General features: G+C 70.7%; 72 protein-coding genes and 1 pseudogene (1 of these 73 only partly in view). 49 read left to right on the forward strand and 24 right to left on the reverse strand.

Features of this window, described 5'->3' with window-relative positions; all coding sequences use genetic code 11:
• From DT019_RS21535 to DT019_RS21550, 4 genes are all read right to left on the reverse strand, one after another.
• Nucleotides 1-355, reverse strand: the 5' portion of a protein-coding gene (locus DT019_RS21535) for a cupin domain-containing protein (RefSeq protein WP_223279694.1). 83 nt of this gene lie to the left of the window's left edge; 355 of the gene's 438 nt are visible here — the first part of the coding sequence; it begins with the start codon at nucleotides 353-355; its stop codon lies beyond the left edge, outside the window.
• A gap of 171 nt (nucleotides 356-526) precedes the next feature.
• Entirely contained in the window at nucleotides 527-1,468 is a 942-nt protein-coding gene (locus DT019_RS21540; protein ID WP_114038510.1) for an alpha/beta hydrolase, read from the reverse strand.
• A gap of 257 nt (nucleotides 1,469-1,725) precedes the next feature.
• Nucleotides 1,726-2,322: an NADPH-dependent F420 reductase gene (locus tag DT019_RS21545; protein WP_114038511.1), complete on the reverse strand. Its 597-nt coding sequence runs from the start codon at nucleotides 2,320-2,322 to the stop codon at nucleotides 1,726-1,728.
• 41 nt (nucleotides 2,323-2,363) lie between these two features.
• Nucleotides 2,364-3,182: an inositol monophosphatase family protein gene (locus tag DT019_RS21550; protein WP_114038512.1), complete on the reverse strand. Its 819-nt coding sequence runs from the start codon at nucleotides 3,180-3,182 to the stop codon at nucleotides 2,364-2,366.
• 138 nt (nucleotides 3,183-3,320) lie between these two features.
• On the opposite strand from DT019_RS21550, the gene DT019_RS21555 reads away from it, so the two are divergent.
• Complete coding sequence (locus DT019_RS21555) at nucleotides 3,321-4,226, forward strand: LysR family transcriptional regulator (RefSeq protein ID WP_114038513.1); 906 nt, start codon at nucleotides 3,321-3,323, stop codon at nucleotides 4,224-4,226.
• A gap of 133 nt (nucleotides 4,227-4,359) precedes the next feature.
• Here DT019_RS21555 and DT019_RS21560 read toward each other — a convergent pair whose 3' ends face one another.
• Nucleotides 4,360-5,469, reverse strand: a complete 1,110-nt coding sequence (locus DT019_RS21560) for an FAD-dependent oxidoreductase (RefSeq protein WP_114038514.1) — start codon at nucleotides 5,467-5,469, stop codon at nucleotides 4,360-4,362.
• A 124-nt stretch (nucleotides 5,470-5,593) separates the two neighbouring features.
• Between DT019_RS21560 and DT019_RS21565 the strand changes: the two genes are divergently transcribed.
• The 3 genes from DT019_RS21565 (at nucleotide 5,594) to rox (ending at nucleotide 10,050) form a co-directional block, all read left to right on the forward strand.
• Nucleotides 5,594-6,187 (forward strand): TetR/AcrR family transcriptional regulator, encoded by a 594-nt coding sequence (locus DT019_RS21565; RefSeq protein WP_114038515.1) that lies wholly within the window; start codon nucleotides 5,594-5,596, stop codon nucleotides 6,185-6,187.
• 499 nt (nucleotides 6,188-6,686) lie between these two features.
• A complete protein-coding gene (locus tag DT019_RS21570; RefSeq protein ID WP_114038516.1) occupies nucleotides 6,687-7,904 on the forward strand; it encodes an arylsulfotransferase family protein in 1,218 nt (405 codons plus the stop codon).
• Nucleotides 7,905-8,589: 685 nt separating this feature from the next.
• Nucleotides 8,590-10,050, forward strand: coding sequence for a rifampin monooxygenase (rox, locus tag DT019_RS21575; RefSeq protein WP_114038517.1), 1,461 nt, complete (start codon nucleotides 8,590-8,592; stop codon nucleotides 10,048-10,050).
• 743 nt (nucleotides 10,051-10,793) lie between these two features.
• Here the strand turns inward: rox and DT019_RS21580 are convergent.
• Nucleotides 10,794-11,153 (reverse strand): STAS domain-containing protein, encoded by a 360-nt coding sequence (locus DT019_RS21580; RefSeq protein WP_114038518.1) that lies wholly within the window; start codon nucleotides 11,151-11,153, stop codon nucleotides 10,794-10,796.
• 774 nt (nucleotides 11,154-11,927) lie between these two features.
• On the opposite strand from DT019_RS21580, the gene DT019_RS21585 reads away from it, so the two are divergent.
• The 5 genes and pseudogenes from DT019_RS21585 to DT019_RS21605 all read left to right on the forward strand — a co-directional run bounded on the left by DT019_RS21585 (nucleotide 11,928) and on the right by DT019_RS21605 (nucleotide 18,650).
• The gene (locus DT019_RS21585) at nucleotides 11,928-12,815 is read left to right on the forward strand and encodes a SigB/SigF/SigG family RNA polymerase sigma factor (protein WP_223279695.1); all 888 of its coding nucleotides are present in this window, start codon (nucleotides 11,928-11,930) and stop codon (nucleotides 12,813-12,815) included.
• A 356-nt stretch (nucleotides 12,816-13,171) separates the two neighbouring features.
• A pseudogene (locus DT019_RS21590) lies at nucleotides 13,172-14,382 on the forward strand (PP2C family protein-serine/threonine phosphatase).
• Nucleotides 14,383-14,584: 202 nt separating this feature from the next.
• Nucleotides 14,585-15,133, forward strand: a complete 549-nt coding sequence (locus tag DT019_RS21595) for a hypothetical protein (RefSeq protein WP_317617786.1) — start codon at nucleotides 14,585-14,587, stop codon at nucleotides 15,131-15,133.
• Between the two features lie 95 nt (nucleotides 15,134-15,228).
• Nucleotides 15,229-17,214, forward strand: a complete 1,986-nt coding sequence (locus tag DT019_RS21600) for an APC family permease (RefSeq protein WP_114038581.1) — start codon at nucleotides 15,229-15,231, stop codon at nucleotides 17,212-17,214.
• A gap of 284 nt (nucleotides 17,215-17,498) precedes the next feature.
• Complete coding sequence (locus DT019_RS21605; protein ID WP_114038520.1) at nucleotides 17,499-18,650, forward strand: serine hydrolase domain-containing protein; 1,152 nt, start codon at nucleotides 17,499-17,501, stop codon at nucleotides 18,648-18,650.
• Between the two features lie 117 nt (nucleotides 18,651-18,767).
• Here the strand turns inward: DT019_RS21605 and DT019_RS21610 are convergent, their stop codons facing one another.
• Complete coding sequence (locus DT019_RS21610; protein ID WP_147267338.1) at nucleotides 18,768-20,012, reverse strand: serine hydrolase; 1,245 nt, start codon at nucleotides 20,010-20,012, stop codon at nucleotides 18,768-18,770.
• 93 nt (nucleotides 20,013-20,105) lie between these two features.
• On the opposite strand from DT019_RS21610, the gene DT019_RS21615 reads away from it, so the two are divergent.
• From DT019_RS21615 to DT019_RS21625, 3 genes are all read left to right on the forward strand, one after another.
• Entirely contained in the window at nucleotides 20,106-20,684 is a 579-nt protein-coding gene (locus DT019_RS21615; RefSeq protein ID WP_189389800.1) for a helix-turn-helix domain-containing protein, read from the forward strand.
• Between the two features lie 520 nt (nucleotides 20,685-21,204).
• Entirely contained in the window at nucleotides 21,205-22,197 is a 993-nt protein-coding gene (locus tag DT019_RS21620) for a sensor histidine kinase (RefSeq protein WP_317617787.1), read from the forward strand.
• The gene (locus DT019_RS21625) at nucleotides 22,194-22,850 is read left to right on the forward strand and encodes a response regulator (RefSeq protein ID WP_114038524.1); all 657 of its coding nucleotides are present in this window, start codon (nucleotides 22,194-22,196) and stop codon (nucleotides 22,848-22,850) included. The genes DT019_RS21620 and DT019_RS21625 overlap by 4 nt, the downstream gene beginning before the upstream one ends.
• Before the next feature lie 31 nt (nucleotides 22,851-22,881).
• On the opposite strand, the gene DT019_RS21630 is transcribed toward DT019_RS21625, so the two are convergent.
• Nucleotides 22,882-24,051: an alpha/beta hydrolase family protein gene (locus tag DT019_RS21630; RefSeq protein ID WP_114038525.1), complete on the reverse strand. Its 1,170-nt coding sequence runs from the start codon at nucleotides 24,049-24,051 to the stop codon at nucleotides 22,882-22,884.
• Nucleotides 24,052-24,400: 349 nt separating this feature from the next.
• On the reverse strand, nucleotides 24,401-28,990 hold the full coding sequence (locus tag DT019_RS21635; protein ID WP_114038526.1) for a cation-translocating P-type ATPase: 4,590 nt from the start codon (nucleotides 28,988-28,990) through the stop codon (nucleotides 24,401-24,403).
• Between the two features lie 498 nt (nucleotides 28,991-29,488).
• On the opposite strand from DT019_RS21635, the gene DT019_RS21640 reads away from it, so the two are divergent.
• Nucleotides 29,489-31,333, forward strand: coding sequence for a glycoside hydrolase family 9 protein (locus DT019_RS21640; protein WP_223279696.1), 1,845 nt, complete (start codon nucleotides 29,489-29,491; stop codon nucleotides 31,331-31,333).
• 15 nt (nucleotides 31,334-31,348) lie between these two features.
• Here the strand turns inward: DT019_RS21640 and DT019_RS21645 are convergent, their stop codons facing one another.
• On the reverse strand, nucleotides 31,349-32,047 hold the full coding sequence (locus DT019_RS21645; protein ID WP_189389802.1) for an adenosylcobinamide amidohydrolase: 699 nt from the start codon (nucleotides 32,045-32,047) through the stop codon (nucleotides 31,349-31,351).
• A 481-nt stretch (nucleotides 32,048-32,528) separates the two neighbouring features.
• On the opposite strand from DT019_RS21645, the gene DT019_RS21650 reads away from it, so the two are divergent.
• The 9 genes from DT019_RS21650 (at nucleotide 32,529) to DT019_RS21690 (ending at nucleotide 42,923) form a co-directional block, all read left to right on the forward strand.
• The gene (locus tag DT019_RS21650) at nucleotides 32,529-33,062 is read left to right on the forward strand and encodes an RICIN domain-containing protein (protein WP_114038529.1); all 534 of its coding nucleotides are present in this window, start codon (nucleotides 32,529-32,531) and stop codon (nucleotides 33,060-33,062) included.
• 215 nt (nucleotides 33,063-33,277) lie between these two features.
• Entirely contained in the window at nucleotides 33,278-35,140 is a 1,863-nt protein-coding gene (locus tag DT019_RS21655; RefSeq protein WP_223279697.1) for a hypothetical protein, read from the forward strand.
• A gap of 101 nt (nucleotides 35,141-35,241) precedes the next feature.
• Nucleotides 35,242-35,715, forward strand: coding sequence for a GNAT family N-acetyltransferase (locus DT019_RS21660; protein ID WP_114038531.1), 474 nt, complete (start codon nucleotides 35,242-35,244; stop codon nucleotides 35,713-35,715).
• Between the two features lie 361 nt (nucleotides 35,716-36,076).
• On the forward strand, nucleotides 36,077-38,737 hold the full coding sequence (locus DT019_RS21665; RefSeq protein ID WP_189389804.1) for an AfsR/SARP family transcriptional regulator: 2,661 nt from the start codon (nucleotides 36,077-36,079) through the stop codon (nucleotides 38,735-38,737).
• Nucleotides 38,738-38,852: 115 nt separating this feature from the next.
• Nucleotides 38,853-39,473: a hypothetical protein gene (locus DT019_RS21670; protein ID WP_147267339.1), complete on the forward strand. Its 621-nt coding sequence runs from the start codon at nucleotides 38,853-38,855 to the stop codon at nucleotides 39,471-39,473.
• 220 nt (nucleotides 39,474-39,693) lie between these two features.
• Nucleotides 39,694-40,389, forward strand: a complete 696-nt coding sequence (locus tag DT019_RS21675; RefSeq protein WP_114038534.1) for a TetR/AcrR family transcriptional regulator — start codon at nucleotides 39,694-39,696, stop codon at nucleotides 40,387-40,389.
• Between the two features lie 247 nt (nucleotides 40,390-40,636).
• Nucleotides 40,637-41,779 (forward strand): FAD-dependent oxidoreductase, encoded by a 1,143-nt coding sequence (locus tag DT019_RS21680; RefSeq protein WP_114038535.1) that lies wholly within the window; start codon nucleotides 40,637-40,639, stop codon nucleotides 41,777-41,779.
• 65 nt (nucleotides 41,780-41,844) lie between these two features.
• Nucleotides 41,845-42,582, forward strand: coding sequence for an alpha/beta fold hydrolase (locus DT019_RS21685; RefSeq protein WP_114038536.1), 738 nt, complete (start codon nucleotides 41,845-41,847; stop codon nucleotides 42,580-42,582).
• Between the two features lie 113 nt (nucleotides 42,583-42,695).
• Nucleotides 42,696-42,923 (forward strand): hypothetical protein, encoded by a 228-nt coding sequence (locus tag DT019_RS21690; protein WP_114038537.1) that lies wholly within the window; start codon nucleotides 42,696-42,698, stop codon nucleotides 42,921-42,923.
• Nucleotides 42,924-43,097: 174 nt separating this feature from the next.
• On the opposite strand, the gene DT019_RS21695 is transcribed toward DT019_RS21690, so the two are convergent.
• Nucleotides 43,098-43,832, reverse strand: coding sequence for a class I SAM-dependent methyltransferase (locus DT019_RS21695; protein WP_114038538.1), 735 nt, complete (start codon nucleotides 43,830-43,832; stop codon nucleotides 43,098-43,100).
• Nucleotides 43,833-43,931: 99 nt separating this feature from the next.
• Nucleotides 43,932-44,783, reverse strand: a complete 852-nt coding sequence (locus DT019_RS21700) for a helix-turn-helix domain-containing protein (protein WP_223279698.1) — start codon at nucleotides 44,781-44,783, stop codon at nucleotides 43,932-43,934.
• 97 nt (nucleotides 44,784-44,880) lie between these two features.
• On the opposite strand from DT019_RS21700, the gene DT019_RS21705 reads away from it, so the two are divergent.
• The 5 genes from DT019_RS21705 (at nucleotide 44,881) to DT019_RS21720 (ending at nucleotide 50,733) form a co-directional block, all read left to right on the forward strand.
• A complete protein-coding gene (locus DT019_RS21705; protein WP_114038539.1) occupies nucleotides 44,881-46,317 on the forward strand; it encodes an amidase in 1,437 nt (478 codons plus the stop codon).
• A 271-nt stretch (nucleotides 46,318-46,588) separates the two neighbouring features.
• Complete coding sequence (locus tag DT019_RS21710) at nucleotides 46,589-48,061, forward strand: hypothetical protein (protein ID WP_223279699.1); 1,473 nt, start codon at nucleotides 46,589-46,591, stop codon at nucleotides 48,059-48,061.
• Nucleotides 48,043-48,585 (forward strand): hypothetical protein, encoded by a 543-nt coding sequence (locus DT019_RS40350; protein WP_223279700.1) that lies wholly within the window; start codon nucleotides 48,043-48,045, stop codon nucleotides 48,583-48,585. The genes DT019_RS21710 and DT019_RS40350 overlap by 19 nt, the downstream gene beginning before the upstream one ends.
• Entirely contained in the window at nucleotides 48,585-50,099 is a 1,515-nt protein-coding gene (locus tag DT019_RS21715; RefSeq protein WP_114038540.1) for an ABC transporter substrate-binding protein, read from the forward strand. Before DT019_RS40350 ends, DT019_RS21715 begins: the two co-directional genes overlap by 1 nt.
• 136 nt (nucleotides 50,100-50,235) lie before the next feature.
• Nucleotides 50,236-50,733: a hypothetical protein gene (locus DT019_RS21720; protein WP_114038541.1), complete on the forward strand. Its 498-nt coding sequence runs from the start codon at nucleotides 50,236-50,238 to the stop codon at nucleotides 50,731-50,733.
• A gap of 49 nt (nucleotides 50,734-50,782) precedes the next feature.
• Here DT019_RS21720 and uvrA read toward each other — a convergent pair whose 3' ends face one another.
• From uvrA to DT019_RS21735, 3 genes are all read right to left on the reverse strand, one after another.
• Entirely contained in the window at nucleotides 50,783-53,251 is a 2,469-nt protein-coding gene (gene uvrA / locus DT019_RS21725) for an excinuclease ABC subunit UvrA (protein WP_114038542.1), read from the reverse strand.
• Between the two features lie 111 nt (nucleotides 53,252-53,362).
• Nucleotides 53,363-54,346, reverse strand: a complete 984-nt coding sequence (locus tag DT019_RS39695) for a hypothetical protein (protein WP_189389806.1) — start codon at nucleotides 54,344-54,346, stop codon at nucleotides 53,363-53,365.
• Between the two features lie 301 nt (nucleotides 54,347-54,647).
• On the reverse strand, nucleotides 54,648-58,070 hold the full coding sequence (locus DT019_RS21735) for a S8 family peptidase (protein ID WP_223279701.1): 3,423 nt from the start codon (nucleotides 58,068-58,070) through the stop codon (nucleotides 54,648-54,650).
• A gap of 291 nt (nucleotides 58,071-58,361) precedes the next feature.
• On the opposite strand from DT019_RS21735, the gene DT019_RS21740 reads away from it, so the two are divergent.
• Nucleotides 58,362-62,249 carry an NACHT and WD repeat domain-containing protein gene (locus DT019_RS21740; protein ID WP_114038543.1) on the forward strand — a complete coding sequence of 1,296 codons (3,888 nt, stop codon included), beginning with the start codon at nucleotides 58,362-58,364 and terminating at the stop codon, nucleotides 62,247-62,249.
• Nucleotides 62,250-62,484: 235 nt separating this feature from the next.
• On the opposite strand, the gene DT019_RS21745 is transcribed toward DT019_RS21740, so the two are convergent.
• The gene (locus DT019_RS21745) at nucleotides 62,485-63,228 is read right to left on the reverse strand and encodes an alpha/beta hydrolase (protein ID WP_114038544.1); all 744 of its coding nucleotides are present in this window, start codon (nucleotides 63,226-63,228) and stop codon (nucleotides 62,485-62,487) included.
• A gap of 517 nt (nucleotides 63,229-63,745) precedes the next feature.
• Here DT019_RS21745 and DT019_RS21750 point away from each other — a divergent pair.
• The 4 genes from DT019_RS21750 to DT019_RS21765 all read left to right on the forward strand — a co-directional run bounded on the left by DT019_RS21750 (nucleotide 63,746) and on the right by DT019_RS21765 (nucleotide 68,544).
• A complete protein-coding gene (locus tag DT019_RS21750) occupies nucleotides 63,746-64,780 on the forward strand; it encodes a threonine/serine dehydratase (protein ID WP_114038545.1) in 1,035 nt (344 codons plus the stop codon).
• Between the two features lie 151 nt (nucleotides 64,781-64,931).
• Nucleotides 64,932-65,552 (forward strand): hypothetical protein, encoded by a 621-nt coding sequence (locus tag DT019_RS21755; protein WP_114038584.1) that lies wholly within the window; start codon nucleotides 64,932-64,934, stop codon nucleotides 65,550-65,552.
• Between the two features lie 582 nt (nucleotides 65,553-66,134).
• The gene (gdhA, locus tag DT019_RS21760) at nucleotides 66,135-67,484 is read left to right on the forward strand and encodes an NADP-specific glutamate dehydrogenase (RefSeq protein ID WP_189389810.1); all 1,350 of its coding nucleotides are present in this window, start codon (nucleotides 66,135-66,137) and stop codon (nucleotides 67,482-67,484) included.
• Nucleotides 67,485-67,683: 199 nt separating this feature from the next.
• The gene (locus tag DT019_RS21765; RefSeq protein ID WP_114038547.1) at nucleotides 67,684-68,544 is read left to right on the forward strand and encodes a DUF72 domain-containing protein; all 861 of its coding nucleotides are present in this window, start codon (nucleotides 67,684-67,686) and stop codon (nucleotides 68,542-68,544) included.
• A gap of 128 nt (nucleotides 68,545-68,672) precedes the next feature.
• Here the strand turns inward: DT019_RS21765 and DT019_RS21770 are convergent, their stop codons facing one another.
• A complete protein-coding gene (locus DT019_RS21770; protein ID WP_114038548.1) occupies nucleotides 68,673-69,182 on the reverse strand; it encodes a DUF6069 family protein in 510 nt (169 codons plus the stop codon).
• 137 nt (nucleotides 69,183-69,319) lie between these two features.
• On the opposite strand from DT019_RS21770, the gene DT019_RS21775 reads away from it, so the two are divergent.
• Entirely contained in the window at nucleotides 69,320-69,583 is a 264-nt protein-coding gene (locus tag DT019_RS21775; protein ID WP_317617788.1) for a WhiB family transcriptional regulator, read from the forward strand.
• Nucleotides 69,584-69,795: 212 nt separating this feature from the next.
• On the opposite strand, the gene DT019_RS21780 is transcribed toward DT019_RS21775, so the two are convergent.
• Nucleotides 69,796-70,284 (reverse strand): DUF5709 domain-containing protein, encoded by a 489-nt coding sequence (locus DT019_RS21780; protein WP_114038550.1) that lies wholly within the window; start codon nucleotides 70,282-70,284, stop codon nucleotides 69,796-69,798.
• A gap of 277 nt (nucleotides 70,285-70,561) precedes the next feature.
• Between DT019_RS21780 and DT019_RS21785 the strand changes: the two genes are divergently transcribed.
• The 8 genes from DT019_RS21785 to DT019_RS21825 all read left to right on the forward strand — a co-directional run bounded on the left by DT019_RS21785 (nucleotide 70,562) and on the right by DT019_RS21825 (nucleotide 80,550).
• Nucleotides 70,562-71,755 carry an amidohydrolase gene (locus DT019_RS21785; protein WP_114038551.1) on the forward strand — a complete coding sequence of 398 codons (1,194 nt, stop codon included), beginning with the start codon at nucleotides 70,562-70,564 and terminating at the stop codon, nucleotides 71,753-71,755.
• A gap of 567 nt (nucleotides 71,756-72,322) precedes the next feature.
• A complete protein-coding gene (locus DT019_RS21795; protein WP_114038553.1) occupies nucleotides 72,323-74,431 on the forward strand; it encodes a glucose PTS transporter subunit IIA in 2,109 nt (702 codons plus the stop codon).
• 140 nt (nucleotides 74,432-74,571) lie between these two features.
• A complete protein-coding gene (locus DT019_RS21800; protein ID WP_114038554.1) occupies nucleotides 74,572-75,423 on the forward strand; it encodes a PRD domain-containing protein in 852 nt (283 codons plus the stop codon).
• A gap of 309 nt (nucleotides 75,424-75,732) precedes the next feature.
• Nucleotides 75,733-77,529, forward strand: coding sequence for an alkaline phosphatase family protein (locus DT019_RS21805; RefSeq protein ID WP_147267341.1), 1,797 nt, complete (start codon nucleotides 75,733-75,735; stop codon nucleotides 77,527-77,529).
• Nucleotides 77,530-77,838: 309 nt separating this feature from the next.
• Entirely contained in the window at nucleotides 77,839-78,837 is a 999-nt protein-coding gene (locus DT019_RS21810; protein ID WP_114038556.1) for a L,D-transpeptidase, read from the forward strand.
• Between the two features lie 58 nt (nucleotides 78,838-78,895).
• Complete coding sequence (locus DT019_RS21815) at nucleotides 78,896-79,402, forward strand: SigE family RNA polymerase sigma factor (protein WP_114038557.1); 507 nt, start codon at nucleotides 78,896-78,898, stop codon at nucleotides 79,400-79,402.
• Nucleotides 79,395-80,087, forward strand: a complete 693-nt coding sequence (locus DT019_RS21820; RefSeq protein ID WP_114038558.1) for a hypothetical protein — start codon at nucleotides 79,395-79,397, stop codon at nucleotides 80,085-80,087. Before DT019_RS21815 ends, DT019_RS21820 begins: the two co-directional genes overlap by 8 nt.
• Before the next feature lie 70 nt (nucleotides 80,088-80,157).
• The gene (locus tag DT019_RS21825; RefSeq protein ID WP_114038559.1) at nucleotides 80,158-80,550 is read left to right on the forward strand and encodes a nuclear transport factor 2 family protein; all 393 of its coding nucleotides are present in this window, start codon (nucleotides 80,158-80,160) and stop codon (nucleotides 80,548-80,550) included.
• 33 nt (nucleotides 80,551-80,583) lie between these two features.
• Here the strand turns inward: DT019_RS21825 and DT019_RS21830 are convergent, their stop codons facing one another.
• Nucleotides 80,584-81,147 (reverse strand): dihydrofolate reductase family protein, encoded by a 564-nt coding sequence (locus DT019_RS21830; RefSeq protein WP_114038560.1) that lies wholly within the window; start codon nucleotides 81,145-81,147, stop codon nucleotides 80,584-80,586.
• A gap of 199 nt (nucleotides 81,148-81,346) precedes the next feature.
• Nucleotides 81,347-82,012 carry a TetR/AcrR family transcriptional regulator gene (locus DT019_RS21835; RefSeq protein ID WP_189389813.1) on the reverse strand — a complete coding sequence of 222 codons (666 nt, stop codon included), beginning with the start codon at nucleotides 82,010-82,012 and terminating at the stop codon, nucleotides 81,347-81,349.
• Between the two features lie 81 nt (nucleotides 82,013-82,093).
• On the opposite strand from DT019_RS21835, the gene DT019_RS21840 reads away from it, so the two are divergent.
• From DT019_RS21840 to DT019_RS21870, 7 genes are all read left to right on the forward strand, one after another.
• Nucleotides 82,094-83,689, forward strand: coding sequence for an FAD-dependent oxidoreductase (locus tag DT019_RS21840; protein WP_114038562.1), 1,596 nt, complete (start codon nucleotides 82,094-82,096; stop codon nucleotides 83,687-83,689).
• A gap of 219 nt (nucleotides 83,690-83,908) precedes the next feature.
• Nucleotides 83,909-84,202: a DUF6332 family protein gene (locus DT019_RS21845; protein WP_114038563.1), complete on the forward strand. Its 294-nt coding sequence runs from the start codon at nucleotides 83,909-83,911 to the stop codon at nucleotides 84,200-84,202.
• Between the two features lie 66 nt (nucleotides 84,203-84,268).
• On the forward strand, nucleotides 84,269-85,006 hold the full coding sequence (locus tag DT019_RS21850) for a helix-turn-helix domain-containing protein (protein WP_114038564.1): 738 nt from the start codon (nucleotides 84,269-84,271) through the stop codon (nucleotides 85,004-85,006).
• A 69-nt stretch (nucleotides 85,007-85,075) separates the two neighbouring features.
• On the forward strand, nucleotides 85,076-86,512 hold the full coding sequence (locus tag DT019_RS21855; RefSeq protein WP_114038565.1) for a CoA transferase: 1,437 nt from the start codon (nucleotides 85,076-85,078) through the stop codon (nucleotides 86,510-86,512).
• 113 nt (nucleotides 86,513-86,625) lie between these two features.
• Nucleotides 86,626-87,819, forward strand: a complete 1,194-nt coding sequence (locus DT019_RS21860; RefSeq protein WP_114038566.1) for a CaiB/BaiF CoA transferase family protein — start codon at nucleotides 86,626-86,628, stop codon at nucleotides 87,817-87,819.
• Nucleotides 87,820-87,894: 75 nt separating this feature from the next.
• Nucleotides 87,895-89,064 (forward strand): acyl-CoA dehydrogenase family protein, encoded by a 1,170-nt coding sequence (locus DT019_RS21865; protein ID WP_114038567.1) that lies wholly within the window; start codon nucleotides 87,895-87,897, stop codon nucleotides 89,062-89,064.
• Nucleotides 89,064-90,131 carry an acyl-CoA dehydrogenase family protein gene (locus DT019_RS21870; RefSeq protein ID WP_114038568.1) on the forward strand — a complete coding sequence of 356 codons (1,068 nt, stop codon included), beginning with the start codon at nucleotides 89,064-89,066 and terminating at the stop codon, nucleotides 90,129-90,131. Before DT019_RS21865 ends, DT019_RS21870 begins: the two co-directional genes overlap by 1 nt.
• Nucleotides 90,132-90,216: 85 nt before the next feature.
• Here DT019_RS21870 and xdhC read toward each other — a convergent pair whose 3' ends face one another.
• The 4 genes from xdhC to DT019_RS21895 all read right to left on the reverse strand — a co-directional run bounded on the left by xdhC (nucleotide 90,217) and on the right by DT019_RS21895 (nucleotide 95,704).
• Nucleotides 90,217-91,026: a xanthine dehydrogenase accessory protein XdhC gene (gene xdhC, locus DT019_RS21875; protein ID WP_114038569.1), complete on the reverse strand. Its 810-nt coding sequence runs from the start codon at nucleotides 91,024-91,026 to the stop codon at nucleotides 90,217-90,219.
• Between the two features lies 1 nt (nucleotide 91,027).
• Nucleotides 91,028-93,454 (reverse strand): xanthine dehydrogenase molybdopterin binding subunit, encoded by a 2,427-nt coding sequence (xdhB, locus tag DT019_RS21880; protein ID WP_114038570.1) that lies wholly within the window; start codon nucleotides 93,452-93,454, stop codon nucleotides 91,028-91,030.
• The gene (locus DT019_RS21885; RefSeq protein WP_114038571.1) at nucleotides 93,451-94,926 is read right to left on the reverse strand and encodes a xanthine dehydrogenase small subunit; all 1,476 of its coding nucleotides are present in this window, start codon (nucleotides 94,924-94,926) and stop codon (nucleotides 93,451-93,453) included. Before DT019_RS21885 ends, xdhB begins: the two co-directional genes overlap by 4 nt.
• 481 nt (nucleotides 94,927-95,407) lie before the next feature.
• On the reverse strand, nucleotides 95,408-95,704 hold the full coding sequence (locus DT019_RS21895) for a winged helix-turn-helix transcriptional regulator (protein ID WP_114038573.1): 297 nt from the start codon (nucleotides 95,702-95,704) through the stop codon (nucleotides 95,408-95,410).
• A 631-nt stretch (nucleotides 95,705-96,335) separates the two neighbouring features.
• Here DT019_RS21895 and DT019_RS21900 point away from each other — a divergent pair.
• A partial coding sequence (locus tag DT019_RS21900; RefSeq protein WP_114038585.1) for an FAD-dependent oxidoreductase occupies nucleotides 96,336-96,995 on the forward strand: 660 nt, incomplete at its 3' end.

The following is a 96,995-nucleotide window of genomic DNA, read 5'->3' on the forward strand; positions in this document are numbered from 1 at the left end:
CGCTCTGCCAGACGCCGCCCGGGACGAGGAACTGCGGCCGCTCTCCGCGCTCGACCGTGTTTCCCACCATCGCCTCGACCGCCCCGTCTTCATCCGGCGCGTCACCGTGCCCGCCCAGCCGCATCCGCAGCGGGCCGCCTCGGTGCCAGAGCCAGAGTTCGTCCGAGCGGACACGGTGCCAGCGGGAGACCTCGCCAGGGTGGAGCAGGAAATAGATCCCGGTCGCGAAGGCTCTCGGCCCGTCGTATCCGTCGGGGACCATCCCGCCCGAGGTCTTCCAGGTCTCGCGGAACCAGCCGCCCTCGACGTGCGGTTGCAGGCCGAGAAGGGTGACCAGTTCGGAAGGGCCCGACACTGAGGTATCCGGAGTATCAGCAGTGTTCGCCATAGTCACACATCCTCACGCACGGCAGCGGCCACCGCATGGTTTGCGACGAGGATGCTGCCGTTGAGGGTCGCGGGGCCAGCGAGGCGCGGGCGCGCGCGCCGGCGCCGGGGCGGGCGGGGACCATGACGTCGTGGCGGGTCAGTCGGCGAACGCCGTGGCCACAGCATCTGCGAGCTGATTCAAGACGTCCCGTGAGAGCTGCACCTCCCCGGTGAACGAGAAGAACGCGTGGGTAGCGCCCTTGATCGGCAGGTGCGTGACCGGCACGCCGGCCTCGGCGAGCTTCTGCGCGTACCGATCACCCTGGTCCCGCAGCGGATCGTGTTCGGCGGTGACGATGACGGCAGGAGGAAGCCCGGCGAGCTCGTCGGAGCGCGCCGGCGAGACGCGCGGGTCGGCGCCTTCGTCGGGTGTGTTGAGGTAAAGGCCCCAGAACCATTCGAGCCAGCTGCGGCTCAGCAATGGTCCGGCCATGTTCTCGTACATGGAGGGGCTGTCGTCGAACCGGTCGACCGCCGGGTACGCCAGTACCTGCAGTGCGACGGGAGGTCCGCCGCGCCGCTGGGCTTCCTGCACGAGGGCCGCCGCGAGGTTACCGCCGGCGCTCTCACCGAACACCGCGATGCGTTGCCCGTCGCCGCTGAAACTCCCGGCGTTGGCCGCTACCCACGTCAGGGCGGCATAGGCGTCGTCGACCCCCGCGGGGAAGCGGTGTTCTGGTGCGAGGCGGTAGCCCACGGAGACCACGATCGTGCCGGAGCGGTTGGCCACGGTGCGGGCGATGTGGTCCTGGCTGTCCAGGTCGCCGAGTACCCATCCTCCGCCGTGGAAGAAGACCGTCACAGGCTGTGGCCCGGAGCGCGGGACGGTGAGGGGGGTGTAGATGCGGATGGGGACCTCGATGCCTTCGGCGGTGGCCACTGCGTCCTGCACGGCGGCGACCGGCTCGACGTCACCCGCGAGGGTGGCGAGGCTGCGCGCGAGGTCGCGGTTCTCTGCGACTGTTCGGCTCTCCGGTGCCGGTTCGCCTCCTTCGGCCAACTTCTGGAGCAGGGCGTCGATCTGAGGGTCGAGGGACACGAGCAGGACCTTCCTGGGACGGGCGAAACGACACGGTTGGGAATGGCTGTTCCAAGCGGCGCGGCTTCTGCCGACGGCCACCGCGGGTATCGGCGGGCACATCCGCGGCCAACTCCGCAGGCACCTCCCCGTAGACGAACCCATTCCTCAAGGCGAGGCCGTCGGCCGCGAGAAGGGTGGCTCCGGGCCGCCGTCGGGCAGCTGCGCGCCGGCGTATCCGTTCCGGGTGTGGGTCCGCGGGGCGCCGCCTGTTGCGGTCAGCGGGCGATGGAGATCGCGAAGGGGGTGAATCCGGTGGATCGGATGACGTGCGGTACGAACAGGATCGCGGCTTCGGTGGCGCGGGCGGTCTGGATCCCGCCGAGGTCGGTGATCCACTCCTTGTGCCAGCCGAGGTCGGTGAGCAGTTCGCGGACGGTCTGTTTGGCGGCCGGGTCGTCGCCGGACAGGAACACGGTCGGTGGCTGGGTGAGGGTGGCCGGTGCGGTCATCACCGGGAAGAGCATGGTGTTGAGGGTCTTGACGACGTGCGTGTCCGGGAGTGCTTCCTGGAGTTGCTCGGCAAGGCTTGAGCCGGGGTACATCAGGTGGGCGGGCAGTCCGTCCGGTCCGTCGACGGTGGCGTTGGAGACGTCGACGAGAATCTTGTCGCGCAGTTCCTCGCGCAGGTCGGCGAGCCGCTCCAGGGAGCCTGCGCCCGGGGTGGCGTTGATGACGATCCGGGCTGTGCGGGCGGCGTCGGCGGCGGCCCCGGGCGCGCGGTCCGCCACGGTCACCTCGTGCCCCGCCCGGGTGAGGGCGGTGGCCAGGTTGCCGCCGACGCGGCCGTTTCCGAGAACTGCGATCGTGGTCATGAGGTCTGTGGTCCTTGTCGTGGGTGCGGAGTGTTGTCGGGTCAGCGGGAGAGCGTGGCGACGGCCTGGGCGTGGACGCCTGGCGCGGCGGCCAGGAAGCTCTCGCTCTGCGGGGTCCAGGGGCGGCCCTGGGCGTCGGAGATGTGTCCGCCGGCCTCGGTGACGAGCAGCGCGCCGGGCAGCAGGTCCGCGCGGGCGCCGGCGAACTGCCAGAACGCGTCGGTGCGGCCGGCTGCCACGTTCGTCAAATGCAGGGTTGCGGGCACGGCGGTGCGCACGACGAGCGCGTCGGAGAGCATCGCGGTGATCGAGGAGCCGATGTGCCGCACGACCTTCTCGTCCTCGCCCGGCCGGGCCTGGCTGGTGGCCACGATGCTCAGTCCGAGGTCCTCGGTGGGCGAGACACGCAGCGGTCGGCCGTCGAGGTGGGCGCCCGTGCCGGTGAGCGCGGTGTAGGTCTCGCCGGTCAGCGGCAGATGGACCGTGGTGAGCACCGGCTGGTTGTCGCGCACGAGGGTGGCGGTCACCGCCCATTCCGGGAGTGCGTGCAGGTGGTTGACGTTGCCTTCGGCCGGATCCACGACCCACCATTCGCCGGGCGGCAGCGCCCCGCCGTCCAGCTCGTCCTCCACCCACCCGGCATCCGGACGCAGCCCCGTGAGGCGGGGGCGCAGGATGTCCAGGGCCGCGTTGTCGTTGGCGGCGAGCGCGCGCATCAGCTCGTCGCGGCTCTGGTAGCGGACCACCTCTCCGAAGCGCCCGAGCAGCGCGGATCCGGCCTCCCGCACCACGAGCGCGGTCTGGGCGAGCAGGTCGGCGTCGGAGGCGGCGACGTCAGTGGTCCGAAGCGTTTCGGGCATGGTGAACTCCCTTGTGTATACCGGGTGATGAGGTTTCGTCGGGTCGGGCTGGGCGCTCTGTTCTGCGCTGTGGTCTCGACCGTAGACAGCCCCCTGATTAACGGCAAGTGCATGTAAAGCACGGCTAGGATTACTCGCGTGCAATTGGATTTGAATCTGCTCGCCGCGCTCGACGCGCTGTTGGAAGAGGGCAGTGTGGCCGGGGCCGCCGGGCGCCTGCACGTGACCGCCCCCGCGATGAGCCGGAGCCTGGGCCGAATCCGGCGCACGACCGGAGACCAGATCCTGGTGCGCACCGGCCGCACCATGACCCCGACGCCGTACGCGATCGCCGTCAGGAAACAAGTGCACGAGCTCCTGCACCAGGTTCAGGGGGTGCTGGCACCGAGCCGTGAACTTGACCTGGCAACGCTGGAGCGCACCTTCACATTGCGCTGGCATGATTCCCTGGTCGCCCTGAGCGGCCCCGCGCTGCTCTCGGCCGTGCGGGAACAGGCGCCGGGCGTGCGCTTGCGCTTCCTCGCGGAATCGAGTCTGGACACCCCCGAGTTGGCTCGCGGCGAGGTCGACCTGGAGGCCAACGCCAATCCCCCGACCGCACCGGACATCCGCGCCGAGAGCGTGGGCGAGACCCACCTCGTGATCGTCGTGCGGCAGGGCCACCCCCTCACCCGCGTCAAGACCATCACCGCCAAGCGGTACGCCGCCGCCGAGCACGTCGCCGTCTCGCGCCGCGGGAACCTCAGCAATGCCCTCGACGACGCCCTGGCACGGCTGGGCCTCACCCGCCGCGTGGTGGCGACCGCGCCCACGGAAGCAGCTGCGCTGGAGTTCGCGCGCGACTCCGCTCTCCTGATCTGCGTCCCCGAGGCCACCACACGCTCAGCCGTCGGGGATCTCGGCCTGGCCGTACTCCCCCTCCCGCTCGAATTGCCGTCGGCACCGATATACCTTTCGTGGCATCAGCGCTACGACTCCGACCCCGCCCACGCCTGGCTGCGCGGGCTGGCACGAACCGCATTGGCAACGTGCGGAACGCCGTAGAAGGCGGTTGCCCGCAGCGGCCCGCCGGGCGGCATCAACGCGGTCGCGTTGATCCAGGGGTGCAGCGGGCGGACGGCGCCGACTACGCGCATCCCGTTGCCCTGCTCATCCGGCCGGTCAGCGACAAGTCGGTTCAGGAGGCCATCGCGGGAACCAGGTGGTCGAGTCCCTTCGCACTGGCCGTCGCGGCCTCGATCGAGCGCGGGAGCATGACGCTCTCGTAGGCGCGGACGGCGTCGCCGAGCCCGGATTCGGTGACGAGGGCGTGGGCGAGGTCGCAGCCGTCGAGCATGGCGAGGTTGGCGCCCAGCCCGACCGGGGGCATCAGGTGTGCGGCATCGCCCAGCAGCGTGACTCCGGGAACGTGTTCCCAGGTGTGCGGGGCGGGCAGGACGAACAAGGCACGGTGTATGAACGCATGGTCGCTGTTGCGCAGGATGTAGCGCAGGCTCTCGTCCCAGTCGTCGAACATCCCCAACAGGTGTGTCCGCACGACCTGTTGGTCGCGGAGGTCGATACCGGCCGTCTCATGCCAGTCCTCGGGCTCGCGGAGCGCGATGTAGGCGCGGATGTGATCGTTGCTGTTGCGCTGGGCGACCAAGGTCCTGCCGGCGCCCTTGGCCAGCATCGATCCTTTGCCGACCAGTCGCGCGAGGTCGCGATGGCGAGTGTCGCAGTCGTCGAATCCGGCCTCGATGAAGGTGACACCGGTGTAGTGGGGTGCGGCGTGCGACAGGGCCGGACGCACGCGGGACCACGCTCCGTCGGCGCCGACCACCAGATCGAAGTCCTCGGCGGTGCCGTCACCGAAGAGCAGTCGGCAGGTGCCGTCCGCCAGCGGGGCGACCCCGCTGACGGCGCGGTCCCACCGCACCGTGCCCTCGGCAAGTGAGTCCAGGAGCAGACCGCGCAGCTGTCCGCGGTCGATCTCCGGTCGGCCGCCGTCGGCGGACGGCCCCTGCTGCGCCAGGAGCGCGGCGGTGGCGAAGTCGAGCACGCGCCACTCGTCTCCCTCGGGGCGGGCCAGGGCGTGGAAGCGGTCGAGGAGCCCCGCCGCACCGAGGGCGGCCTGGCCGGTGCCGGGATGCATGTCGAGGGTGCCGCCCTGCGGGCGGGCGTCGGCGGATGCCTCGCGTTCGAAGACGGTGACGGAACGGCCGTGTTGCTGCAGGACGCGAGCGCAGGTAAGGCCGCCGAGACCGGCGCCGACGATCGCGATGCGGGGGTCACGAGCAGAGTTCATGTGAGTGTCCCTCGGGAGGTGGGTCGACCGCCGGTGGCCCCGGCATCACCAAGAAAGCACATTCACTAAATAAGTGCAACGACTAAACTTTCAAAGCGACTGAGCGTCGGGGTACGGTGTGCGAGTGACCGAACCGACCGGGCGCCGCGAGCGCAAGAAGGCCCAGACCCGCCAGTCCCTGGCCGACGCCGCACTTGAGCTCTTCCTCGATCGCGGCTACGACCAGGTCGGCGTCAAGGACGTCGCCGACGCTGCCGACGTCTCGGTGACCACCCTGTTCAAGCACTTCGCCGGCAAGGAGGCCCTGGTCTTCGACCAGGACGACGACCTGGAGGCAGCACTCGTGGCCGCCGTGCGCGAGCGCGCCCCGGGCCAGTCGATCCCCCAGGCCCTGCGCGAGCACCTCCTGCTGAAGCAGACCCAGCTCGCCATCCATGCCGCGGACCCGCGGTTCGCCGACTTCACCCGCCTGGTACAGGAGACCCCCGCGCTGCGCGATTACGCCCACCGCATGTGGACGCGCCACGAAGCGGCCCTGGCCAGGGCCATCGCCGAGGCCGTAGGCGCCCCCGAGGACGACGTCAGCTGCGCCGCCCTGGCCCGCTTCGCCCTTGAGGCCCGCAGCCTCGTCCTGCGGCACCCCGACCCGCACCGAGCCGCGGACGAGGCCTTCGCGCTGCTCGAACACGGCTGGACCGCCTCCCATCCGAGCGACTGACCCCTCAACAACGAAGATCAGGCGTTGGGTGTTGACGCCTTCGGCGGGGCCGATGGTGCAGGGTGTGGCCTGGTCCCCGCAGACGTGGAACGTAGCCACCGTTCGAGGGGCGACAACCAGCAGTGGCGCCCCCACCCCAGGGGTCTGGCATGAACCGCAACAGCCCTGATTGGTCTCGCTGTTCGCTGCGTGGACGTCCATTGACGTTCCGGTCGGTGCGCGGCTACGTTCTGCCCTATGCAGCGGCCCAAGATCCTCACGACGCGCGGTCACATCGACCACATGCGGGTGTGTTCTGCTGCGTGTCGCCCCTGTTGAGAGCCGTTCGGCCTCCGGTGGCATCCGTCCGTGCCTGACAGCCTCACTGGCTGCGCGCGGTAGCACCGTCCTGTAGTCACCCTCTCTCATCGCGCATGCCCGGTCGGGTGTGCGCCTTCTCCGCAATGCCCGTGACCGGGCCGGCCGGTTCCGGCTACGGGCTGCCAGAAATGGACACCTGATGCGTCACAACTCCCTACCCGTTCATGTCCTGATCGCTGCATCCACCGCTGTCGTCACGAGCCTCCTGCCCCTGGCAGGAACCGCATCCGCGGCCCCGGACAACAAGCCGCTGCCACCGCTGACCGTCCTTGCCGACAAGGGCACCGCTGGCCGTGGGGACATCTTCGTCTCGCCGAGCTCGGCGAACAGCGCCTACTCCAGCGGCGTGGAGATCCTGAGCGGTGACGGCAGGCGTGTCGTGTGGTCCCACAAGACCCCGGCCGGGCAGCAGGCGGCGGACTTCCGTGCCCAGACCTACCGGGGCAAGCCCGTTCTGACGTGGTGGCAGGGCACCGGGCTCGGCTCCCTCGCGAGCGGGGTGAACTACATCTACGACAACCGGTATCAGAAGGTCGCCGAGGTCCACGCCGGGAACGGGTACACCGCCGACGGGCACGAGTTCCTGATCACCGCTCGTGGCACGGCACTCATCCTGGCCTACAAGAAGGAGACCGCCGACCTGACGGGCATCGGCGGCTCCGCGCACCAGGCGGTCATCGACGGCGTGGTGCAGGAGATAGACATCCGCACGGGCCGGGTCCTGTTCCAGTGGAAAGCCGCCGATCACGTGCCGTACGCACAGAGCGAGCAGCCGCTGCCTTCGTCGCCGGACAAGCCGTGGGACTGGTTCCACATCAACGCGGTGAAGCCTGACACCGACGGCGGCCTGCTCATTGATGCCCGGAACACGTGGACCACGTACAAGGTCGACGCACACAGCGGCCGCGTGCTGTGGCAACTCGGCGGCAAGGCCAGCACGTTCAAGGAGCAGGCCGCTCCCGGCCAGTACCTGAACACGGCCGGAACGATCTTCTCGTGGCAGCACGATCCCGAACCGCTCGGCGGCGGCCTGTACAGCTGGTTCGACAACGAGTCCGCAGGGGCCGCGAACACGGGGTCGGGGGCGGTGGAGGAGCTTCCCTTCAGCCGGGTCGTCACGGTCCGCGTGGACGAGAAGGCGCGTACGGCGACGCTGGTGAAGTCTGTGAACCAGCCGGACTACCTCAGCGCGTCCTCGCAGGGCAACGCCCAGCCACTCCCCCGGCGCGGGACGTTCGTCGGATGGGGGTCGCTTCCGTACGTCTCCGAGTTCGACGCCTCGGGGAAGGCCGTGTTCAAGGCCCAGTTCCCGGCGGGCGTGAACAGCTATCGCGCGTACCGCTTCCCCTGGAAGTAGGCCGGATTTGAGGAGGCCGAGCAGTCCGCTGAAGTCATGCGCGACCATCGGCGGTTCGCGCACGCGGACCCAACCCCAGGGCCTCACTGGCCGGTTCGCCGATGGCGTCGCCATCGGTTGTACACCGTGAGCTGATCCGCGGGGCGTCACGGCACCGGGCCCGTTCCCCGCTTTGACAGGGAGAACGGGCCCGGTCTGGTGCGGCGGCGCCGATCCAACACGGCGCATGACGGGTGAGTGCCGCCAACCAACCAGTCAGCCGGGACGCCGACCCTCACACGCGGTGGGGTCCGGGCGAGGATCTCCGCCTTCGGCGACCCCATCGCGGCTGTCGACCGAGCGTCGCGGGCCCCGATGCGGGAGGGTCTTGTCGGTTCACAATCGACGCAAAAGACCAAAGGCAAGGAGGTAACCCACTCCTTGCCACTCTCAACTTATAGCGCACGGGGGGCCTTGCGGCAAGGCCCGGGTCGTGGCGCAGAATCGTCGGCCGAGGCCAGAACCTGGGGACATCAGGGACTCGCGACGTACGTGCGCCTTATCGACTGTGGGTTCTACGGGATGGGAAACGGCCGGCGGGACTCGCGGTGTGGTTGCGGGCACGCGACGCGGGGATCCGGGTGCGCGCGTCACCGGACCACGTAGAGCGGTTGGCCGCAATGCAACCATGTTGAATGGGGAGTTCATGATTGATGTGATCGTTATCGGCGGCGGACCGACCGGGTTGATGCTGGCCGGGGAGTTGCGGCTGCACGGCGTGCACACGCTCGTGCTGGAGAAGGACGCGGAACCGACCAGGATCGTCCGCTCGCTCGGCCTGCACGCGCGCAGCGTTGAGGTGATGGACCAGCGCGGTCTGCTGGAGCGGTTCCTCGCACTCGGCAGGCGGCACCCGGTCGGTGGTTTCTTCGCCGCCCTTGACAAGCCGGCGCCGGACCGGATGGACACCGCACATCCGTACACCCTCGGCATCCCGCAGACCACCACCGATCGCCTGCTTGCCGAGCACGCCACCGAACTCGGCGCCGAGATCCGGCGCGGCTGCGAACTCGTCGGGCTGAACCAGGACGAACAGGGGGTGACCGCCGAACTTGCCGACGGCACACGGCTGCGCTCGCGCTACCTCGTCGGTTGCGACGGCGGCCGCAGCACGGTGCGCAAGCTGCTCGGCGTCGGCTTCCCCGGCGAGCCCTCCAAGGTCGAGACGCTGCTGGGCGAGGTGGAGCTGACCGCGGCGCCGGACACGCTGAAGGCCGTGATGGCTGAAGTCCGCAAGACCCACAAGCGGTTCGGCGCCATGCCCCTCGGGGACGGGGTGTACCGCCTCGTCGCGCCCGCCGAAGGAGTGGCTAAGGACCGCACGGTCCCGCCTACCCTGGACGAGCTGAAGCGGCAGGTGCGGAAGCTCGCCGGCACCGACTTCGGCGTGCACTCACCGCGATGGCTCTCCCGCTTCGGCGACGCCACCCGGCTGGCCGAGAGCTACCGCACCGGCCGCGTGCTGCTGGCCGGCGACGCGGCCCACATCCACCCGCCGACCGGCGGGCAGGGGCTCAACCTCGGCATCCAGGACGCGTTCAACCTCGGCTGGAAGCTGGCCGCCGAAGTCAACGGCTGGGCACCGGAGGGACTGCTGGACAGCTACCACACCGAACGGCACCCGGTGGCCGCCGATGTGCTGGACAACACCCGCGCGCAGATGGAGCTGATGTCCGTCGAGCCGGGTCCCCAAGCAGTGCGCCGGCTGGTGTCGGAACTAATGGACTTCGAGGAGGTGAACCGGTACCTGATGGAGAAGATCACAGCGATCGGGGTCCGCTACGACTTCGGCGAGGGACATGAACTGCTCGGCCGACGGCTGCGGGACGTGGGGCTGAAGCGGGGCCGCCTCTACGAGCTGATGCACGGCGGCCGCGGGCTGCTGCTCGACCAGACCGAGCGCCTCTCGGTGGCAGGCTGGGCAGAGCGAGTCGACCACGTCGCCGACATCAGCGAGGAACTGGACGCGCCCGCGGTGCTGCTGCGGCCGGACGGCCACGTGGCGTGGGTTGGTGACGATCAGCAGGATCTGCTCGAACAGCTGCCCCAGTGGTTCGGCGCTGCGTCATACGGTCGGCCCGGGTCAAACAGCCAATCAAGGCCGTGAAGGCATAGCCCACGATCTGACATGGATGTTCCTCACCCCCCAGCCGCGCCCAGGCACAGCTCTTGGAAGACGTCCGCCGTCAACTACGCTCGTTGGAAGCGCGCGTGAAGCTGTGAAAAGCACCATGCTGCGGGCGCACTACGCAGCGCCCCGGCACCCCGGGGCGTGATTGCCACTCGTACTCCTGGCGCACGGTCTTCAGCCGGGCCGGGATGCCGGAGGCCAGGGCGGCCTCGCAGGGGCCCCGTCGCCGTCGTTCTCACTACCCAGCGCCACGCACTTGTTGACGAGGTCGGCGAATCCGATGGCGTTTCCGCCCGCGCCCACGATGATGACGTTGATGTCGGGGCCTACCGCCTCGGACTGAGGGGGCACTGCGGGGAAGGGGTAGTCCGGGTCCGCGTAATGGGGCGGCAGTGGTGGCCGCTGCGGGTACCGAGGCCGAACAGGTCTACCCCTACCTCCTGCCCGGCCAGCCCGCGTTCGAAGAGATCCCCCCTCGCAGCCGTCTCCGAGCGATCAGCGGCAGCCACCCAGCGCCTGTGCCTACCGGTCTATCCAGTACGCACGGTCACCGAGGTCGAGTACGTCCTTCGCACCGGCAGGGACTTCTACACCAGTGGCTGATCCGTTGCGCCAGCACCTGCCGCCTCGCAAGCGGTATGCAACGGCCCCGGCGCCAAGGGCAGGCTCACGCCCCGCCCACCGACTCTCACCGCCGTGAGGGGCCCGCTCCGCCGCTGTCAGAACCGTCCACTCCCAGCGGCTTCTGGCGCTCGCGGCGGGGCGCCGCCTATTGCCATGCGCAGAGCGGTGTCCACGTCGGGGACGAAGGTGAACAGGCGCTCAGTGCAGGTGCACTCGAAAATCCGCCGTACCTTGTGCCGCCTGCCCACCACGAGCACCAGACGCGAGCGGAAACGTGTCGACACAAGCACGCGCAGCAGCGCACAGTCGGCGAACGAGAGGCCGGACAGATCAACGATCGTCACGCGTTCCCGCCCGGGGCGCAGTGCTGCGCGCAGCAGCGGTGCGGTGTCGATGTCGATTTCTCCGCTGGCCCGCAGGAGGAGGACGTGGCCGGGGAGGACGATGCTGGTCACCCTGGCGACGGGATCCTCCGGCGAGACGGAGGACACGGGCTTGGGGCATGCGGGTAGGTGGGGGTCGCGCGGGTGCGGATGCACGGCTGCCACCCTGACTGGTGGGGAGCCCTCCCCTTCCGCAGGAAGTTCCGGGAAGGAAGTGCACGGCCACTACGGCGGCCGTACGGTTGAGGAAATCCGTACCCGAGGCGCCCCACGGGAGCAGGGTGGGACGCAGCAGCGCGGCAGACGACAACGGCTATATCTCGAACCTACCCCTCCCGGCGGACCGGCAACCGCCGATGACGTCTGCGGCTGACGGCCGTTCCGCCGTGCCCTCCCTGAGAGGGGCCCGGCTTCCGGATTCCTGCCGCGTACTGGAGCGGGCGGCGGGGTGTCGTTCGGCAGGTGTGCCCCACAGTTCCACGGTCGGCCCTGCGGGACGCGCGCCCTGGCCTGCGTCTGGAGGGTGCGGGGATTTTCCTTCCGCAGAGGAAACACCCATGGGCGCAAGAACTCCGTGCCTCCCTCCCCCGCCCCCAGAGACAAGCCCGTCGTTCTGCGAACCGCGCTTCGCCGATGTCGACGAGACGCTCACGTTCCGGCCACCCCCGCTGCCTGCGGCGGCCGCATCCGTTTGCGGGCGGGGGACAGGGGCAGGCGTCGGGCGTGCTTCGGACCGGAGGCACGCCCGCAGGACCCGCGTGTCCAAGTGCGTCATCTCCGGATGCCTGTTTGGCATGCGCGGGGTCAGCGGCGGCTCATCGACACCCGACACGCAGGAGTATGACCATGCCGAGCACCGCACCCACCCGTCCGCCGCGCAGCCACGACGACGCGCCGGACACCACCGCCGCGTTCGCCCGCCTGGAAACCCTCCACCACGGACCCGAGCACGACGCCCTGCGCGACGAGCTCGTAGCCTGCTGGCTGCCCATGGCACGGCGCCTGGCCCGCCGCTACCGAAACCGCGGCGCCGAGATGGACGACCTCTGCCAGGTCGCCGCCATGGGACTGGTGAAGGCGGTCGACCGCTACGACACGGCCAGGGGCGCCTTCGAGCCGTACGCCATCCCGACCATCCAAGGCGAGATCAAACGGCATTTCCGGGACTGCCTGTGGGCCGTCCACGTGCCCCGCGGAGTCCAGGAGGCACGCAACAAAGTCCGCATTGCCCGCAGCGAACTCCAGGCCAGCCAGCAGGGTGAGCCCACCATCACACAGCTCGCCGCCCGAACCAGGCTGAACGAAGATGACGTCCGCGCCGGACTGGAAGCCCTGGAAACCTTCAAAAGCCTCTCCCTGGAAGCGGACTCAACCAGCAACGGCGACGCGGAGGCCACGGCGCTGGCCGACACCATCGGCACCCTGGAACCGGGCTTCGACACGGTCCTTGACCGTGAAGCGGTCAAGCCCGCCCTGCGGGCACTCCCCGAGCGCGAGTCGAGGATCCTCTACATGCGGTTCTTCGACGACATGACCCAGCACCAGATCGCCAGCGAACTCGGCCTCTCCCAGATGCACGTCTCCCGCCTCCTCACCCGCACCTGCAACCACCTCCGCGAACACGCCCTCACCGAGCCCCAGCCCCATACCCAGCCCACAACGGACTCGCAGCCCACCCCTGCGCGGGCCGTCAGGCATCAAGGCCCCAACGCCCCGTCTCCCCACAGTGGTTGACGGACGGGCCCGATCTCATCCGGACACTCAACCAGCGTCGGCGCACCGGCTTCTGCCAGGGCTGCGGAGCAGGCATTTCGGATCCCGCGTGATCTGAAGCCGGACAAGGATCCGCTGCCAGGTGCCGTCCCGCTGCCATCGGCGGCCGGTCACGGACGTGGCCCCACGGACCGACCTCGCCGCGCCCGCTCTGACGCGCAGCGGTGACCGACCCGCCCTTGCGGCGATCCCAGGAGATCCCCGCCCTTGGGGTGGACCCTCGGCATGTCGCCGGCGGACCGCGTACGGGGGACGCGCGTGCTTGTGATTGTGTCGGCCGGACGGGAAGGAGAGCCCACAACCCTTGGGAGGCTGATGTGGCGGATGAACGGATCGGTCTGGCGCAGGTGCTGGCGGCCGCGGAGGCCGCTGCCCCGGTGGACTCCCTCGACGTGGTGGCGCGCAACCTGCGGGAGCGGTTCGGCGCCGTGTACGTATCGTTCCTGTTCGTCGATGTCGTCGGCCGGCGCCTTCTGCGGGTCCACGACGCCGCGGCCACGCATCGGAAGGACCGCGCCGAACCAGTCTCCCTCGCCGGCAGTGGCATCTACGACGCGGTACTGCGTGACCAGCGTCTGGTCCTGGCACCGGACACCGGGAGAGGGCGGCGGGTGCTCGCCCCCGTCACCAACCGGGGCGACGCCATCGGGGTCCTGGAAGTCTTCCTGCCCCACGTCGCGGCAGGATGCTGGAGCAGGTGGAGGAGGCCGCGCACGCGCTGGCGTACGTCATCGTCACCGACCGGCGCTTCACCGACCTCTACCACTGGGGCAACCGCACCACCACGGTCAGCCTGGCCGCGGAGATCCAGCGCCAGCTCCTGCCCACCGCCTCCTCCTGTGAAGCACCCCAGTTCGCGCTCGCGGGCGCCCTGGTCCCGGCCTCCGACATCGCCGGCGACACCTACGACTACAGCCTCGACCAGAACACCCTGCACCTGTCGATCACCGACGCCATGGGCCACGACACCCACGCCTCCCTCATGGCCACCCTCCTCGTCAATGCCTCCCGCGGCGCCCGGCGTGCCGGGGCAGACCTCGCCGAGCAGGCCCGCCAGACCCACCAGGCCCTCCTCGACCACGGCAACCACACCTTCGCCACCGGCCAGCTCCTGCGCATCGCCCTGGATGGCACCGGCGCCCAGCTCGTCAACGCCGGCCATCCCCGGCCGTTCCTGCTGCGCGCAGGCACGGTCACCGAACTGTCGCTGGCCGCGAACTTGCCGTTCGGCATCGACTATCCCCATCACGGCGCGTACCTGGTGCAGGACCTCGACCTGCGTCCCGGGGACCGACTCCTGCTCCAGACGGACGGCATGTAGGAACGCGACGCCGAAGTTGTGGACCTGCCCGGCCTCCTGCGCAAGACCGCCGCCGAGCACCCCCGCGAGGTGGTCCGCGTGCTGGTCGGCGCCGTCGCCGACGCCTGCGGCGGCCGCCCGCCCCGGGACGACGCCACCGTCCTGTGTCTGGACTGGCACGGCCCGCACTCCGGCGTCAGCCCGACCGCCTCTCAGCCTGGCCCATGACGCCACCCCGCGCCGCCCGCACCCCTTCCTCGTCCTCGAAGGTCCCTGCCTCGCAGATGCCTGAGGTGGAACTGATTCGAGCAACGTCAGAGAGCCGTATGTCCCGCATCAAGACTGGTCGCGGGGCGATGCCGCCCCGCCCCGGCGGGCTTACGGTGCGGCCATGGGTCGAAGAATCAGTTACTCGGCGAGGAATCAGGCGGTGCCGCCCCAGTCTGTCTCCTACGACATCACCTGGCCGGGCGAGGCCCGCTCGGCCGTCGGCTACGGCACGTTGCTCTTCGTCCTGCTGACAGCGGTCGACGCGGCTGCGGGCACGCTCACCGATGTGCGCGCCGCACTGTGGCTGATCCTGGGCGCCCTGCTGTTCGCCGTGCTCTGGCCGGCCCGGGTGTCCGCCGCCCCCGGCCTCCTCGTCTCGCGGGGCCTGTGGCGCGAGTCCGGCGTCCGCACCGACCGGCTGGTCTCGGTGCGCTGGTCCAACGGCGTCGCGCAGCGCCTGGTTCTGCGCGACGCCGACGGCAACCGGGCGGAGATCGACCCGCGGGTGCTGGTCGCCAATCCCCGCTCTGGGCCGTGGTCGACACCGACGCCCACACCAGCATCGAGCGGGGCACTCTGTGCTGCGGCGAGACCGCCCTGCGCCAGATGGCGACCCGCGTCGACGGGGAAACAGCCCGTGCTGTGTTCAAGCTCTCCGGACTGGAGTAGGCATTTGGTCTTGCTTTGTGGTGATTTCCTGGAATTTTGACGGCCTCTTAACGGCCAACCTGCTGTCCCGTTTCTTACGCTCACGCCGTGTTCAAAGTGACCGGCGTCCTCAAGCGCCTCGTGATCGGCCGTGCCATGCGCAGCGAGGAGCTGGGTGAGACCCTGCTCTCCAAGCGGCTGGCTCTGCCGATCTTCGCCTCCGACCCTTTGTCGTCCGTGGCGTACGCGACGCAGGAGATCCTGCTCGTCCTGACCCTCGGCGGTTTGGCCTACCTCCATTTCACGCCGTGGATCGCGGCCGGGGTGGTCGCGCTGATGGCGGTGGTGGTGCTCTCCTACCGGCAGGTCGTGCACGCCTACCCGAGCGGCGGCGGCTCCTACGAGGTGGTGTCCACCAACCTCGGCCCTTCGGCGGGGCTGGTCGTGGCCGCGTCACTGCTGGTCGACTACGTCATGACGGTCGCCGTGTCGGTCGCGTCCGGCGTCGACAACATCATCTCGGCCATCCCGTCACTGGCCGAGCACCGCGTACTTCTCGCGCTCGGCTTCGTCGCGATCCTCACCGCGATGAACCTGCGCGGGGTACGCGAGTCGGGCCGCGCCTTCGCCGCCCCGACCTACCTCTTCATCGGCGGCGTGATCATCATGGTCGCGACCGGCCTGGTCCGGTACGTGCTCGGGGACGCCCCGGTCGCCGAGTCGGCCGCGTACGGCATCCACCCGGAGGCGTCCAGCGCCCACCTGACCGGGCTCGCCCTGCTCATGCTGGTGCTGCGCGCCTTCTCCAGCGGCTGTACGGCGCTGACGGGCGTGGAGGCGATCTCCAACGGTGTGCCCGCCTTCCGCAAACCGAAGTCGAAGAACGCGGCGTCCACCATGGCGGCGATGGGCATCATCGCCGTGGTGATGTTCGTCGGCGTCACCACGCTCGCCATCGTCGCCAAGGTCCACATCACCAACAACTCCTGCCAGTTGACCGGCATCAGCGGCAACTGCGACACCTTCACCCAGAAGACCGTGATCGCCCAGCTCGCCTCCGCCGTGTTCGGCGGTGACCACTCCATCGGCTTCTTCTTCATCCAGGCCGCCACAGCGCTCGTCCTCATCCTGGCCGCGAACACCGCCTTCAACGGCTTCCCGCTGCTGTCCTCGATCCTGGCCCAACACCGCTATCTGCCGCGCCAGCTGCACAACCGGGGTGACCGGCTCGCCTTCTCCAACGGCATCCTGGCCCTCGCCATCGTCGCGGGCGCCCTGCTGTGGGCCTACAAGGCGGACGTCACCAGCCTCATCCACCTCTACATCCTCGGCGTGTTCACCTCCTTCACCCTCTCCCAGCTCGGCATGGTGCGGCACTGGAACCGCGCCCTGCGCACCGAGCCCGACCCCGCCACCCGGCGCCGCCACCAGTCGGCGCGGGTGATCAACTCGCTGGGTGCCGTCGTTACCGCCCTGGTCCTGGTCATCGTGCTGATCACCAAGTTCACCCAGGGCGCCTGGCTCGCCGTGGTCGCCGCGGTGCTCCTGTGGGTCATGATGCGCGGCATCCGGCGCCACTACGACCGCACCGCCACCGAACTGGCGGTGACCGACCCCCGCGACGAACTCGTCCCACCCTCACGGGTGTTGGGGGTCGTGCTCGTCTCCACCATCCACAAACCGACCCTGCGCGCCCTCGCCTACGCCCGCGCCTTCAAGCCCTACCGGCTCGAAGCCCTGACGGTCGCCGTCGACAAAGAGGCAACCAACGACCTGCAGCAACGCTGGGCCGAACTCGACGTCAACGTCCCTCTGAAGGTCCTGGCCTCCCCCTACCGGGAAATCACCAAGCCGGTCGTCGAATACGTCCGCACCATGCGCCGCGAGAGCCCCCGCGACGTCGTCGCCGTCTTCATCCCCGAGTACGTGGTGGGTCACTGGTGGGAAAACCTCCTCCACAACCAGTCCGCCCTCTGGCTCAAGAGCCGTCTCCTCTTCACCCCGGGCGTCATGGTCACCAGCGTCCCCTGGCAACTCACCTCCGCCGCCCACGCCGACCACCCCGCCGCCCGCGCCCCCGGCTCCGTCCGCCGCGGCGAACCAACAGCCGCCCACCACGAACACCCACCCGCCCGTGGCTGACCACTTCGTCCACGGTTGAGGTTTGGGCGTGCAGGCCTGGCGGGCCAGCTGGCACATGTGCCGGAGGCCTGCCTGGCGGGCACGAGCTCGGTGCTCTTCCTGCGGGGGGACTCTCCGACGGACTACGACACGCACCTGGACGTCGACTTCACCGTGCCGACCTGGGGTTTCCCCTAGGGGAACGGGCCTCGTCGCTCACCCCTGTTCACGATCATCGGGGCTCCCCCGCCGACCTACACTGAAGCAACTTTCAGCCAGTCCGACACAGATGAGGCCCTCACTACATGTCGCACCGCAAGGCCGTCGCTGCCTCCGCGCTTCTTGCCGCCGCACTGCTCGTTCCCGCCGCCACTCCCGCCATGGCGGCCGCACCCGACGCCGGTGCCGACCGGGCCGCGCTCCAGCAGGCCCTCGACGCCACGGTGGCCGCCGGTGTACCCGGGGCTGTTGCCGAGGTGAGAGACGGGCGCGGGGTGTGGCGTGGCAGCAGTGGCACTGCCGATCTGGCCAGTGGGCGTGCCGCCCATGCCGGGGATCGTTTTCGGGCCGGGAGCGTGACCAAGACGTTCGTGGCGACCGTCGTGCTGCAGCTGGTGGCCGACGGCAGGGTGAAGCTCGACGACGACATCGAGCGACAGCTGCCGGGGGTGGTTCCCAACGGCGCACACATCACCGTGCGGCAGCTGCTCAACCACACCAGCGGACTGGCCAACTACACCGACGTACTGCTGGGCAAGCACGACCCGGTGCGGGACGCGCAGAAGGCCACCTACACGCCGCGCCAGCTCATCGCTCTGGTCGCCGACATACCCAACCGCCCCGCGCCGGGCACGACTTGGGAGTACTCCAACACCAACTACGTTGTCCTCGGACTGCTCGTCGAGCACATCACCGGCCAGTCGCTCGCGCATGAGATCGACCACCGTATCGTGCGGCCCCTGCACCTGAAGGCCACGTCCTTCCCGACCTCCCCGAGCGTCCCGGGTCAGCACCTGCACGGTTACGAATGGCTCGAGGGCAGGGGTACGGGTGCCGCACCCACCGACCTGACCGAGTTCAGCCCCGCCGCGTACTGGGCCGCCGGGACGCTCATCTCCACCACGCACGACCTCAACACCTTCTACAAGGCGCTCCTCGACGGCCGGCTGCTGCCCGACCGCATGATGAAGGAGATGCGCACCCTGCACCCCATGGACGCGAAGCGGCCCAACCGCTCGTACGGCCTCGGTCTGGAGAGCAACGGCACCACGTGCCCGTCCGAGAAGCCGGTCGTCGGACACACCGGAGAGGTCGTCGGGTACCAGACCTTCAGTTTCACGTCGGCGGACGGCAAGCGGCAGATCACCCTGTCCGTCAACACGGGCCTGACCATGACCGACGCTGAAGGGACCGCCGCGACGAAGATGCTCTCCACCGCGTTGTGCCGCACGGCGTAGCGTCCCCACCACCCGCGGATTCCACCCATCCCCTTCGACGCGGCGCCTGCGGCGTTCGTGAGGGGATGGGCGTCGTACGAGTCGCCTACGGGCCCGACGCCGTAGCGGCGGCCGTGCTCAGGGCTGCCGGGTCAGCAGGTGGAAGGCGGCCCGGGTGACGGCCTGGCCACGGGCGACCACCGTGGCCAGGTCCAGGGCGGTGTCGGGGTCGGACACCATCAGGCTGGTGGCCAGGGCCCGGCCGTCCGCGGCGCGGGCCAGGTGATTGAGGGTCAGTACGCCGGGCTCGCTGCCCGGCTTGGACCACACGGTCGGGAACCGGGAGACGTCCAGGTTCAGGCCGCCTTCGGTGTGGGAGAGGGCGCGGCCGATCTCCGGCTGGTCGAGCCGCAGTAGGCCGCACAAGGCGCGGCAGATATCGGCCGGCGAGGCGAACCACTCGATGCGGTCGATGTCACGCGGTTCGGTCCACGGCTGTGACGTGTCGGGCAGCGGGAGGCGCTCCATCTCCTCGATCACCGTGGCACGTTCGGGCGCGGGAGCTGACCGGTATCGGTGCGCGTACGCAGGGACGTACTTGAGCTGGAAGAACGCCCGGGTGGTCAGCAACGGTGCGTTCACCGCGGGCCGCTGATGGCCGAACAGTTCGAACTGCCGGGACACGGCTTCCCGGCCGAGCCGCCGGATCAGGTGGTCGGTGGCGGTGTTGTCGCTGACGGACATCATGGCGTCCGCGTACTCGGCCAGGGTGAGCCGGTCGCCGGCCGGGCGGCCGAGCAGGATGCCGGAGGCCGGCAGGCTTTTGGCGTCCTCGCGGATGGCCAGTCGTTCGTTCCAGGACGCCCGGCCCTCGGCGACGGCCAGCCCGAGCGCGCCCAGTACGTACAACTTGAAGCCCGAGCCGATCGGGCGCAGCGTGTCCGGCCCACGACCGTGCACGATCCTGCAGTCCTGCGGGGTGATCTCGGCGGCGGCGAAGGACACCCGTCCGGGAAGGGCGGCCAGATCGTCGTCGAGTTCGGCCCACGAGGCCGGTGCTGCCTGCTCGGCGGTCATCGCCACGTCATCGATCCGGCCGCTCGGGTCGATGCGCACGGTGAGCAGGTGCTCGCCGCCGTCTCCCCGCACCCGTGCCTGGGCCCGGTCGGGTCGGGCGGACACCGGGCTGGTGACCACGAGGGGCCCCATCGCGGCCGCGACGGCGTTGAACCCGGCAGGCCCGCCGCTCGCGTCCAAAAAAGCCGGGGCCACACGGGCGCACAGCTCGTCCTCCGCTATCGGCGCCCTGGCCAAGGCAGCCGCCAGCCAGCCCAACTGCTCGGCGGCGTCGGCCTGCGTTGTCCCTGTCGTCTGCTCGCTCACTGCTTCCCCCGTCCGATCAAGGGGCCCGCGGCCCCATTGAATCCACAAATGGAAACATTACCGTGTCCGGAATCAAACTGCTAGCCTGTGCCGATGAGTTCAGCCGACCTGCTGCTGCACCCGGTCCGTCTGCGGATCGTGCAGGCATTCCTCAACGACCGCGCCCTCACCACGAACGACCTGCGCGACGAACTGTCCGACGTCGCACCGACCACGCTCTACCGCCACGTGAGCCGCCTGGTCGCCGGCGGTGTCCTCACGGTCGAGGCCGAACGCCGCGTCCGCGGCACCGTCGAGCGCACCTACGTTCTGCGGATGAGCGCGGCCAGCCTCGGCCTGGACCACATCCAGGCGATGACCGCCGAGGACCATCGCCAGGCCTTCACGGCCTATGTCGCCGGTCTGCTCGGCGACTTCGACCGCTACCTGGCCCGGGGCGACGTCGACCTGCTGCGGGACCAGGTCGGCTACAGCCTGGCGGCCATGTGGCTGGACGACGCCGAGTTCGCCGAGCTCCGCCGCGAACTGGCCCGCGTACTCGCGCCCCGCCTCGCCAACCCGCCCGCACCGGGCCGAACCCGCCGCATCTACGCCCGCGTGCTCCTCCCCGGGGACAACGGATCCGGGGAGCACCGGACGCCGCCCTCGGAGACGGACGCTCCCGCCTCCTAGTGCTCCGGCTTCTACGCGAACGCTTCAGCCGTCGGTACGTCAGCCGACCGAGCAGGTGAACGGCACCCCCGCGGGACAACTGGCCCGCGGCCGACGCACCTCCCAGGGCGCCATGGTCCGCGTCACTCAGCCAGTCCTCGCGATGGGCGCCGCGAACCGGCGACCGCCTGAGCGGCGTGCCCGGTCAGGCGGTCGGTGCCCCGTGCGATCCGAACCCGTCGGACTCCTTCGTCCATGACCCGTGGGGCGAGCAACTCCTCCCTCCACGGGCGTACGCCTACAGGGGGACTCCGCGCGGGCGGACGGCGGCTACGCTCCCGGCGTGGATCAACCGATGCCGTCCCCTCCGTGGCTGAGGCGGCTGCCGTCGCCGGTGTGGTCGGCGCTGTATTGGTGTGCCGCCGCTCTGTTCGCGCTCCTGCTGTCCGTCACCACGACGAGTCGGATGGCACCTCCGCCGGCTCACCAGTCTGTCTTCGTGAATGCCCTGCCCCGGGAGGCGGCGGCCATAGTGGCAGCGATGGCCCTGGGATGGGCCCGCCGCCGGCCGCTGCCGGTGTTCGGCGTGCTGTTGGCCGAATCGTGCGCGGCGGCCGCGGTCGGTGCGAAGACCTGGCCGTTCTTCCTGGTGACGGCCATCCTGGTCGGCTGTCTCGCGGCCACGCGGCCGCGCCCGACCGCCGTCGTGGCCGCCTGCGTTGAACTGACCGTCTGGCCCTGCCAGTGGTGGGCCATGGACCACGGCCGGGAGGCTCTCAGCGACGCGGTCAGCATGATGGCCGCGCTCGCGGCGACGGTCGCCATCGCCTGGCTGACCGGCAACTCGGTACGCCAGCAACAGGATTACGCCCGGGCACTGCGCACCCAGGTGCTCACGGCCGAGCGCCTGCGGATCGCCCGGGAGGTGCACGACACGGTGGCGCACAGCATGGGCGTCATCGCGATCCAGGCCGGCGCGGCAGCCCTGGTCCTGGACGCCCGACCGCAGGACGCGCGCAAGGCGCTCGCCGCCATCGAGACCACCAGCCGCGAGACGCTGGCCGGACTGCGCCGCATGCTCGTCTCGCTGCGCCGAGCCGACGACGACACGGCAACGCGGCCCGTGGCAGCGGGCCTGGAGGCCGTCGACCGGCTGGCCGAGACGACCGCTGACGCCGGGGTGCGGGTCGAGGTGCACTGGCAGGGCGAACGGCGGCCGCTGCCACCCGAGGTCGACATGGCCGCCTTCAGGATCATCCAGGAGTCGGTCACCAACACGGTGCGCCATTCCGGCGCCCGGCATTGCCAAGTGTGCGTGGACTACGGGGACGAGGAGTTGGCTATCGAGATCACCGACGACGGGTGCGGGGCCGACCGGGCCGGCGGACGAGCAGAGGTGCGAGCCGGTGCCACGTCGGGGTCAGGACTCGGGATAACCGGCATGCGGGAACGGGTCGCCTTGCTGCATGGCCGCTTCAGCGCGGGCGCCAGGCCCGAGGGCGGCTTCCGAGTGGCGGCGAGGCTGCCGGTATGACGACCCGAGTGGTTCTGGCCGACGACCAGGAACTGGTGCGCGCCGGACTGAGCATGGTCATCACGGGTCTGCCCGACCTGGACATCGTGGGCGAGGCCGCAACCGGAGCCGAAGCGGTCCACCTGGCCCGTGAAGTCCGGCCCGACGTCGTGGTGATGGACATCCGGATGCCCTCCATGGACGGCATCGAAGCCACCCGGGCCATTACCGCGGATTCCCCGACACCACGCGTCCTCATCCTCACCACCTTTGACGACGACGAGAACGTCTACGCCTCGCTCCGCGCCGGGGCCAGCGGGTTCCTGGTCAAGGACATGGCGCTGACGGACATCATCGCGGCGATCCGGGTGGTCGCGGTCGGAGACGCCCTGATCGCGCCGAGCGTCACCCGCCGCCTCATCGAGGACTTCGCCGGGCGCCCGACGCCCACCCGGCACCCTCGGCGGATCGACGGCATCACCGGCAGGGAACGTGAAGTGCTGACCCTGGTCGGGCGGGGCTTGTCCAACTCCGAGATCGCCCAAGAGCTCTTCATCGGGCCCGCCACCGCCAAGACACACGTGGCGCGGCTGCTGACCAAGCTCCAAGCCCGCGACCGCGTCCAACTCGTCATCGCCGCCTACGATGCGGGCCTGGTGTCTCCGTCCGGCTGAGCCGACGGGAACGAGGACACCGCGCACGGTCTTACGGGAGCTGGACTGCGACCTCCGGCTCGTCCGGGGACGGCCCGTCCAGCAGGGGCTCCGGTTCGCCCTTCAGCTGGAGATCGAAGAAGTCCCCGAGGTAGGTCCGGGTGATGGCCAGACCGCGCAGCGGCGCGATCGCCCCGGGAGGACCGGGCCGGCCCACCGCCTGGGAGAGCAACGGCAGATCGCTGAAGGTGCCGTGCTCGGCGCCGGCCACGGTGAGCCGGCGCTTCCAGCCGTCCAGGCTCGTCCAGGCGTCGTCCCAGCTGTGGTCCATGCCCGGGCTCTCATCGGCCTGGGCGCCGAACAGGAGGAAAGGTCTGCCGTGCAGTCCGGCGGCCGGGACCGGGACCTGGAAGGTGCCGTCCATGTTCACCCCTGCTCGCACCCGGCGGTCGGCAGCCATGGTCACGGCGGCAGCGTCGCCGCCGATGGAATGCCCGGCCATGCCGATCCGTCGCCGGTCGACCAGATGGGCACGGGACCAGGGCGAGTGAGTGGACGTCAGCTGGTCGATGACGAAGGAGGTGTCTTTCGCCCGGCTCTCGGCGACGGCCGCCATCCCGCCCGTCGGTGGCCGGTCGCAGATGGCGCACGGCAGGGTCTGTCCGTCGGGGAAGGTGACGCCGGGAGTCTCGTAGGTGTGGTCGATCAAGGCCACGACGTACCCGCGACTGGCCAGATCCTCGGCGACGCTGCTGAACAACGCCCGCGGGAAGGTGAAGCCGGGCGAGAGCAGCACCAGCGGGAACCGGCCGTGCGCCGGCCGCGCGTCCGCGCGCGACCACGTGCGAACGCCGGCCAGCGCCTCGGGCGGAAGACCGGAGCCCGGAGCCTTGCGCTCCAGGAACAGCCGCGCCTCGTCCGGGGTCATGTAGGAAGCAGGGACCCCGCTCCCGGGCCGGGCCGGGTAGTACATCGACACCATCAACTGCCGCGCCCCCGCTGACGGCACCCACGGGTCCTGGCGATGCCGGTCGACGAGGTGCAGCGGGTCCCGGCCGACCGCGTACGGGCCGGTGGGGCGCGGCAGTTCAGCCGTGAAGCCAACCGGTGCCGGCATGGCGGAGACCGGCGCGGCGGCCAAGGAGGGCGGCGCCGCGACCATCGGCCACGGCAGAACGAGAGTGAGCGCGGCGGCCGCAGCCGCCCGGCGGATACTGGTCATGCCCCAGAAACTAGGCCGCGGAGCAGCCCCCCGACGTCAGCTCCGGAGCGGACAGCCGCATCCGCTTTCGGGTGGATCCCCCTCCCCTCGCAGGCGGACCAAGACCCCGTCCCCAGCGGTCAGCGGTCAGCGGTCAGCGGTCAGCGGTCAGCGGTCCAACGCACGGTCGGTGCGCGCACCGGCTACAGCACGCCCTTCACCCCCTCGGCTCTTCCACTTCTCCGGCCCGAGCGCGACCAGGGCACGCGGGGCCGCTCGCAACTTGCGCCGCCGCAAGGAACATGAGGCACCTCCAGTCGGCAGGAGAGGTGAGCAACCAGGCTCCCTGGCAGGCAGACGCCGGGGCGAGTCAGTGCGTGGCGGAGAGGAAGGGGCGCAACATGGAGGGGGCGTCGGACAGGAGCCGCTCGACAAGCGGCATGGCTTTGTGGCCGATGGCGGCCGCGCCGATCGATGCCGCGACGCCTGCCCACGCCACCGGCCCCAGGGGTGTGCACCCGAAGAAGTGGCTGAGGCCGGGCGTTTGCACGAGGACTGCCAGGGCGGCGGCCGAACCGAGTGCGGTGGCCAGGACCAGGGGGCTTCGGCCTCGTCCGTTGAGGGTCTGGGTGAGTTGCGCACCGACGAGTCCGCACAGCGCCATGGTGCTGGTGCGGCGGGCCGTGCCCGGGGTGAGTGTGCCGATGAGCCAGGCAGTGCCCGCGCCGAGCCCGGTCACGAAGCCGCGTTGCCGGATCTGCCGGGTCAGCGGCTCTCCGAGGGCTGCGACACCCGCGCACACCGAAGTCTCCTGGTCCGTTGCGGCATTGGACGCTGAGGTCGGCTCGTCTTGAGGGGTGACCGCCACTGCCATGGCGGGGAACATGTCGGTCAGCAGGTTCACCAGGAGGAGTTGGCGGGCCGACAGGGGCGAGGAGCCGCCGAGCAGCGTGCCGAACACGGTGAACCCGACTTCTCCCGCGTTGCCGCCGATGAGGATGCTGATCGCGTCGGCGACGCTGCGCCACAGGGCCCGGCCTTCGGTGACGGCGGCGAGCAAGGGTGTCAGTTCATTGGTGGTGAGGATCAGGTCGGCTGCGTTGCGGGCGGCTGCGGAGCCGCGTACGGCCATGCCGATCCCTACGTCCGCCGCGCGGATGGCTGCGGCGTCGTTGGCACCGTCGCCGATCATCGCCACCACGCGGCCGGTTTCCCGCAGCGCTTCGACGACTTGGAGCTTCTGCTCGGGGGCGACGCGGGCGATGACCTGGCAGTCGGCCAGCAGACGAGCCCGGCCGGTCCGGTCCAGGGCCGCGAGTTCATCGCCGGTGGTCACGGTGACGTCCTGGGGCCAGCCCAGGCTGCGGGCGATGGCTTGGGCCGTGTCCGGGTGGTCTCCGGTGAGCATGACCGGCCGTACCCCGGCCTCGCGCAGCTGGGCGACCACCGGCGCGGAACTGGGACGGGGGGTGTCGGCCAGTGCGACGAAGCCGACGAGTTCCAGGCCTTTCAACGGCTGGTCAAGGATGCCGGACGTCTCGTCGGCCTCAAGCCGCCGCTGTGCGACGGCGAGGATCCGCAGACCTTGGCCCGCGAGCGCTTGCGCAGCGGTGTGGGCGGCCTCGTCGACACCTTCGCAGCAGGCGAGCAGCACTTCCGGGGCGCCCTTGGCGACCAGCGTGGCAGATCCGTCGGCCTCCTCGCCGATGGCGCAGGCGTAGCCCCGGCTGGCCTCGAAGGGCTGGACCTCGGCCTGCTTCCAGCGCGCATCGTTCGGCGCTGAGGCCAGGATGGCTTCGTCCGTTACGTGGGCGGGGCCCGCTTCATCGGTGGTCTGCGGGCAGGCGCGGGCCGCGACCCGCAGGACCGGCTCCGCCCGCGGGGCGTCAGCCGCGAGAGTGGCCCCGTCGGGGGTGACCGCGTGCACCAGGAGCAGCCGGTTTTCGGTCAGGGTGCCGGTCTTGTCGAAACAGACGGTGTCCATGCGGCCAAGTGCCTCAAGGGCGCGGGGACTTCGGACCAGGACACCGTGGTGGCTGAGGCGGCGGGCGGCGGCCATTTGCGCCACGGTGGCCACCAGCGGCAGCCCTTCGGGGACCGCTGCCACCGCCACGGCGACGCCGCCGCCCACAGCTTCCCGGGCCGGGCGTCCGCGCAGGAGCGAGAGGACCGTGACCGCCGCGCCGCCGGCCAGAGTGAGCGGCAGGACCTTGCGGGTCAGTTCGTGCAGACGGGCCTGAACACCCTTGGCGGACGAGGAGTGTGACGCCAGGTGGGCCGCCCTTCCCGCTTCGGTTTGCTCGCCGGTGCCGACGACGGCCGCCCGGGCCTGTCCGGCCACTACGGTGGTCCCCTCGAAGACCATGCAGCTCCGGTCCGCGACGGCGGCCTGCGGGGTTGCGTCCGTCTGCTTGAGCGCGGGCAGTGACTCGCCGGTCAGTGAGGATTCGTCGACTTCCAGGTCGGCGGCCTCCAGCAGCCGGGCATCGGCGGGCACCACGTCACCGGTGCGCAGTTCGATCACGGCACCGGGCAGCAGCTTGGCGGCGTCGACGCTGGTCACGTCCGCGGTGTCTCCCTCCTCGGCGACGAGGCGCGCTTTTTGCTTCTGGGTGGTGGCGAGGGCGGCCAGGGCGTGTTCGGCGCGCAGCCGTTGCACACCGCCGACCACCGCGTTGACGGTCATGGCGCCGGTTACCAGCAGGGCGTCCACGGGTTCTCCGAGCATCGCGGATGCCGCGGCGCCGATGGCCAGGATCGGGGTGAGGGGGTCGTTCAGCTCGGCTTTCACCGCGGTGATCAGTTGCGCCGTGAGCCGGGCCGGGGCGAAGACCGGCAGTTGCCGGATGGACTGGGTCTTCTCCCGCGCCGTGGCTCGCAGCGCGAGCAGCGGACTGGCCGCGGAGCGCGGTGTGCCGGCCAGCCGCGCGAGGGCTTGCTCGGCCGGCAGGGCATGCCAGGGCACCCGGGGTCGCGGGCACGGCCCCGGAAGGGCAGCCAGGCGCGCGGCAGTCCGCCATCCGGAGAGCATGGCCGCCGCGGTGGCGGCGTCGACGGGGCTGAGTCGGGGGCCCCATGCGGACAGCGCCCGGCGGGCCGGGGACTTTCCGGTCAGGAGCATGAGCCCGGCCAGGGTGGCGCCTGCCTGAGCGAGGGTCTTGGCATGCCGACCGGTCTTCTGCGCGCCGGGAATTGCGGCCAGCAGCCGCCAGGCACCTTCGAGCCCGTCGAGGGCAAGGGCATCCGCGTCCCACACCACCGCGCTGGGCACATCGGTGACCGCCACCGCGAAGTCGCCGGCCAGCAGTGCCTCCACGATGTCTCCGCCTGCGGCGTCCGGACCTTGCTCCTCGGCCGGGCCCTGCGGGACACGGGCGACGGTCATCACCACGCGGCCTCGCTCGCGCAGGTTCCGTACCACCTCCGCCAGGGGTTGCGCTTCGGGCACGATCTCGTCGGCCAGTGCCGAGAAGTCGCCGAGCGAGGCGTCCTCGGGCACGATGACGTGCAGCCCGGCTCGGCGTGCCGAGTCCAGCACCGGTTCGGCGAGGGGGTCGGTTTCCCGGCCGACCAGCACGGTTCCGACGTCTTCGCCGTCCGGCGTGGAGGCGATCATCAAGTTGCTGGTTTCGGACGGGGCGTGATCAGGTACCGGTCGCAGTCTGACCTGTCGTTCCTCACCAGGCTCCGTGGAGTCCTGGCCCTGCAGGGCCGCGGTGGCCGCCTGCCAGAGCTGGGGGCAGTCCCAGTGGGCGACGCTCGGATGCGCCTCGAGGACGGTACGCCCCGTGGTGCACAGAGCTTGGGGGTGCAGGACGACGGTGTCGATGCGCTCCAGTTGCCGGAGCCGCTCGGTGTCGCGGATCAGGACGTTCTGCCCGGCCAGGGCGATGCCCAGGACCGTGGTGAACGCCACCGGCCCGTAGCGGGCCGCCTTCGGAGAGCCTGCCAGTACTGCCTCGGCGGCCTGCTCGGCATCGCGGGTGGCCAACAGGGTCGCGCCCGCGCCGACCAGGCTCCCGGTCACGGCCTGGTCGGCGTACTCCTGGCCCTCGGAGCGGTCCATCGCGGGGCGCGAAAGCCGCTGGCCAGGCACGCTCGTACGGTCCGGAACGCACAGCGCGTCGTGAGCCGCCTCGAACGCGGCGCCGCGCGCTAGAGCCTCCATCAACTGGCCGCTTCGCAAGCCGAGATCGAGGACCAGGGACACAGGTGATTGGCCGATGCCGTGGGCGGCGGCGGTGGCCGCCGCGAGGACCATCTCGGCGCCGGAACTCCCGAGCCGATCACGCAGTGCCGCCCGTACTCGGGTGTCCTCGCGTACCAGCGACACAGCGGCGGTGACCAGCCGAGGTGAGCGCTTCCAGCGCAGCGTCCGCGCGGTCGCGGCGGTGGCGATCGCGGCCGCATCGCATGCCAGGGCGAACGCCCCGGAGCGGACACCGCCGGTACTCCCCGGATGCGTGCGCGCCCGCACCGGTTCCTCGGGCCGTCGCAGCCCATACCGGGCAGCGACCTTCTCCGCTTGGCGCGCCACGCGGTCGACGAGTGCGCTCTCGCTGACCTGGACCACCAGGCGCGCCAGCCCGCCGTCCCAGTAGGCGGTCACCACCTCCGGATGCTCGGCGAGCGCACTCGCCACGCGTTTGGCCGCCGACTCCAGGCCACGAGCCCCGCGCCGCCCGGCCTTCTTGGAGTCGGGCTCGAGCGCCACGTGCATCCGAGAACCAGCCCGCCATTCGCCATCGCCGGGCAGCATGGCGTTGCGGACGACCCGGCCGAGCCTGACGGCCGTGGTGGAGGCCGCCGTCGCGGTCCGCAGCCCCGCCTCGGCGGCGTCGACCGTGACACGAGCCGCGAGACCTGCCGCCGGGGCGGCGCTGCGTGCCATGAGACCGGGGACGGCCAGCGCGAGGTCAAATCCCGCTGCGGGCAGGCGGGTCAGCAGACGCAGAACCATGTCCAACCTTCACCGTGAGCGTTCCGGCGGCTGCCCGAACAGCAGGGCCGCGATACAGACAGGTAGTCGGTTACCCGCAGTGCCCCACATGATGCGGACAATCCGCCCGGCGGACAGGGATCGACACCGCGACCGTCGCCATGTTCACCCCCCACCCGTCCGGGCGCCCTGCGCGAAGGCTGTGAGCCATGTGGCCCAGAGCGCCTCGCGTCACCAGACCTTGTCCGAAGTCCTGATGGCTGAACTTCCCCTCCGAGATGGCGATCATGACCGAGCGCCGACAACAGGACGGACGCGGAGATACTCACCCCGCCCATCGGCCCGGCCGATACCCGCCCTACTGTGGACGAGCACCTCGCCGGCTCACCGCCTCTCCCTACAAACCCCACCAGCGGCATGGAGCAAACTCCGCGGAGCACCCTGCTTCCGGTCAGCCGCGCCCTGTCATTCAAGAGAAGGCAGTCCGACCCGATGGCTTCAGGCCTCACCCGTCCCCGCTTGTTCATTCTCAGCCTCGCGCTCACGCTCAGCGCGGCCGGCGCCGTCTGGTACGCGCTGCCCTCACACGGGCATCCCGGGCCGGTGACCATCCGAGTCGACCAGGGCGGCTACGCCAGCAGTGAGCACAAGACCGCCTTCGCGATGGGCTCGGACGACGAACTCGCGGGGGCGCGGTTCGACGTGGTCGACGCCGCGGGGAAGGCCGTCCTGTCCGGTTCCCCCGGACCCCGCACCGGCGCGTGGAACGCGGCATACGAATCCGTACGCACCCTCGACCTCTCCGCACTCACCAAGGCCGGCAGCTACCGGCTGCGCCTGACGGGCACTGCTGACGCCACCTCACCTCCCTTCGTCGTGGCTCCCGCGAACCAGCTGATGACGGACCTGGCAGCGGACAACGTTCGCTTCTTCCAGGCGCAGCGGGACGGCGCCGACATCATTCCGGGCGCGTTGGGGCGCAAACCTTCCCACCTCGCGGACCGTTCGGCGAGCGTCTACGCCGCTCCCCACTACAACCGCGACGGCACCGAACTGACCGCGCCGCTCCAGAAAGTCAGCGGTCCCGTCGACGTGTCGGGCGGCTGGTTCGACGCCGGGGACTATCTCAAGTTCACCCACACCGCCTCCTACGCGACCGCCCAGCTGCTGCTGGCACAAAGGACATCGCCCGCGATACCCGGGCTCGCGGCCGAGGCCCGGCACGGTCTGTCCTGGCTCGACAAGATGTGGGACGGCCGCACCCGCACGCTCTACGCACAAGTCGGTATCGGGGCCGGCACCAAAGACCTGCACAGCGACCACGACGTGTGGCGCCTTCCGGAGGCGGACGACGCGCTGAAGGTGCACGACGGGGACGCGGACCACCTCGTCAAGTTCCGTCCGGTTTTTATGGCCAACCATCCGGGCGCGCCCTTGAGCCCCAACCTCGCGGGCCGGGTCGCCGCCACCTTCGCGCTGGCCGCGCAGACCGAAGCATCCCGCGATCCGGCCGGCGCCCGCCAGTGGCTGGAGAAGGCTGCCGCGGTCTACGGCCAAGCCGACACCCAAGGCGCTCCTGCACTGGTCACGACCTTCCCGCACGCCTTCTACAGCGAGGACTCCTGGCAGGACGACATGGAGTTCGGAGCCGTCGAACTGGCCCTGGCGGCAAAGGCGCTGGGTGACAACCGGGCGGCCCTGTGGCACACGCAGGCCAGCGATTGGGCACGTGCCTACCTGGCCTCCGGAAACCTCGGCACGCTCGGCGTCTCCGACGTCAGCGCGCTGGCCCACGCGGACCTGCTGCGGCTCGGCCCGTCGGAGGCCGCCGTCGCCGATCTGCGCAGGCAACTCGCCGACGGCGAGCGCCGCGCCGCGAAAGACCCCTTCCAAGCCGGCGCGGTCTATACGGACTTCGACGCCGTGCCCCACACCTTCGGCCTCGTGGCCACAGCCGCCCTCTATGCACAGGCGACCGGCGACCACCGCTACAGCGCCTTCGCCACCCAGCAGCGCGGCTGGGCACTGGGCGCCAACGCCTGGGGCACCAGCTTCATGATCGGCACGGGCGAGGTGTTCCCGCACTGCCCCGCCCACCAGGTGGCGAACCTCGCCGGCAGCCTCACCGGGCAAGGAGCATTGCTGCGCGGCGCGGTCGTCAATGGACCAAATGGATCCAAACAACTCTCGGACCGCGGCACCCTGGAGTCAACGCGCGCCTGTGACGCCGGCTCGGCCACGTGGAAGCGGTTCGACGGCAAGGGCGCCCGCTACCTCGACCAGGTAGGAGCCTGGCAGACGGTCGAACCCGCCGACGACTTCACCTCGACCGCACTGCTCGCCTTCGCCCTGTCCGCAACCTGAAAATCCCCGGACCGGTCAGGGGCGCGGCGCTCCAGCCACCGGTCCTGCGGCGGCACGTACGGCTCCGTGGACGGCGCGGGCCACTCGCGCACCCCACAGCGAGCGGGGCCCTGCGAAGGCCTCGGACTCGACACCGGCTCGCGGAGACCGGGCGGCGATACACACGGCGTCCGTGGGAGTTCCGGAGCAGTCGTATCCACTGTCCAGCAGCGCCTGCACCTTGGCTTCGGTGGCGGTCGCCACGGCGTTGACCAGGGCGCCGTCGGTCAAGGCGACGGGCAGGGCAACAACGATGTTGATCGTGCCGGGCCGCGTTGGGGCGGCGGTGCCCTCCGCAGGGGAAGCGGCCCATCCGCGCACCCCGAGACCCACGGTGGCGACTGCCTCTGCGCCGCCGTCGTGCGCGCGACCGTACGCGCCGGCGTCGGCGGCCGTCATCAGCCCGACCCCGGGCCCGCGGACGCCGGCATCACGGGCCAGATCAGCCAGATGCCGGTCGGGGTCGGCTCTCCGGTAACCGTGGGACACCTGGGCGTTGAGAACCCAGGCCCGCTCTCCGATCCCCCCGCCCAGCACAGCACTGCTGATCATCCGCCAACCGCCGCCCGCCCTCCACACCAGGCTGGCCAGCCGTTCACCGTCCTCGATGCGGACGAGTCGCTGCACACGCAGCAAACCAGTGGTTGAGCGGGGAGGCACAAGGACGTCAGTCACCGGACGGATACTCCTGGGGGAACGGGGGCTTCCTGATCGTACGTTGCCCCTCACCTGCGGAGCCGCTGTGCCCGCTTCCCCGGCCGATGCCCGGACATCGGCCGCCGAGGCAGACGACCGGCTCATCGCGGGCGGGTGCGAGGCCGACCGGTGCTGATCCCGTCCGGCATGGCCTGACGGCCCGACGGAAACCCCCTTGGGCACCCGTCAGCCGCCGAACGCCATACCGCGCAGGACCGCGGTTCGGGCTCGCTGCCCGCATCAACGCAGCACGCACCGTCAACGGAATCGGTCGATCCGCTGTCCAAAGCGCCCAGTCTCAGCAAGCCGCGGTCAGGTGAGCACCTCGGCCACTCAGGTGGCAGGCCGCCGATTCAGCGGGAGCCTGCGGGCCGCGGTCAGCTGTCCGACCTCATGATCGCTTCGCAGGAATCGCGCGGCGCGGAGATCTCTCCGCTGTCGCTGGAGACAAGGAGTGCGGATGGCAGGCAGGCTCACCACCAGGTTCTTGCGGTACCCGGCCCGGCTCACGGCTGCCGTGGCCCTGGTCCTCGCGCCCACGGCGGCAGCGGCACACGCCGCGGAGGTAACCGGGTCAGCACACACCGAGGCGAAGACCGTCCGCATCGAGACCGCGGACGTGTTCCACGAGTGTTTGACTCCGCACCCGTCCGGACTCATCTCCCTGGAGACGTGTGGTCGTGGCAGCCAGAGTTTCACGCTCCACGACGTTGAGGACGGGACCTTCGAGATCAAGACCTCCGGTGGCAAGTGCCTCACCGCGGACGAGGCCCCCGACACCGGAGTCGGGCTCGGGCCCTGCGGGGAACGCGACGGCCAGAACTTCAGGTTCGACCCGTCCTTCCTCGCCCCCGGAATGCAGTACACGATCAAAACGACGAGCGACCGGTGCCTGACCGCGGACCGCACGCAAGACCTCTCCTACGTCAAGCAGGCGAGCTGCTCTCCCCATGGCGCCAGGCAGAAGTTCAACCTGCCGGAGCAGGACATCTGATCCCAGCTTGAAGCCGAGCCCGGCTTTGAGGAGCACGTCATCGCTCCCCGGGGCCGCGGCATCGGCATCCATGACGTGCAGCTGAGTGAGGGCCTTGGGGGGCCTGGGCCGAGAGCCTTGTCCCACCCTGAGTCGGCGGAGATCATGATCGTGTGCAACATCGAGAGGGACTCCACGAGCTACTCGTACGCGTCGGACTAACGGTCGTCGAGGACGTGTGCCCGGGCACCCTGTTCCCGCCGGAAGCCGCTTGGCGGATCGCGCGGGGCATCGCGGCGCCGGACGGCGCGGCCCGGGAAGCGCTCAACGACGCGTGGTGGCGCCGTCTGTGCGGTGCCGACGGCGAGTTCCTGGTGGCCGTCCTCGGGCACCGGATCGGGGGCAACGACTCCTGGTGGACCCGGGTCCGGCACGCTGGGATCGGTGTGCCGGGGCTGACCGGCGGCCCGGGGTTCGTGGCGCTCTCCCTCGACGGGCAGGTGCTGGTGGCGGAGGTGCCCGTGGCGGGCGGGTCTCATGTGACGGCTCTTGACCGGTTGCCGGAGAGGCTGGAGGAGGCGGCCCAGGCTGCCGGACGCGAGACGGAGGTCGAGCGTGCCGAGGTGTGGGCAGCCGTGCCCGGCCCGCACGCGTGGCCTCTGCACTGGGCGGAGGGGATCGGGTCCAATTCGGCCGCCACGGACGAACTGCTGATCGGGCTGCTCGATGTGGAGGACGGCTTCTTGCACGGATGCGACCGGCCGGCCGTTCTCGACGCCGCCGTGGCACATCCCGATCCCCAGGTGCGGTCAAGACCCGCAGACGCCTTCCGGCCCAAGCTCACGTCCCATCAGTGGATACGCCTGGTCCGTGCCGAGCCGTCGCCGGCGCAACGCGTGCTCTGGGCGCAGCACGCCTGCGCCTGGGGCGTTGAACTCCCCGAGGATCTGTACGACGACCTCCTCGCCGGGCCCTCCCGCGCAGCAGCCGCCGAGCTCCCGGCGCTCCCCGCACGGTGCCTTGCCGACCTCGCCGTTGACACCGACCCCCGGGTGCGGGCGACGGCCTGTGCCCGGTGGGAGGACCTCACTGCGCCGCTGCGTGAACGGCTGCTGACCGACCCGGACTCCGCAGTGCGAACGGCTGCGCTGCTCGCCCACCACACCGGCGTGCCCATGCCCCGCGAGGTTTTCGTCGCCCTGCCCGACCCACGCCAGGCGCTCGAACGGTGCCGCCTCGCACCCGAGCTGGAGGCGGAGCTGGTTCGGGACGGGGACACGGAGGTGCGCCAGGTGCTCGCCGCCAACCCGCGTCTCGACGCGCACGGCGTCGCCGCTCTCGCCAAAGACCCTCAGGCCGCCATCCGCGCCGCGGTGGCCCTGCGCCCGGACCTCACCGAGGAGCAACGTGCTGCGGTCCGCCACGACTTCGACCCGACGGGGATGTCGCACACCCTGCCGTGGGTCGAGGACCTGCACGGCGACGCCGACGCGATGCGCCGTCTCGCGGCGTCGTCCCACCCGCTGATCCGCCGCAGCGTGGCCCGGGCGCGGCACCTCCCGCCGGACGTCGTGGCGCGCCTGGCGCGGGATGACGACCGGGTGGTCCCCCTGTTCCTCGCCGAATCGTGCGAAGACGCCCCGCCCGACCTGCTGTTGGAGGTCTGGCGATGGTGGGACGGCAGCCTCAGCCACCCCGACCGGCCCCGCAGCCATCCCAACTTCCCCCGTGCGGGCCTGCTGCGCTACATCGCCGATCCCAGCGGACGGATGCGTCGCCTGGCTCTGGACGATCCGGAGTCGGCACCGGCCGACGTCGCACGCCTGGCCGTGGATCCCGAAGCCGAGGTGCGCCGCCGCGCGGCGGAGGATCCCCGGCTGTCACCGGCCGACGCCGTGCGGCTCCTGAACGACCCCGACGGTGGTGTCCGGGACGCAGCGGTGCGCAATCCGCGGCTGCCCGTCCGCGTCCTGGCCGGGCTGCTGCACGACCGTGACACCGCATGCCCAGCGGTTGCCAACCCGGCGATCCCGCTTCCCGTCCTGCACCGCATCCTCACCGCTGCCGCGGCCGCGGTGGCCGGGGCAGCCCGACACTGAGCACGGCCACCTCGCACAGCCGCCCAGCCAGTGCTGCCGCGGGCGACGTTCGCCGGTTCAACCCCTGGATCGAGGCTTTGCCGAGCTTGTAGGTTCCCCACGTGCATGATGACGGCAAGACTCGGATCCGATGCGCCGAGGAAGCAGACGCAGCCGTGATCGCGCGCATCCACATGACCTCTCGGTCGGCGACCATGCCCTACCTGCCTCACCAAAAGCGCGGTCACGAGCAGGTGACCAGATGGGTGCAGGACGTCCTGCTCAAGGTGTGCCGGACCTGGGTCGCCGTGCGTGATGCGGAGATCATCGGCTACGCGGCCCTCGACGGCGAGATGCTCGAGCATCTGTATCTGCGCCCGGACGTCCGACGGCAGGGAGTCGGCACGCTCCTGCTCGACGAGGTCAGGCGGCACAGCCCCGCGGGGGTGTCCCTGCACGTCTTTCAGCAGAACACCGATGCCCGCGCATTCTACGAGAGCCACGGTTTCGCCGTCCTCGACACCAACGACGGTGATCGCAACATGGAGAACCTGCCCGACATGACGCTTCGCTGGACACCAAACAGCGTTCAGTGATCCGTACCCGCCGGACGAGCCCAAGGTTATGCGTCGAGCGTTCTTGGGTGACCAACCCCAGGTCCTATTCGTCACATGATGATCTTGATCAGTGGATCATGGCAGGGTGATACGTCGCCATGAACTGTCCGAAGCCGAGGGGGAGTTCGTCAGTGCGCTGCTGCCGGTCTCCTCGCGGGGCCGGAAGCGTTGGACGACCGAGTGTTCGCGACCTGCCCCGGCCCGCCGGGCCGCCGTGAGTCAGAGGTACCGCCCGGAGATATTCTCTGAGGCCAGCGATCTCGGCCCCGCCAGGAGTGTGCACGTACATATGGAGTTCCAGCTCCTTGGACCCGTGGCGGTCAACGGCGGGAGGGGGCCCGTGCCGCTGGGGTCCGCCAAGCGGCAAAGCCTGCTCGCGCTCCTGCTGCTCCGCTCCCCGGCTCCGGTCTCCATCGACACACTCACCGAGGCACTGTGGGAGGACGAGCCGCCGCGACACTCGCGCACCGTCATCCAGGGGCACGTCTCGCGGCTTCGCGCGGTGATCACCGAGGCCGGCCTGGACGCGTACGACGTCGAACTCGTGACGCGGGGGCGGGCGTACGCGCTGCGGCTGCCCGAGACGCTGCTCGACGCCCGCCGGTTCGACGACCTGGTGAAGCTGGCACAGCGCCAGCGCGATCCGTCGGACGGGGCGCTGATGCTGCGCGAGGCGCTCGCACTGTGGCAGGGGCCCGCGCTCAACGGGACGGTCGCCACCGCTCCGCTGCTCGCCGCCGCGGCTGTTCTGGAGGATTCCCGGCTCGCCGCGATCGAACAACTAGCCTCAGTGTACGGGGAGTTGAGAGCACCCGAGCAGGCCGTGACGCTGCTGAGCGAGGAAGCCGTCACGCAGCCGCTGCGCGAACCTCTGATCGCGGCCCTGATCCGGGCCCTGTACCAGGCGGGCCGCCAGTCGGACGCCCTGGAGCAGTACCACCGCACCCGCAAAGAACTCGCCGACGCGCTGGGCGTCGATCCGGGGCCGGTGCTGCGGGCGGCGTACGAGGAGGTCCTGGAGACGAACGCGGTCGCCGAGGGCGGCAGGGGCAGCGCCCATCCGCCCGTACCCGTGTCGGTACCAGACCTGCTGCCCAGGCCACCGCGCGGATTCCACGGACGCAGGACCGAACTCGCGGAGCTGGTCCGCGCCACCGCCACCACGTCGCCCATCGCCCTGGTCACCGGACCGGCCGGGGTCGGCAAGACCTCGCTGGCGGTGCACTGGGCCCACGACCGCGCCGCCGCCTACCCGGACGGCCGTCTCTTCGCCGACCTGCGCGGACACAGCGGCGGAGAGCCGGTCCAGCCCATCGACGTCCTGCGGGAGTTCCTGCTCGCGCTGGGTGTGGAGGCCGCGGCCGTGCCCGCGTCACAGGAGGCCGCGGCGGCGCTGTTCCGGTCCCTGGTCAAAAAGCGGCGGCTGCTCGTCGTACTCGACAACGCCCGCGACTCCGCGCAGATACGTCCGCTGCTGCCCGGCGGCGACGCCTGCACCACCGTCGTCACCAGCCGCGCCCGCCTGGACGCGGTGATGGCCGAGGACTGCGCGACGCCGGTCCCCGTCGAGGTGCTCCACGAGGACGACGCGGCGGGCCTGCTCGCCGAGGCTCTTGGCGATTCCCACGATCCCGATGCCATACGGAAAGTCGCCCGGCTCTGCGACGGACTGCCGCTGGCCCTGCGCATCGCCGCCGCCCGGCTCAAGGGCCGCCGCCACTGGACTGCCGTCGACCTTGCCGCCGAACTCGCCGACGAGCACGGCCGGTTGGTGCTGCTGTCCGCTGAGAACACCGGAGTGGAGGCCGCCCTGCGCGCCTCCGTCGCCTGCCTCGACGCCGCCGATGCCGCGCTGCTTGGCGCGCTCGGGCACTCCTTCACCCGGGAGAGCGACGCCTATGCCGCCGCGGCCGCCGCCGGGGTCGGGCTCACCGAGGCCCGAACGGGACTCGACCGGCTCGCCGCGGCGCACTTGGTCCAGGAGGCGGAACCGGGCCGCTACAGCCTGCACGACCTCGTACGGATCTACGCGCGCGGCCTGCCCCGCGCCGAGAGGACCGACGCGGTCACCCGCCGCCTGGTCGACCACTGGCTGCGGGCGCAGCACGCCGCCGTGGACGTGTTCGACCCCACCGGCTCGCGGACCATTCCGCTGCCCGAAGGTTTCGAAGCAGGGCTCCCCGTACCGCGGTTCGCCGAGCGCGACGCCGTGTTCGACTGGTTCCTCAAGGAGCAGGAATCGCTGATGGCCGCCGTTTCGACCGCCGCCCGGCCCGGCGACGAGGACCGCACCTGGCGGATCGCCGCCCTGCTGTGGCCGCTCGTCCACTGGCACCCGCATCCCGGATGGCAGCAGCCCCTGCACACGGCGCTCGCCGCCGCCGAGCGGATCGGCAGCACCGAGGGCATCGGCTGGCTGCGCGCTGTCACCGGCATGCTGTTCGTGGAGACCGGACAGTTCGCGCGCGCCGAGCCTCTGCTGGCCGGCGCGGTGGCGCCGCTGCGGACCTTCGCCCCCGAGGTCTCCTGCCAGGTCCTCGTCCTGCTCGCCATCGCCCGCCACCGGCGCGGCGATCCGGCCGGCATGCTCGACGCGCTGGCCGAGGCGGTGCACGACGCCCGTACGGCCCGCCATCCCATCGCCGTCACCCTGGAGCAGTACCACGCCACCCATGCCGCCCTGGCCCAGGGCGACTTCGCGGCGGCGGCCGAGCACACGGCCCGCTGCATCGCAGCCATCCCTGAAAACGAGATCGCCGGCTGGCGTCCGCTCATCCTGGAGTCGTACGGCATCGCACTGCACTACAGCGGGCATCACCAGGAGGCCCGCAAGGTGCTGCTCGCCGCAGTCGCCGCCAACGAGGAGGAGGACCTCCCGGCCCGCACGGTACGGGCACTGAACCGGCTCGGGGAGGTTGCCGCGGTGCTCGACGAGCCACACTCCGAGGCCGCGTACCGGGCCAGAGCGGAACAGCTCCAGAAGTCCCTCGCACGGCGCTGACCAGCACCACCACCTGCGAAAACGTCTCGCTTAGTGGAGTGTTAGCGGAATGCCAGCGGCGGGCGGCAAAGTCATGACCGTCAACAAACCTCACCACCACGGGGGACCTACGGTCATGCGTACCGCTCCGCGCAGGAACACCATGCTCGCCATCGCCGCCACTGCGGCGCTCGCCTTCTCACTGACCGCCTGCAACAACGGCGAGGGCACCAAGGACGCCGGCGCCGCCGGCTCCTCGGCAAGCACAAGCGCCTCCACGAGCCCGAGCACGAGCACCTCCACCAGCCCGAGCAAGGAAAGTGCCGCGCCCACCTCGAAGGGCTCGCAGGGCAAGGGCTCGCAGGGCTCGGGTTCCTCCGGCTCTACCGGCTCAGGCTCCTCGGGCTCCGTTGCCGGGTCGGGCTCCGGCGGCGCGGGCGACGACACAGGAGCCAAGGGCGAGTGCGTCAACTCCGGTACCGAAGGCTGCTTCACCGGCACGCTGTCGTACCTGGCCGAGTACAAGATGATGGTGAACAACCAGGCATTCGACGTCAGCGGCGACACCCAGATCCGCGGCGCCGCGGCGATCTGTGGCGCGGCCGACGGTTCCGTCACCGCAGACAACAATGTGGGCACCACCAAGTGCACTTACAACCAACTGGTGAAGGCCGCCAAGATGGGCACCGTCAAGGTGCGGGTCATCAAGGGCGCGGACGGCCTCGCCTCGTCGGTCCGGGAGATCTACCACCCCTGAGGGTGACTCTGGTCCGGCAACGACGGATGGACCCAGGTCGACGAGGTGACCGGTGGGGTGGGTTCATACGGCCTTGATGGTGATCCGGGCTATGGCGATCTGACCGGCCGCGGAAGTGAGGGGATCGCTCCTCCAGGTCCTTCCAGGGCAAGGGGCCAGGGGCCGGGAGCGGCGGACCGGGCACATCCCGCCATGCGAACACGTTCGTTACGATCGGGTTATGAGTGCGCGAAGAGAGCCGATCAGCCGCCGGGAGCGTCCGGCGAAGCCCGCCCTGTCCCGGCGCTGGATTGTGGACACCGCCGTGCGGCTCATGCGGGCAGAGGGGCTGGGGAAGGTCACGATGCGCCGCCTGGCGCAGGAGCTGGACACCGGCCCGGCGTCCCTGTACGTCTACATCGCCAACACCGCCGAGCTGCACGCGGCCGTTCTGGACTTCTTGCTCGGCGAGGTCGATCTGACCGGGCGGGACGGAGGTGAGGGCTGGCGCGAGCAGCTGCGTGCCGTCATGACGTCGTATACCCAGGTGCTGTTCGAGCACCCGCAGCTGGCGCGGGCCGCGCTCGTCGCACGCCCGAGCGGCGAGAACTACCTGCGCCTGGTGGAGCGCATCCTCGATCTCCTCTCACAAAGCGGCGCCGGGCGCGAGCAGGTCGCCTGGGGGGTGGACAAACTGCTCCAGGACGCGACAGCCACCGCCGCCGAGCACGCGACGCGTGAGCACGATCCCGCCTCCGAGGACGACTGGAACGCCACCGTGCGAGCGCTGCACGCCGTGGACGTCGCCACGCATCCGGCGATCGCCGCGCACATGCCCACCCTGATCGGCGGCTCGGTGTCGGACAGGATCCGCTGGAGCTTCGACGTCCTGGTCAACGGCATCGTGCACACACCCGTTCCTGGCGCAGGAGGCTGAGTTCCGGGCGGGTTCGCCCCGCCCTGCCGACGGCCGCCGCTTGGTTGAAAGCAGTTCTCCCGCCGCCCCTGGCCGCCGCACAAGACGTAGCGAACTTGTTCGCAACGAACATGTTCGCTACGGTCTTGTGTGTGGCCGAGCCATTGCCTGCCGATCACGTCCATGCCGACCTTCCCCAGGAGCTTGGCGACGTCGGTGGGGCCGACTCGGCGGACAGAAGCGTTCCGCTACTGCTCTCGGAGGCCCCATGAGCACCAACCATTTCCCGATCGCGATCGTCGGCGCAGGTCTTGGTGGCCTGACCGCCTCTCGCGTCCTGCACGTCAACGGCATTGAGTCGGCGGTCTTCGAGCTGGAGGCGTCGGCGGCGGTCCGTACGCAGGGCGGGATGCTCGACATCCACACGAACAACGGGCAGAAGGCGCTGCACGCCGCAGGCCTCCACGACGACTTCCTCAAGATCATCCATGAGGGTGGCCAGTCCATGCGCCTGCTCGGCTCGGACGGCACGGTACATCTGGCCGAGGAGGACGACGGCGCCGGCGACCGGCCGGAGGTGGACCGTGGCGACCTGCGGGACCTGCTGCTGGGTTCCCTGCCCGACGGCACGATCCACTGGGGACGGAAGGTCACCGGGGCCCGGGCGCTGGGCGACGGGCGGCACGAGGTGACGTTCGCCGACGGCTCGGCCATCACCGCCGATCTCCTGATCGGCGCGGACGGCGCCTGGTCCCGTATCAGGCCACTGGTCTCGGAGGCCTGGCCCGCCTACACCGGCATCTCCTTCGTCGAGACCGACCTGTTCGACGCCGACACCCGCCACCCGCGCAGCGCCACGCTCATCGGCGGCGGATTCTTCCTCGCCCTGGGGGACGAACGCGGTGTCCTTGCGCACCGGGAGAGCGATGGCAGTCTCCACGTCTACACGGCGCTCAAGATCGACGAGGGCTGGCTGGACACGGTCGACTTCACCGACCACGCAGCCGCCAAGGCCGCGGTCCTCGCCCACTTCAAGGGCTGGGACGAGGGCCTGCGCGCCCTGGTCGCCGACGCGGAGACGATCACCCCGCGCCGTATTCACGCCTTGCCTGTGGGGCATCGCTGGGACCGTGTCCCGGGCGTGACGCTGCTCGGTGACGCCGCTCACGTGATGTCCCCCTTCGCCGGGGAGGGCGCCAACCTCGCCATGTTCGACGGCGCCGAACTTGCCCTGGCCATCGCCGCACATCGCGGCGACACCGAAGCCGCCCTGGCCGCGTACGAGGAGGCCCTCTTCCCGCGCAGCGAGGCGTCCGCCGCCGAGTCCGCCGCCAACCTGGACACGATGTTCGGCACGGAGGGCCTGGAGCAGACGGTCGCGTTCTTCACCTCCGGCCCGGCAGCCGTGTAAGGCCCGGCGGCCACCGCTCCCCCGAATCTCCGAACCCACCCCCTCAGCCCCTTCGGGAGGAACCCATGACGACGCCCCATCGGCGCACCATCCCGCTACGCCCCGGCCTGGACCTCGAAGTGCGCGAGGTCGGCACGGGCAGCAGCCCGGTCCTCGTCCTGCACGGCGGCCCCGGCCCGTCCAGCATCGCGGCCCTGATCGACCACCTCGCACCGGATCACAGGGTGGTGGCGCCCACTCACCCGGGCTGGGACGCCACCCCGCGGCCCGACGATCTGGACTCCGTACCGGCACTCGCCGCCGCCTACCTGGATCTGCTCGGTCACCTCGGACTGAACGACGTGACGGTGATCGGTACGTCCTTCGGCGGCTGGGTCGCCACCCAGACCGTCCTGGACGACCGGGAGGGCCGGATCTCCCAGCTTGTCCTCATGGACGCCATCGGCCCCGTCATACCCGGCCAGCAGATCACCGTGCCCGCCGGTCCACCCGCTCCGGTGCCGCAGGGCGGACCGACCGAGCAGGCGATGGCCGCCCTGCGCGCCTACGCCGGACCGTCCATGGCGGACGCCGGCATGCTGCCGCGCCTTTCCACCGTCACCTGCCCGGTACTGGTGATCTGGGGCGCCGACGACGCGGTCGTCACCCCCGACTTCGGCCGCGCCTACGCCGCCGCGTTCCCCCACGCGCGATTCGAAGTCGTCCCCGGCGCAGGACACCTGCCCACCCGCGAGAACCCCGAGACGGTCTTCACCCATCTCGACTCCTTCCTCACCCAACGGGCCTCGGCCACCGACCAGTGAAACCCCGCTGTCCCGTTCCCCGCCCGCGGAAAATGCGGTCCCGCCGGGCCCGGCCGCGGAGAACTGGAGGTCGCGACTTGGCAAGCAATTCGAACATGCGCTCTAATTCGGGCATGGATCGCCCCGCCTTCCCCCACGACCTCCTGAAAGCCCAGACCACCTGGTACGTCACCTACAAGCAGCTCGCCGCCGGCCCGGCAGACGGCGCGGCAGTCCACCGCCGACAGCTGCTGCGACTGTCCCGGCTCATCGCCGCCCACCCGTACTGGCAGACGCCGGCAGGCACACCCGCCGCCCGGGTCGCCCTCAAGGAAGCCGCCCGCAGACTGGCCGGGGCGTGACACTCACGGCCCGCCAGGTGCCCGTCACGCGCGCCCGCGAGTGGATCGCCGCGCGCGGGGAGGCAGGCATCCTCCCCGCGCGAACCGTCCAGGGCCGCCAGGCTCTGGCTGGCTCCACGGTGCCGCAGAATGCCGGCGCCAACCCTGCCCCCGTGAACCCGTGCGGTCAGCGCATCAGCTCTCCTTGACCACGTGAAGCAGTGTGACGCCGAGGTGCGGACCGCCGTACCAGTACCCGGGACCGAGCCCGCGCAGGGTGCCCTGGCCGATGTGCGTGGCGTACTTCCTGGCCATGGGCCAGAAATCGGCGACGATCAGCCGGCCGCCCGGACGCAGCACCCGCATCGCCTCGTCCACCGCGCGGTACCGTCCCTCCGCCGACGGGATGTTGTGGATGGCCAGCGCACTCGTCACCACGTCGAAGGAGCCGTCCGCGAACGGCAACGCGGTCATGTCGGCCGTGCGGACGTCCACCCGGTCGGCGACCCCGGCCGCGGCGGCGTTGGCGAGCGTCATCTCGGGCCGGTTGCCACTCTGGTCCGTCCCGGACCACAGATCCACGCCCACGGCGTGGCCCTTCGGGAGCCTCTTGGCCGCCTCGATCAGCACCGCGCCTCGGCCGCACCCCATGTCCAGCAGCTGCTCGTCGCCTCTCAACCGGGCCCGGTCCAGCTCCCGTTGCCAGATCCGCAGCTTGCCGTGCAGTGTGGTGTGCAAGTAGATCCCGGTCTGGGCGATCATCACCGTCCCCGCGGTCAGCATGGTCTTCCGGCCTGCCCGCCGCCGGGCGCCTGCCAGGCAGCAGGCCGCGCCGACAGCGCCGAGCAGCGCCGGGAACGCTGGAGCGTCAACGCCGTACCGCGGCCGGTCAAGCCGCAGCAGTGGGGAGTCATTCCGGTCCTGGGTCATGCTCGCAGTGTCACCGGCCCGCCACCGGGCGTCTTGTAGAAATGTTCCCCGTGCCCGCTTCCCCGCCCGCACGCCCCGAAGCCGGGTCCGGGCCATCGGTCAGGACGTGGACAGGTATGCGGGGGCGTCCCACGCGACGTCGTCGACCGCGAGCCACGGCGCGATCCCGATGGCCGTGGGCGTCACCCCGGCGAAGGCCACCACATCCCGGTGGAGATGGGACTGGTCCACGTAGCCGATCTCCGCTGCCACCTGTGCGGCGCTGTGGCCCGCGGCCAGACGGTGAGCGGCGTGATCGAAACGGACGAGCTGGGCGGCACGCTTGGGTTGGAGCCCGATCTGGGCCCGGAACCGGGACCACAGGCGCTTGCGGCTCCAGCCGACCTCGGCCGCCAGCGCCTCGACCCGAACCCCTCCCAGGTTCGCCACCATCTGCCGCCACACGAAGGCGACTTCGGGCTCGACGGCTCGGCCTGCCTCGTATCGTCGCAGAAGAGCGGCCTCCGCCAGCGCGAACCGCTCCTCCCACGACCTCGCGTCGCGCAACTGGTCCTGCGTACGCGCTGCTTCGCGGCCCCACAGGTCGTCGAGCGAGACCACGGTGGCACCCAGCTCCGCACCGGCGCCCAGCACCGCATGCGCGACCGGCGGGGAAAGGCGCAACTGCAGGCACTCGACGTCCCGGCCGCGCCCTCGTACCCCGACGGACGCAAGCCCCAGGACGACGCTGCCGTTCTGCCGCCTACCGCTGACGTCATCGACGGCGAGCGGCGCGGCCCCGAGGTCGACGGCCACGGTAACAGCCGGGTACGGGACCACACCGAGGTCGATGGGGTCGGTGGTACGAGCGCGGAATCCGGCCATGCTCACACCCGGCAGCCGGCCGCTCCGCGACGGAGTGGCGATGTCCCACAACGCCGCTGCGTCGTGGGCCCGTTCGGCGGATCGCATACCGGCAAGCTACGCGACATTTTTCCAAGACGCGATGCCGAAGGCGCGAACACACTGACGGCTCCTGCCAGCTCAGCACCGAAGGGGATCGCCCGTCATGCACGCACCCATCGATCCGTTCACGCCAGCCGTCGAACTCGCCGCCGCCATCCGTCGCAAGGAGGTGAGTCCGGTCGAGGTGGCCGACTGCTTCCTCGACCGGATGGATGAGCTCGACCCCCGCCTGAACGCCTTCTGCCACCGCGCCGACGACGACGTCCGCAAGGCCGCCTCCGCCGCGGCCGACGCCGTGGTGCGGGCCACCTCACCCGAGGATCTCCCGCCGTTCCACGGCGTGCCGCTGCCGGTCAAGGACCTTGTCGACGTCGCCGGGTGGCCCACGACCCATGGGTCCGCCGGTGCCGGGCGGGCACCGGCCGACGCATCGGACCCGGTCGTACGACGCTTCGTGGACGCGGGCTTCGTCCTGCTCGGCAAGACCACCACCTCCGAGTTCGGCAGCCTGCCCTTCACCGAGAGCGAGGCCCTGGGCATCTCGCGCAGTCCGTGGAATCCGGACCGCACACCCGGCGGTTCGTCGAGCGGAGCGGGAGCCGCCGTCGCCGCCGGAATGGCGCCCATCGCCCACGCGGAGGACGGCGGCGGGTCGATCCGCATCCCCGCGTCGTGCAACGGCCTCGTCGGCCTCAAACCCACCCGCGGCCTGGTCACCAATGTCGTCGTGGAGGTGGAAGGCTTCGGCACCAGTGGAGTGCTCACCCACTCGGTGGCGGACACCGCCGCGGCACTCGACGTCCTGGCGCGCCACGACCCGGCCGCGTGGTGGTCGCCCCCGACTCCGCGCACCCCCTTCACCACCGCGCTGGAGAGGGACATGCCGACCGGGCTGCGGATCGGCGCGCTCATCGACTCCCCGGTCGACGGGATACGCGTGCACCCCGCGTGTATCGCAGCCGTCGACGTCGCCCTCCACACCCTCGAATCGGCCGGCCACCACCTGGTCGACACACCCCTTCCGCTGCCCCCGGCCGACGAGTTGGTCTCGGCGTTCACTGCCCTGTGGAACGTGGGCGGCGCCGGAATCGCGCTCGCGGAGCCCGACCGTATCGAGCCGCACAATCGCGCCTTGCGTGACGCGGCACGAGCGACCGACTCATGGACCTACGCGGAAAAGGTGAAGAAGACCGAGCAGTTGTCGCGTCGTATCGTCGAGGGCTTCGTCGCCGGGTTCGACCTCCTCGTCACGCCGACCATGGCCTGCCTCCCGCCGCTCATCGGCGCCTGGCGGGCGGGCACCGAAGACGATCCGCTGAGGGCACTGGTGAACAGCTATCCGATGGGGGTGTTCACGTCCGTGTTCAACGTGACCGGGCAGCCGGCCGTCTCCCTGCCCCTCCACCACGACGAGGCCACCGGCCTGCCCGTCGGCGTCCAGATCGTCGCCGCGCCCTGGCGGGAGGACCTCCTGCTCCAGGTGTCCCGCACCCTCGAACTCACCCACCCCTGGGCCGGTCGCCGTCCGCCCATCGGCTGAGTGGTCAACGCTCGGCCTTCGTCGAGGGCTGACCACGGAACGGGAGGTGTCACGGGCCCCTCCGCGCATGCTCGCGTCGGGTGGTTCAAGGCCAACTCCGTTGTCCAGCCGCGTAGTTGTTCAACCGTCTGGGCGGCGGGATGATCACTCCGGTTCGGCGCGGACGTCTGTCCCGTAATTCCGTGCGGGGGTTGCAACCCACGTGCGTCCCGGATGCATTGTCCCTTCGCTGGTGCCACAACGGGGTGGCGCCCATCCCCGGGGGGGGCCGATGCCGCAGGACTGGGCGGGTGAGTCCGAGCGAGACCGGTCGGTGCTGAGTTACACCGAGTCGCTGCTGCTGCCCGGAACGAGCGGCGGGGCCGACGAACACGTGCCCGTTACGCTGTTGCTCGGACCGCGGGGCAGTGGGAAGACGACTCTGCTGCGGGCGATCGGGCAGTGGGCCGCGGTCGGCGCGGTGGCCCGGCTCGACCTCGCCGAACTGGCCCGGCATGATCAGGGCCCGGTGGATGTGCTCAAGGCCGTGGCGTACGACCTCGAGCCCCGCAAGAAGCATGTGCCGCGCATCTCCCTGCCCGCCTTCCGGCTGATGTGCGCGGCGCTCGCGCTCGAACTCGACGGCCAGGACCGGGCCGTGGCCCGTCGTCAGCTGAGTCAGGAACTCGCCGGTCCGCCCTCCCACTGGCTGCCGCACGTCGTCCAGGTCGGGCAGACCGCCGGAACGCTCGCCGGGCTGCCGTCGCCGTTCATGGAGGTCTTCAGGGTTGTGCCGACCATCGAGCGGGTCCTGCGCCATGGTCAGGTGCTGCGCCGCCTGTCCAGGATCCGGCGGGCTTCGGCCGTCACCTCGGCCCTGGACATCCTGGTCGAGCTCAACCTCGCCTACCACTCCGCCTCGGCCGAGGACCGCGCCGTCACCGAACGCATCGTGTGCGGAGTCTTCCTCCAGGAACTGCGGCGCTCCTACGTCCGGAAGGACTGGGCGGTCCGCTGCCTGGTCCTCCTGGACAACGCCGACAACCCACTCGGCGGCGAGGTACTGCGCCTCCTGGTCCAGGAGCGACGCGGCTGCGACCGCGACCCGCTGGTGGTCCTCGCCATGGCGGGCAGCTACCCGCGGGCGCTCCAGGACGTCGACTTCGGATGGCAGTACGCCGCCGACGGCTACCCCGGGGCGTGGGGCGCCGGCACGGGCTTCGATCCGCAGGAGGTGACGGCAGGGCTGCGGGTGGGGCGGCTGCGCGACCTGACGCGGAGCGAGGTGGATCAGCAGGCCAAGGAGGTCTTCCAGTCGACGGCCGCTCCCCCGCCCCGGGGCAACGCCGGGGCGCGCTGGCTCGGTTGGGCGGTGTACGAGATCACACGGGGGCAGCCCGCGGCGACCGCCCGCCTCCTGGGAGCGCTGCACGGCTTCGAGCCCTCGGCGCCCTGGGAGGAACGGCTGCGCCGGGCGTTGCAGCCGTCGACCGAACTGGTCCGCGGCCTCCGCGACCGGCTGCTGCCCATCGACCCGCCCCAGGGTCTGCGTCCGGCACTGGCCAGGGCCGCGGCCGCGCCGGACCTGGCGCAGGCCGTGGTCGCCCACTGGTTGCAGAGCGAGACCGAGGCGGCGGCCCATCTGGGCCAGGAGTTCCGGGCGTTCGCCAGGGACCGGCTGCGCACCATGCACATCGACACCGGCGATCCTCTGGCCGACGGCCCCCGGGCACCCCGCACCCGCTGTTGCGCCGCCTGCTGCTGAACGCCCTGGAGGACCCAACCGCGCTGCACGCCGGGTTACGTGCGGAGGCAGCGACCAGAGGAGAGCCGGGGCTGGCCGCCTATCACGCGCTGGCCTGCGGTGATCTCGCCGCGGCCGCGGCCCACCTGGACACGATCTTCGAGCAGGACACCCCCGAGCAATGGTGCGCCGCACTGTGCAGGCTGCGCCGCGCGCCCCTGCCGTCCGAGCTCAGCGCTCCGGGCAGCGAGCCCTGGGAGCAGTACGAGGCTCTGGTGCGGCTCCTGCGCGAGGACACCGCGCCGCGGCTGCGTACGATCACCCGGCTCCTGGCGGCGAGTTGGATAGCGCCGGAGCCGGCCGACGACCCGGCCACGGACCGGGTGGGCGATCCCTACCGCGACCCGCTGGGCGACCCCTACGCCTCGCTCTTCGGGGAGGTCTACGCCCGGTTCCACACCCTCGCGGCCGCGCACACCGAGCGCGTCGCCTGGGCGAACGTGCTGCAGGACAAGGCCCAGCAGTACAAGGAGGAGCCCTGGTGATGAGCCGTGCGACGATCGATCTTCCCCGGCGCCCGAGCCACAGGGTCTTGTGGTCCGCGCTGGGCGCGGCGTGCGCGGTGCTGATCGCCGTCGTCCTCCTCCATGCCTTCGAGCCGGACACCGACTGCGCGCGGGGCGTCGCCAAGCGGGCCCGCGGCGAGTGCGTCGGAGTGAGCGACGGCTCGTTCGCCTTTCCCGCCCTTGGCGACATCAGCGGCCAGATCCTGGACGAGAACCGCAAAGTCGAGAAGTCCGGCGAGAAGTCCGTGACCATCGCCTACCTGGAATCCATGTCCGGCGGCACCGAGGACCGGGGCCCCGAAGGCACGCGGCATGCGGTCACCGGGGCCCACATTGCCCAGCTGGAGATCAACAGCGAGCGCGGCACCCTGCCGAGGGTGCGGCTGCTCCTGGCCAACACCGGGCGCGACGACGCGTACGCCGACGAGGTGGTCGAGCAACTCCTCAAGATGAAGGACGAGCAGCATCTGGTCGCCGTCGCCGGGATAGGGCAGAGCAACGCCCGCACACTGGCCGCGGTCGACAAGCTGCGCACCGCCGGCATGCCGATCGTGGGCGCGACGGTGGCCGGGGACGAGATGAGGTCCAAGGCGCCCGGCTTCTTCCGGGTGTCCTTCCCCGCCGATGCCCAGGCCTCCGCCGCGGCCCGCTACTTCAAGGAACAGCAGGACAAGCACCCCGGATACCGGCTGCAGGTCGTCAAGGACAACAAGGCTGGCGACATCTACAACGCCTCCCTGTACACCGGGTTCATGGCGGCCGCCCAGCGTGTCGGGCTCAAGGTCGAGACGGTGGTCCCCTTCACCTCCGGCGCGGCGCAGGGCGGGGGCAACGCGCTGCGGGTGGTCGCGGAGAAGATCTGCGTCACCGGAGCCACCCCGGACGCCGTCTACTTCGCCGCGCGGGGGCGGGAGCTGCGCAGCTTCATCGAGGCGGCGGGTGAGAACCGGCGTAGCTGTCCCGTGCGTGTGCTCTCCGGATCCAGCGCGGTCGGCCTGTACTTCGACACGAGCCGAGCCTCCGGCACGGCCGAACTCGCGGAGCTGGCCCGCCGCTGGAACGCCAGCGGCCTCAAGGCGTACTACACGGCGTACGCCCACCCCGACGCCCCCGCGCAGATGTACGGCGGCCAGGAGCGGGGCCCGTTCTCCGACTTCCAGCGCCGCTTCCTCGAACTGCGCAGCGGGAGCGCGGGGGCACTCACCAACGGGCAGGCCATGGTGGGGCACGACGCCGTCTACACGATCGGCACAGCCGCCCGCCGAGCGATGGACACCTACGGCACGGACAAGGTCACTCCCAGCACGGTCCTCGATCTGCTCGGTCAGACCAACGGCACCTACAAGGTGCGCGGTGTCAGCGGGGAAATCGCTTTCGCGCCGGACACCGGCGAGCCGTCCGACCGGTCGATGGCCCTGGTCGAGCTGGGGCCGCCCACGGCGCGCGGCGACGAGGGCAACCAGTACCGCTTCGTCGGCGCCCTCAAGCCCTGAGGCTCTCCGCCCCCTCCCCGACACCCGTGCCACTGTGCCCTGCAAGGCAGGATGGACCTCGTAGGCCTCGGGGGGCCCGATGTTTTCTTGGCGACTCGCGCCGACGGGTTCCTACGAAAACGGTTGAGGGGGATGCGTGCCTGGTGAGCGGCTCGACGCGGAGTGGGTCCGGTCCTGGTGGGAGCAGGCCGACGCGATGCTGACGCGGCTGATGCAGTCTTTTCTCCCGACACACGGCTTCCCGCCCGGCGACAACACGGGGCTGCTCGCAACCGAGGACACCCATGCGGCGACAAGCGCGCTCGTGGACCTGACCCCGATTCCCTCCGACCTGACCACGCTCTACTGGGTGATCAGCGAGGCTTCCCTGCCCGACGTCGACAGCGGGTACTTCATCCACTCCCCTGCGATGGCGGCGGGTCACTTCCGCGATTACGGCCCCGCTCCCATTGACGGTGAATTCATCGCCCTGGTCTTCGCCAGCGACGGCGGGGGCCATCTGTTCGCGATCGGAGACAGCGGACAAGTCTGGAAGTCCACCACGCCCTCCTGGTTCGACGACTTCGAGGTCGCCGCGCCCAGTTTGCAGGAGTTCCTCGACCAGCTCGCTCGGCGGATCGCGAGCCAGCCCTGATCATCGGCCGAGGAACGGCCCCGCTCCCCTGCCTCGGAAGCTGTCGGGTTCAGGAACGCGCAAGCCGGGCCGCGAGATAGGGCGCGGTCGCGCTGCGGCGGGACTTCGCCACCTTGACCGGCGGGCCCGCCACGACCACCCGGCCGCCCGCGTCGCCACCGCCCGGCCCGAGGTCGATGACCCAGTCGGCGGTGGCGATCGTGTCCAGGTCGTGCTCGACGAGTACGACCGTGTTGCCCGCGTCGACGAGCCGGTGCAACTGCCGCAGCAGCAGTGCGATGTCCGAGGTATGCAACCCCGCCGTCGGCTCGTCGAGCAGGTAGAGGGCGTGCCCGCGGCGAGCCCGTTGCAGTTCGGTGGCCAGCTTGATGCGTTGCGCCTCACCGCCGCTGAGTTCCGTCGCCGGCTGGCCAAGACGCAGGTACCCCAGTCCCACCTCGCGCAGCGTCTCCAGGCTGCGCGAGGCGGCCGGGACGCCGGACAGGAACTCGGCGGCGGCATCGACGGAGAGCGCCAGCACATCCGCGATGTTCTTGCCCCGATGGGTGACTTCCAGCGTCTCGGCGTTGTACCGAGCACCATGGCAGTCCGGGCACGGCGCGTACGTGCCGGGCAGGAACAGCAGTTCCACCGCGACGAAGCCTTCGCCCTGGCAGGTCTCGCACCGTCCTTCGGGGACGTTGAAGGAGAACCGTCCGGCCCCATAGCCGCGCACCCTGGCCTCGTCCGTCGCCGCGTACAGCTTGCGCACCGCGTCGAACATGCCGGTGTACGTGGCCAGGTTCGACCGTGGGGTGCGGCCGATGGGGCGCTGGTCGACCAGGACCAGCCGGTCGAACGACTCGACGCCCGACGCCTCCTGGACGTCGACCTCCAGCAGCGCCTCGTCGGGCCCCTCGGGTACGAGCCCGAGGTGGCCGCGGACGACCTCGGCGAGCACCTGCGTCACCAGCGTCGACTTTCCGGAGCCGGACACGCCCGTCACCGCCGTCATCACGCACAGCGGCACCTCGACGGAGACGTCGCGCAGATTGTGGCGGGAGACGCCGCGCAGACGCAGCCAACCGTGCGGGGTGCGCGGGCGGTGGTCGAGCGGCTCGGCGCGCCCGAACAGGTACCGGCTCGTGGCCGACTCCCCGATCCGCTCAAGACCGGCGACCGGGCCGCTGTACAGCACGCGTCCGCCGCCCTCCCCCGCGCCGGGACCGATGTCGACCACCCAGTCCGCCCGCCGTACGACGTCCATGTCGTGCTCCACGACGAACAGCGAGTTGCCCGCCGCCTTGAGGCGGTCCAGGACGTCGAGCAGCGGTTCGGCGTCCGCCGGGTGGAGGCCCGCGGAGGGCTCGTCGAGGACGTAGACGACGCCGAACAACCCCGAGCGCAGCTGCGTGGCGATCCGCAGGCGCTGCGCCTCGCCGGGTGACAGGGACGTCGAGCGGCGCCCGAGGCTGAGATATCCAAGGCCGAGATCGAGCAGTACGTTGACGCGAGCGACGAGATCGCCGCAGATCCGGACCGCGACCTCGGTCGTCTCACCGGACCGGGCGGTCGCCGTGGTGGCGCCGGCCTCGGACCGTCTCGCGACGGGCCGCAGCAGCGGGACCACCTCGGTGAACGGCATGGCATTGATCTCGGCGATGGAACATCCGGCGAAGGTCACGGCGAGCGCCTCCGGCCGCAGTCCGCTGCCGTGACACTCGGGGCAGGGCACGCTCCGCACGAACCGGAGCGCCCGTTCGCGCATCCTCTCGCTCTTGGAGTCCGCCAGGACGTGCATGACGTGCTTGCGGGCGCTCCAGAACGTGCCCTGGTAGCCGTAGTCGATGCGGCCCTCCTCCGGCTCGATGTACACGGAGGGCTGCTCGTCCGTGTACAGCAGCCAGTCGCGGTCCTTCTTCCTGAGCCTGCGCCACGGCCGGTCGACATCGATGCCCAGGCCGCTCACGATGCTGCGCAGGTTGGCGCCCTGCCAGGCGCCCGGCCACGCCGCGATGGCGCCCTCGCGGATGCTCAGCGAGGGGTCCGGGACCAGCAGGTCCTCGGCCACGTCGTGCACCACGCCAAGGCCGTGGCACTCCGCGCAGGCCCCGGCCGCGGTGTTCGGTGAGAACGACTCGGCCTCCAGCCGGGCGGCCCCGGGCGGGTACGTGCCGGCGCGGGAGTACAGCATGCGCAGCAGATTGGACAGCGTGGTGATCGTCCCGACCGTCGAGCGCGAGCTGGGTGACCCGCGCCGCTGCTGCAGGGCCACGGCGGGCGGCAGCCCCGTGATCTCCTGGACGTGCGGCGCACCGACCTGCTGCAACAGCCTCCGGGCGTACGGTGCCACGGACTCGAAGTAGCGGCGCTGGGCTTCCGCGTACAGCGTGCCGAACGCGAGCGAGGACTTGCCCGAACCGGAAACGCCGGTGAAGGCGACCATCGCGTCCCGTGGCACGTCGACATCGACGTTCCGCAGATTGTTCTCACTGGCACCGCGCACGTGCACGAAAGGGTCGCTCGCTTCCTTGGTCACCCTTCCTGCCTACCTGATCACACCGGGAACCGCGCGCCACGCTCCGCCACCGGGCGCTGCCCACCGCGGACGGCCACCCGACCCCGCGGTTCGAGGCCGGCCGAAGCCCGCTCACTCCAGCTCGAAACGCGGGCCCTGGGGTGCGGCGGCAGCCGCTGGAGCGGCGACGGCGAGCACCGGGGCCTTTCGGTGGTTCTCCCAGACCTCGTCCGGCTCCGACTCCGTCTCGCTGTCGCTGTCGTCCGCCACCTTGATGTGCGGCCCCTTCCGGGCAACCTTCCGCTCCTCGTTGAACTGCTTGATGGCGTCCTGGAGCAGGTTCGGGTTCTCCAGAAGCGGCAGTCTCAGTCCCGGGGCATCGAGGCCGGTGGCGGCCTTGTACAGGCCGCGGGCGAAGCTGGTGCAGTTGTAGGTAGCCAAGTTGTAGTCCCGATTGGCCCGCGCGTACTCCCGGACCTTCTGGGCCTGCCCTTCGGTGAGACCGACGGGGTCCAGCTTCGCGGTCGCCTCGGACGGCTGGTCGTAGTTCGTTCTCACCTCACCGCGCACGGTCTTGAGCGCACCGGCCGCGTTGATCCTCTGCGCCGGGAAGAACCCGTACGTGGTGCAGTGCGCCTTGCGGCCCGGCTCCTTTTTGTACAGCGCGACCCAGGCGTGGCCGAAGCCTCCCCCGGAGAATTCGGTTCGGTGGGTCCTGCTGGTCTTGCTCACCTGGATCTGCAGCAGGTACTGGGGCTCGTTCGGCAGCTCGGTTTCCGCCTGTCCGGAAGGGGCCAGGGCTTCGACGGGCCCGGCCGCGGCCGGCGCGGCCATCCGCTCGGCCGACTCCTCCTGCGGTACTCGTTGAAGAACAGCAGCCCGCTTGCGCTGCACCTGCCGTATCTGCGCGGAGTCCGTCCGGGCCTCCCCCGCCCGCTCCGGCGTCCAGCGATGGCCCGCCTGACGGAGCATCTGCACGACGGCCGCATTGCCCGCCCCCGCCTGAAGAGAAGGAAGCCCCACCGGCATGGGGTGGGCTGGGGCCTGCGCCCGCGCCGGCGCGAGGCCGGGCTGCCGCCTGGTGTCGTTGGTACGGCTGTGCTCGTTGGCGTGCATGCGAGCCCTTCAGGAGGTGGCGGCACGGGCAGAGTGCAGGATGCCGGTGCCCGTCCGTCGGCCGCGCAGGCCTCCGGCGAGCAGCACCCCAGGCATGGAAAGGATCTCATCCCTCGCCAACGTTGTACTAGCGCCGCCCCATGCCCGCGCTCTGGGGGCGTTAGCCCGGCGGCGAGCGGACGGGCCCATACGGGCCCCATGCTGCACGCCCGCTCGCGCCGGGCGTCGTACCCGTCGGGAACACATGTGCTGGAAAGCGTCCTTGAACGCTTTCCAGCACATCGCGGTCATGCCGGGATCGTCACTTGCCGTAGTACGCGTTGTGAATCGTCAGCGTCGAGCGGTTGCCCTGTTTGTCCGTGACATCGGCGAGGAACGAGATGCCCTTGTCCTTCGCCGGGTTCTTCACGGTGATCCTGCCGTTCTCGACCTTCACGAGCTGCCAGGTCTTCCCGTCGTCGTAGCTGACGGACACGGTGAGCGATCCGAGATTCCGGCCCGCCGCCGCGCCCTGCACGGTGACGGGGACCTGGACCGACTTGCCCGCGGGGGCGCGCGAGGCGAGGTCGACGGGAACCGCGAAGCGGACCGTGGACACCGGCAGAGCCGTGGTCGCGGTGACCTGCTGGGAGCGGAACGTGAAGCTGGTGTCGACGCGGGTGGTGGCCGCGGCGACCTTCGCCGAACGCTCGACGGAGGTCGTCAGCCGGTACTCGGCGTCGGCCGCGTCGACGTGGAAGGGCTCCTGGCCGCTCAACGGGTCGTTGTTCTCGCCCACCTTGACCCCGTCGCGGTACAGCACCGACGTGGCCGACGTGTACGTCGTGAAGCCCGTATGCCCCGTGCCGTCGGCGAACAGCGGCAGGGAGCCGACGAGCTGCTGTTCGCCCGTGGCCGGGTCGGGGGCGGTGCGGAAGACGCCCGCCTTCGCGCCCAGGAGCGGGCCGAAGACGCCGGTGTTGAAGGTCTCCTGGTACGTCCTGCCCGTCTCGTAGCGCTTCGGCTCAGGCATCTCGTAGGCCCCGTCGAAGGCGGGATAGCCTCCCCGGCCCGGCTCGCCCAGCTGGTTGAGCCTGGTCAGCCAGGTGACGCCGTCGGCCGTGGAGACGTACAGGGTGCGCGTACCCGGCGCCGGCTGCGGCGCCGAGTACCCGGTGCCTTCCGGCGCGCCCGGCAGATGCGAGAACGGAGAGACAAGGGCGGTCTTGCCGGGAGCGGAAGCGCCGATGGCGACCTTGACTGTCGCCAGCTCGTCCGCCTTCACGTGCTTGGTGTAGCCGGTGGCGGCCTTCTGCGTCCTGCCGCCGAAGGCCACCGAGTACTGGGAGGTGGCGTCCTTGAGGAAGTGCGCGTCCCAGGTCTGCAGGAGCGAGCCGTCGGTGACGGCCGGACCCATGTGGGCGGTCCGGAAGTTGGTGAACCCTCTCAGGACCCAGCCGTTGCCGACGTTGCCGATCTCGGTCGCGCGCTCGTAGTAAGTCCCGGCGTAGTCGGCCGTGTTGAGGCCGGGCACGGTGATGTCCACCGGCTTGGTGGTGCGCGCGTCGGCGGTCACCGTGGTGTCGCCGGAGACGTCCAGCTTGGGCTGGGCGATCCAGTCGGTGCCCTTCGTGAGGTCCGACGGGTCCTGGTAGACGGCCGCGTTGAACGTGTACGAGCCCTTGGGCACGCGGATCTTGTGGGTACCGGGCTCGTTGGCGATGCGGGCCTGGAAGCCCTTGCCCAAGCCGGACACGCCGATCAGGGTGCTGGTGAAGTTCCGCGCGTCCGAGCCGTCGCGGTCGATGGTCCTCAGGGTCAGGTCGTAGGACTCCGCCTCGCGCACGGCCACCGCGGCCGTGCGAACGGACTGGCCTGCTCCCACGGCGGTGACATAGCCCGAGTAGGTGCCGTCGGCGCCGCCGATCCTGGTGTCGGCGGTCAGATCGACCTCGGCCCTGCCGCCGGCGGGCACGGTCACCTTGGTGGCACCGAGCGCGAAGAACCCCGCCGGGGCCTGCCTGCCCGCCGGGTCCAGGGCCGACACCGCCAGGTCAAGGGTGACGTCGCTGGTCCCGAGGTTGCGGTAGCCGACCTTTTTGGTGAGGGGCTGGTCGTCGGTGTGCGGCCACTGCGCCGTGCCGAAGCTCAGCGAGACCGGATCGGCGATCACGCTCTGGCTCAGCGCCTTGTCGACCTGGATACGACCGGAGCCCTGTTGGAAGGCAGTGTAGTCGCCGCCCTTGGCGGACGCGGTCAACGCGCCCTTGAGCTCGGTGGACTTCCAGTCCGGGTGCTGCTGCTTCAGGATCGCCGCCGCGCCCGCCACGTGCGGGGTGGCCATGGAGGTGCCGTCGATCTGCAGATAGCCGGGGGCCGGGTGCGGTGTACCGGGGCGGGTGTCGATCGCGCTGCCGGTGGCGGCGGCCGCGGTGATGGCGACGCCGGGCGCGGTCACATCCGGCTTCACCGCGCCGTCGCCGGCGCGGGGGCCGGTGCTGGAGAAGGGCGCCAGCCTGTCGTTCTTGTCGACGGCCCCGACGGTCAGCGCGGCGTCTGCGCTGCCCGGCGAGTCCAGCGTGGAGCCACCCCCCTCGCCTTCGTTGCCCGCCGCGACGGCGAACAGGATCCCCTTCTCGGCGGACAGCTTGTTGACCATCTCCTCCATCGGGTCCACGCCGGGTGAATCCGGGCTGCCGAGGCTGAGGTTGACCACGTCCGCGCCCTCGGCGGCGGCCCACTCCATGCCCGCGATGATGCTGGAGTCGTCCCCGTTGCCCTGGTCGTTCAGCACCTTGCCGCTGATGACCTTGGCGCCGGGAGCGACGCCCTTGTACGTCCCGCCCGACTTGGCGCCCGTACCGGCGGCGATCGAGGCCACGTGCGTGCCGTGTCCGACGTGGTCCGCGGTGTCGGGGGACGCGGAGAAGTTCTTTTCGGCGACGACCTGGGTCTTCAGGTCGTCATGGGTGGTGTCGACGCCGGTGTCGAGGACGGCGATCTTGATGCCCTTGCCGTCGAACCCGGCCTCCCACGCCTTGTCGGCGCCGATCTGCTTGACGCTGCGGTCCAGGCTCGCCGTGCGCACCCCGTCCAACCACACCTTGCTGATGCCGGAGGCGGTGGCGCGCACGCCGCTCTTCTGCGGGCTGGTCAGCGTCTCCCACACCCTGGCCACGTCGTCCTGCGACGTATGGATGGCGTCGGCGTTGAGGGTGGGCAACGTGCGCCGCACCTGCGTGTCACCGGCCGAGCGCACCACGGCCCGCGCGGCTCCGGCAGCACCCGCGTCGTACTGCACGATCAGGTTGAGTCCGTCGCCCTGGCTCCGGCGCAGCAGCGGGTTGGTCAACTCCTTCACGTCGAAGAGCCGCTGGTCCACCTTCCCCGCGGCGATCAGGCGCTGCGCGTCGCCGGGCACCAGCAGGGTGTGGCCCTGGAACCGCTGGACCTGTACGGGGATGCGTTCACGGCCCTTCGCGGGCTCGAAGCGCACCACCTGCCCCGTGGCCCCCACCACCACGTGGTCACCCGTGATGAGCTCGATCCGCCGCATGCCCTGTGCGAGGTCGGCGATCGGCGCACCCGGGGTGGCCGATGGGGCAGAGGGCCGCGCAGCGGCGGTGGTCACGGCCGGCGCGACCAGGCCCGTGACGAGAGCCACCGACAGGGTGGCCGTGATGGTGAGCAGGGCACGGGGTGCGGCCCCGGTGCTGCATTGGAGATTGCGTATGCGTCTGGACAACTGCGTTCCTCCTGGGGGTGGTGTGCGCCGGTACACGCCTCGCGGGCCCCGCACGGGTCCTGCGAAGCGCGGCGCGGCGCCACCGGGGCACACCCGCGCCCAAGGGGGAGGGGGCGGCCGTCCGGCGACACCGTGGCGCTGACGAGCAGCAGTTCACCGGGTCGGGAGTTGTTCAGCAGCCCCCTTCCGAACGGCTGAACAACTGAGACGCATGTGGCCGATGGGGCTCTTGTGGCGTGGAAGTGGTGGTTCCTACGCTGGCCGGGGCTTGATCGACTGGGTGGGAGCGGTGTGGGCAGACCAGAGAAGGAACTCGATCCCGCGGCGGGGCCCGTCCAGAGGTTCGCCCACGAACTGCGCACCCTGCGCCGGGAGGCCGGCACGCCGGTGTACCGGGAAATGGCCTCGCGGGCCGGCTACTCGGTGACGGCCCTCTCCCAGGCCGCTGCCGGGGACCGGTTGCCGACCCTGCCCGTCGCGCTGGCATTCGTCGCCCAGTGCGGCGGCGACCGCGAGCAGTGGACCCGGCTGTGGCAGCGGGCCGAGGCGGAACACCTCGCGCGGCTCGTCGCCCGCACGCACGACGAGGGCACCGCCCCGTATCGGGGCCTGGCCCGCTTCGAACCCGAGGACGAGGCCGTCTTCTTCGGCCGCGGCCATCTCACCGACGCGCTGACCGAACTGGTGGCCGCGCACCGCTTCAGCGTCGTCCTGGGCCCCTCGGGCAGCGGCAAGTCCTCGCTGCTGCGCGCCGGCCTCGTCCCGCGACTGCGCCGCTCCTGGGCGCCGCTGCCCCGAGCCGCCGCGCTGCGCATCCTCACACCGGGCGCACACCCGATGCGCACCCACGGCCACCTCCTGGAACCAGCTCCCGAGCCGGGCGAAACCTGGCTGATCGTGGACCAGTTCGAGGAGTTGTTCACCCTGTGCGCCGACACCCGCGAGCGCGAGGAATTCCTCACCCACCTGCTGGCCGCGCGCCGACCGGACAGCCGGCTGCGCGTGGTGGTGGGCGTACGCGCCGACTTCCACGCGCACTGCCTCGCCCACGCCGACCTCGCCGCGGCCATCGGTGAAGCCGTCCTGCGCGTGAGCCCCCTCACCGCCAAGGAACTGCGCGAGGCGATCGTCAAGCCCGCCGCCGCCTCCGGACTTGTCGTGGAACGCGCGCTGACCAATCGTCTGGTGGAAGAGGTCGCCAGCGAACCCGCCAGCCTTCCCCTGCTCTCCCACGCCCTGCGCGAGACGTGGCGACGACGACGCGGCCGCGCCCTGACCCTGGCCGCCCACTACGCCGCCGGCGGGCTGCACGGCGCCATCGCCCAAACCGCCGAAGACCTCTACGCCGAGCTCACTCCCGCCCAGGAGCGGGCCGCCCGCCGCATCCTGCTCGGCCTGGTCGCCCCCGGCGACGGCGCGCCCGACACCCGTCGGCCCGTTCAGCGCGCCCATGTCCTGCACACCGGATCCCCCGCCGACACCCGCACCGTCCTGGACAAGCTCGCCCGGGCCCGTCTGATCACGCTGGACCACGACACCGTCGACCTGACCCACGAGGCCCTCATCACCGCCTGGCCCCGACTGCGCGGCTGGATCGATGACAACCGCGAACAGTTGCGCCGCCATCGGCGCCTCACCCAGGCCAGCCACCACTGGCACACCCGCCGCCGCGACCACGCGGCCCTGCTGCGCGGCGGCGAACTCGCCGAGGCCGAGCAGGCGTTCGGCGGCGGCGGACTGCTGGACCTGACGCCCTCGGAGCGCGCATTCCTGCGCGCCAGCAGCGCGGCCCGCACCCGTACCCGCTGGGCCCGCCGGGCGGTGACCTCCGTCCTGTCCGTCCTCGTCGTCCTCACGGTCCTGGCCGGGTCAAGCGCCTGGCAGCAGGACCTGATCGGCCAACGCGAACGTGGCAAGGCCCAGGAGCAGCGCCAGGAGGCGGCCGCCCGCCGGCTGTCCGCGCTGGCCCAGAACACCCGGGCCCAGGACCCGACGCTCGCCATGCGCCTGAACCTGGCCGCCTGGTCCCTCAAACCGACGACGGAAACACGTTCAGGGCTGCTCACGGCCTCCGCGCAGCAGGAGTCGGACACCTACGACGTGCCCGACGGGAACGCACCCTCGCAGCGCAACCCCGTGGTCCTCAGCCAGGACGGCCGCACCGCCGTCACCTCCGACGCGACCGGTCTCCGCGCCTGGAACGTCCTCACCCGCCAGCCCGTCGGACCCCAAATCCCCCTCGACCCCAAGACCACGAACCTCATCCACGGCTTCTCGCCGGACGGCCGCAGAGCCGTGCTCGACCAGGATGTCGCCGGGCCTGCGGGAGGCGACCGTACGTGGGACCTGACGACCGGCCGGCCGGTCGACGAGCACCTCCAAGCGCTCAGACAGGTCCTCGGCTACACGCCCGACGGCGGCTTCATCGTGGACACGACGAGCGCTCCCCATGTCCCGCAGAACACCATCGCGCTGCGGGACCCGCGCACCGGCCGCACCCTCTTCGAACGCCCCGTCGTGCGCCACCCGCAGTGGACGGTGAGCCCCGACAACCAGCTCATGGCCCTGTGCACCGAGGGACTTGGGGAAGAACCCGGTACGGACCGCGACCTGCCCCTGCAGATCTGGGACGTCACCGGCCACCGCGGGCAGCCCACGATCCTGCCCGGAGGCTGCGGGGCGAAATCCCTCCAGTTCACCGGGGACGGCAAGTCCCTCATGACGCTCAACACCGACGGCTTGCACTTCTGGGACCCGGTGACCGGCAAGGAGCGCGCACAGATCCGCCAGCCAGGGCTGATCGAAGCGACCGCCGCCGGCGACGGGCAGTTCGTCGTCGCGGCCGACGCCCGCGAGATCCGTATGTGGCGGCTTGCCACACCCGACCAGCCCGTCTTCCGCCACCCCCTGAACAACGAGGTGCCCAGGCAACTACGCATCGACCCGGCCGCGGGTGTCATCCGCTACGTGACCGAGCGCCGCCGCCTGGACTATGTCGTCCGCAGCCTGTCCTTCGGCCCCGCGATGGGCAGCGACTGGAATCAGGATCCCGCCGTCCGGGGCGCCTTCAGCCAGGACGGCAGCGTCCTCGCCTTCGAACGACGCACAGGCGACACCTTCTACACCGAGGCCTACCGCGTCGCGGACGGCCGCCGCCTGGCCCGCACAGCGGGCCTGCTCTGCCCGGAACAACGCCCCACCGGGGACGACACCTTCAACACCTGCCACACCCTGTTCGCCCTCAGCCCGGACGGCCGCACCCTCGCGCACGCCCGGACCTCGACGGTTTCAGACGACGAGGAGAAGGACTACCGGGTCCCGACCCTGTGGAACGTCCACACCGATGAGCCCCTGCCCACCCCGCGCGACCCCAAGCCGCCCTACGCCGCCCGATTGCCGATGACGGGGCTGGCCTTCACCGGCGACGGGCGCCGCTTGCTCATCACACGCGACAGCATGGACACCGCCGACACCTGGGATCTGGCCCTGGGACGGCGTCTTGCCCCAGACGGCCAGACCGAAGAGCACCACTCGGCGCCCCGCTCCCCCTACGCACTGTCCGAACAGCCGCCCGCCCAGGCAGTCCGCCCCGACGGCGCGCTGCTCGCCACACCCCAGCGCACCTACACACTGCCCTCCGGGCGGATCGCCCCCGGCTCCCGCACCGCGGACGCGACCGGTGTGCCCGCCTTCAGTCCGGACAGCCGGTTCCTGGCCGTCGGCGACGGCACCGGCGCGGTGACCCTGTGGGACGGCGACGGCACCCACGAGCGCGGCATCCTCGCAGCTCCCCGGAGCGTCTCCCGCGCGGGCAGCGCCGACGCCGTCACCGCCCTGGCCTTCTCTCCCGACGCCACGCTGCTGGCCGTCGCCACGAACAGTGGCACCGTCCAGCTCTGGGATCTTCCCTCCGGCCAGCCCCTCGGCTCTGCGCTGCCGACCTCCGGCGACCGGGTCGTGGCCGTCGCCTTCAGTCCCGACGGCCGCACCCTGCGCAGCGTGGGCGAGCACGGCGGTGTCCTCGCCCACCCCGTGGACACGCGGCGTCTGACGGCATGGGTGTGCAAGCGGGCGGGTGGCGGCCTGACACGGAAGGAGTGGGAGACCTATCTGCCGGGCGTGACCTACCGCGAGACATGCGGCGAGGTTCCAGGAGACGCCCGCACCGCCTCCCCATGAAATCCTCCTCAAAGAGGGCCGGAGGAAGAAGCCCCGCCCGGCGCCACCGCTCGACCGCTCTCCCGCCGCGGCGGACAACGACGCCGAGCAGGCAGGCGGCACCGGCATCGCTTCGGGCACCGCTGGTCCCCGCCGACGTCGACAGGAACCAGCGGCAACAAGCAGCGGAGCGGCGCGAGGACCTGCCCGCGGCGCGAGACGCCCTGGCCGACCCGGCCCACCGTCCGCTGATCTCCTAGGAGTTCGGGCTCTTCAGGTGCCGCGTGAAGAACCGGGCTGCGAAGTCCCCCGCCGCCTGCGGGACGCCGGTGTGCCCGCCCATATTGGCGTGCAGGGACTTCTCCTGGGAGCCGAAGGCATCGAACAGGTCCAGGGCCGCCTGACGGTCATTTCCTTCGTCGTCCCACTGCAGCAGGACGTGCAGGGGAATGGTGACCCGACGGGCCTCCTCGAATATGACGCGAGGCACGAAACTCCCCGCGAACAATCCGGCGGCCACGATGCGCGGCTCGACCACCGCAAGCCGGATGCCGATCGAGATCACTCCCCCCGAGTATCCGACCGGGCCGCCGATCTCGGGCAGCGACAGGAGGGCGTCCAAAGTGGCCCGCCACTCCGGGACCGCCCTGTCGACCAGTGGGAGGACGACGGCCTCGGCGATCTCGTCGCTCACCGGCCGACCGGCCGCCTGTGCCCGGCGCAGGTCGGCGCGAGCCTGTTCGGCGGCGGCCCACCGGGGCCGGTCACCGCTCCCGGGGAGCTCGATGGTGGCCGTGGCGAAGCCCTCCGCCGCGGAGTGCAGGGCCCGGGCCACCAGCCGGGGGTACATCTTGCGCAGTCCCAGGGGAGGGTGGCCCAGCAGGATCAGCGGAACGGGTGTGGCGGACGCGGGCGTCCACAGGATGCCGGGTATCTCGCCGAGGGTGAATTCACGCTCGACGACGTCGCCGTCGAGACGCTGCTCAGAAGTGAAATGCATGGTCGTGCCCTTTCGGGAGTGCACGGAACGGCGCTCCCGGACGACCTACCGCCCGACCGTGACCCCGGAGGGGAGCACCCATGTCGATACTGCGTTCACGGGTACCACCTCCTCCATCTCTCGCACGGCCTCCGAAAACGTACCAGCGGTCGCAGGGGCCCGCCAAACGAATTCTTGCCCGCGATCCGCGACCGAATACCGAGAGTCCGTTGAATGCCCCGGCTCCCGTGTTACTCAACTCCAGCGCGGCGTCCCGGTCTCCGGGCAAGAACAGGTCGGCGTCCCGGCCAGACCACGCCGGGCCAGGAGGCATAGCGGTTTCGGTGCCGGCCTCCCCCGGGCCTCGGCACGCCGTTAGGCTGCCTCGCATGCTGATCACCCGGTGGGCTCTCGTCTGGGCCGCGCTCCACGGGAACCACCGCTTCTGGACGCGTCGACCCGCCTGCGCCCGCCGCATGTTCACGGCCCGGCGCCCGGCTCAATGAGCCCGGCCCCTCCCCTGACCAGGAGCCTCACCATGCCCCACCTCGCCTACGGCGACATCAAGTCAGCCGCGGACCGCATCACGGGCCACGTGCGACCGGTCGCCGTCGCACCCCTGGATCTCGACGCCATGCGCACCGCGCACCCAGGCGAGTCCGGCCAGGTCTGGGCCGCGTTGGAGTTCATCCAGCACACCGGGTCGTTCAAGGCCCGCGGCGCGGTCAACTTCCTCCGCTTCCACCAAGAGGCGGGCACCCTGCCCGACAGCGGGGTGACCATAGCGTCGGGCGGCAACGCGGGCCTTGCCTGCGCATGGGCCGCACGGCGCCAGGGCGTTACCGCAACGGTGTTCCTGCCCGCCAACGCCCCGACCGTGAAGGTCGACAAGCTCCGTTCTTACGGCGCGACCGTGCACCTGGTCGGTGAGCAGTACGCGGAAGCCCTGGCCGCGTGCGAAGCCTTCGCCGAAGACATCGGCGCCCTGGCCTCCCACGCCTATGACCACCCCCTGATCGCCGCCGGTGCCGGAACGCTTCTCGACGAGATCCGCCGGCAGATACCCGACCTGGACACGGTCGTCGTCGCCGTCGGCGGCGGGGGCCTGTTCGCCGGAGTGGCCACCGCGGCCCAGCACCACGGCATCCGCACCATCGCCGTCGAACCCCAGAACTGCCGAGCCCTGAACGCCGCCCTCGAAGCCGGCGAGCTGGTCGATGTCACCGTGGACTCCGTCGCGTCGGACTCCCTCGGCGCCCGCCGCACGACCAGCATGGCGCTCCACGCGCTGCGCCAGGAGCGTACGCACTCCGTGCTGGTGCCCGACTCCGCCATCGTCACCGCCCGCCACGCGCTGTGGGAACACCACCGCATCGCCGTCGAGCACGGCGCGGCCACCGCGCTCGCAGCCCTCACCGCCTGTCCCCGCAGCCTTCCCGACACCACGCCGAAGCCCGAACAGACCCGGACCTCCTACACGCCCAGCCCCGGCGAACGCGTCGCCGTCGTGCTCTGCGGCGCCAACACCGACCCCGCTTCTCTGCTCACCCCACCCGGCGACCTGTCCCAGTAATCCCACGGAGCAGAGAGCGGTTGTGCCGCTGCCGAGGAGTCCCGCCGGCGACTGCGTACCGACCAGGCAGCGGTCCGCCCACTGCCCGACACCGCAGCGGAATCCCATGACAGCGCGGCAACCGGTCCGGCATCATCACCGGGTGATCGTGATGCAACCCGTTCTGGAGATCTTCCCTGCCGACGACTTTGACCTCTGGCCCACTGACGAGCCCGAGTCTTACGGGTACCTCGTCCTGGACGGAGAACGGACGGTGGCGGAGGTGGGCACGGCCGTGATGCGGATCGCCGACTGCAACGCCTCCGAGCCGGAGGAGGAGCACGGGCCGCACCCGACCGACCCGCTCGGCACGTTCCTGCACGGGCTGCTCACCCTGCCCGACCTGTTCGCCTCCGGCGGGTTCCGGGTGAGCGACGATGCCACGGGAATCATCTTCGTCGAGCCGGGTTGCTGCAACGGCCTGGAGACCTGGCGGGACTGGCTTGAAGTGCTCGATGGCACCGGCAGCTGCGCCTTCGGCCACGACCCGTCCTCGATGGCCGAACGCGTCGGCGACACCGTCCGGTTGATCCACGACTCCTACGGGAATGAAGACAGCCCGACGATCGAACTGCCAGTAGCCCAGGTCCGCACACTCGTTGCCGGAGCCCAGCGGGACTTGCAGGACTTCCTCCGCCTCGCCGCAAGCTGGGCCGAACAACACCTGCCGACCCACGCCACCACCGTCACCACCGCCCTGGGACGCGCGCTGAACCTCGAGCCCACACCATGACCAGTCCCAGACCCGCCGAGCGGTACCGAGGCCAAGCACTCGGTGGTGTGGTTCAAGGTTGCGGGGTCCAGGACTGGCCCTGGGAAGGACACGTACGCCGTCACCCGCCCGCCACGCCTGCGCGTGACGGCCCGTCTCGAAGGCCTGCCACTTGGACTTGCCCTTCGGTGGTTGCCATCGCGGCCCGCCGAGGCGACGGCCGCCGAGTCTTTCGGCGGTACGGCGACGAGGCCAGCCGGACCGAGCGGGGCGGGCGGACCCGGCTTCGGGCGCGCAGCTCGGGCACCGGCCGTTGCCGCAGGCGAAACCGTCGTCGCCCTCAGCCGTCAACCAGACCGAGCGCCGGCCTGGGTGACGGCGGAAACCGCACCGCGAGGACGCCGCGGCACCCGCCGGGTCGGGGCAGGCCGACCCTGAGCGACTGGCCATGGGCCTCTTCTCCCGTCCAACTCGCCTCGCGCAGTGGCCCCTTGTGGGCCCCGCTCCCAAAGGGTGGACCGGCCGCGTCGCCTGGGACAGGGTGTGGCACTGTGATCTGGGCCCGCACGCCCGCCGGAACAACCGTCGGAAAGGAAACCGATCGTGACCGACCCCAAGGACAGACTGGACGCACTGCGGGCAGAGATCGAGCGCCGCAATCCCGGACAGCCCGAGTTCCATCAGGCCGTGCGAGAAGTCCTGGACACCCTGGGCCCTGTCCTGACTGCCCGCCCCCAGTACGCCGAGCCCGGGCTCGTCGAACGGCTCCTGGAGCCGGAACGGCAGATCATCTTCCGGGTGCCGTGGACCGATGACCGCGGCCGGGTCCACGTCAACCGTGGCTACCGGGTGGAGTTCAACAGCGCGCTCGGCCCCTACAAGGGCGGTCTGCGCTTTCACCCGTCGGTGGACATCGGCGTCGTGAAGTTCCTCGGTTTCGAGCAGATTTTCAAGAACGCCCTGACGGGGCTCGGTATCGGCGGCGGCAAGGGTGGCAGCGACTTCGACCCGCACGGCAGGTCTGACGCCGAGGTCATGCGCTTCTGCCAGTCGTTCATGACCGAGCTGTCCCGGCACATCGGCGAGCACACCGACGTGCCGGCCGGGGACATCGGCGTCGGTGGCCGCGAGATCGGCTACCTGTTCGGGCAGTACCGCCGCATCACCAACCGCTGGGAGGCCGGTGTCCTGACCGGCAAGGGCCAGGGCTGGGGCGGTTCCGTGATCCGTCCCGAAGCCACCGGCTACGGCTCCGTGCTGTTCGCCGCGGAAATGCTGAAGGTGCGCGGCGAGTCCCTCGACGGGCTCAGCGCGGTCGTGTCCGGCTCGGGCAACGTGGCTCTGTACACCATCGAGAAGCTCCAGCAGCTGGGCGCCAACCCGCTGACGGCTTCGGACTCCTCCGGCTACGTCGTCGACGACAAGGGCATCGACCTGGCCCTGCTCAAGCAGATCAAGGAAGTGGAGCGGGGCCGCATCAGCGAGTACGCCGCCCGGCGCGGCGCCTCGGCCCGCTTCGTGCGCGGAGGCCGCGTCTGGGAGACACCGGCCGACGTGGCCTTCCCGTCCGCCACGCAGAACGAGCTGAACGCCGAAGACGCGCGCACGCTCATCGCGAGCGGCGTCAAGGCGGTCTCCGAGGGCGCCAACATGCCCACCACCCCCGAGGCCGTGGACCTCTTCCAGGAAGCGGGTGTCGCCTTCGGCCCCGGCAAGGCCGCCAACGCGGGCGGGGTCGCCGTCAGCGCCCTGGAGATGGCCCAGAACGCAGGCCGGGTCTCCTGGAGCCGTGAGCGGGTGGAGGACGAACTCGCGGGCATCATGCAGTCCATCCACGCCGTCGCCCACGAGACAGCCGAGCGCTACGACGCCCCCGGAAACTATGTGACCGGCGCCAACATCGCAGGCTTCGAACGCGTCGCCGACGCCATGCTCGCCCAGGGCGTCATCTAGTCCCTCCCTTCCGTCCTGCCGCCCGGCAACACGGCGGCGGGCGGAAGGGTGCGCGGCAGCTCGCCTGACAGACGCGGCAACTCCGGCCGCTCGCGGCGCAGTCGTGCTCGCGGCAGACTCTTGCGACCGCCGTACAAGGGCCTGCTTCCCCGGCACGGAACCAGCGCGCAAGGTCGTTTTCCGTGGGTACCGGTCTCCTATGGGAGACATTCTCGTGGGCACCTGCTCCTGGACCGACCCCGCGCTGCTGCGCAGCGGCTGGTATCCGTCCGGCCAGCGGGATGCCGAAGGACGGCTGCGGTACTACGCCGGTCGGTTTCCGGTCGTCGAGGCCGACGCGTCGTACTACGCCCTGCCTCAAGAGCGCGTCAGCCAGATGTGGGCGGAACGCACACCGGACGGATTCACCTTTGACGTAAAGGCGTTCTCGTTGCTGACCGGGCATCCCACGCGCGAGGCCGTCATGCCGGACGGGCTCCCGCCCGACGCACAGGACGCCGGGGTACTCGACGACGTGTGGTCGCGGTTCGCCGAGGGAGTCGGACCGTTACGGAAGGCCGGGCGGCTGGGCAGCGTACTCTTCCAGTTCCCGCCGTGGCTTCGGCCCGGAGCCCGGGCCGAGCGGCTCCTTGAGCAGACCGCGCGACGCACGGCCGGCTGGCCGATCGCCGTGGAGTTCCGGCATCCCGACTGGTGGCGCACGCGGCAGGCAGCGTCTACGTGGTCCCGGCTCGCGGACCTCGGCATGGCCGCCGTCGGCGTCGACATGGCTCAGGGGCTGCCTTCCTCCCTGCCGCCCGTCACGCCTGTCACGACGTCCCGCTTGGCCGTCGTGCGGTTCCACGGACGCAGCACGTCATGGGGGCGGGGAAGCAAGGAGGACCGCTTCCGGCACGCGTACCACGACGAGGAACTCGCCACGTGGCTGCCTCGGTTGAGGGACCTTGCCGGGCGGGTGGAACAGGTCCACGTGCTGTTCAACAACTGCTGCGGCGACGCATCGGTGCGGGCCGCCGAGCAGATGGACCGCCTGCTGCACGGAGGCCACCGCCGGGCGTGACGACGGCGGTTCAGGGGTGCTCGGCTCCCCACCCGGCACCGCGAGCCCTTCTCACAAACTGGGAGTGCGGCGCCGGAACGCCGCCGAACGTTCCGGCATCTTGATCCCGCACAGCAGACGCGAACCACTCAGCTTGCGTGGGGCCGTGCGGAACCGACGCTGGTGGAGACGGCGGACAGCAGACCGGTGATGACGGCTCCAATGACGAGGAAGACGGCAGCGCTGGCCAGTTGCGTGGCCGTGCTCAGGCTGGTGGTGAAGGGCATGAGCACGAAGACGACGGTCACCAGAGCGGCGATCCAGACAAAGAAGGCGCGGGGCCGGGCGACGGTGACGAGCAGCAGGTGCAGCAGCCCGGTGGCCACCAGCGCCGCGCCCACGGCACAGGCCGCCAGATAGCCCGTGGTGGCATCCCCCCACACTCCCGCCCTGCGCGGGGCGAACACCGGCACGTCCAGCACGCCGCGCATCAGCAGCGTGACCACGACGGCTGCGAGAGCCGCCACCACGGCCGTCGCCGCGCCGGTCGCCCACAGCCTCCCCGCGGCAACCGGTGGCGTCGGGGCCGCCGGACCGCGCTCCGGGTAGGCGGCCGGGCCGTGAGAGGGATACTCCCCGTACGGGGCGGGACCAGACACGAGATCACCTCACTCAAGACGTGTCACTTCGTGCCGGTACGAGTGCCCTCCCTCGCACAGTCGATGTGGCGAACCCGGCCCGTCTCCCGCACACGGGCGCCGGTTTGGCCGCGACGCTCAGGGGCACCCACCGCCGCATGGAGTGGCTGCGGCCCAGTCAGGGATGGATGCGCGGGGCCGCCTGCGTCGACGCGGACCCGGAACTGTTCTTCCCCGTGTCGAATGCGGGTCCGGCGCTCAAGGGCAGAGAAGCCGCCAAACGCATCTGCGGCCGCTGCGCGGTCAGCCGCGAGTGCCTGAAGTACTCGCTCGTCACGGGTCAGTCGGCCGGTATCTGGGGCGGCCTGGCGGAGGAGGAACGGGCAGAGCTGCGGCACAGCACCCTGCGGACCGACTGCTGATCGTACGGGGCCCGCAGCTGCGTCCGGGACCTGCCGTCGGGCCCCCACCCGCAGACCCCGAGAACGCAACGGCCCGAACTCCGCCTCGCGCCAACCCGGTTCACCGGCGCCATCCGCGCCCACGCGGGACGGGACGCGGCACCCGCTCAGGTCCCTGCCGACCACCCGGAGGTCAACCCCCTTGTCAGCTCCGCCAATCGCGGCGATACGGGTCAGTGGGCGTGCCCGCCCTTCGGCGGCACCTGCTCCTCGGGAACGACGTGGACAGCGGCCTCCTCGGCGCCCGCAGCACCCCCGTCGACGCCCGCGTCGAAGGCAACGAGTGCCCGGCCGTCGTCCCGACCGTTCAGGTCCTTCGGCGCCACCAGGCGTCCGGCGCGATCCGAACCGGCCTCCGCATCGACCGGCTCACCCTCCCCGCCGGGCAGGTCGCCCACGTCGTCGCCCACAGGCTGCTCCTGGTCCGGAACCTCCTGCTTCAATCGCTCGTCCAGGGACTCACCCGCGCGCTGCTCCGCCGCCGTGACGCCACTCTTCGTCACACCCAGCGGCTTCTCCGGCGGCGAATACCCCTCGTCGAGGATGTCGTCGTACGTGCGCTCGTCAACGGCGTCCTGAAGATCGAGGGGAGCCGCGTCTTCCTGCTCCTCGTTGCCGTCCGTGGGCTGGTAGACGTCGTCCGCCATGTCGTCGCCGTTCATGACTACCTCGCGGTTCCGTATGTCCGATGGGGAAACACTGCACGGGCTACCCGTGCAGGGCTCTCCAGGTGCCCGTGGGCGCGCTTCGGCAAACCCATGCGCCCCACGCGCCGTCGCAAGCCATGAGCTGGCTGGGGAGAGAGCCGGTCCCCGGGTGGTGGGGTGGTCGGCGAAGGACGTTCCCGAAGAGTGTGGGGGTGCCCGGACCGTGGCACTCGCTGCTCTGCACACCTCCGCTCGCCGATCCCCTTCCCTTGCCCTACGCCGAGGAGGCCAGGTGTCCCGCGCCTTTCAGGACGAGGTTCACGACAGGCTGCGCGCCGAGGTGGCCGCACGGGCCGACACGCTGTGGCAGACCGCGCTCGGCCTGCATGCCGACCCCGAGTACGCCTTTGAGGAGCACCGTGCCGCCGCCGTGCTGACGGGAGAGCTCGAGAAGGCCGGATTCATGGTGGAGCGAGGGGTGGCCGGCATGCCGACCGCGTTCACCGCCCGCTCGGGTCACGGCCGACCGGCCGTAGCGCTGTTGCTGGAGTACGACGCTCTTCCTGGTCTCGGTCACGCCTGCGGTCACCACCTCATCGCCGCTGCCGGTCTGGGAGCGGCCCTCGCGCTCCGCACCGTGCTCGGCGGCTCGTCCGGGTGTGTGATGGCAGTCGGGACCCCGGCGGAGGAGGGAGGCGGCGGGAAGGTTCTGGAGGTGGAGGCGGGCGTATTCAACGGCGTCGACGCCGCGCTGATGTTCCACCCAGGTGTCCACGACTGGACGCGGGCGCCGCTGACCGCACAGGTGCAGTACCGAGTCGTCTTCCACGGCCGAGCCGCGCATCCCACCGGCAGTCCGACCGAGGCGATCGACGCACTCGCGGCACTGATCGAGCTGTTCAACGTGCTCACCGTGCTCGGTCGGCGGCTGCCGGAAGGCTCCCACGTCCAGGGCATCATCACCGACGGAGGCACGGCCACCAACATCGTGCCGGGCCGTGCGGAGGGGCTGTTCGGCCTGCGCGCGGTCACGACCCGGTCGTTGGAGACGCTGGTCGCGCAGATACGCACCTGCGCGGACGGCGTCGCCCTCGCCACGGCGACGACGACAGAAGTGGAACGCGCCACACTCCGCTACGAGCACTTCCGCAACAGCGACGTACTGTCGGAGCGCTTCACCGAGCACCTGTCCCGGGCGGGGATCGAGCTGACGCCGCCCGCCCCGGGTGTCTATCTGGGGTCGTCGGACATCGGCAACGTCAGCACACGCGTACCCGCCATCCATCCTTTCGTCGCGATCACGGACGGCGGGTCCGATCACACCCCCGAGTTCGCCGCTGCGGCGGCCTCCCCGCGGGCCCGCGACGTACTCATCGCGGCGACCGGCGCGCTGGCGTGCACCGCCGCGGACGTGCTGCTGAGCGACGAACTGTGCGAGAGGGCTTGGAGGAGCCACGCCGAACGTCACAGCGAGGACCCCGCCTGACGCGGCATCCCTGCGGAGCAGCGCTCAATGGTTCGCGTGCCCGGCCGGCGTCGTGCACCCGAACCGCAGCACGTCCGACAGAGCCACCGGGGTAAGCGCCCCGGTCACCGTGCGCGTGGCCCGCCTGGCCAGATCAAGACCGATGCCCGCTGGCCGCTGGTCGCGAAGCCCGTCCGGCGCGACATCCTCCGGATCGCCGACCACCACGTGCTGCCCGGCGTGAAGACAGACAGGGGCGAGGGCGACGAGTGGCCCGAGATCCGGGCCGCGGTACTCGGTGCCGACATCCTGATCCTCGCCACGCCGGTCTGGCGAGGAGGGGCAGCCGTATGTCGACCGTCACGGAACCAGGGTTGCGGTCCACATAACGGCGAGTTAAGGTTGCGCCCGATCGATCCCGATCACAGGGTTGTTACTCCCCCGATGACGTCGCCGTCGTCGTGAGGCGAGGCAAGGCCTGGGAAGCGCCGTTGGCGCGTCCCGGGCCTTTTTTGTTGCCCCGGCCCGGGCGGGAGAGATCACGAACCGATGCAGGACGGCAAGCACCCGAGGATGCGAGGAAGCATCATGAGTACACCCGAGCAGGGAACCGATGCGCTGGCGGAGGCAATCCTCCGCGGCGTGGGCGGCCCTGAGAACATCGAAAGCCTCACGCATTGTGCGACGCGGCTGCGCTTCCAGCTCCACGACGGGTCGAAGGCCGACCAGGCGGCGCTCGATGCACTGGACGGAATCATGGGAACCGTCCCGCAGTCCGGTGACCGCTTCCAGATCGTGATCGGCGGGGCCGTCGCGGGCGTCTACTCCAAGATCATGAACCTGCCGTCGATGAGCGCCGGCGGCACGCCCCGGCCCCAGTCAGACGCCGACGTCAAGAACGCGATCCGCGCCAAGGGGCGCGGGCGCTACGCCTGGCTCGACAACTTCTTCGAGTACCTCTCCGACTCGTTCCGCCCGATCATGGGCGTACTGCTCGGCTCCTCGCTGATCATCGCGATCGCGTCCGTCCTCGACGCTCTCGGCGTCGTCGACTTCCGTGCCGCCGACAAGTCCGCCACCTGGGTGTTCGTCGACGCCATGTGGCGCTCGGTGCTGTACTTCCTTCCGCTCATGGTCGCCTACAACGCGTCCAAGAAGCTGCGGATCGACCCGTGGGTGGGCGCCGCCGTGATGGCCGCGGTGATGACGCCGAACTTCACGGGCATGCTCAACCCGAAGTCCGGGATCCCCGGTGTCAGCTGCACCACCAACGCGACGCTGGGCACCCAGGAGTGCGTGGCCCACGTCTTCGGGCTGCCGATGCAGCTCAACGACTACGGCGGCCAGGTCTTCGTGCCGCTGCTGATGGTCGCCCTGCTCGCCCTGGTCTACAAGGGCCTGCAGCGCGTCTTCCCCGAGAGCATGCACATGGTCTTCGTGCCGTTCTTCAGCATGCTGATCATGATCCCGGTGACCGCGTTCCTCATCGGCCCCCTGGGCATCTGGGCCGGCAACGGTCTCGGCGAGGGGCTCTCCTGGCTGAACGGCAACGCCCCGATCGTCTTCGCGATCATGATCCCGCTGATCTACCCGTTCCTGGTGCCGCTGGGCCTGCACTGGCCGCTCAACGCCCTCATGCTGGTGAACATCAACACCCTGGGCTACGACTTCATCCAGGGCCCGATGGGCGCCTGGAACTTCGCCTGCTTCGGCGCGACCGCCGGTGTGCTGCTGCTCTCCATCCGCCACCGCGAGAAGGAGATGCGCCAGACCGCCACCGGCGCCCTGGCCGCAGGCCTGTTCGGCGGCATCTCCGAGCCGTCCCTGTACGGCATTCACCTGCGCTTCAAGCGGATCTACCCGCGTATGCTCGTCGGCTGCCTGGTGGGAGGCGTGCTCGTGGGCGTCCTGGGTGGCGTGGACACGAAGGCGTTCGCCTTCACCTCCCTGCTGACCATCCCGGTCTTCACTCCGATGCCCACGTACGGCATCGCCGTCGCGGCGGCCTTCTTCACCTCGATGGCACTCGTGTACTTCTCCGACTTCCGCACCCCTGAGCAGCGTGCCGAGGTCAACGCCCAGCGGGACGCGGCCGAGGCCGCCGCGGGCGGTGCGGACGCGACGGCAGCGACGGCTGTGGACGGCGCGCAGGTGCGGGCCGAGGAGCGCGAGCTCGTCGCTGTCGGCACCACCACTGCCGCCGGTGTCTCCGCCCGGGCCGCCGCGGGTGCCCCCGAGGCGGGGAACGTCGAGCTCGCGGCGCCGGTCGCGGGTCAGGTGGTCGGGCTTGACGAGGTCGGCGACCCGGTCTTCGCCTCCCGTGCGCTCGGCGAGGGCGTGGGCATCGAGCCGGCTGACGGGCGCATCGTCGCCCCGGTCGACGGCGAGCTGGTCACGGTCGTCGACACCGGCCACGCGTTCGGCATCCGCACCGCGGACGGCATCGAGGTGCTCGTCCACGTCGGCATCGACACGGTGCAGATGAAGGGCGAGGGCTTCGACGTGCGCGTCGCATCCGGTCAGCAGGTCTCCACCGGCGACCTGCTCGTCGAGGTCGACCTCGACGCCGTGCGCGCCGCGCAGCACCCGACCGTCACTCTCATGACCGTCACCAACACCGCCGACCTCGCCTCGGTCACACCGCACACGGGGCGGAAGGTCGCTGCCGGTGAGCCCGTGGTGACCGTACAGCGGTAAGGAGCCGCCCCCGGTCCGACGCGCGCCCCCTTCGCGGGGCGCGCGTCCCGCGTCGGCCGCGGCGGCGGTTGGCACGCACGGCCGACGGTACGGGATCATCGGACAGGAATCGGGCCACGGACAGAAGGAAGGAGGGGCCGGTGGAGGCACTACGCGTACTCAACAACAACGTGGTCCTGGCGCGCGACGAGAAGGGCCAGGAAGTCATCCTCACCGGGCGTGGCATCGGCTTCAGCTCCCGCCAGGGCAAGCCGGTCGACCCCGCGCTGGTCGTGCGCGTCTTCGTGCCGGCCGACGGCCGCGACCCCGATCACCTGGCCGAAGCCTTCGCCCTCATCGGCGAGGACGTCCTGCGGGCCGTCGTCATCGCCCTCGACGAGGTCGGCATCGAGGGGCGCGAGTCCACCCGCCCCACCCTGGCCATCGCCGTCGCCGACCACGTCGCCGGCGCGTTGGACCGGGCCAGGCGAGGCATCGTCGTCGAGTACCCGCTGCGTGCCGAAGCCCAGACCTTGTACGCGGCCGAGTACGCGCAGGCGCAGCGTCTGCTGGCGGCCATCAACGAGCGCGTGGACCCGAAACTGGACGCCTCCGAGGCGACCGCGCTGGCGCTGCACCTGGTCAACGCCGGCTTCGCGTCGGGCGACCTGTCCTTCACGTACACGATGACCGGGGTCATCCAGCAGCTGCTCGCCGTCGTGGGCAAGCAGCACGGTCTGGACGTCTCCCAGGAGTCGGTCAGCGCGGCACGGTTCATCACCCACGTGCGCTACCTCTTCGTGCGGATCCAGCAGCACCGCCAGCTCAAGGGCCACGAGTCCACCATCGGCAAGGGCATCCGCCAGCACTACCCGGAGGCGACCCACACCGCGCAGAGGCTCGCGACGATCGTCGAGCTGCGTCTGGGACAGCAGCTGAGCGAGGACGAGGTCTCCTATCTGGCGCTGCACGTGGCTCGCATGACCATGGAGGAGGACGGCTCCGGCGCGTGAGACCGCGACGCGCGCAGGTGCGCGCGGCACCCGGAGCAGCGGCCCGCGCCTGCCCCACCACACCCCGCCGGTCGGCGGGGTCCTGATACCGCACGTCGGCCACGACCGGCGACGGAACGTCCCGCGAAGCCTCGCACGGATTCCCGCCAGAGCCGCCATGACCAGCACCATGCCAACTTGTCCAACCAAGTTTGGACTTGGTTCTTCCGCCTGACGGCGGAGATCGGTATCCATGTCCCGTTCATCGTGCACGGCCGGGCCGAACGGCCCGCGCCACACCTCCACACGGGACGAGGTACACATATGCACTTGCGCCGAAGACTGTTCAGCTGGGTGCTCGCCCTCCTCAGCTTGCTGATCTTCTCCCCTCCACCGGCTCACGCAGCCGCGGGCAGCGGCAACCTCATCGTCAACGGCGATGCGGAGGCCGGGGGTTACTGCACTGAGGACTGGGCGGCGGCCACGACGGTGCCCGGCTGGACCACCCAGGCCGGCGGGGTGAACGTGATGTGCCACACCGCCGGTTCGTTCGGGCTGCCCAGCGACGGCCATGCTCCGGGTAAGGCCTTCTTCGGGCCAGGCAACTTCGGAGACGGTTCGATGTCGCAGACCGTCGACGTCTCCTCGGCAACCGCCGCGGTGGACGGCGGCGGGGTGAGCTACAACCTCTCCGGCTGGCTCGGCGGCTGGACCACCTACAGCGGGTACGCCGCCGTGAGCCTGCACTTCAAGGACGCGAACGGCCGCCCGCTGGGCGGCATCGCCAAGCTGCCCGCGGTCTCCCCCTCCGACCGGGCCCTCACTACCGCGTTCCTCGCCCGCAGCGCCGCCGGCCCGGTACCTGCCGGTACCCGCTCGATCCAGGTCGAGGTGCAGTTCCTGTCGACGTCGCACGAGGCCGGCTACCTCGACAACCTCTCCCTCACCCTGAACACACCGGTCACTTCGCCGGGCCCGCTCACCCCTCCCGTGTCGAAAGTGCCGGGCTACGACCACGTGTTCATGGTCATGATGGAGAACACCGACTACTCCGCGATCATGAACGATCCGGCCGACACGCCTTACATGCACAGCCTCATGGATCAGGGTGCGACGTTCACCGACTTCCACGGCGTCTACCACCCCAGCGACGAGAACTACCTCGCCGTCGCCGGCGGCGACACCTACACCAAGGGCGCCACCTACTGGCCCAACATCAACTCGCCCCAACGCCACCTGGGCGATTCCCTGGAGGCCGCGGGCAAGAGCTGGAAGGCCTATGAACAGGGAATGGGCACGCCCTGCAACACCAAGAACAACAATGACAGTTACTACCAGCCCGACGACGCGCCGTTCATCAACTACACCGACGTCAGTGGCAACGCCTCTCGCTGTGCCGCGCACCTCTTCGACACCACGCAGCTGACCACCGACCTCGGATCGGCTTCGACCACCCCGAACTTCTCCTGGATCGCCGCCGACGACTACTACGACGGCGAGGCCTCCGGCAACGGCAACGCCACCAGCCTCAAGACCCAGGACGGCTGGTTGAAGCAGACCCTTGCCTCGGTCCTCACCTCCCCCGCCTGGACCCAGCAGCGCTCGCTGCTCATCCTGACCTGGGACGAGAGCAACAACGAGGCGTACAACCACATCGTGACCACGCTCGTGGGTTCCCAGGGCACCGTCGCGGCAGCCACCACGAGCCCCGCCCACTACGATCACTACGGCATCGCCCGCACCATCGAAGCAGCCCTCGGGCTGCCCGGCCTGACTGCCAATGACACCTACGCAACGCCCCTCAACACGGCCTTCGCACCGACCACCGGGACGACGCCGACGCTCACCGGCGACCTGAACTCGGTCGCGTACGGCGGCAACGTCACCCTGCGGTACTCGGTGCCCTCGGCCGCGCAGGCGAGCGCGAAGAACTGGATCGGCATCTATCCGGCCGGTGTGACCCCCGGCCAGCAGTCGTCCCTGGCCTGGGCATACGCACCCGACTCCAGCGGTGCGGCGACCTTCTCCACCGGCAAGCTGAGCGGGCCGGGCAGCTACGACGCGTACTACCTGGCCAATGACGGCTACTCGGTGCTGGCCGGCCCGTTCTCCCTCGCGGTGGGCTGATCCGGTCTCCCCCCTCCGCCACACCCGGCAGCACCGGGGACGGGGTTGGCTGTGCCGTGGCGGCGTCCGTCGTCGTACGGAATGGGCGAAGTTCACGTTCGAGCAGGTCATCGGCGGGGTCAAGAGCCTGTCGGACAGGGGTCTCGCACCGGATGTTCGTCCCCGGTCGTGGACGTTGCACCCGATCCTCCCGGCGGGCGACGCGGCCGAGGAACGCGCGAGGCTCGCAGAAAGATTCGGATCGGGTGCAACCGTGCTGCTCCCCCACGCGTATAGGAGGCGAGATCGCGCTTCACATGGGGGGACTTCATGTATCAGGACCGTTCTGTCGGCCGATCCGGCGGCCGGATCGGCGCCGCCGTCACGGTGTGTCTCGTCCTGCTCCCGGTCGTGGGCTGCTCGGCGGGCTCCGACGGGCGCGCGGCTGACGGGGCACCAGGCTCCCGGGCTTCCGCGGCCCCGGCGAACGCCAAGGACGGCGGCGCCGCAGGCGCGGCGTCGCAGGCACCGAAGGCCTCATCGACGCCCGAGCCCGCCGCGCTCGCCAAGGCCGAGGTGAACATCGCCGATGGGCAGACGGTCGGTGTGGGCATGCCGATATCAGTCACCTTTCCCGAGCCGGTACCGGCCGCCGACCGCAAGGCCGTGGAGAGCCTGCTGCGGGTGCGGACGTCGACGAGCACGGCGGGCGCCTGGAGCTGGGTGAAGGACCAGAACCTGCGCGACGGCCAGCGCGTCGACTTCCGTCCCAGGGCCACCTACTGGCAGCCCGGCACCAAGGTCACACTCCATGTCGGCTCCCAGGGGACGCGCCAGTTCACCATAGGCCGGTCCCTGATCGCCTCGGTCGACGTGGACGCGCACACGATGACGGTTCGCACCGAGGGCAGGACAACGCGCATCCCGGTCACCACGGGACGGCCGGGCCTGGACACCTGGAACGGCACGATGGTCGTCATGGACAAGGCACCCAAGGTGCACATGGACTCCCGCACCGTCGGCCTCGGCGACGCCTACAACGGCCACTACTTCTGGGCCGTCCACCTGACCGAATCGGGGACGTACGTGCATCAGAATGAGCGCGCGGACACGGAGGCGGGACGCCACAACGTCACCCACGGCTGTGTCGGGCTGGCCACCGACGGGACCGCCCGGAGGTTCTACGACCAGATCCGGGTCGGCGACGTCGTCACCGTCACCGGCGGCAAGAAGGACATCGTCGCGACCGGCAACGGTTACGGCGACTGGAACCTGACCTGGGAGCAGTGGCTGGCGCAGAGCGCCGCCGGGGAGACCACGACCGCGTGAGGCTCGCCCCGCCACCGCATACCCCGCGCCCGCAGCCGTAAGAGGAGAGCACGACAAGGTGACCGAGGACGAGTTCGACGTCTTCTACACGGCTGCCTATCCGCGTCTGGTCGGCCAGTTGTACGCCCTGACGGGCGACCACGCCGAGGCTCAGGACGTGGTGCAGGAGGCCTTCGTGCGGGCCTGGGACCGTCGTGCCTCGGTCCTGTCCGGCGACCAGGCTCCCGAGGCCTGGCTGCGCACGGTCGCTCATCGCCTGGCCATGAGCCGGTGGCGGCGGGCGCGGCACTGGTGGGACCTGGTCCGGGGTGACACGGCGACACGGCCCGTGCCCGAACCGAGCCCCGATCACGTGGCGTTGGTCGCGGCCCTGCGCCATCTTCCCGAGGCCCAGCGGACCGCGATCGTGCTGCACCACCTGTGCGATCTGAGCGTCGAACAGATAGCAGCGGAGACCGGCGCAGCCACCGGCACGATCAAGGCCCGACTGTCACGCGGCCGTTCAGCGCTCGCCGGCCACCTGACGAGCGAGGAATCCCATCCGACGGAGGAAACCCGTGTCTGAGCGCCCGTGGTCGCACACCCTGACCGAGACAGAGCTCTCCGATCGGCTCCACGCCTTGGCAGTGCACGGCGCGACCCCGGCCCCGACCGCCGGAGCGCAGGTCAGAGGCCGCGCGGTACGCCGCCGCCGTGGCCGGCGCGTGCTTGTCTCCACCTCGGTGCTGGCGGCGGCCGGCGTCACCCTCGCGTCCGGCGTGCTCCGCTCGCCCGCACCGCCGCCGCCTTCCTCGACTGTCGGGCCCCCCACGCCCGTGCAACAGATACTGATCGACCTCGACGCACACACCCTGGCCGTCGACGGCCGCAGTTTCCGTATCGGTGCGCCGACTCCCCAGTGCTCCATCGGCGAGCGGGCGGTCACGGTCACAGCGAAATACCCCGTGGTCAACCTCGCCCCCAACGCGATCGGCGTCGGACGGGCGGGCTCCCGGAACTGGGCCGTCACCTTCACCGACCACAACCACCAGCAGCGGCTACTGCTGTTCGAGCTGACCGCCTCCGACCTCCCCGCCGTCGGCGAGGATCGCATTCTGGGAGCTGTCGGAGTCGCGCCCGCATCGGGCAAGCCGGTTTACGACGCGATCAGGACCGGCGCGCAGGTACACATCAAGGGCGGGCAGCAGTCGGAGGAACCGCTCTCCAATCCGGCCTGCATCGACCGCCAGCCGGTCAGGGAGGGTTCCTGACGTGCGGCCCCTCCCCCGCATCCACCACACCCGGTCCTCCAGGACCGCCAACCAACCCCAGGGAACTCCGATGACACGCACCGGCATGGAAGCCGCCCTCAACGACCTGCTCTTCAACCGCGACATCACGCTCGACGAGGCCGCCGACCGGCACTTCGCGCCCGACTACCGCCAGCGCGCGGACGGCGCATGGGCCACCCGCTCCGAGTTCCTCGATCACATCGGTCACCTGCGGGGCATGGTCTCCGACGGCCACGTGGACGTGCACGAGGAGTTGTACGACGGCGACAAGTACGCCGACCGGCACACCTGCCACATCACCAAGAACGACGGCAGCACGGTCGCCATGGAGGTCTATGTCTTCGCCACCCTCACTCCCGAGGGCCGCTTCCGCCGCATCGAGGAAACCACCCTCATGCTCCAGGGCAGCGACGCCGACCGTGACCTCGGTAGCGCCCGCTGACCGACCTCCACGCCCCCTCTGCCGTGATCGGCCTCAGCGCCTCGTCTCGTACCTGGTCAGGAGCACGCCGCAGGGAAGCGTCCGCGTCTCCACCAGGTTCAGGTTCACCCAGCTGTCCAGCACGGTGAAGAACGGCGTGCCGCCGCCCACCAGGACCGGCGCGGTGGCCAGGACGTACTCGTCAATCAGCCCGGCCCGCATGGCCGCCCCGGCGAGTGTCGCGCCGCCGATGGCCATCGGGCCGCCGTCCTCCGCCTTGAGGCGAGTGATCTCGGCGACCGCGTCGCCGGTGACCAGGCGGGTGTTCCAGTCGACCTTGTCGATCGTCGAGGAGAACACCACCTTCGCCATGGCCCGCCAGCGGCGCGCGAACTCCCTCTCCGCCGGGGTGGCGTGGGGCTGCTGGTCGCCGGTCGGCCAGTAGGAACTCATCGTCTGCCACAGCTTGCCCCCGTAGAGCGACAGGTCGGTCGCCGGCAACTGGTCGGACCAGAACTGGAACAGCTCGTCACTGGGCGCGCTCCAGCCGATGTCGTCGCCGGGTGCGGCGATGTAGCCGTCCAGGGTCACGTTCATGCCGTAGATCAGTTTCCGCATGGCGCCCGCCTTCCGCGAGTAGGTCTCACCTGCACAGACCGGCGCGCGGCGGAAAACTCATCGGAGCGCGATCTGAGCTGGTATGCCATCCTCGCGCTGATCTTCATCGACGGCTCGGCACCACGGCAGGCTGCCGTTCATCCGTGCGGGCCCGCCCCGATGCCCGGCCTCCGCTGCGCAGAGCCTTCACCTCCGGATTTCAGCCAGTCCCACTGGGCCCGCCGTCACCGAGGCGGCCGATCAGCTGGGCGAGTTGCTCGGCGTAGCGCTCGACGACCTCGGGCGAGCTCGCGTCGGCGCCGAACAGGGCGCGGGCCAGCTGTGGGTAGACGGCCAGTGCATTGGCCGCGCTCATCTCGATGAGCAGCAGCGCAGCCGGGTCGAGCCGGTCGTCGAGTTCACCGGCCCGCTGGCGCTCACGGATCGCCTCGACCTCCTCGTGCAGCCGGGCGTTGCGCTCGGCCGCGTTCTCGTCGTCAACGCCCGTGTCGGCAAGGCCCTCCCAGGCGAGGAGACGGCCGCCCAGGCGAGGGTCGACGCTCACCCGCACGTAGTGCTTGATCATCTCGGCGCCGTCCATGTCGTCGGGGAACGCCTCGGCTTCATAGGCCCGCCACCGGCGGCCGATCTCCCGGTACAGGCCTTCCTTGCCGTCGAAGTAGTACGTGATGAGCTGCTGGTTCACCCCGGCGCGCGCGGCGATCGCGGACACCCGGGCCCCGGCGAAGCCCTTGGCGGAGAACTCCTCAGTCGCGGCGTCGAGGATCAAGGCCTTGGTGCGCTCGGGATCGCGCTGCCGCTCGTGCCCGGTCGGCGCTCGCCGCGCCGACCGCCGTGCGCTCGTGGAGTTCTTCTCGGGGGTCACAGCAGAGATTCTGCCATCCAGCCGGGCAACTCAATCATCCACCTGTTTGACAAATTCATTCAGCCGGATGACTCTGGCGTCATGGACTGCCAGGAGACTCGAGTAGTCGTCGTCGGAGGCGCCCTCACCGGGCTGAGCGCTGCTGTCTTCCTCGCCCACAGGGGCGTGCGGGTCACGGTGCTGGAGCGTCATCCCGACCTGCTCACCCACCCGAGACTGCGCGGGATCACGCCACGGACCGTCGAGGTGCTCCGTCAGTTCGGACTCGGCCCCGCGATCCGGAAAGAAAGCCTCCGCAGCGAAGGGCACGCCTTCGCGATGCTGCGGGCGCGCACGCTGGCGGACGAGTACCAGCCGGTGCAGGAGGCCCCTACCGAGTCGGTCGTCGATCCGCGCTCCTATGGGACCTCCACCTACGCGGCGATAGACCAGGACCGGCTCGAAGCCCTGCTGCGCAGCCGGGCCCGCGAACTCGGCGCCGACATCCGCTACTTCACCGAAGTCCGCTCCCTCACCCAGGACTCGGACGGCGTCACCGCGACCGTCCGGGACCGCGCGAGCGGCCACGAGGCAGCGATCCGCGCGGACTACGCCATCGCGGCCGACGGATCGAAGAGCGGGATCCGCGCGTCGCTGGGGATCGAGACCGACGGGCCGGGGGTGCTGTTCCACACGATCTCCGCGCTCGTGCACGCGGACCTCTCGGCAGCCGTCCGCGGCCGCGACATCGGGATCGTCTACCTCCAGAGGCCGCGCCCGTTCAGCACGATGATGCCGTACGACGACTCGGGCTCGCGCTGGCTGTTCGGCACCGGCTATGACCCGCGGAGCGAGTCGGTGGCGGACTTCACCGGCGAGCGCGTGGCGGCGATGGTGCGGGACGCCTCCGGGCTGGAGGGGATCGAAGTCTCCTTGGCGCCCCAGATCCCCGGCACCGGCATCACCGTGCTCGGATTCCCGATCGGCGCCCACGTCGCGCGCGCCTACCGATCCGGTCGGATCTTCCTGGCCGGGGACGCCGCGCGCACCCAGCCCCCCACGGGCGGCTTCGGCGGAAGCACCGGAATCCAGGACAGCCACAATCTGGCCTGGAAGCTCGCCGCCGTCCTCGACGGACGAGCCGGCCCGGGGTTGCTCGACACCTACGACGCGGAGCGTCGCCCGTACGGAACGCTCGCCATGGAGCAGGCCTTCGCGCGCTTCGGGGACAGGATGGCCGGCGGCGCGCAAGTAGAGCTACTCGACTACTCGGCGGTGACCACGGGATTTAGGTATGCCTCGGCGGCTGTACCCGGAAATCACGAGAGCGACCCCATCCCTGCCGTCGACCTGCGCGCCCAACCCGGCACGCGGGCACCGCACCTGGCGACCTCGGAAGGCGGCTCCACCCTCGACCTGTACGGCGAAACCCTCGTCCTGCTCACGGGCCGCGACGGCTCCGCGTGGGCCGGGGCCGCGAAGGATCTCGGCACGGCGATGGGCGTGGACATCCGGTGCTACGTCCTCGGTGTGGACATCGACGTCGCCGAGGGTGAGAAGGCGCACGGCATCGACACCCACGGTGCCGTGCTGGTCCGCCCGGACGGCTTCGTCGCCTGGCGCCACCACTCCTGCGCGGCCGAGCCGACCTCCGCGCTCGCGGAAGTCCTCGGAACCCTTCTTGCCCGGCGGGACTGACCTCGCGAAGGGTGCTGTCGTCGCGGCACCGGCCTTGGTCGGCTCCGCTCAACACGCAGTCCCCCACGGCGTCGAGGCAGCTCAGGACGGTCTGGCGCCGCCCGGCTGACGCCAACCGTTGTGCGGGATATGGGCTCCATGGTGAGACGAGCGCTTCGTCATGGACCCCTCTGTGCCCTACGCTCGGGCACAACACGCACCGGGGCGGGAGCGGATGCCATGACCACCACACGCACACGCAGGACACAGGCCGAGCGGGACGCGATGACCGCCGAGACGGTCTTCGCGCTGTTCTCCGCAACGCTGTACGCGGGAGCCACATTCCTCCTGTTCGTTCTACCGGTGATGTATGGGCTGGTGTCCGGCTCGACGAAGAGCGGGTTCGTCACCGCCGCGGGCGTCGCGGCAGCCGTGGCGTTCATCGGACGGACGGTCGAGGTGCTGTGGCGGTTCGGGCGACGAGCCCCCGAGGCCGACCAGCGCGTGTCCGACAGGTCACGTCAGGGGCGTTGACCCGGGCCAGACGAGTCCTGTCTCGTCGCCGGCGGCGAAAGGACGAGAAGGACAAGGTGGGACGGGATGCGTGAGCAGGGCCAGCGGCGGCGTCACCGTACGGTGGACCGGGTCGCGTGGATCCTGGAGGTCGCCGCACGGGCGCCGGATGGGGTGACCGTGGCGGAGTTGGCGCGGACCCTGGAGGCGCCGGCGAGTTCGGTGCAGGACCTGGTCAACGGCCTTGTCTCCACCGGATTCCTGCTGGAACAGCACCGGCGCTTCCGGCTCGGGCCCGCTCCGCACGTGCTCAACCTCATCGCCGGCCAGGTCGTGCCGCGGATCAGTCAGGCCGAACTCGACGAACTGAGCCGCGTCGCGGGTACCCCCGTACTGCTCACGGTGCGGGTCGGGCTCGACGCCGTCTACCTCGCGCGCGGCGGCGAGGACGAGATTCCCCGCCTGGTGCCTCTCGCCGACGGGCACTTCGCGCGACCCCTGCTGCGTACCGCCGCTGGCCGTCTGCTGCTGGCCTTCACCGACGAGACGGAGCGTCGCGGACTCCTCGACGAACTCGCCCGCCACGACCCCGAGGCAGTCGCCGAGTTCCGCCGCGCTCTGCCGACGATCCGCGCCTCGCGCATCAGCCGCAGCGAGGGACTGGCCGACCCCGAAGTCAGCGCGCTCGCCATCCCCATCACTGACGGTCCCGTCGTCACGGGGGCCCTCGCTCTGATGCACCGGCGTCGCGGGCGCTCCGAGCGGCCACACCTCGACCGGGCGGCGGCCCGACTCCTCGCGCACATTCAAAGCAGTCGGGGCTGAGGTCCGCATCAGTTCACGGATATCCGTGAATCCGGGCGCTCACGCCACTGTGGGGACGAGCATCCCGGCATGACTTCGAACCCGCTGACCACGACCCGACCCACCCCTACCGGCGAGGTCGTCTCCCAACTGCTGCACACGCTCGGCGAACCCGATCCGGTCCGGGCGAGCGAGGACATCACCGTGGTCGGGGCCGACCCCCTGGTCCCCTCGGTGCACCGCCTCGCCGATGCCATGTCCGCCGCGATCGGTGTTTTCGGCAGGCAGACGGCGGGGGTCGGCGAACACCGCGGCCACCCGCACCAAAGGGTTGAGGTACGGGCCGAGGCCGCGATCGACCAGCTGATGGCGACCTTCCACACCACGCTGTCGGGGCGCCCCCTGGGCGCTCTACTCGACGATCCGACACTGCTCGGCAACAACGACTTCTACCGGACGCGCGACAGCCGGTGGATCTTCATCATCACCACCTACCCGCATCTGCGGGATGCCGTCCACTCCGTGCTGAGGTGCGGCCTCGACAAGGTGGGCATCGCGCACGCCGCGGCCGACTGGGATGCCTTCACACTGGAGGAGGCCATCTGCGCGCGGGGCGGAGTCGCCTGCGTCGTGCGCAGCCGGGACGAATGGCTCGCGCACCCGGCCGGGCGGCATGTCGCGCGGCGTCCAGTCGTCGAGATCGAACGCGTCGGTGACGGGCCCCTCCGCCCGCTCAAGCCGATCGGTGCGGCCGACGAGGCGCTCGCGGGGGTCCGGGTGCTCGATCTCACCCATGTCATCGCCGGCCCCGTCGCGACGCGGCTCCTCGCCCAGTTCGGCGCCGACGTGCTGCACCTGTCGCGTCCCGACCGCCCCGACCCGATCCCGATGATCGCGATGACCGGCGGCGGCAAGCGCAACGCCTACTGCGACTTGCGCGACGCCGACGACCGTGCGGCCTTCTACGACGCGCTCCAGGACGCGGACGTCTTCGCGCACGCCTACCGGGGCCTTGCCCGGCACGGGGCCTCGCCCGAGGAACTCATCCGGCGCCGCCCCGGACTGATCACCCTCGAATACCACGCCTGGGGCGCCGACGGCCCCTGGGGCGAACGCGGCGGATTCGACCAACTCGCCTGCTCGGCCACCGGATTCGCCCTCGAGGAGGGGACCGACCGGCCCTCGTTGCCGCCGACGTACCTCCTCAATGACTACCTCGCCGCCTACCTCGGGGCCGCCGCCGTCGCGACGGCCCTGCGCCGACGCGCGACCGAGGGCGGCTCCTGGCGGATCCGCGTGACCTTGGCCGGAGTGTGTCACTGGGTGCAGGAACTCGGTCTCCTCGCACCGGAGGATGTGCGCGACCTGCCCCGTCCCGGGCGCGCGGCGCTCGCCGAACTGTCGACCACCGCGACCGACTTCGGCCCGCTCACCGAACCGGCGACGCCGTTCGCATACAGCGGGCGCCCGGTCCCGCAGCCCGGTCGGCGTTCCCCGCTCGGCTCTGCCGCGCTCCAGTGGCGCTAGGCCTTCCACGGCTCCTCCCCCGGCCCGCCGCCCGCGTCGTCACGCGTCCGCCCGCCGGTCCTGCCCCAGCCCCGTGTGATCAGCCCACCCGATATCCCAGGAGGCATCGGAAGATGTCCAAGAATCCGACCGGCCCGTCCGCCCCAGGGCTCCTCGCCGGAGTCCGCGTCATCGAACTGGCCAGCGTGATCATGGCCCCGTACGCCGCCCAGCAGCTCGGCGACCTGGGCGCGGACGTGATCAAAGTCGAACCACCCGCCGGTGACATGACCCGTCACTACCCGCCCCGGCGCCATCCCGGCATGGGCGGCCCGGCGCTCAACCTCAACCGCAACAAGCGCAGTGCCGCCATCGACCTCAAGGCCCCGCACGGCCGAGACGCCCTCCTCGCCCTGCTGCGCACCGCCGATGTCTTCATCACCAACCTGCGCCCGCAGGCCCTGGACAAGCTCCGCCTCGGCTTCGACGACGTCGCAGCCGTCAATCCCGGCCTGATCTATGCCAACGCCCAGGGCTTTCGCAGCGACAGCCGCTACGGCACCCGTGCCGCCTACGACGACATCATCCAGGCAGCCAGCGGCCTCGTCTGGCTCAACCACAAGGTCTCCGGCCGGCCGCACTACGTGCCCACCGTGCTGGCCGACAAGATCTGCGGCATGCAGATCGCCCAGTCGGTGCTGGCCGCGCTGCACTACCGGGAGCACGGCGGCACCGGCCAGCACATCGAGGTCCCGATGGCCGACACCATGCTCGCCTTCAACCTGGTCGAGCATCTGGGCGCGGCCGCCCTGGAAACCCACGGGGAGTTCGGCTCGCCCCGCTCGCTCAGCCCTCAGCGCCGCGCCCTGCGTACCGCCGACGGGTGGATGTGCATCCTGCCGCACAGCGACCGCAACTGGCGGGACTTCACCGCCTTCGTCAACCAACCCGAACTGGCCGACGACCCGCGCTTCGCCACCGGCCCCGACCGGGCCCGCAACGCCGACGCGTTCTACCCACTCCTCGCGGAGCTGACGCAACATCACACCAACGCCACGTGGCAGGAGTTCTGCGATCGCGCGGGCATCGCCGCCGCCCCCGTCCTCGACCTGGAGTCCGCCGCCACCACCGCCTACGCGCGCGAAGGCGGTCTGCTCCAGGAGGCCGACCACCCCACCGAAGGCCGCTACCGGGTCATCGGCCGCCCAGTTCGCTACTCGGCCGACCCCGAGCCGCGCCTGCGCCCCTGCCCCGCCATCGGCCAGCACACCGACGAGGTGCTCCGCGAAGCCGGCTTCGACCCCGCTGTGCTGCACGCCGCGAACTGACCCCATTCCATGCCGAATTCCCGTACCCCCATGCAATGCCCGACGTCCCTTCACCCATCCAGGAGCCGATGATCCATGTCGCCTTCGACGCTTGCACCGATCGCATTCCCCCATGTCGCCCTGCCCGGCTCGGCCCGCCGGCTGCGCGCCGAGGTCCGCGCTTTCCTCGACGAGGAGCGCACCCGCGGCACCGTGCTCGGCCGCCCCGACTCCTGGCTGGCCGGCTGGGATCCCGGCTTCAGCCGCCGTCTCGCCGAGCACGGCTGGGTCGGCATGGCCCTGCCCACCGAGTACGGCGGCTCAGGCCGCGGCTTCCTGGAGCGCTATGTGGTGATCGAGGAACTGCTCGCGGCCGGCGCCCCGGTCAGTGCCCACTGGGTCTCCGACCGGCAGGCGGGACCCTCGATCCTGAGGCACGGCACCGAGGAGCAGCGCCGCTCCTTCCTGCCACGGATCGCCGCCGGTCAGTGCTTCTTCTCCATCGGCATGAGCGAGAAGAGCAGCGGATCCGACCTCGCCTCGGTCGCCACCCGCGCTGAACGCACCACCAACGGCTGGCGGTTGACCGGCACCAAGATGTGGACCGGCGGCGCCCACGTCAACGACTACGCCATCGTCCTCGCCCGCACCGACGACGCCGAGGACAAGCACGCCGGTCTCAGCCAGTTCATCGTCGACCTGCGCGCTCCGGGGGTACGGGTCGAGCCGATCCGGCTGATGAGCGGCGAGCACCGCTTCAACGCCTGCCACCTCGACGGCGTCGCCGTCCCCGACGCAATGGTGCTCGGGCAGCGGGGCGACGGCTGGAAGCAGGTCACCGGCGAGCTCGCCTTCGAACGCAGCGGCCCGGAACGTTACCTGTCCACCTTCCCCTTGCTGGTCTCCCTGCTCCGCGAACTGGAGCAGCGCCCGGCGACCGCCGAACAACTCACCCGGATCGGCCTCCTGACGGCCCGGCTGTACAGCATCCGCCAACTGTCCCTCGGCGTGGCCGCCGACCTGGACACCGGAGCCTCGCCCGACATCCAGGCCGCCCTGGTCAAGGATCTCGGCACCCGCCTGGAGGGCACGCTGATCGACACAGTCCGCGGCATCCTGCCGACCCCGGCCGACCCGCACGCCACCCCCGGCAGCCACCCCGAACTGCTCGCCTTCGCCCTGCTGCACAGCCCCGGCTACACGCTGCGCGGCGGCACCAACGAAATCCTTCGCGGCATCATCACTCGCGGTCTGGAGCAGCACTGATGCACACCCACACGATCGACACCAGCACCCCCGTCATCTCCGCGGACGCCTACGACACCACCGCCTTCTACGCGAACGCCGACGCCATCGCCACCGTCACCAACGCCACCGCTCCCGACGCCGTGGCCCTCCCCTCCGCGGACGCGGCCACCGTCCAACTTCTCGCCGCCGCCCGGGAAGCAGGACGCCGCGCCGTCCCCGCCCCCCTCGCTGAGACGGCCCTGGTCGCCCGCCCCCTGCTGCGCCGCGCCGGACTCCCCGTCCCCGACGGCCCGCTCAGCTACGCACTCGCCCCCGAGCTGACGATCCGCTACGCGCACCCGGCCGCCTCGCCCGTCGGCTCGGCCGGCTGCCTGGGCGAGGACGACACCCTGCTGGTCACCGGCACCCTGCGCCGCGTCCCCTGGGCCCGCGCCGCCACCGCCATCGTCGTCCTGGCCGCCGCCCCCTCCGGGCCCGTCCTGTTCACCCTCACACCCGGTCAGACCGTCCTCACCCCGGGCGCCAACCTCGCCGAGGAACCCCGCGACGACCTGCACCTCGCCGCCCTGGAGATCCCTGCCGCCCACGTCCGCCGCGTCGCCCCCGACCTGCTCGACGAGGCCCGGCTCCGCGCGGCCCTGGCCCGCTCCGCGCTCATCGCCGGAGCCGCCGAACGCTGCGTGGACCTGACCGTCGCCCACACCACGGCCCGCACCCAGTTCGGCCGTCCACTCCGTCACTTCCAGGCCGTCAAGCAGGAAGAAGCACGGCTGATCGAAGAGACCGCCCTGGTCCGCACCGCCGTTCAGGCGGCGGCCGCCCCGCTGGACACCGGCGGGCCGGCAACACACATCGCCGTCGCCGCCGCCAAGACCCAGGCATCCGCCTCGGCCGCCGAGATCGCCCGCATCGCCCACCAACTCCACGGCGCCATCGGCATCACCCAGCTCAACCCGCTCCATCTCTTCACGACCCGCCTGTGGTCCTGGCGCGACGAGGACGGCGACGAAACCTACTGGGCACGCCGCCTGGCCCGCCCGCTCACGCCCACCACCCTGTGGCCCACCCTGACCACCACTCCCTGACCCTCCGCCACACCTGTCGTCATGCGTACGGCAACTTCGGAGGGTGTCGCCCGCGCGGGCGGCACCCTCCGAAGGCGCTGGACCCTCAGCTGACCTCTGCTTCAAGGGTGCGCAGCAGATCGGCGGCGACGCTCAGGGCGATGACGGCGGGTTGCTTGCCGGTGATGCCGGTCAGTCCGATGGGTGTCTTGATCCGGTCGATGGTGGCTTCGGCGTGCCCTCCTTCGGCGGACAGACGCTTGCGGAACCGCGCCCACTTGGCCGCCGAGCCGATGAGGCCGACGGAGCCGAGGTGGGAGGTGCGCAGGACGGCGTCGCACAGCGCCGCGTCCTCGGCATGATCATGCGTCATGATCAGGACATGGGTGCCGCGGGGCAGTTCCTCCAGCACCTCCTCCGGCAGCAGCGGTGTGTGATGCACATGAACCTGTGCCACCGCGTCCGCCAGCACGCCGAGCCGCTCGGGCCGCAGGACGTCGGAGCGACTGTCGACGAGGTGGAGGTCGAGGTCCTGCCGGGCCAGGATGCGTGCGAGTTCCAGACCGACATGGCCGACGCCGAAGATCGCCACCGCGGCCACCACCGGCAGCGGTTCGAGCAGCACCGAGACCGTGCCACCGCAGCACTGCACCGCGTGCCGGTTGGACACCTTGTCGTTCAGGGCGAAATCGATCAGCTCCGGCTCCGCCTTGGCAGCCGCGATCATCTCCCGGGCCCGGTCGATCGCGACGGCCTCGACATTTCCGCCCCCGATCGACCCCCACGTCCCGGTGCGCCCCACGACAAGTTTCGCACCGGCCTCGCGTGGGGCATGGCCGCGCACGGTCACGACGGTGGCCAGCACGCCGGTCTCCCGGCGAGCCCGCAACCCTGCGACCGCGGCGATCCATGTCATGTCAGGCACCACTCAGCGCTGCCGTGCCGGTCCGGCTCCCGCCGTCCAGGGCAGCTGCGCAGGGAGCGGCCCCGGTACGGACGTGCGCGTTGCCGCGGGCTTCACCCCGGCGGGCCGACTCGATCGCCCAATACACCGCCTCCGGGGTCGCGGGCGATGCCAGCTCGACGCTGATGCCACTCGGGCCGAACGCCGCGGCGGCCTGCCGCAGCGCCTCGCGCACCGAGAACGCCAGCATCAGCGGAGGCTCGCCCACGGCCTTGGAACCGTAGACCGCGCCTTCCTCCGTGGCGTTCTCCAGCAGCGTGACGTTGAACTCCTGCGGCATCTCGGAGAAGCTCGGCAGCTTGTAGGTGCTGGCCGCCTGGGTCTGCAGCCGGCCCCGATGCGGCCCGTCACCGGTGTCCCAGCGCAGATCCTCCAGGGTCAGCCAGCCCGCGCCCTGGACGAAGCCGCCCTCGACCTGGCCGATGTCGATCATCGGGGACAGGCTGTCGCCCACGTCGTGCACGATGTCCACCCGCCGGATGCGGTACGCGCCGGTGAAGCCGTCGACCTCGACCTCGGCCGCGGCCGCACCATGGGCGAAGTACTTGAACGGTGCGCCCCGGAACGACTGCGCGTCCCAGTGCAGTCCCTCGGTCCTGTAGTAGCCGGCCGCGGACAACTGAACGCGCTGGAAGTACGCGGCGCGCACCAGGTCCTCCCAAGCCAGCTCCTTGTCGGTGCCCAGGGCCCGCACCACGCCCTCCACGATGCGCACGTCGCACGCGTTCGCTCCCAGCTGGCCGGCGGCCACCTGCGACAGGCGCTCACGCAGCTGCTCACAGGCGTTCTTGATCGCCCCGCCATTGAGGTCCGTGCCCGAACTGGCCGCCGTGGCAGAGGTGTTGGGCACCTTGTCGGTTCGCGTCGGGGCGAGGCGGATCTTGTGCAGCGGGATGCCCAGGGAGGTGGCGGCCACCTGCATCATCTTCGTGTGCAGCCCCTGGCCCATCTCGGTTCCGCCATGGTTGATCAGGACGGAGCCGTCCTTGTAGATCAGCACCAGGGCACCGCCCTGGTTGAAGGCGGTGAGGTTGAACGAGATGCCGAACTTGAGGCCCGTCATGGCTAGGGCCCGCTTGCTGTGCGGGTGCGCGGCGTTGAAGGCGGCGATCTCACGCTTGCGGTCGGCGATGGCGGCCTTCTCCTGGACCTGCTGCCAGACGGCGGTGATCCGTTCGGGCTGGGTGACCGGCTGTCCGTACGGCGTGTGCTGGTCCTTCCGATAGAAGTTGCGCTCGCGCAGTTCCATCGGATCGAGGCCGAGCCGTGGTGCGCAGCGCCCGAGGATGTCTTCGATCACCAGCATGCCCTGGGGCCCGCCGAAGCCGCGGAAGGCGGTGTTGGAGACCTTGTTGGTCTTGGCGATGCGACCGGCGATGCGGGCGTTGGGAATCCAGTACGTGTTGTCGATGTGGCACAGCGCGCGGGCCAGCACCGGCTCGGACAGGTCCAGGCTCCACCCGCCGTCCGACGTCAGCAGGGCGTCCAGGGCCTGGATACGGCCGTCGGCATCGAAGCCGATCTTCCACGTGGCGTGGAAACCGTGCCGCTTGCCGGACATGGTCAGGTCCTGCGTGCGGTTGAGCCGCAGCCGGACCGGATGACCGGTCAGCTTGGCGCCGAGCGCGGCGATGGCCGCGAACCCGTGCGGCTGCATCTCCTTGCCGCCGAAGCCGCCGCCCATCCGCAGACACTGCACGGTCACCTCATGACTGTGCAGTCCGAGCACGTGCGCGACGATCTCCTGCGTCTCCGACGGGTGCTGGCTGCTGCTCTGGACGAACACCTGCCCGGCCTCGTCGATGTGGGCGAGCGCCGCGTGCGTCTCGAGGTAGAAGTGCTCCTGGTCGGAGAACTGGAACTCGCCGGTGAACACGTGCGCACAGTCGGCGAAGCTCGCCTCGACGTCGCCGGACACCATCACGGGACGGGCGCCGTGGAAGCTGTCGGCCGCGATCGCGTCCTGCAGCGTGATGATCGAGGGAAGCTCTTGGAGTTGAACCTCGACGGCCGCCGCACCGAGCCGGGCCGCCTCCAGGGTCTGCCCGAGCACCCAGGCGACCGCATGGCCGTAGAACATGACCTCTTCGGGGAACAGCGGCTCGTCGTGCTTCATCCCGGCATCGTTGACGCCGGGCACGTCGGCACCGGTGAGCACACGGACCACACCGGGCACGGCGAGCGCGGCCTCGGTGCGGATTTCGGTGATCCGGCCGCGGGCCTTCATGACTTGAACCGGGTAGGCGTGCAGGACGTCCTTGGTACGGAACACCAGGTCGTCGGTGTAGAGCGCGGCACCCGTGACGTGCAGCGTGGCGCTCTCGTGGGGCATCGAGACACCGACGACCGGCTTCTCGGGACGCTGGGACAGCTGACTCATGACGACACCACCTCGGTGTTCTGCGCGTACAGCTTCAGCAGGCTCTGACCGAGCATCGCTGCACGGTACTCCGCACTGGCGCGATGGTCGTCCATCGGTGTGCCCTCCGCCCGCAGCACCGCGGCCGCGGCCTCGACGGTCTCCGTCGACCACGGCCTGCCCTCCAGGGCCGCCTCGGTGTCCAGGGCGCGGATCGGGGTGGCGGCCACACCACCCAGGCCGATGCGCGCCTTGCGGATGACGCCGTCCTCGACGTCGAGCGCGAAGGCGACCGCGACGCTGGAGATGTCGTCGAAGCGCCGTTTGGCGATTTTGTGGAAGGCCACCACCGGCGACAGCGGCAGCGGAACGCGCACGGCGCGGATCAGCTCACCGGGACGGCGGACACTCTGCCGGTAGCCGGTGAAGTAGTCCGCCAGCGGAACCTCGCGCTCACCCTCGCTGTCGGCGAGCACCACGGACGCCTCCAGCGCGAGCAGCGCCGGCGGGCTGTCACCGATCGGGGAGCCCGTGCCCAGGTTCCCGCCAAGAGTCGCGCCGTTGCGGATCAGGCGGGAGGCGAATTGCGGGAACACCTCTGCCAGCAACGGAACGCTCCCGTCGAGACGCCGCTCGATCTCGGTGAGCGTCAGTGCCGCCCCGATCTCGATGTGGCCGGAAGTGACGATGAGCTCGCGGAGTTCGGGCAGCCGGTCGACAGCGATGACGCAATCCGCCCGGCGGGAACGGATGTTGACCTCGACGCCCCAGTCGGTGGAGCCGGCGATCACCACAGCGTCCGGCCGTTCACGCAGCAGCCTCAGCGTGTCCGCCAGCGTGCCCTTCCGCAGGAATGTGTGGCCGCCCTCGACGTATTCGGTGGCAACCGGCAACGGCGGAGCCTGCTCGCGACGCCGCGCCAACGGGTCCTCGTCGCTGGGCGTGCCGAGGGCGAACGCCGCGTCCCGGATCGGACGGTACCCCGTGCAGCGGCAGAGGTTGCCGCTCAGCGCGTGCAGATCGAAGCCGTTCGGGCCGTGCTCCGCATCGGGGCCGTCAGCCGCGTCGGAGCAGACGTGTCCGCACCGGTCGGGCCGGTAGTACTCGGCGGCCATGCTGCAGATGAACCCCGGTGTGCAGTACCCGCATTGGGAGCCGCCACGGACCGCCATCTCCTCCTGCACCGGATGCAGCGTGGGCGGCTCTCCCGGTCCGCCGTCCGTCGCCAGCCCTTCGGAGGTGATGACCTCCTGCCCGTTGAGCGCCGCTACCGGGACGAGGCAGGCGTTGACGGCCACCCAGTCGGTGGGTCTGTCGGCTCCGACCCCGGGACGGGCCACCAGGACCGAGCAGGCACCGCACTCGCCTTCCGCGCAGCCCTCCTTGGTGCCGGTCAGGCCACGGTCGCGCAGAAAATCCAGCGTTGTCGTGTGGGACGGAGCCGGGGAAATCGGTGTTTCCTCACCGTTGACCGTGATCCATGCCCCTACCACGGCAGGGCCTCGCGTCGCGACGTGATCGGTCGAGCCATCATGTTCGCCAATTTCAGGCAGCTTTCTGTGTTCGGACGCGCCACACGAAAGGAGCGCGCGCACAACGGCACGCGGCATCGACGCGCCGGAAAATGGGGACGGGAAACACAGAACGTGCCACGAAGGGGCACGTCAGAACGGCGTACTCAGCAGCCGTGCGCGATCCGACCCGGCACCCAGACGGTGCACTGGGCGAGGCGACCAAGATCGGAGCTGGTGGACATCCTCTGATCGCCTCCTCTCGGTACTCACGGGTCGATGGTTACCGCAAGCTAGTTGCTGGCACCAGGGAGGTCAAGAGGCCGCCCTCCGTCTCTCCCGATCCGAACGCCATCCGGGCTGCGCAGACGAGGCGATGCGGACACCGGTGAGCCGCCCCTGGCGGCAGAGCATCGCCCAGGGCATCGCTCGTTGTACGACGGTCGAAGAGCCCGCGAGGCGTTTACGGCTGCGCGGGGTTCTGTTCGTTCCGCTCTTGCGTCTGCGCCCAGGTGCTCGCCCATTCATTGAGCGGTTGGAGGGCGTGGCCGAGGGTTGTCCCCAGCTGAGTGAGTTCGTAGCCGTCGGGCGAAGGGGCGATGAGCCCGCTTGACGTGAGTTCGCGGAGGCGCTGGTAGAGAACGCTCGATGACAGGCCTGCGCACCGTGCCAGCAACGCTCGCGCACCGAGGGGACCCGGACGCAGCTCCCAGAGAATGCGCAGCGCCCACCGACGGCCGAGGAGATCCATCGCGGCCATGATCGGACGGCCGGTGGTCGATCCACGAACTGGCTTGCCTGGGCGCGGCGTTGGCATGACCCTCCTTGCGTTTCGTTCTTCGAAACACTAGCATCCACCGCATGTTTCGAATTTAGAAACACCCGAAGGGGGAGCGTCGATGTCGCACACAGTCCAGCTGATACCTCCGTACGCCGACCAAGGCTGCTCAAGTGAGGCCGCCACGGCACTGCGTCCACCGCACTACCGCTCCCGTCCGTGTAGCCGCATCTCTGGAGGGACGCCCAACGCGTCCGACTGACTCGGACGGGCACTGTTGGGCGTAGCCCGTTGCCCGCACAGGGCCGGGAACGTGCACGGGCGCGGGCGGCCCCTGCCCCCGGACCAAAGCCGTCGCCCTCTCCGCACGGGGCGAGACTCGCGCGGCGACCGACACCCGCGTGCCTGGCGGCATCGCGCAGATGGCGACCCCGCGGCTGCCCGCCCGTCCTCCGCCGGCCTCTGACCTCGGCCGCCAGGCATGGACGGTCCCTCCGACTTCACCGAGGCCCCGACGACCACACCGGCGAGGCGCTCCTCGCGCCGACCGCCACAGGCGGCACCACCCGTCTCATCGACTCCATCCTTCTCACCTTCGGAGACCCGTATGACCATGCCCGCAACAGGAACCGCGACCGGCCTGCGCCTGCGCGCACCGGCCCCAGGCTGGTCGATCGACGCGGATGTCGTGGTCGTCGGTTCCGGCGTAGCAGGCCTCACCACGGCCCTGCGCTGTACGGCGGCCGGGCTGAGCCCCGTTGTCGTCACCAAGGCCCGCCTCGACGACGGCTCGACGCGCTGGGCGCAGGGCGGCATAGCGGCGGCCCTCGGCGAGGGCGACACCCCTCAGCAGCATCTGGAGGACACGCTGGTCGCGGGGGCCGGACTCTGCGACGAGAGCGCGGTCCGCGCGCTGGTCACCGAAGGCCCGCACGCGGTGCGGCGGTTGATCGCCACCGGCGCCCACTTCGACACCGACGACTCGGGCGCGATCTCGCTGGCCCGCGAGGGCGGCCACCACCGCCGCCGCATCGCCCACGCGGGCGGCGACGCGACGGGCGCGGAGGTCTCCCGCGCACTGGTCGAGGCGGTCCGGGCAGCAGCCCTCCGCACGATCGAACGCGCCCTGGTCCTGGACCTGTTGACGGACGAGCACGGCCGCACCGCGGGCATCACGCTGCACGTCATGGGCGAGGGGCAGCACGACGGTGTCGGCGCGGTCCGCGCGCCCGCGGTGGTGCTCGCGACGGGCGGCATGGGCCAGGTGTTCTCG

The organism is Streptomyces sp. SDr-06, from assembly GCF_003324565.1.
Taxonomy (GTDB): domain Bacteria; phylum Actinomycetota; class Actinomycetes; order Streptomycetales; family Streptomycetaceae; genus Streptomyces.

Bases quoted from the DNA above. Each gene is read 5' to 3' on its own strand.
- DT019_RS21545 (WP_114038511.1), bottom strand. From the start codon at position 2,322: ATGACCACGATCGCAGTTCTCGGAAACGGCCGCGTCGGCGGCAACCTG.
- DT019_RS21550 (WP_114038512.1), bottom strand. From the start codon at position 3,182: ATGCCCGAAACGCTTCGGACCACTGACGTCGCCGCCTCCGACGCCGAC.
- DT019_RS21560 (WP_114038514.1), bottom strand. From the start codon at position 5,469: ATGAACTCTGCTCGTGACCCCCGCATCGCGATCGTCGGCGCCGGTCTC.
- DT019_RS21570 (WP_114038516.1), top strand. From the start codon at position 6,687: ATGCGTCACAACTCCCTACCCGTTCATGTCCTGATCGCTGCATCCACC.
- rox (WP_114038517.1), top strand. From the start codon at position 8,590: ATGATTGATGTGATCGTTATCGGCGGCGGACCGACCGGGTTGATGCTG.
- DT019_RS21585 (WP_223279695.1), top strand. From the start codon at position 11,928: ATGCCGAGCACCGCACCCACCCGTCCGCCGCGCAGCCACGACGACGCG.
- DT019_RS21600 (WP_114038581.1), top strand. From the start codon at position 15,229: ATGCGCAGCGAGGAGCTGGGTGAGACCCTGCTCTCCAAGCGGCTGGCT.
- DT019_RS21605 (WP_114038520.1), top strand. From the start codon at position 17,499: ATGTCGCACCGCAAGGCCGTCGCTGCCTCCGCGCTTCTTGCCGCCGCA.
- DT019_RS21615 (WP_189389800.1), top strand. From the start codon at position 20,106: ATGAGTTCAGCCGACCTGCTGCTGCACCCGGTCCGTCTGCGGATCGTG.
- DT019_RS21620 (WP_317617787.1), top strand. From the start codon at position 21,205: ATGGCCCTGGGATGGGCCCGCCGCCGGCCGCTGCCGGTGTTCGGCGTG.
- DT019_RS21625 (WP_114038524.1), top strand. From the start codon at position 22,194: ATGACGACCCGAGTGGTTCTGGCCGACGACCAGGAACTGGTGCGCGCC.
- DT019_RS21630 (WP_114038525.1), bottom strand. From the start codon at position 24,051: ATGACCAGTATCCGCCGGGCGGCTGCGGCCGCCGCGCTCACTCTCGTT.
- DT019_RS21635 (WP_114038526.1), bottom strand. From the start codon at position 28,990: ATGGTTCTGCGTCTGCTGACCCGCCTGCCCGCAGCGGGATTTGACCTC.
- DT019_RS21650 (WP_114038529.1), top strand. From the start codon at position 32,529: ATGGCAGGCAGGCTCACCACCAGGTTCTTGCGGTACCCGGCCCGGCTC.
- DT019_RS21670 (WP_147267339.1), top strand. From the start codon at position 38,853: ATGCGTACCGCTCCGCGCAGGAACACCATGCTCGCCATCGCCGCCACT.
- DT019_RS21675 (WP_114038534.1), top strand. From the start codon at position 39,694: ATGAGTGCGCGAAGAGAGCCGATCAGCCGCCGGGAGCGTCCGGCGAAG.
- DT019_RS21680 (WP_114038535.1), top strand. From the start codon at position 40,637: ATGAGCACCAACCATTTCCCGATCGCGATCGTCGGCGCAGGTCTTGGT.
- DT019_RS21685 (WP_114038536.1), top strand. From the start codon at position 41,845: ATGACGACGCCCCATCGGCGCACCATCCCGCTACGCCCCGGCCTGGAC.
- DT019_RS21690 (WP_114038537.1), top strand. From the start codon at position 42,696: ATGGATCGCCCCGCCTTCCCCCACGACCTCCTGAAAGCCCAGACCACC.
- DT019_RS21695 (WP_114038538.1), bottom strand. From the start codon at position 43,832: ATGACCCAGGACCGGAATGACTCCCCACTGCTGCGGCTTGACCGGCCG.
- DT019_RS21700 (WP_223279698.1), bottom strand. From the start codon at position 44,783: ATGCGATCCGCCGAACGGGCCCACGACGCAGCGGCGTTGTGGGACATC.
- DT019_RS21705 (WP_114038539.1), top strand. From the start codon at position 44,881: ATGCACGCACCCATCGATCCGTTCACGCCAGCCGTCGAACTCGCCGCC.
- DT019_RS21710 (WP_223279699.1), top strand. From the start codon at position 46,589: ATGCCGCAGGACTGGGCGGGTGAGTCCGAGCGAGACCGGTCGGTGCTG.
- DT019_RS21715 (WP_114038540.1), top strand. From the start codon at position 48,585: ATGAGCCGTGCGACGATCGATCTTCCCCGGCGCCCGAGCCACAGGGTC.
- DT019_RS39695 (WP_189389806.1), bottom strand. From the start codon at position 54,346: ATGCACGCCAACGAGCACAGCCGTACCAACGACACCAGGCGGCAGCCC.
- DT019_RS21745 (WP_114038544.1), bottom strand. From the start codon at position 63,228: ATGCATTTCACTTCTGAGCAGCGTCTCGACGGCGACGTCGTCGAGCGT.
- DT019_RS21750 (WP_114038545.1), top strand. From the start codon at position 63,746: ATGCCCCACCTCGCCTACGGCGACATCAAGTCAGCCGCGGACCGCATC.
- DT019_RS21755 (WP_114038584.1), top strand. From the start codon at position 64,932: ATGCAACCCGTTCTGGAGATCTTCCCTGCCGACGACTTTGACCTCTGG.
- DT019_RS21765 (WP_114038547.1), top strand. From the start codon at position 67,684: ATGGGAGACATTCTCGTGGGCACCTGCTCCTGGACCGACCCCGCGCTG.
- DT019_RS21775 (WP_317617788.1), top strand. From the start codon at position 69,320: ATGGAGTGGCTGCGGCCCAGTCAGGGATGGATGCGCGGGGCCGCCTGC.
- DT019_RS21780 (WP_114038550.1), bottom strand. From the start codon at position 70,284: ATGAACGGCGACGACATGGCGGACGACGTCTACCAGCCCACGGACGGC.
- DT019_RS21795 (WP_114038553.1), top strand. From the start codon at position 72,323: ATGAGTACACCCGAGCAGGGAACCGATGCGCTGGCGGAGGCAATCCTC.
- DT019_RS21810 (WP_114038556.1), top strand. From the start codon at position 77,839: ATGTATCAGGACCGTTCTGTCGGCCGATCCGGCGGCCGGATCGGCGCC.
- DT019_RS21825 (WP_114038559.1), top strand. From the start codon at position 80,158: ATGACACGCACCGGCATGGAAGCCGCCCTCAACGACCTGCTCTTCAAC.
- DT019_RS21830 (WP_114038560.1), bottom strand. From the start codon at position 81,147: ATGCGGAAACTGATCTACGGCATGAACGTGACCCTGGACGGCTACATC.
- DT019_RS21840 (WP_114038562.1), top strand. From the start codon at position 82,094: ATGGACTGCCAGGAGACTCGAGTAGTCGTCGTCGGAGGCGCCCTCACC.
- DT019_RS21845 (WP_114038563.1), top strand. From the start codon at position 83,909: ATGACCACCACACGCACACGCAGGACACAGGCCGAGCGGGACGCGATG.
- DT019_RS21850 (WP_114038564.1), top strand. From the start codon at position 84,269: ATGCGTGAGCAGGGCCAGCGGCGGCGTCACCGTACGGTGGACCGGGTC.
- DT019_RS21855 (WP_114038565.1), top strand. From the start codon at position 85,076: ATGACTTCGAACCCGCTGACCACGACCCGACCCACCCCTACCGGCGAG.
- DT019_RS21860 (WP_114038566.1), top strand. From the start codon at position 86,626: ATGTCCAAGAATCCGACCGGCCCGTCCGCCCCAGGGCTCCTCGCCGGA.
- DT019_RS21865 (WP_114038567.1), top strand. From the start codon at position 87,895: ATGTCGCCTTCGACGCTTGCACCGATCGCATTCCCCCATGTCGCCCTG.
- DT019_RS21870 (WP_114038568.1), top strand. From the start codon at position 89,064: ATGCACACCCACACGATCGACACCAGCACCCCCGTCATCTCCGCGGAC.
- xdhC (WP_114038569.1), bottom strand. From the start codon at position 91,026: ATGACATGGATCGCCGCGGTCGCAGGGTTGCGGGCTCGCCGGGAGACC.
- xdhB (WP_114038570.1), bottom strand. From the start codon at position 93,454: ATGAGTCAGCTGTCCCAGCGTCCCGAGAAGCCGGTCGTCGGTGTCTCG.
- DT019_RS21895 (WP_114038573.1), bottom strand. From the start codon at position 95,704: ATGGCCGCGATGGATCTCCTCGGCCGTCGGTGGGCGCTGCGCATTCTC.